A 94,148-nucleotide genomic window follows, 5' to 3' on the forward strand; every position below is an offset into this window, starting at 1 on the left:
CGCGGACCGCTCGGTCGGGGCCGAGGTGGACCAGGTCAGCGTGGCCACCGGACAGCTCATCCTGGACGCGATCGGCCAGTCCGGACCGCCCACCGGGAGCCAGCGCGCGGCGGTGCGGGTGATCGAGCACACCTGGCACTCGGCGCTGGTCGCCTGGCTCTCCGGCCGCGCCTCGATCGCCGAGGTACGGGCCGACCTGCACACCGCGGCCCGGCTGCTCACCCTGCCGTGAACCGTCCTCCTCCCGCCGCCGACTGGAACCTGTTCCTGCCCGCCCCGGGCAGCTCGTCGTGCTCCGGCGGCTAGAGTCGACAGTCGGCACAACTCCATCCCGCTCCTCCCCCGGGGAAAGCCGGTGCGAATCCGGCGCTGACCCCGCAGCCGTGAGACCGGCGCCGCCCTCGGCCGCCCGGACGAGTCGGAGCACCCGGGGAGGGGCGAGCGGCCCGTCCGGACGCCCGCGCCCGGCACCGTCGAGGACTACGGAACGGCCCCGCCCGGGCCACCACCGCTCACCGAAAGGCACACCCGCACCATGCTGACCGCCGCCCGCCTGGGCGCCGCCGCCCTGTCCGCCGCGCTGCTCACCGGCATCGCCGCAGGACCGGCCCTCGCCGACAGCCCCGCGCCGACCCCCGCCGCCCTCCCCGACGGGCTGTACGGCAAGGGCGACCCGACGTACGACGGCGTCTGGCGACAGTCGCTGGCGCTCACCGCGCTGACGGCGGCCAAGGTCACCCCGGCCGACTCGGCCGTCGGCTGGCTCACCGGCCAGCAGTGCGAGGACGGCGGCTGGCCGTCGTACCGGGCCGCCGGCGCGGCCTGCGACCCCAAGACCGAGGACAGCAACGCCACCGCCGTCGCCGTCCAGGCCCTGGTCGCCCTCGGCGGGCACCAGGAGGCCGTCGACAAGGGCGTCGGCTGGCTCAAGGCCAACCAGAACGCCGACGGCAGCTGGGCCTACAACCCGGGCAGCCCCGGCGACGCCGACTCCACCGGCCTCGCCGTCAACGCGCTGTTCGCCGCCAAGACCGACCCGGCCGGCGTCGCCAAGGCCGGCCGGTCCGCCTTCGACGGGCTCGCCCTCTTCCAGCTCGGCTGCGCCGCCCCCGCCGACCAGCGCGGCGCCTTCGCCTACCAGTTCGACACGGCCGTCGGCGCCCTCACCCCGAACACCCTGGCCAGCGCCCAGGCCGCGCTCGCCGCGAGCGGCGGCCACCTGCCGGTCGCCGGCTCGGTGCACGCCGACGCCGCGCCCAAGGCCCTGGCGTGCGCCTCCGACGCCCCGGCCGCCCAGGGCTCCTCGGCCTCCTCGGCCCCGGTTGCGCACGCGGAGTCCGGCGAGGCCGTCGGCGCCTACCTGACCGCCCAGCTCGCGGCCGGCGGCGACCACCTCACCCTCACCACCCCCGGCGCCGCCCCCACTCCGGACTACACCGCCACCGCCTGGGCCGCCCTCGCCCTCACCCAGAGCGGCCACCCCCAGCAGGCCGCCGGCGCCGTCGACTGGCTCACCAAGGAGGGCGCCACCTGGACCAAGGGCGGCACCGACGCCGGCGCCACCGCCACCCTCCTGCTGGTCTCCCAGGCCGCCCACCGCGACACCGCCGCCCTGACCGGCCAGCTCACCGCCCTCGGCCCGGCGCCCAAGGCCGCCGAAGCCGCCGCCTCGGCGACGGAGGCCCCGAAGGAGAAGAAGGACGGCGGCATCGGCCAGTACTGGCTCATCGGCGTCGGCCTCCTCGTCGGCATCGGCGGCGGCCTCGTGCTCAGCCTCCAGCGCAAGCGCAACCCCCACCTCTGATGCGCCCCGCACCCCGCCCCGCCCCGGCGGGCGCCGGCGTCCGCAGCCGCCGGGCCGTCGCCGTGCTGCTCCTGCCCCTCCTCGGGGCGGTCCTGGTGCTCGCCTCCGCCGCCCCCGCGCAGGCCGCCGGCTACCGCTACTGGTCGTTCTGGCGCGGCGCCGAGGGCGGAGCCTGGACGTACCAGCAGCAGGGGCCCGCCATCGCGGTGCCGCCGGACGGCGCGGTGGACGGGTGGCGGTTCGCGCTGAGCCCGGACGGCGGGCAGGACGCCGCGAAGCCCCGGACCGCCGGGGGCTTCACCGAGATCTGCGCGGACACGCCCGCCCAGGAGGGCCGCAAGCGGGTGGCCGTCGTGCTGGACTTCGGGACCGCCGAGGACGCCGGTTCGTCCGCCGCCCCGGCGCCCGGGCAGCGGACCGCCTGCGCCGCCGTCGCGCCCCGCGCCACCTCGGCCGAGGTGCTGGCCACCGTCGCCCCGCCGCTGCGCTACGACACCAACGGGCTGCTGTGCGCCATCGCCGGGTACCCGCAAGCGGGTTGCGGCGACCCGATCGGCGCGGCGGGCGCGGCCCGGCCCGCCGACCAGGGCGGCGGCAGCAGCGGCAGCGGCCCCGACATCGGCCTGATCGCCGGTGGCGCGCTGGTCGCCGTCCTCGCCGGCGGTGCCGTCCGGCAGGCGCGCCGCCGCCGTCACCCCTAACGTCCCCCACCCAGGAATCACCGTGAGCAGCACCGCCCGTAGCACCCGGCCGCCCACCGGCCCCCGTCAACTGCACCCCGGGGCCTGGTGGTTGTGGGCGCTCGGGCTGGGCGCGGCGGCCACCCGCACCACCAACCCGGCGATCCTGCTACTGCTCGCCGCCGTCGCCGGGTACGTGGTCGCGGCCCGGCGCGGCGATGCGCCCTGGTCGCGCTCGTACGGGGCGTTCCTGCGGCTGGGCCTGCTGGTGCTCGGCATCCGGCTGGTGTTCGCCGTGTTCCTCGGCTCGCCGGTCGCCGGCACCCACGTGCTGTTCACCCTGCCCGAACTCCCGCTGCCCGTCTGGGCGCAGGGCGTGCGGATCGGCGGCCGGGTCACCGCCGAGGGGCTGCTCGCCGCACTGTACGACGGGCTGCGGCTGGCCACCCTGCTGATCTGCGTCGGCGCCGCCAACTCCCTCGCCAGCCCCGCCCGCCTGCTGCGCACCCTGCCCGGCGCGCTCTACGAGGCGGGCGTCGCCGTCGTCGTGGCGATGACCTTCGCGCCCAACCTGGTCGCGGACGTCCGCCGACTGCGTGCCGCACGGCGCCTGCGCGGCCGCACCGACAAGGGCGTCGCCGCCGTGCTGAGCGTCGGAATCCCGGTACTGGAGGGCGCGTTGGAGCGGTCCATCGCGCTGGCCGCCGCGATGGACACCCGGGGCTTCGGCCGCACCGCCGACGTCCCGCGACGGCTCGCCCGGGCGACGGCCGCGCTCACCCTGGCCGGGCTGCTCGGGGTCTGCCTGGCCGCGTACGGGCTGCTGACGGCCGGCGGCGCGGGCTGGGCGCTGCCCGTCCTGCTGCTCGGCCTGGCCGCCGCCTTCGCCGGACTGCTGCTCGGTGGCCGACGCTCCGTCAGGAGCCGCTACCGGCCGGACCCGTGGGCCCTCCCGGAGTGGCTGACCGCCGGTTCCGGCGTGGCCGTGGCGGCCCTCACCGTCTACCTGGCCGCGCGGGACCCGGCCGCCTTCGCCCCCACCGTCGTCCCACCGACCGTCCCCGCGCTGCCCCTGACCGCCGTGCTGACCGTCCTGCTCGGCCTGGTGCCGGCGTTCGCCGCCCCGACCCCGCCCCGGAGGGCATCGTGATCACCTTCGAGCAGGTCTCCGTCCGGTACGCGGACGCCGCCGCGCCCGCGCTCGGCGGCGTCGACCTCACCGTCCCCGAGGGCGAACTCTGCCTGCTGGTGGGCCCGTCCGGCTCCGGCAAGTCCACCCTGCTGGGGACGGTCAGCGGCCTGGTGCCGCACTTCACCGGCGGGGTGCTGCACGGCCGGGTCACCGTCGGCGGCCGGGACACCCGCGAGCACCGGCCGCGCGAACTCGCCGACCTGGTCGGCACCGTGGGGCAGGACCCACTTGCGCACTTCGTCACCGACACGGTGGAGGACGAACTCGCCTACGGCATGGAGTCCCTGGGCCTGCCGGGCGACGTGATGCGCCGCCGGGTCGAGGAGACCCTCGACCTGCTCGGCCTCGCCGACCTGCGCGACCGCTCGCTGACCACCCTCTCCGGCGGCCAGCAGCAGCGCGTCGCGATCGGCTCGGTGCTCACCGTGCACCCCCGCGTACTGATCCTGGACGAACCCACCTCGGCACTCGACCCGGGCGCGGCCGAGGAGGTGCTGTCCGTCCTCCAGCGGCTGGTGCACGACCTCGGCACCACCGTGCTGATGGCCGAGCACCGGCTGGAACGCGTCGTCCAGTACGCCGACCAGGTGCTGCTGCTCACCCCCGGCGCCCCGCCCGTCCTCGGCGAGCCCGCCGAGGTGATGGCGCACTCCCCGGTGCACCCGCCGGTGGTCGGCCTCGGCCGGCTCGCGGGCTGGCGGCCGCTGCCGCTCTCGGTCCGCGACGCGCGCCGCAAGGCCGCCCCGCTGCGCGCCGAACTGGACGGCCGGACGCCCGCCGCTGTCGGCTCCTCGTCCGGCACCCCCATCGCCGTTGCCGACCGCCTCGCCGTCCGGCGCGGGCCGGTCCCCGCCCTGCGCGGCGTGGACCTCGCGCTTCGCCCCGGCGAGATCACCGCCCTGATGGGCCGCAACGGCGCCGGCAAGTCCACCCTGCTCGGCAGCCTGGTCGGCCTGCACGCCCCGGCCTCCGGCAGCGTCAGGGTCGGCGGCCGCACCCCGCACCGCACCCGCCCCGCCGAACTGATCCGCGAGGTCGGCCTCGTCCCGCAGGAACCGCGCGACCTGCTCTACGGCGAATCGGTCGCCGCCGAATGCGCCGCGGCCGACACCGACGCGGGCGCCGCCGCCGGCACCTGCCGCGCCCTGGTGGAACGCCTGCTGCCCGGCATCGCCGACGACGCCCACCCGCGCGACCTCTCCGAGGGCCAGCGGCTCACCCTCGCCCTCGCCGTCGTGCTCACCGCCCGGCCCCCGCTGCTGCTCCTCGACGAGCCGACCCGCGGCCTCGACTACGCCGCCAAGGCCCGGCTGGTGGAGATCCTGCGGGCCCTCGCCGCCGAGGACCACGCCGTGCTCCTCGCCACCCACGACGTCGAACTGGCCGCCGAACTCGCCCACCGCACCGTGATCCTGGCCGAGGGCGAGATCGTCGCGGACGGGCCGACCGCGGAGGTGGTGGTCTCCTCGCCGGCCTTCGCCCCGCAGGTCGCCAAGGTGCTGGCGCCCGGGCCGTGGCTCACCGTCGGGCAGGTCGCGGAGGCGCTGGGCGCATGAGCACTCGTCCCGTCCCCCTGGGGCGCCGGTCCGTCACGGCGCTGCTCCTCGTCACCGCCGTCGGCGTGACGGCCTTCGGCTGGCCGCTGCTCGCCTCCACCGGGTCGGCGCTGGTCGGCCACTCCGCGGACGCGCCGTGGCTGTTCGCCCTGCTGCTGCCGCTGCTGCTCGCCGTCGTCATCGCCCAGATCTCCGAAGGCCGCTCGGCGGGCGGCGGGGCGCCCGGGCTGGACGCCAAGTCCGTCGCCCTGCTGGGCGTCCTGGCCGCGGCGGGCGCGGCGCTGCGGCCGCTCGGCGCGGGCACGGCGGGGCTGGAGCCGATGTTCTTCCTGATGGTGCTCTCCGGGCGGGTGCTCGGACCGGGCTTCGGGTTCGTGCTCGGCTCGCTGTCGATGTTCGCCTCCGCGCTGCTGACGGGCGGAGTGGGGCCGTGGCTGCCGTTCCAGATGCTGGCGATGGGGTGGGTGTGCCTGGGCGCGGGGCTGCTGCCGGGCCCCGCTTCCCTGCGCGGCCGCCGCGAACTCTGGCTGCTCGCGGCCTACGGCGCCGTCGCGTCCCTCCTCTACGGCACGATCATGAACCTCCAGGGCTGGCCGTACATCGGCGGCCTGGCCGGCTCCATCTCCTTCCACCCCGGCGACCCACTGCCGGCCAACCTGGTCCGCTTCGCCGCCTACTGCCTGACCACGTCGCTCGGCTGGGACCTGCCGCGAGCCGCCCTGACCGTCGTTCTCTGCCTCACCCTCGGCACCCCCGTCCTGCGCGCCCTGCGCCGCACCACCCGCCGCGCCGCCTTCGACGCCCCGGTCACCTTCCGGCCGCCGGAGCGCTAACGGCACGCCCCGCACACCTGCCCGGCCCCGGCCACGGGCCGCCCGCACATCCCGCCCCGCCCGGGGCACTCGTGCCGGCGCGGCCCGTCTGTCGCACCTCGTGCCGCCGGAACGGCCGGCAGCTTGGTGATCCGCCCCGCCAGGACCGCCCCCACGCTGTGCGTGACCCTCCCCGGCAGCGGCGCCGACAGGATCCCGGTCAGTGCCTCCCGCGTCCACCCGCCCGCCAACAGCCCCTCCACCCGGGCGGCCTGGTCGCACAACGGCTTCCCCGCCAGGGCCAGCCGGGGCTCCCTGTGCCCGAGTTCGAGCAGCAGTGCCATCCCGGCCGTCAACTTCTCGGAGGGACGGACGGAAGGTTGTTCCGCTTCCTTTGATTTCAGTTCCTTGGAAGGGCTTCCCGCCTTCCCGGCGACTGGATCGCCTGGACCTGGAACACCGGCGGCCGGGGACGCGGGAAGCGGCGGCACCGTGTGCACCGCCTTGCCCGTCACCGGCGCCTCGTGCACCGAAACGACCGTCCGCACCTGCCCGGTCAGCGGATCGCGCTGGGTCCGCCGCACGTAGTGCCCGGCCGCCTCCAGCTCCCTGAGCGCCCGCGCGACGGTCGTCCGCCCCTCCACGCTCTTGGCGGCGAGCGTCCGCACGTCCTCGCGTGCGCCGTCCGGCAGGCTGAGCAGGTAGCTCAGCAGCCCGCGCGCGGCCCAACTCAGCGAGTGCTTACGGACGACGTGGCCGTTGTCGAGGATCGTGTACCCGGGGGCATGCATGGGGATACGATGAATCTGCATTCGGGAGCCTTTACTCCTGGTGCCGAACCCCGGGGTGTTGGCGCACCGCCGGGGTAACTTCTGCTCACGCACCGAGCGCCCCTTCCGAGAGCGCCCGGCACCGCAATCTTCACCGTAATTCCGTAACGTCCCGTCACACTTCTTTCCTGATCACCCATTCGGGCGGCGCGAGCGCGCACAAGCCAGCGCGCCCCAGGCTCGTAAGCCCAGGACGCGCTTCGCACCACCCCACATCAACCGACCACGTGGTCCGGCTCGTCCAGCCACACCCGGTGCTCGCCCGCGACAGTGACGGTCAGGCCGAACCGGTCGAGACCCGGCTCACCCTGGCGCCGCCACCAGGCGTGGGCGGCGGTCAGCTCGTCCCACAGGCTGCGGGGGCCGGACTGCGCGACGGCGTGCCTGCCCTCCCAGTCGGCCAGGCGGCAGTGGGCGTACGAGACCCCGTCCCACACCTCCAACCGGCCGGTACCGAGCCGGTCGTAGCCCGCCGACACCTCCTGCCGGAACAGCCCCGGCAACCGCAGCCCGATCGCGAAGGCCGCGTCGGTGCCCTCCGCCACCACAGCGGGGTCGAGTTCGGACGGGCCGTGCCGGACGTCCTCGATCTCGAACTCGCCGCTCCCGGGGCGCTGGCCCCGCACCCACATGAAGGCGACGTCCTCGACGAACGGCCCGCTCGCGGAACGGCCGTCGTCGGCGACGGTGAGCTTCAGCAGCCCGCCGTTGCAGAACGCCGTGCCGTACGGGACGACAATCACACCCCCGGGCAGCGTCTGCTCGATCAACGCGCCGGGGACACGCTGCACGGCGGCGGTGACGTGAACCCGGTCGTACGGCGCGGCCGCCGGATGGCCGAGCATGCCATCGCCGACAACCGTCCTTGCCAGCAGGCGATTTACCTCCAAACGGCACCGCGCAGCAGCGGCGAGTTCAGGATCCAGCTCGACGGTGGTGACGTGCTCCGCCCCGAGCCGACGGGCCAGCAGCCCGGCCGTCCAGCCCGTACCGGTGCCGACGTCCAGCACCCGCATGCCGTCGGAGACTTGCAGGTGCCGGAGCATCTGGGCCACGACGGTGGGCATCGAGCTGGACGAGGACGGCGTGCGCCCGTCCTCGTCCAGCCGGGTCACCAGCGGGATGTCGGATTCGACCAACTCGCCCCACTCGACCGGGCATTCCGACCGGTCGATCCACCCACCCCCGTGGCGGATCCGGTCCGGAACGAACAGTCGGCGGGGCACGCCCCGGAACGCCGGCTCCCAGTCGGCCGACAACGCCCCGGACTCCCGGAGGTCGTCAGTCAGCGCGTCCCATTTCACGCGACAGTCCCCCCTCAAGGCTTCGACGGCTTGGGCAGGTTGGTGGGCGACGCGTCCCGCTTGCCGTCCTGCGACGCCGTGTCCGGCTTCCCGGAGTGGCTGCCGCCCTTGCCTCCGCCCGCCGTACCGGGCCCGTCGCCGCCGGGCCCTCCACCGTGCTTGCCCATGTTCTGCTCCTCTCGACGTGCTGGAAATCGTGATCGCCGGCCTACCGGTCCGGCGGGCGGGGGGTGCGCGGGCCCACCGGCCTCGGCGGCGGCGGTTTCGGCTCCTGACAAGGCATCGCAGTACTCCTTTCGGGGCGAGAGGCGGACGAGTTGGGCCGCCGGCCCGGCAGCGCCGCCGGGCAGGCGGCCGGAAGGACCTGGTGGCCGAAGCCCGATGACCGCAGCGCGACGTTTCACGGACAGACGCTTCCGCTTGTGCCGGAACTCTGTCGGCGTGAGTCGAGTACAGCCCAAGTCGCGGTCGCCGAACAGGCATTGTCCGTAGTCCCGGGGTTGTCCCGCCCTCGCCGACAGTAAGCTCTCGGTCACTGTCGATGATGGGATTGGCCCCGTGGACGACCCGATCCGGCACCCCCTCGCCTACGCACGTGAGCTGCGCGGCTGGTCGCAGGGCGACCTCGTCGCGGAGCTGAACAAGGCCGCCCGCCGTCACGGACTCCTCTCCGGTGCCGACAAGACGGCCATCAGCCGGTGGGAGCACTGGCGCAAGACGCCGAACACCGACTCCCAACTCCTCATCGCCGAGGCCTTCGACGTCCCGCTTTCGGACCTGGAGGCGTACGGCTGGCCCTACTGGCTGCCCGGACGCGACGAACCGCTGCCGCTGGGGGCCGCTCACACCGTTCACGCACTCCACGACGCACAGAGGGCCGCCATGGACCGCCGCACCTTCATGACCTTCAGCGCGATCTCACTGGGCGGCCTGGCCGCCCAGTGGGCCGCCGCCGAGCCCGCCGAGCCCGAACGCCTCGCCTCGGCCCTGAGCGGCAAGCGAGTGGACGGCGCACTCGTGGACTGGCTGGAGGGCACCGGCAGGACGCTGACGGCCATGCCCACCGAACAGCGTCAGCACACCGCCCGGCTGGTGGACGCCCACCTGACCACCGTCACGGACCTGATCGAGGAGGGCCATTACGACGAGGGGACGGGCCGCCGCCTCCACCGCCTGGCCGCCTCACTCGCCACCACCAGCGGCTGGCACCGCTTCGACCGAGGCCGGCACTGGGCGGCCGGGAAGCTCTGGGAAGCCGCTCTCCAATCCGCGAACGCCGCCGGCGACCGTGACCACGGCGCCGGAGTGCTGTCCGACTTCGCCTACCAGGCCAACTGGCTCGGCGAATCGAAGGTCTCCGTCGACCAGCTCGGACACGCCCTGTCCGGCGTCTCGCACCCCACCGCCCGCTCCCTGCTCCTCCTCCGCCGCGCCAGGGCCCATGCGGCACTCGGCGACCGCTCCGCCTGCTACCGGGACCTCTCCGACGCCGAATCCGCCCTCGCCGTCGACGTCACCGACCCCGCTCCCGGGTGGTGCGCCTGGATGAGCCCCGCCGACCTGGCCGTGGACTCCGGCCAGTGCCTCCTCGACCTGGACCGGTCGAGCGAGGCCCATGCCCTCATCGCAGAGGGGATGGCACTGCTGCCCCGCGCCAGGGACAAGACACGCGGCATCTTCCTGACATACCAGGCCCGGAGCCACCTGAAGGCCAAGGACATCGAGCAGGCGCTGTCCGTCACCACCGAGTCCCTCGACCTGGCCACCCGCATCGGCGCGCCCCGCTGCGTCGCCCTGGTCCGCGAACTCGCGCCTGCCTTCAAGCCCTACCGCCGGGTCGACGGCGTCCCGGAGTTCCTGGACCGCCTGCGGGCCACATGAACCGATCCGCCGGCACGGCTCCCGATGCCAGACTGGCGGGGCTTGATCGTCCTGATCGGCCGCACAGCCCCGACTTCCTTCACCAGGAGACGTGTTGAACGAGATCATCCTCATGTCCGACCCGAAGGTCGCCGCGATACCCGTCGCGCCCCGCGACGAGCAGCTGCTGGACGTACGGAGCGGCAGCGGGCTCCTGGTCGACGAGCGCAAGCAGGACGGGACCGGCGCCTTCGCGCGCCTGCGGGCCGGGGTGCTCGACCGCCTGCTCGACGCGCAGGCCGCGCTGCCCGACGGCCTGCGGCTGCTGTTCGTCGAGGGATACCGGCCACCGGCTCTCCAGAGCCGCTACTTCGACGAGTACGCCGCCGAGTTGCAAGCCGCGAACCCGGGTTGGCCCGCCGACCGGATCAGGTCGGCGACGAGCCGCTACGTCTCGCCGCCGGAGATCGCGCCGCACAGTGCCGGGGCCGCCGTCGACCTCACCCTCGTCGACGCCGACGGCCGTGAGCTCGACCTCGGCACCAGGGTCAACGCCGGCCCGGAGGAGAGCGCCGGGGCCTGCTACACCGACGCGGACGGCATCGGCGCCGAGGCCCGCGCCAACCGGCGGCTCCTCTGCGACGTCCTGACCGGCGCCGGGCTCGTCAACTACCCCACCGAGTGGTGGCACTGGTCGTACGGGGACCGCTACTGGGCGCTGGCCACCGGCGCACCGGCCGCGCTCTACGGGCCGGCGCACGGGTAGCCGACACGACACGCGGCCCGTGGAGCCTGCCGAGCGGGCCTGCGGTCCCGGGCCAGGATGGCGTCGACACCGTTGCCCGCCCGAGGAGCAGAGCGATGACCGAGCAGACCCCCGAGCGACTCCCCGCCGTCGCCGTCGCGATCGTCGTCAAGGACAGCCGGGTGCTGATGGTGCGGCGGCGGGTCGCCGAGGGCGAGCTGTCCTGGCAGTTCCCGGCCGGGGAGGTCGAGCCGAACGAGTCCCCCGAGGCGGCGGCGGTCCGCGAGACCGCCGAGGAGACCGGCCTCCACGTCGCCGCCGCCCGGCTGCTCGGCGAGCGGGTGCACCCGCAGAACGGGCGGCGGATGGTGTACACGGCCTGCGAGGTGGTCGGCGGCACCGCCACCGTGGTGGACTCCGACGAGCTGGACCGGGTGGTCTGGGCGTCCCGCGCCGAGCTGGACCGCTACGTGCCGTTCCCGCTGTTCCCGCCGGTGCGGGAGTACCTGGACGGCACGCTCGCCGGGTAGGGCGTGGGCGGCGGCGGACGAGCCCGCGCGAGAAGTCGGCCTGTCCGACTTCCCGCTCAGCAGCGCCCCGGTGTCCGGAACTCATCCTCGGTGTACGGACGTTCGGACGGGAGACCGCTCGTCCCCGCGCTGGAAGGAATCGCGTGACAACCGCGCACGGAGCCCCGTCCGACCACGACCACGCCGTACCGCGAGCCCGCCGCCCGGGGCGGGAGCCGGTCACCGACGAGACTGTCGCCCGGCTCCGGGCCCAGGCCCGCACCGACCCCGCCTCGGGCCTGCCCGCGCTGGCCGAGGCGCTGCGGGGCCGGGCCTACGGCCGGCCCAGGCCCCGGCCCGAGGACGCCGTCCCGTTCCTGGAGGAGTCCGCCGGCATCTACCGCGCCCTGGTCGCCGACGGCGGCACCGAACACCTGGCCGCTGCCGCCCGCGCGCTGTCCTCCCTCGCCCAGCACCACTCCCTGGCGCACGCCGACGGCCCCGCCCTCGCCGCCCGGCAGGAGGCGGCCGATCTGGCCCGGCGCGCCGAAGCGGACCAGCCGGTGGAGGGCCTCGGCCAGGCCGCCGTCCTGTACGCCGACCTCGCCCACGGCCTCGCCGAGGCGGGACGGTTCGACGAGGCCGTGGACGCCGCCCGCGCGGTGGCCGACCGCTCCCGGGCGGTGACCGAGGCCGGCGGGAGCGACCTGACGTGGCGACTGCTCGACCTCACCGTGCTGCTCCGCCTCGCGGACCGCACCGAGGAGGCCGTGGCCGTCGAACACGAGGCCCTCGCCTGGCTGCGCGAGGGCCGCACGGAACCGGCCCGCAGTCCCGTCCCGGCCCTACGGGAGGCCGGCGCCGCCCTGTGGTTCGCCGATCTGGGCCGCACCGAACAGTCGCACCGGCTGCTCGCGGACGCCGCCCGCTCCTGCGAGCGCCTGCCCGCCCGCGGCGACACCGGCAACTTCGGCTTCAACGACGGCCTGCGGAGCGCCTTGTTCGCCCGCTCCGGCGTGCGGGACGAACAGGCCGCGGCCGACGCCCCGGACCCGCTCGCGCTCGGCGTCGACCCGGGACGGCGCCTCCAGCCGGTGCTGGGCCTGGACCTCCACCACTGGTCCTTCAGCCTGCGCGCGTCCTTCGAGGACGGACTGGTCACCCTCGCGCGGGCCGTCGAGGCCATCACGGGCGAGCCCGAGCCCACCGACTGCCTGCCCGACGAGGAGGACCCGTCCGAGCACGCCGACGGCCCACTGCCCCTGCCGGAGGACCGCGACCTGCTCGCCGCCCTCGGCACCCTCACCCGGCGGCTCGACCTGCGCCGGGCGGTCCGTGGCGACCATCCCAGCTACTACGCCCACCTCACGCTCCCCCGGCTGCGGCGGAGCGTCCGGATCGAACGCCGCCTCCACGCGACCGGCCCCGCCCACGACACCCGGCGCCTGGTCAGGGCGCTCACCGACCTGGCGATGGCCCAACTCGTCCACGGCGACCACACCGAGGCGACCGGCACCCTGCACGAGGCCCACGCCCTCGCCGTACGGACGGAGAACCCGGCCGGGTGACCACCGCCCTCGGTGCCCCGCCCGGCACCCACCGGCCGGGCGGGGCACCGAGGAGGAGTCCCCTGCTCGCTGCAGGAGCCCGAAGCCCGGCCTGCGGGCCGCGGCCGGGCAGCACGCGGTCCGCCGAAGCCACCGAACCGACCGGAATCCCCATCCACCCCCCGGTACACCCCCGTACCCTGTCCCGCAGCACTCGCACGGGCACGGTACGGACCTTCGGGGGAACCGGGGAAACCAGTGGAACTACGTCAGTTGCGCGTCTTCGACGCCGTCGTCACCCACCGCACCGTCACCGGCGCGGCCGTGGCACTCGGACTCGCCCCGGCCTCCGTCTCCGAACAGGTCCGCACCCTCGAACACAGCCTCGGCACCGACCTGTTCGACCGGGCCAGGCGCGACCTGACCCTCACCTCGGCCGGGGAACGGCTGCTGCCCTGGTCCCGACGGCTCCTCGACCAGGCCGAACAGGCCCGCCGCGAGGTCGCCGTCACCCGGACCCGCCTGCGCCTCGGCGTCCTGAGAGCCGTCGCCACCGCCCACCTCCCGGCCGTCCTGGCCCGCCTCACCGACCGCCGCCCCGGCCTGGACATCTCCCTCCACACCGACGCCACCCGGGACGTCCTGCTCGACGGCGTCGCCGCCGGAGCCCTGGAAGCGGCCCTCGTCCTCGACGCCCCCGGCCCGCTCGGCGCACTCGGCTTCCCCCTGCCGCCCGCCCCGCTCGACCACCTCGACCTCCAGGCCGTCCCCCTCGCCCTGGTCGCCGCCCCCACCCACCCGCTCGCCCGCACCACCACCCTCACCCCCGAGAACCTCCGCGGCCACCGCCTCCTCGTCGACACCCCCGCCTGCTCCTACCACCTCGCCGGCGAACGCCTCCTCGGCCACCACGTCCAACGCCTCCGCACCGGCGCCGTCCCCACCACCCGCGCCTGCGCCGCACAGGGCCTCGGCATCGCCCTCCTCCCCACCCACGCCGTCCACGACCACCTCACCACCGGCACCCTCACCCGCCTCCCCCTCGACCCCCCACCCCTCCACCTCCGCCTCCTCTGGCGCGCCGACCACGCCCCCTTCGCCGCCTGACCGCCCGCCCCCGCACACAGCAGCGCGCCCCGGGGTTCCGTGAACCCCGGGGCGCGCAACTACCGTACGGACGTCAGGCCTTGGGGCCCGCCGACTGGACGACCTCGAAGGACCAGAGGGTGGAGCCGGAGGCGGCGGGGCGCTTGGGGGCCTCGCCGGAGGGGCCGTTCTGGTGGGCCGCCTTCATGGGGCCCTCCATCCAGGCCTTGAAGTCCTCCTCGCTGCGCCAGCGGGTGTAGACGAGGTACTGGTCGGTACCCTCGACCGGGCGGAGGAGCTCGAACCACTCGAAGCCGTCCGAGTTCTCCACCGCGCCGGCGCGGGAGGCGAAGCGCTGCTCCAGCACCTCGCGCTGCTCGGCCGGTACCGTCAGCACGTTGATCTTGACGACGGACATTGGGCGCACACTCCTTCTGCTCCGGTGACTGCTTACGGGGAGCAGTCTGCTACACCTCACAGGCTGCGGCTCAGGCGATCCACGGCGGCAGGACGCGCTGGTCGTCGCGCGGGGCGAGGCCGCAGGCGCCCTCGGGGGTGCGGGCGTCGGGGTTGTAGGCGTGGGCGGGGGACGGGGAGGCGACGACGGCGGTGAAGCCGTCGGTGGTGGCGACCTGGCGGGCGGTGTCGGCGGGGAGGACGGCGGTGTCGCCGGCGGCGAGGGTGAGGGCCTCCCCGGCCAGGTCGACCCGGGCGGTGCCGGTGAGCAGGGTCCAGACCTGCTCGGTGTCCATGGCGTGCAGCGGGCCCTTGGTGCCGGCGGCCATGTCGACGTGCCAGACGGCGAGGGCGGCGGAGCCCTGGGTGGGCGAGGCACAGGTGGTCATGACGGCGTTCGGGGTCGCGGTGCGGCGGGCGTCGGTCCGGCGGATCACGGGCATGGTGAAGGAACCCCCTAAGATGGTCAATGAAGTTGTCTATATGGTCAATGAGGTTGTCTATCGTGTCAAGTGAAGCGCCCCCGCCGGGCTTCGAGCTGCCGCTGCGCCTGCTGCTCGCCTTCCGGACGATCATCGACGAGCTGCACGAACGCATCGCCCGCGAGGGCCATCCCGACCTGCGCCCGATGCACGGCTTCGTCTTCCAGGCGATCGGCCCGCACGGCACCACCGCCTCCGAACTCGGCCGCCGCCTCGGCGTCACCAAGCAGGCGGCGGGCAAGACCGTCGACACCCTGGAGCAGCTCGGCTACGTCGAGCGCGCCGCGGACCCCTCCGACACCCGGCGCAAGCTGGTCCGGCTCACCGGGCGCGGGGTGGACTGCCTGGTCCGCTCCGCCCGGATCTTCGACGAGCTGCGCGAGGAGTGGGCCGCGACCCTGGGCGAGGAGCAGCTGCGGCAACTGGAGGACGGCCTGCGCCGGCTCGCCCCCGGCGACCCGTTCCGCCTCGACACCCCGCGCTGGTTCGGGGCACCGTAACCCCGGCACCGAGGTCAGGACCCGGGGAGTCCGAGGGTCGCGAGGGTCTGGTTCTTGTACGCCTTCACGCCGGTGATCTCGGCGCCGAACCACTCCGGCGCCGAGAACGCCTCCGCCTCGGCCTCCGAACCGAACTCGACCTCGACGGTGCGCAGCCCGGCCAACTCCCCCTGGTAGACGTCCGCGTAGACGGTGACGCCGGACGCCTCGAAGGTGTAGCGGTCCTTGACCAGGCGGGCGCCCTCGGTGGCCGGCCAGAGCTCGGTGAACTCCCGCTCCCCGAGCTCGCGTTCCACCTCGATCCGGACCGGCGCGCCGGCCGAGGAGTCCTTGCGCTTGACACCGAGGACGCAGCTGCCGGCGATCCGCCGCAGCCGCACCTCCGTCCCGTCGTCCTTGATCGCGATGTACCCCTGCTCGATGTGCTGCCGCACCGCCGTGTCCGGCGGCTCGAAGTCACCCAGCAGGAACTTGCGCTCGATTTCGAGCGGCATTCCGCACCACCCTTCCGGCAGGCCGTCAGAACGACCGGCCCTCCCCACGGTACGGCGGCTCCGGCCCCGAGGAGTCCGGCCGGTCCCGCAGGTCCGCGCAGAGCGAGGAGCTGAGCCGGTTGAGCACCCCGGCGAGCTCGGCGTACCGCTCCTCGTCCCAGTCCCCCAGCAGTTCGGCGAGCTGGGCGCGCCGGGCGGCGACCAGCCGCAGCGCCACCTCCTCCCCCGGTTCGGTGAGCCGCAGCGGCAGCCCGCCGGACCGCGCCGCCAGCCCCCGGCCCTCCACCTCCCGGGCGGCCTCCTCGACGACGGCCACCGGGACGATCCGCCGCTCGGCCAGTTCGGCCGGCTCGACCGAGCCGTGCTGGTGCATCTGGAGGAGCAGCCAGCTGGAGGCGGGCCGCAGGTCCAGTCCGGCGGTCTCGGTGATCCGCCGGAAGAGGTCGCGCCGGGCCTCGCGGCTGTTCAGCACCGAGAGCGCGCGGGCGATCTCGTCCAGCGAACTGCGCTCGACCGGATTGACGCCGATGGACTCGCTGAGGTCCGGCGCGGTGACGGTGGAGCGCAGCTTCTGTTCGCGCAGGAACAGCGACAGCACGAAGGCGACCACCGCGACCGGCACCGCGTACAGGAACACCCGGGTGATCGACTCGGCGTACGCGTGGTAGACCGCCGGCTGGACGGCGGCCGGCAGTTGGGGGATGACCCGCGGGTCGGCCGTGATGGTCTCCGGCTGGAAGCCGGGTGGCAGCGGCACCCCCGCCAGCGCGTCGGCGAGCCGGCTGCGCAGGCCGCTGGCGAAGACCGTCCCGAAGATGGAGACGCCGAAGGAGGCCCCGATGGAGCGGAAGAAGGTGGCGCCCGCGGTGGCCACGCCGAGGTCCTCGTAGCCGACCGAGTTCTGCACGATCAGCACCAGCACCTGCATCACCAGGCCCAGCCCGAGGCCGAAGACCAGGAAGTAGAAGCTCATCTCGGCGGTGCTGCTGTGCTCGTCCAGCCGGGAGAGCAGCAGCAGCCCGACGGTGGTCACGGCCGTCCCGGCGATCGGGAAGATCCGGTAGTGGCCGGTGCGGGCGACGATCTGGCCGGAGCCGATCGAGGTGAGCAGCATGCCGAGCACCATCGGCAGCATGTGGATGCCGGACATGGTCGGCGAGACCTGCTGGACCACCTGGAGGAAGGTCGGCAGGTAGGTCAGCGCGCCGAACATCGCGAAGCCGATGACGAAGGAGATCACCGCGACCAGGCTGAACGTCCGCGAGCGGAACAGCCGCAGCGGCAGCACCGGCTCCACCGCGGTCCGCTCGACCAGGACGAAGGCGAGCAGCAGCACCAGGCCGAGCACGCCGAGGCCGACGGTCTGCCAGGAGGTCCAGGCCCAGGTGGTCCCGCCGAGCGAGGTCATCAGCACCAGGCAGGTGGCGACGGCGGCGATCAGGACGGTGCCGAGGTAGTCGATCCGGTGCTCGCGCCGGACCTCCCGCCCGTGCAGCACCGTCGCGATCACCACCAGGGCGACGATGCCGATCGGCAGGTTGATGTAGAAGACCCAGCGCCAGCTGAGGTGGTCGACGAACACTCCGCCGAGCAGCGGCCCGAGCACGCTGGTGACGCCGAACACGGCACCGAAGAGGCCCTGGTAGCGGCCGCGGTCCCGGGGGGCGACGAGGTCGCCGACGATCGCCTGGGAGAGCACCATCAACCCGCCGCCGCCCAGGCCCTGGAGCGCGCGGAAGGCGATCAGCTCGCCCATGTTCTGGGCAATCCCGCACAGCACCGAACCGAGCAGGAAGATCACGATGGAGGCCTGGAAGAAGCGCTTCCGGCCGTACATGTCGCCGAGCTTGCCCCACAGCGGGGTCGCGGCGGTGGAGGCCAGCAGGTAGGCGGTGACCACCCAGGAGAGGTGGTCGAGGCCGCCGAGGTCGCTGACGATGGTCGGCAGCGCGGTGGAGACGATGGTCTGGTCGAGGGCGGCCAGCAGCATCGCCAGCAGCAGGGCGCCGATCGGCACCCAGAGGTTGGGGACGGTGACCGCCGGCGGGCCGGTCCCGGCCGCGGTGCTCCGGTCGGACGCGGCGTGCGGCTCCGTCATGACGTCTCCGTCATGGCTTCTCCCTCATGGCTTCTCCGTCGGCCATGGCTTCTCCGTCGACATCACGACGTCTCCGTGGGCATGGCGTCTCCGTACGGGGTCGCGGGCCCGTCGGCCGGGCCGGGCAGATGATCACTCCCAGCTCACAACGCTCGCTGGTTCGTCCCGATTTGTTCCACCGGGTTGAGCCGAGCGTAAGCGCCGGGGACAACCGCCGCGCCCCGGGCGTTCTCCGGAGAGCCAACCGGCACCAATCGGCACAACCTCCCCGCGGGGGGACGGACGCCCCTGTCCACCCTTCGGGCGGTCCTGCATAATCAGGCGCGATCGTGCGCCCGGTTCCGCCCGGACGGCGCACCGAACGACCGAACAGCCGAACAGCCCGACGACCGAACAGCCGCCCGCGAAGTCGACGCGAAACCGAGGAGGACCGGCCGATGCCGGACCAGCACTGCCCGACGTGCGGCACCGCACGCTCCACCGGGTGCGGCTGCGTCCCGGACCCGAGCCTCACCGAGACCGCCGTCCTGCCCCACATCGAGGGCCCGCCGCTGGTCCGCCCGTACGTCCCGCAGACCGCCGACCAGCTGGCCGACGAGACCCACCCGAACGCACCGGTGGTGGACCCGTTCGCGACCACGGTGCTGCCGCCCGTACCCCCGGGGCGGCCCGGGCCGCCGGCCGCTCCGCCGCTCGGACCGGACGCGGACGCGTACGCCACCACCGTGCTGCCGCCCGTCGCCCCGGGGCAGGCCCCGTTCGGGCCGGGCGTCGGTGCCCACCCGGACGCCGACGGCTACCCGGACGCCGACGGCTACCCGGACGCCGACGGCTACCCGGACGCACCTGCCTACCCGGACCCGCATGCCTACCCGGGTGCCGACGGCTACCCGGCAGGCGACGGTTACCCGGCAACCGACGGCTACCCGGACCTCGGCGCCCACCCGGAGGCGTACGCCACCACCGTGCTGCCGCCGGTACCGCCCTCGGGGCCGGCCGGGAACGAGATCGGCCTCTTCTCCTTCGGGCAGGCGCCGGACCTCGGGCCGGCCTCGAACGCCGGTCGGGCCCCGAACGCCGGTCAGGCCGTGCCCGGGCCGGAGGCCGGTGGCGGCCGGGCCGCCAGGAGGGCGGCCGAACAGGCCGACCGGAACCCGCTCGCCCAGCGCAAGGGGCTGCTCGCCGGGGCCGGCGCCGCCCTGGTGGCGCTCACCATCGGTGTCGCGTACGCGGTGACGCCCTCCAACGAGCCGCCGGCCAAGCAGGCGCAGCCGCTGCCGACGAGCACCCTGGCGCCCGCGCCGGTGGACCCGCCCACTCTGGCGGTGCCCGCTCCGAGCGCCGCGGCGCCGACCAGCGAGGCACCGAGCCCGACGGCCGCCCCCACCCGCAGGCCGAGCCCGACGAAGACGACCACCCCGCCCCCGGCCGCCACGCCGACGCCTCCGCCGCCGCCTCCGGTCCAGGCGCCCGTTCCGGTCCCCACCCCGACGCCCACACCCACGCCCACGCCGACCCAGGCGCCGAGCCCGCGGCAGCTCCAGCTCGGGATGAGCGGGGCCGACGTCAAGGACATGCAGCAGCGTCTGTACGCCGCCGAATGCGGATTCATCGACAAGTCGATCGTCACCGGCACCTTCGACTACTGGACCCAGTCGGTGCTCACCAGCTACCAGCGCGACAACCGGATCAAGGGCGAGAACGGCGTCTACGGCCCCAAGACCCAGGCCTCCCTCACCGCCGACCCCGGCTGCTGACTCCGAAAGCTGACCCCGGCTGCTGAGCCGGGCTGCCGCCCCCGTCCGAGCGCAGGGCACAGGAAAGGGGCGGCGGCCGCCCGTCGGCAGCCGCCGCCCCGCCCGTGACCCCGCCGGCCGGTCAGCCGGTGATCGCCCCGAAGATGCTGATGCCCGCCAGCACGACCATGATCGTCGCCGCCACCCGGATGATCAGCTTCATCGGCACGTACTTGAGCAGCTTCTGCCCACCCACGATGGCGACCCCGCCGACCGCGCACAGCGCCAGCCAGGAGCCGAGGCCGACGGCCAGCGGGTCGGCGTACTTGGCGGCCAGGTTGGCGGTCATGATCTGGGTCAGGTCACCGAACTCGGCGATCGCGACGACCACGAAGCTGGCCCCGGCCACCTTCCAGAAGCTGTTCGAGGACGGCTCCTTGGCCGCGTGCTCGTCCTCGTCCTCGCCGCCGTGGAACAGCAGCATCGCCGCGCCGACCAGGAACAGCAGGCCGGTGACGCCCTCCACCCAGCGGTGCGGCAGCAGCGTGAGCAGGTGCCCGGCGACGAGCGCGAGGCCCACTTGGAGGGCGAAGGCCGCGGCGATGCCCGCGAAGACGTAGCTCGCACGGTACTTGGTGCCGAGCACCAGGCTGGCCAGCGCGGTCTTGTCCGGCAGTTCGGCCAGGAAGATGATGCCGAAGGTCAACGCGGCAACGGTGATACTCATAGGAGTCCTCGGTCGGGCTGCCCGGCCTCCGCAGGTCCGTCAGGGGACGCTTCGGCCCGACAGCACTGGTCATGGTCACAGCACTGCGGCCGAAGGTCTCGCCGGCACCGCTCATCGAGCGGTACCCCGGGCGCCGGGCCCCTGGGGGCCAGTATGTCGACGGTCCGGTGGAGGGCTACTCCCCTTCAACGGCCCCAAGCGTACCCGACGGCGTCGACCGACCCGCCCCGAGAGATCCACGGCGGCCGACGGGGATCGACGGAGTCCGACAGCGGTCGACGGCGGCCGGCGGCGCTCGACGGCTGTCGACCCGCCTACCGGGCGCCCCCGTCCGGCTCGGCCGCGATCAGCCCGCGCCCGACCAGTTCCAGTACCACCACGATCGCCACCGACTCCACCGCCAGCAACCCGATCAGCACGAACAGCTGCACCGCCCCCGCCTGGACCGGCGAGGCCCCGCCCAGCAGCATCCCGACGAAGGCCCCGGGCAGGGTGACCAGGCCGACCGTCCGGGTCTGGTCCAGCGCCGGGACGAGCGAGGTCGCCGCCGCCGTCCGGCAGATCTCCAGCCGGGCGTCGCGCTCCTCGAAGCCGAGCGCCAGCGCGGCCTCCACCTCGCCGCGCCGCAGCCGCAGCTCGTCCAGGGCCCGCCGCCCGGCCAGCGAGGTCGCGCTGAGCGCCCCGCCGATCAGGATGCCCGCGACCGGGATGACGGACAGGCCCTCGGGCGGCAGCAGCCCGACGCCCAGCAGCAGGGCGAGCACCGGCAGCACCCCGGCGCCGATCGGGGCGGCCGCCCAGACCCAGGCCGGGCCCCGGGTCATCCGCCGTCCGGCGGTGCGCACCGCGACCGAGAACATCAGCACCACGAACAGCGCCGACCACCAGAGCGAAGCGACCACCCAGGTGATCACCGCGGCGACGGCGGCCAGCTGCACCACGGCCCGCAGCCCGGCCCGCAGCACCGCGTGCCCGTGGCCGAGCAGTCCCCGCCCGGCCACCGCGACGGCGGCCAGCAGCAGCACGGCGGTGACCACCCCGAGCACCGGGGTGACCGGCAGCAGCTGGCCGCCGGAGGCCGCCAGGTCCGCCGGGGCCATCAGATCCGGCCCTTTCGGATCCGACCCGCGAAGATCCCACCCGCGCAGATCCGACCCGCACAGATCCGACTCGCGCAGATCCAATCCGTCCAGATCCGGCCCATCGGGCGCGGGCCCTCAGATCCAGCTGGTGAACCACATCCGGTCCTGCCAGGACGACATCGGGATCACCTCCGCCGTGTACAGCGGGTAGAAGAAGGCGAAGCAGCCGACGATCGCGAGCACGACCGCCCCGGCCCCGATCGCCCCGATCCGGCGTCGCTCGGGGGTGCACCCGGGCGGACCGAGCATCGCGCCGAGCATCTGGGCGACGGCCAGGCACAGGAACGGCACCAGCACGACCATGTAGAAGGAGAAGATCGTCCGCTCCTGGTACCGGAACCAGGGCAGGTAGATCCCGGCCACCGCGCACAGCACCGCGCCCGAACGCCAGTCCCGCCGGAAGAACCAGCGCCACAGCAGGTAGACCAGCGCGAAGCAGGCCGTCCACCACAGGAAGGGCGTACCGAGGCCGAGGATCTGCGAGGCGCAGCCGCCCGAGGAGGTGCAACCGCGCTGCCCGTACGGGATCTGCTCCCAGTACATCGAGACGGGGCGGCCGTCGACCAGCCAGGCGAAGGGGTTGGACTGGTAGGTGTGCGGGGTGCTCAGACCGGTATTGAAGTCGTACATCTGCGAGTGGTAATGCCACAGGCTGCGCAGCGACGCGGGCACCCAGCTCATCGGGACCTGCGGCAGCGGGATGCCGAGGACGCTGTCCGGGGAGAGCCCGGCGCGCCCGTCGGCCCAGTGCCGGTCGTAGCCGCCCCCGCCGGTCGGGCCGGAGCCGCCGGTGGCGAGCCAGCCGCTCCAGGCGCCGACGTACACCACCACGGCGGAGCCGACCATGGCGAGGAAGGCGGGGACGGCGTCCCGGCGCAGCATGGAACGCCAGGGACGGCGGGCGCCGGCGGCGCGGCGGCCGGACTGGTCCCACAGGACGGTCAGGACGCCGAAGGCGGCGAGGATCGGGGCGCCGTTCCACTTGACCGCGCAGGCGGCACCGAGGAGCACCCCGGCGGCGATCCGCCAGGGGCGCCACCCGAGCCGGACGGCGTCGCCGCCGACGCTCTCGCCGCCGACGGTCTCGGCGGCGACGGCGAGCCGGGCGCGGACGTGGTCGCGGTCGATCAGCAGGCTGCCGAAGGCGGCGAGCACGAAGAACATCTGGATGCCGTCGAGCAGGCCGACCCGGCTCATCACCAGTTGGAGGCCGTCCACCGACATCAGCAGCGCGGCGGTGCAGCCGATCAGGGTGGAGCCGAAGAGGCGGCGGCCGATCCGGGCCAGCATCAGCACGGTGACGGTGCCGAGCAGGGCGGTCATGAACCGCCAGCCGAAGGGGTTCAGTCCGAACAGCTGCTCGCCGACCGCCATCACCCATTTGCCGAGCGGCGGGTGGGCGATGAACTCGGGCGCGGAGGTCAGCGGGATCGACTGCGGAGCGGACAGGATGTCGGCGTTGGCGTGGTCGGGCCAGGTGCCCTCGTAGCCCTGCCGGAGCAGGGACCAGGCGTCCTTGGGGTAGTACGTCTCGTCGAAGACGAAGGAGCCGGGGTGGCCGAGGTTCCAGAACCGCAGCAGGCCGGCGAAGAGCGCCACGGCGATCGGTCCGAGCCAGCCGGAGCGGTCGGCCGCCCAGCGGACCAGGCCCCCGCGCGGGGCCGGGGCCGGGGCGGCGGTGGCCGGGGCCGCCGGTGGGTGCGTGAGCGCCGCTTGCGTCATAGCCTCGCCGATTCGCCTGTCTGCTCTGTCCGGGTCCTGGCTCCGCCCGGGTCGTGCCGCTCCGGCCGGGGCAGGGCGGTCAACAGCCACTGACACTATGTGGCGGTGCGCGCGAAGCCAAGCGCGACGGGCGCCGACCAGGTGACCTGGTCGGCGCCCGTTTCGAACCCCCTTGCCGCCCGTTCCGCTAGGCGGCGGTCTGCAGCTCCCGGACCGGGACGGCGTGGACGACGGCCGGGGCCGCGTTGTCCTGCTCCGGCGTGAGGTACGGGCGCAGCCGCAGCGCCATGGCGACGATCAGCAGCGTGGAGCCCGCCATGGCCGCCAGGTAGAGCGGCCAGGTGCCGGAGCCGACCAGCAGCACGCCGACGGCCGGGCCGACCGCGATGGCGATCTGCTTCACCAGGGCGTACCCGGCGTTGTAGGTGCCGAGCAGCCGGGCCGGGGCGAGGTCCGCGACGATCGGGCCCATGGTGGGCGCGAGCAGCGACTCGCCGACGCCGAAGAGGGCGTAGATCGAGACGATGGCGACCGTGGCGGCCATGGTCTCGGTCCGTATCAGGCCGGCCACCAGGGCCATCGCCCAGGCGCCGAGCCAGACCACGCCGGCCGCGGCCATCGCGGTGGTGCGCCGGCGCTTGGCGGTGATCCGCACCATGAACATCTGCAGCACCACGATGGTCAGCGCGTTGGCGCCGATCGCGAAGCCCAGGGTGGAGGGCGCGGTGCCGACGGTGTCGGTGGCGAAGGCCGCGACGCCGGACTCGAACTGGCCGTAGCAGGTGAAGAAGATCAGCCCGGCGAGGATGCTGAGCCGCACCATCGCCTTGTCGGCGAGCAGGGCGCGCAGACCGGTCGGGCCGTCGGCCTTTCCGTGGACGGCGGTCAGCTGGGTCCTGGGCATCCGGGCGGTGCCGGTGACCAGGGCGAGGCCGAGGAACGTCACCGCCTCGATGGTGAACAGCCGGGTCAGGCTGGCCGGGTCCGACACGTTCACGATCTGCCCGCCGACCAGCGCACCGATGCCCATGCCCAGGTTGACCAGGGTGAACTGGAGCGCGAAGGCGTGCGAGCGGGTGGCCGCCGTGGAGCAGCGGACGATCATCGTGGCGAGCGCCGGCTGGCAGGTGGTGACACCGGCGCCGAACAGGAAGGAGGAGACCAGCAGGGCCGGGGTGCCGGTGGCGTGGCCGAAGGCGAACGCACCGGTGGCGGCGAGCGCCGTACCGGCCAGCAGGACCGGGCGGGGACCGTACCTGTCGATGCCGCGGCCGGTGAACGGCAGGACGGCGAGGGCCGCCAGCGCGAAGACGGTGAACACCATCCCGGCCGCCAGCGAGCCCAGCCCGCGCACCTGGTCCACGTACACGAACATGTACGGCATCGTGAACCCGCTGCCGAACGCGCTGAGCGCGTTGCCGATCTGGACGCGGCGCAGCGGGCCGCCCGCTCCCCGCCGCTGCTGCCTCTGCTGCTTCACCGTGCCGGTCACCGTGCACATCCCTTCCTGGTTTCAACTGGATACTCTTAAGTCCAGAAGATTTCAGAGCTAAAGTTTGACGAGATAAAGTCTTAGCACCCGAAGACTGCGGAGTCAAAGGCTTAAGGAGTGCACCCTCGTGCGACACTGGTCCGCATGACTACGGACAAGCCGCCGCCGGCTGCCGGCAAGCCCGCCCCGGCCACCCCCCTGGAGTTCGGCATCGCCGAGCAGGTGGCCCTCTACCAGCGGGAATTCCCCACCGTCGACCCCCAGGTGGAGACGATCGTGCAGACCCTCAACCGGGTCTCCCGGCGGATGGGCGTGGCGTACGACCGGCAGCTGACTGTGCTCGGAATCACCTCCGCCGAGTGGGAGGTGCTCAAGGCGCTGGTGGTGTCCGGCAGCCCGTACCGGCTGGGCCCGGGCGAGCTGGCCAAGCGCCTCGGGCTCACCCCGGCGGCGATGACGCACCGGATCGACCGGATGGTGGCGGACGGACTGGTCACCCGGGAGCGGGACGAGACCAACCGGGTGCGGGTGATCATCGAGCTCACCGAGACCGGCCGCGACAAGTGGCTGGAGTCGATGCGGATGGCCGCGGTCTTCGAGGAGGAGCTGCTCCAGGACGTCGTGGGCGAGGAGCGGACCGCGCTCTCCGCGATGCTGGGCCGGATGCTGCGGCGGATCGAGGAGAGCCGGCCGGACGCGCTCGGGCGCACCGCCGGCCTGGACTGACCCCCGGGAGGCCGGGGAACGCGAAACGGGTCCGGCCCGCCGGGAGGATGCTCCTCCCGGCGGGCCGGACCCGTCGCTTCAGGTGCTGCGGGGGTCCGTCGGGCCCTCGGCGGTCCGGTGGACCGTCAGCAGGGGCCGTTGTCGGTCCAGACGCCCCACTGGCCGCTCAGGCTCGGGTCGTCGCCCTTGGTCCACCACTTGTTGGTGTAGTAGTGGCCCTTCCACGAGACCTTGGTGCCGCCGGCCGCGTAGGTGGTGTCGGTGTCCCAGCTCGGGGCGGCCGGGCAGGAGGCCGGCGTGGTCGGGGTGCCGGTCGGGGTGCCCGTGGGGGTACCGGTCGGCGTACCCGTGGGGGTGCCGGTCGGCGTGCCGGTGGGGGTGCCGGTGGAGGTCGGGGTCGGCGTGCCGGTCGGCGGGGCCGGGCAGGCGGACGCGGAGCCGTTGGTGGCGCTCACCATCTTGTCGAACAGGGCGGTCTTGGTGCCCAGGTCGTACAGCGAGAAGGCGAAGGAGCCGCCGAGGCCGTTGCAGTGCGCGTAGTCGAGCTTGGCCTGGATGGACTTGGCGTCCTCACCGCTCCAGAAGGTGTTGCCGTCGTAGAAGTACGTGGCCTGGGCGCCGTCGTCCCAGAAGGTCTTGGACGGGTTGTCGACGAAGCCCGCGAGCTCCTTGTACATCTGGATGCCGGGCTGGTTGCCGGACATCGCCGCGCCGGCCGCCGGCTGGGTGGCGGGCTGGAACAGGCCGTGCTTGCCGTTGTCCTTCACGCCGGTCCAGCCGCGGTAGTAGAACGGCACACCCATGTTGATCTTGTTGGCGGGGAAGCCGCCGGGGATGCCGTACTCCTTGTCACCGGCCGTCCAGGCCTTGATCGCGTTGTCGATCGAGTACTTCCCGTTGCCCGGCTTGGCCGGGGTCGACGGGTCGTCCGGGGTCGAGTAGAGCGCGGCCTGGTGGTTGGTCGGGCCCTGGGCGTCCCAGCCGCCGTGCATGTCGTAGGTCATGACGTCGAGGAAGGTCAGGTACTGACCGATCTTGTCGGTCTCGACGTTCATGATCTTGTCCTGGCCGGCGCCGACCGCCGCCGACAGGGCGTAGGTCTTCTTGTCGGCCGTGCCCTGCGCGTCCAGCTGGGTGCGGAACTCCTTCAGCAGCGCGGTGAAGTTCTGCTTGTCCGCCGGGCTGGAGAGGTTGCCGGTGTGGCCGCCACCGCCCGGGTACTCCCAGTCGATGTCGATGCCGTCGAAGACGCCGGCCGCCGAGCCCGGGCCGCCGAAGCCGGCGTCCTTGGGCAGGTTGCCCTTGATGAACATGTCGATGCAGGACGACACCAGGTGCTTGCGCGAGGCGTCCGTGGCGGAGGCCGGCGAGAAGTACTTGGAGTAGGTCCAACCGCCCAGCGAGAGCAGGACCTTGAGGTTCGGGTTCTTCGCCTTCAGCTTCTTCAGCTGGTTGAGGTTGCCCGCGATCGGCTGGTTCCAGACGTCGCCGACGCCGTCGACCGAGATGTCCGGGCCGAAGCTCTTCTGGTAGTCGGCGAACGCATCGCCCGCGCCGTCACCCGCGTTGGGGTTGTTGTCGTTCGTGTCGGCGGCCTTGGTGGCCTCGAAACACCCCAGGTCGGTCGGGTGGATGTTGGCGAAGGAGTAGATCAGGTAGTCCAGGTTCTTGGCGACGCCGGTGTCCTGGATCGTCTTGGGGTAGTACGCGTTCGCGTAGATCGACCACTGGTCGAAGTAGGCGACCTTGATGCCGCCGCTGGTGGCGGGCGCGCCGGTGGAGTTGGTGGTCGCGGCGTTGGCCGCGCCACCGCCGGACAGCGCGAGGCCTGCGCCGAGCAGCAGGGAGGCGGTGGTGCCGGCCGCGATGGCGGCCATGCTCTTCGGGCGGCGTCGGCGGCCGCCCTGCGGCGCCGGGGTCCCGGCCCTTTCAATGCGTGAGCGCAGCATGGGTGCGTGACTCCTGGTTGTGGGGGTTCCCGTCGGCCCGGGGGCGCGCGTCCGGGGTGGGGCCGGACGACCGGGACATGACAGGTGTGGGTGGGGAATCGAGCGGGATCAGACCATGACGGACTACCGGGATGTGCCGAACCGGCGCCCGCGGCACGAGGCCGCTGACGCCGGTTCAGGGGCTCCCTGCACCTGGGCAATAAAAATGGACTAGACCAACTCCCCCGTCAAGGGGTGCCGTTGGGCCTTGAGACCCGCTTAAGGTTCCACCCCCGCGCTGAGCTGGGCGGCCGCGCCCCGAGCCGGCCCCGGAGTCAGTAGCGGACGGCGTTGGCCACCTCGGCCTTGACCGTGCCGGAGAGGTCCCGGTGGGCGTGCGCGGTGGCCTGGGAGCTCTGCCCGACCGCCACGTCCTGGATGGTCACCGCGGCCGCGTCCAGCACCTTGCCCGACCCGTCGGTGAAGTTCACCTGGATCACGTACCGGTACGACTGCTGCCCGTGGTTGGTGACGGTCAGCGGCACCTGCGGCTTGCCGTCCGAACCGGTGGTCACCGCCCCGGCGGTGACGTCCCCCTTGGCGTCCAGCCCGCCCTTGATCCCGGAGACGGCCGAGGAGGCCGCCGACACCGCCGCCGAGGCCCGCGCCTCGGCCGAGGCGATCGCGGACCCCGCCCCGCCGGCCGCCGAGCCCAGCGCCGAGGCGGCGGAGGCGACGGCGCTCGCGCCCTTCTCCACCGCGGACGCCGCGGCGGAGGCCACGCCGCTCACGCTCTTCGAGGAGGAGGAACAGCCCGCGAGCGCCGTCGCGCCGACCACCGCCGCGACCAACACCCCCGCCAACGCCCGGCGTTGGTGACGCACCGGTGGTGCGTCCAGGTCCTGCGCGGTGACCCTCGGCGGGGTCGGGGAGCTGGCTCGGGTGAGCGGCTGGCGGTCCATGCGGTCCCTCGTTTCCGGTCGGCGCCGGGCTGCCCGGCACACCTCCACGCCCACCCTCCGAGGGCCGCGGGGCCGCCGCCAGCAGGGCTGCTGCCTCCGGGTGAGCCGGGCCGGGAGCGCGCGTCAGGACAGCCCCGAGCCCTCCTGGGAGTCCGACTCCACCGCGGCCCGCTCCTCGCGCAGCCGCACCACGTGGCGGCGCCGCGCGACGACGCCGTACGCCCCGGCGGCGCTCGCCACGAAGGACGCCAGGCCGAGCCACGGCCGGTCGAAGACGTGGCCGGTCAGGTGGTCCAGCGAGTACCGGCCGGCGCCCGCCAGGCCGAGCGCCAGGCCGGTCGCACCGAGGAAGGCCGGGTACTCGTAGCCGCCGGACATCGCGAAGAAGCCGGCCGGGGCGTGCACCGACACCGCGCCCGCCATCGTCCCCGCCACCACCGCGCCGGCCGCCGGGGTCGCCAGCCCGGCCACCAGCAGCGCACCGCCGCCCGCCTCGCCGAGGCCGGCCGCCAGCGCGCTCTGCCGGGCCGGGTGGAAACCCATCTGCTCCATGGCGTGGGTGGCGCCCTCCAGGCCGCCGCCCCCGAACCAGCCGAACAGCTTCTGGGTGCCGTGCGCGATCAGCACGCCGCCGACCGCGCCGCGCAGGGCCAGCAGGCCCAGGTCCTTACGGTTCAGGCACATGTCGCATCCTCGCTTCCGCGGCGGAGTGACCCCGCTCGGTGACAGTGGTGACGGTCCTGCCTCCATAGCAACCGAGGGCGCCCGTCCCTTCGAGCCGGGGCCGCCATCCGGGCGAATTCGGCCCCGACCGGGAATGAACCGCCGGCGGGGTGATCCACGCCGCGCCCGGCCGCGGGGCGTGGCGGACCGGCTGCCCGGGGCCCCGAGGTCATGCTTGGCCCATGTTCGTCTTCAACCTGGGCAGCGCCTTCATCACCTTCTTCGCCGTGGTCGGCCCGCCGAAGACCCTGCTGGCCTTCGCCCGGCTGGCCGGGACCCGCAGCAACCGGGAGCTGCGCCGGCTCGCCGCGCTGAGCACGGCCATCGCGGCGGTGATCGGCCTGGTGCTCGGCTTCGGGGCCGACGAGCTGACCACCCTCTTCCACATCAGCGACCAGTCGCTCCAGCTCGCGGGCGGGGCGATCTTCTTCGTCTACGCCGTCGCCCTGGTCTTCGGCGTCCACCTCGGCTCGGACGCCGACGACGACGAACACCTGTCGAACCCGCTGGTGGACGGCATCCGCGAACTGCTGCTGCCGTACATCGCCAGCCCGCTCGCCATCACGGCCGTCCTGGTCGCCTCGCTCAACCAGGACAACCTGGGCTGGAAGGCCGCCGTCTCCGGGGCGTACGTGGCCGTCGCGGTGATCAACTACCTCTGTGTGGCGGTGCTCGCGCCGCTGATGCGACGCACCCACCGCACCTCGCTGGAGGTGCTGTCCCGGCTGCTCGGGCTGCTGCTGGCGGCGGTCGGCGTCGAACTGTTCCTGGAGGGCCTGGCCGGGCTGGGAGTGCACCTGCCGGAGGGGCACTGAGCCCGCACCGTACCCGCACCAGGCCCCGACGGGTGCCGAACGGCGCTCACGGGCCCTGAACGGAGCCGGGCCCGGCGCCCGCCCGGGTCAGCCGGCCGCGAGGCGTGCCAGCACCTCGCCGATCCGCTCGCGGACCAGTGGATCGGCGACCAGCCCGTCCGGGCCGACCGCGCCGCGCTCCAGCGGAAGCCGGACGCAGGCCTCGTCCAGCACGGCCGCGCCGGTGTAGCCGAGGACGGTGCGCAGGGTGGCCTCGGCCCCCTGGCCGCGGCCCGGACCGGCGGCGTTGATCCAGCCGGTGGGCTTGTCCGAGATCTCGATCCCGCCGACCGTCCAGTCCAGCAGGTTCTTGAACGCGCCCGGCAGCGTCCCGGCGTACTCGGGGGTGCAGACCAGCAGCGCGTCGGCCGCCTCGATCGCGGCCCGCAGCTCGGCCACCGGCTCCGGCAGCGGGTCGGTGTCGTGGTCCGGGTTGAAGTGCGGCAGCCCGGCCAGCCCGGCGTAGTACGTGGTCCGCAGGCCCGGGGCGGCCGCGGCCACGGCGGCCGCGGTGCGCAGCACGGTCTCGTTGGTGGAACCGGCTCGCAGGCTCCCGGGCAGCAGCAGGATGTGGCGCTCGTTCGGCATGCCGGGCAACCTACTCCTTGACGTCCGCGTCAAGGACAGCCGCCCGCCGCCCGCCATCGGCACCGGCCGTGGACCAGTGGCAGTGGCAGCGGTCAGCGCGGCACCACCGGCCGCCAGGGCACCGGGCTGGAGAGGATCATCGAGCTGGACGGCTGGCCGTAGCCGCCGAGCCGGTCGCACACCGCCTCGAACTCGGCCATCGTCGACACCGCGACCAGCAGCACGCAGCACGCCCCGCCGGTGACCCGGTGCAGCTGGACCACCTCCGGCCAGGTCGGCACCTCCGGATCGCGCAGCACGCAGCGCGGGCCGTAGCACTGGATCTGGACCAGCGCGGTGATCGGCAGCCCGGCCCGGGTGAGGTCCACGTGGGCGTGGTAGCCGCTGATCACCCCCTCGGATTCCAGCCGGCGGACCCGTTCGGCCACCGCGGGTGCGGACAGGCTCACCCGGCGGGAGAGTTCGTTGTACGAGAGCCGGGCGTCGGCCTGGAGCTCGGCGAGCAGGCGGCGGTCAACGGCGTCCAAGGCGACCTCCCGGGTGGTCGGGATCAAGAGATTTCCATTCGTAAAGCGAATCGGCGGAACGCATCGCGAACAACAGCTCCGAAGGCGGTTGCGATGCCCGTCGACCATTCAAACGGGGGGCACCGCCACCGCACAATGGGCACCCGGTGGAACCCGGCAGTCCGGCTGGTTCACCGGACCGGGCGATGCGGCCCGGAGGATCAGGAGGATCGGGATGGGGCACGACACGGTGGAGACACCCAACCTGTCGTTCGGTCGGGGCGGAGCACCGGGCCGGGGCACCCCGTACGCCCAGTACGTGCGCCTGGAGGAGCTGCACGGCCTGCAGCACCCGCGCAGCAAGGAGCCGGCCGAGCTGTCGTTCATCGTCACCACCCAGGTGATGGAGCTGCTGTTCGACCTGCTGCGGCACGAGTGGACGCTCGCCCGGCAGGCACTGCGCGAGGACGACCTGCCCGCCGCGCTGGCCGCGCTGCGCCGGGGCACCCACGTGCAGGACGTACTGGTGGAGTCCTGGGACCTGCTGGCCACCATGACCCCGCACGAGTTCAACTCCTTCCGCTCGCTGTTCGGCGAGGCCTCCGGCTTCCAGTCCGCCGCCTTCCTGCGGCTGGAGTTCCTGCTCGGCAACAAGAACGCCGCGCTGCTGAAGATGTACGACGGGATGCCCGACACCCAGGCCGAGCTGACCGAGGCCCTGCGCTCCCCCGGCCTGTACGACGAGGCACTGGCGCTGCTGGCGCGCCGCGGCCTGGCCCCGCACCGGGCGCCCTCCGAGGAGCGCCACCAGCCGTCCGCGGAGGTCGAGGCGGCCTGGCGGCGGGTGTACACCGAGCCGGAGTCCGCCGCGCTCCAGCCGCTCGGCGAGGCCCTGCTGGACGTGGCCGAGCGGGTCACCCGCTGGCGCCAGCGCCACCTCTCGGCGGTCAAGCGGACCATGGGCGGCAAGCCCGGCTCGGGCGGCTCCAGCGGACTGACCTGGCTGCGCAAGTCGGCCGAGCAGGACGTGTTCCCGGAGCTGTGGACGATCCGGGACGGGCTGTGACGGAGCGGGCCGTGACGGAGCGGGCCGTGACGGAGCGGGCCGTGACGGAGCGGGCCGTGAGCGAGGGTAACCAGGGGAACGAGAGGACGGGCATGATCACGCGCGAGGACTGCGCGGCGCTGGACGCCGTCGACCCGCTGGCGGCGTTCCGCAAGGAGTTCGCCCTGCCGGACGGGGTGATCTACCTGGACGGCAACTCGCTGGGCGTGCTGCCGGTGCGCACGCCCGAGCGGGTGCGCCGGGTGGTCGAGGAGGAGTGGGGCCGGGAGCTGATCCGCAGCTGGAACGACGCCGGCTGGTTCGAGCAGCCGTACCGGCTGGGACGGCGGATCGCGCCGCTGATCGGCGCCGGTCCGGCGGAGGTGGTCGTCTGCGACACCACCTCGGTCAATCTCTTCAAGGTGCTGTCGGCCGCGCTGCGGCTGCGTCCGGGCCGGCGCACCGTGCTCGGTGACGCCGAGGCCTTCCCCACCGACCTGTACATCGCCGAGGGCGTGACCGGTCTGGTCGAGGGCGCGCGCAGCGCGCTGATCCGCCCCGAGGAGCTGGACCGCCACCTGGACGGGGACGTCGCCGCGGTCGTCCTCTCGCACGTGGACTACCGCACCGGCGAGCTGCTGGACATGCCCGGCATCACCGCCCGGGTGCAGGCCGCGGGCGCCCTGATGATCTGGGACGTGTGCCACTCGGTGGGCGCGCTGCCGGTCGAACTCGGCGCCGCCGGCGCGGATTTCGCGGTCGGCTGCACCTACAAGTACCTGAACGGCGGCCCCGGTTCGCCGGCCTTCCTGTACGTCGCCGAGCGGCACCTGGCGGCCGGCCCGCTCCAGCCGCTGAGCGGCTGGTTCGGCCACGCCCGGCCGTTCGCCTTCGAGCCCGGGTACGACCCGAAGCCGGGCATCGGCCGGTTCCTCACCAGCTCGCCCTCGCTGCTCGGGCAGGCCGCCCTCGACGCCTCGCTGGACGTCTGGGAGCGGGTCGACCAGGCGGCGGTGCGGGCGAAGAGCCTGGCGCTGACCGATCTGTTCGTCTCGCTGACCGAGGGGCTGGACGGCGTCGAGGTGGCGACCCCGCGCGAGCACGCCCGGCGGGGCAGTCAGGTCGCGCTGCGGCACGCCGACGGCTACCCGGTGGTGCAGGCCCTGATCGAGCGCGGGGTGATCGGCGACTTCCGCGCACCGGACCTGATGCGTTTCGGCTTCACGCCGCTCTACGTGTCGTACACCGAGGTCTGGGACGCGGCCCGGCAGCTGGCCGAGGTGCTGGAGAGCGGTGAGTGGCGGGCGGAGCGCTTCTCCCGCCGGGGCGAGGTGACGTAGGCCGGGGACCGGGACTGGGCCCACCTCCTTTGCCATTAATAATGCGCAGCATTAATCTTGCGCGCATGGCAAGGACATCGGCGGGCCACGAGACCCGCGAGAGGCTGCTGCGCGCGGCGGAGGAACTCTTCGCCACCCGCGGCGTGGAAGCCGCCCTGACCAGGGACATCACCCGACTGGCCGGACAGAGCAACCCGTCCGCCGTGCAGTACCACTTCGGCTCCCGCGAGGGCCTGCTCGACGCGATCATGGCCGGCCGCCAGGAACGCGCCGAGCAGGCCCTCGCGCCGCGTCTGCCCGCCCTCGCGGACGCGGACCTGCCCGGACTGCTCGGCGCGCTGGTCGCGGCCGAGGCCACCGAACTGCGCACCGAACAGGGCCGGCACTGCCTGCGGATCTCCGCGCAGGTCAGCCACAACAGCGGCGTCCGCACCCGGACCCCGCACCCGACGCTGGCCGGCGGCGGCTACTGGCGCCTGATCGAGCTGGTCGAGGACCGGATCTCCGCCCTGCCGGAGCCGATCCGGCTGGAACGGATCGACCTGGTCCTCACCCTGATCGGCGCGGCCCTCGCCGACCGGGCGCAGCAGTACCTCGCCGGCTCCACCCCCCTGACGGACGAGGAGACCTTCCTCGCCGACCTGGTGACGATGTCCGCCGCCATGCTCTCCTCCCCCACCCCCCGAAGGAGCAGGTCATGAACGACCTCACCGGCAAGACCGTCATCGTCACCGGCGGCGCCCGCGGCCTGGGCGCCGAGGCCGCCCGGCTCGCCGTGGCGTCCGGTGCCAACGTGGTGATCACCGACGTCCTGGAGGAGGACGGCAGGACCACCGCCGCCGAACTCGGCGAGCGGGCGCGGTTCGTGCGCCACGACGTGACCTCCGAGGAGGACTGGCAGCGCGTGGTGGACTTCGCGGTGGCGGAGTTCGGCGCCCTGCACGGTCTGGTCAACAACGCGGGGATCTCCACCGGCACGCTGCTCGCGGACGAGAGCGTCGAGCACTTCCGCAAGGTCCTGGACATCAACCTGACCGGCGTGTTCATCGGGATGAAGACCGCCGTCCCGGCGATGCGCGCGGCCGGCGGCGGCTCGATCGTCAACATCTCCTCGGCGGCCGGCCTGATGGGCCTGGCGCTGACCGCCGGCTACGGCGCCTCCAAGTGGGGCGTGCGCGGCCTCAGCAAGATCGGCGCGGTCGAGCTGGGCACCGAGCGGATCCGGGTCAACTCGGTGCACCCGGGCATGACCTACACCCCGATGACCGCCTCGGTCGGCATCCGGCGCGGCGAGGGCAACTACCCCAACACCCCGATGGGCCGGGTCGGCGAGGCGCCCGAGATCGCCGGCGCCGTGGTCTACCTGCTCTCCGACGACTCCTCCTACGTCACCGGCGCCGAGCTGGCGGTGGACGGCGGCTGGACCACCGGCCCGACCGTCAAGTACGTCATGGGGCAGTGAGCCCCGCGGCCGCCCGGGCCGCCGTGACGCAGCTCATGTCCGGGCCGAGTTCGACCGGCATCGCCCCTGGGGAAGCTTCCGACCGACGGAACGTCATACCCTGGGGAGGTAGCGCGTGACCCTCGCACTCGGCCCGCTCAAGCCCGAACCTGCCCCGCTGATCCTCGGCCTGGCACTGTTCTTCCTGCTGCTGTGGCTGCTCGGCCGCCACCTGCTCCCCCGGATCGAACGGGTGCAGTCCGAACGCTGGGAGGCCACCGAGGGCCGCACCGAACGCGCCGAGGCCCTGCTCGCCGAGGCCGAGGCCACCCGGGAGGCCCGCCTGCGGGAGCTGGCCGAGGCCCGCCACGAGGCGGCCCGGATCCGGGAGGAGTACGCCGAGCGCGGCGCGGCGGCGATGGTCGCGGCCCGCGCGGAGGGCATCCGCGACCGGGACGAACTGCTCACCACCGGCCGCGCCCGGATCGCCGCCGACCGGGCCGAGGCGGCCCGCCTGCTGCGGCAGGACGTCGGCGAGCTGGCCGTCGCCCTGGCCGGCCGGGTGATCGGCGAGCCGGTGGACGCCGTCGCCGCACAGCGCCGCACGGTGGAGCGCTTCTTCGAGGCGAACTAGCGGAGCCGGCCGGCTCTCGTCGGCCCGCCGCCAGCCCCTCGTCAGCCCATCGTCAGCTCCTCGACCAGCGCGCGGTACACCGCGAAGGCCGGCTTGGGCGTGTAGTCGTCGCGCACCAGGCCGAAGTGCGGGAACAGCCCGGCGGCCGCGCTGTCCGCGTCCCTCAGGGCGAAGAACGCGTAACCGGTGACATTGAGTTCGGTGGCGAGCCCGGCGACCGTCCGGACCACCTCCGCCACCACCTCGGCCTGCCGCGCCTCGCTCCGCCCGGGGCCGGTGGGCCAGCCGTTCTCGCAGATCCGCAGCGGAACACCGGGCCCGATCCCGGCTCCGGGCAGCGTGTCCCGGCGGAAGCCGGTGAGCACCGCCCGTACCGCGTCGGCGAGTCGACCGGGCGGGACGGGACGGAAGACGTCCGGGAAGAAGTCCAGGCCGACGTAGTCCAGAGCACGGTGGAAGCGCTCGTCGGCGAGCCGGCCGAGCTCGGGCCAGAAGGTGTCCGCGGGGTCGAAGGAGGGCACCGCGTTGAAGCCGACGGCCAGCCGGTCGAATCCCCGGGCCAGCGCCTCCTCCTTCGCCGCGATCACGCCCTCGACCAGCGCCCGGCGGACGTTGGGGATGCTGCCGTCCACGGGCGGGAGGTCCAGGTTGGGCTCCTCGCAGATCTGGAGCAGCCCGAGACGGTGCCCCTCGGCGCGGACCGTCCGCCGGACGAAGTCCAGCCAGCCCGCCAACTCCCCGCCGCCGTCCCGGTACTGGACCACCAGGTCGAGCCGGCGTCCCTCGGCGGCGTACTGCTCGGGCCGCGCGGGGGTGTGCTCGCCGCCCGGGTACGAGCGGTAGGCGCGGACCAGGAACTCCGCCGCACCGCCCTGGAGTTCGCGCAGGGCCGCGGTGATCCGGGCCGGGTCGTCGGGGCGGACGGGCGCGATCACGCCGGTGTCGCCACCGGTCAGTCCGCCGGGGTAGATGCCGAAGGTGAAGGTCATGCCGTCACCGTAGCCGATATTTTTGGTGTCACTGCAACTTTGGAGTGACCGCATGAACTGCGGATAGGATCCGGCCATGGGACTTCGCGAACTCAAGAAGCAGCAGACCCGGGAGCTGCTCTCCGACACCGCCATGGGCCTGTTCGCCGAACGCGGCTTCGACCGGGTCACGGTGGTCGAGGTGGCCCGGGCCGCCGGGGTCTCGCCGAACACGGTCTTCAACTACTTCCCCACCAAGGAGGACCTGTTCTTCGACCGGCAGGAGGAGGTCGTCGCCCACCTGGCCGAGGTGGTCCGGCGCCGCCCCGCGGGCAGCCCGGCCGTGGACGCCGTCCGGGCCGACCTGCTGGCGGCCTTCGCGAGCGGGGAGCCGACAGTCGGACTGCACCCGGGGATGGCGGCGTTCTGGCGGATCGTCGAGGACAGCGCCGCACTCCGGGCCCGGCTGCTGGAGCTCGGCGAACGGGCCGAAGCGGCACTCGCGGCCGCCCTGGCCGAGGAATCGGGAGCCGCACCGGAGGACCCGCTCCCCCGGATCGTGGCCGGAGCCGTCACGGGGGCCCACCGGGCGGTGCTCGGCGAGATCCGGCGGGCCATGGTGGCCGGGGAGCCGGCCGAAGCCGTGCGGGCCCGGGTCGAGGCGGCGGTCGACCGGGCCTTCGGCCTGCTCGCCTCGGGCCTCGCCCACTACCCGGCCGAGCGGTAGGCGGCCGGGGCCGGGACGGCGCAGGCCGCCCGGTCGAGTCGACCCGGGCGGCCTGCGCCGCTGTTCAGCTGTTCGGCTGTTCGGCTCCTCAGCGGTACGGACGGTCAGCCGTGGCGGCCGCGACGACGGCGGGCGGCCAGCACGGCCAGGCCACCGAGGCCGAGCAGGCCGACGCCCGCCACGCCGAAGACCACCGGGGCGTTGCCCGCGCCGGTGGACGGCAACTCACCGCCGCCACCGGGGTGGTGGCTGGTCGGCTGCCCGGTCGGACGGTGGCTGGTCGGGGCCGGACCGGCACTCGACGTCGTCGCACTGGCCGACGGCGAGGTGGGCGCGGGCGAGGTGGGCGAGGTCGGCGACGGGGACGTCGGGCTCGGAGACGTCGGCGACGGTGACGTGGGGGACGGCGAGGTCGGCGACGGCGAGGTCGGGCTCGGAGACGTCGGGGACGGCGAGGTCGGCGAGGGCGAAGGCGTCGGTGAGGTCGGCGACGGGCTGGGCGTCACGACGCAGTCCGGCAGGTCGCCGTCGAACGGGTAGCTGTGGATCTCGTAGCCGCCGGTGCCGGTGTGGATCAGATTGCCCGCGAGGTACACCCGGCCGTTCATGCCCGGCTGGGCGATGGTCGTGGTGCCGCCGGGATTGCCGGCCATGACCGAGCCCTGGAACTGGGCGCTGCCGAGGATCTGTGCCGAGGTGGCGGTCGGGAAGTTGTACATGAGCTTCGAGCGCATGTCGGTGGTCTGGTCGCCGGCCAGCCCGGTGCCGGTGTAGGTGTTGATGATCGGGCTGTCCCCGAGCATGTTCACCACGACGGTGGCGCCGGCCGGGATGTTGTTGAAGACCAGGCCGATCTGCCCGCCGGACGGCGAGGCGAGGTTCTGGGTGACGTTGAAGACCTGCTTCATGCTGGTCCCGTCGCCGGTGAAGGTCGCCTGGCTGGACGAGATGTCGACGGTGCCGGTCGCGGTGGCCCGGCCGACGCAGTCGGAGACCTCCTCGATCTGGGTCAGCACCGCCTGGTACGGCGCGGCGGCGTTCGGGTCCTGGATCGACTCGCCGGTGGGGTCGATGTTCACGGTGCCGGTGACGGAGCCCGCGTGCCGCAGGTTGCCGAAGGCCGGCCCGTGCGAGTCGCTGCCGCCGATCAGGATCGCGTTGCCGGTCACCACGTCGACGTTGCCGCCGGTGGTCACGAAGTCGCTGCCGTTCGGCGGCACCACGCGCGAACCGACACCGACGACGCCCATGTTGTAGATGCCGCCGCCGTTCTTGTCGACGGTCAGGTTCCCCAGTGCGACGATCTTGCCCTCGGCCTCCGCGGCCCGGCCGTTCACGGTGTAGTTGCCACCGGTGAAGACGTTGATGGTGGAGTCGCGGCCGGTGAAGTCGCCGTTGTTGGGCGGCGGCCAGGTGGCGGGGCAGTCGGGTCCCGTGCAGGCGCCCAGCGGCGGGGCCAGCGGAGCGGCCGAACCGACCGTCAGCACCGCGGCCAGCGGCAGCGCGGTGACGGCGGTCGCCACCGCGATCCTGATGGCCCGGCGCCCGCGCGTCGCCGGAGTTCTCACGGCGGTCGTTCTGTGATCCGGCGAACCGGTGGCCTGATCCATCGACAATTCCTCCGTGCACGAGAAAGGGCGAGACCGGATGACCCGCCATGTTCCATACGATCTGCTGGCGATCCCATAGATCCGGGATATCCAATACCAAAACGGACTTATCGCAGCCTACAGACCCTCAGATCGGATCCGAAACTCATACGTACGGAGCAGGGATCCCCAGGGCGGGCGCCGACCGGCGGCAAGGGCCTAGGTTGGGAGGCATGACCACCGAGGCCCAGGAACAGAGCGCGCCGCTCGTCTCCGTCGCGTCCGCCGACGCCGTACTGCGGCACCCCGAGGCGGGCGAGCACCTGCTGACCGCCATGGAGCGGGAACGCGCCGCGCGCTTCCGGCACGAGTCCGGTCGGATCGACTTCACCGCCGGGCACCTGCTGGTCCGGCTCTGCGCCGCCCGGCTTCTCGACGTACCGGTGGCCGGCCTCGTCCTCGCCCAGCAGTGCCCGGACTGCGGGCTCGCCGACCACGGCAAGCCCTACCTGCCGGACCACCCCGGGGTGCACGTCAGCCTGTCGCACACCCGGGGCGTGGTCGCCGCCGGCGCCGGGTTCCAGCCGGTCGGGGTCGACGTCGAGCTGTCCGCCCGGAGCGGCTCGCTGCGTTCGGTCGCCCGCCGGGTGCTGGCCCCGGCCGAGCTCGCCCTGGTCGAGGCCGACCCGGAGCCGGAGCAGGCCTTCCTGCGGCTCTGGGTGCGCAAGGAATCGCTGATCAAGATCGGACGGGCCACCCTGGACACCCTCGGCCGGGTCGACCTCTCCGCCCTGCCGCTCTCCGTCCCGCCGGGCCCGCCGCTGCGCAGCCGGTGGGAGGACCTGCACCTGCTCGACTGGACCGACCCGGAGCACGCCGCCGCCGTGGGCGCCGTCAGCACCGCCCCGCCCCGGATCGTGGAGCTCACGGCGGCGGGCTGAGCGGCCGGGCCGGAGGGGGCTCGGCGCCGGGCCGGAGCCGGCTCAATGCCGGGACGGGCCGAGTACCGGGCCGGGTACCGGGCTGGGCGCTGGGCCGGGTACCGGGCCGGAGCGGGCTTCCCGGCGCCCACCCGCGCGGTGGGCCGGGAAATAAGCGGTGTTAGCGTGCCTGGTCGTGGGCACGCCGAACGCGGGTGCCCGCCCACCAGCTGCCCACCGGATCCAAAGGGTGCCCCGCCATGGCCAAGTTCCTGCTGAGCCTGCACGTCCTCGTGTCGGTCCTGTTCATAGGCCCGGTCGCGGTGGCCGTCAGCATGTTCCCGCGCCGGGCGAAGGCCGCGCTGGCCGGCGGCCCGGACCGGGCCTCCGACGCCGGCGTGCTGCGCGTGCTGCACCGGATCACCCAGGTCTACGCGCTGCTCGGGGTCGCGGTGCCGGTGCTGGGCATCGGCCTGGCCCAGGTGATGGACGTGCTCGGGCAGTCCTGGGTGATCGTCTCGATGGTGCTGACCGCGATCGCCGCGCTCTCTCTGCTGCTCTTCGTGCTGCCCGGTCAGCAGGCCGCGGTGGACGCGCTCGAACTCGACCCGTCGGACGAGCAGCACACCAAGGCCGTCGGCGGCCTGAAGATGCTGCCGATGACCGCCGGGGTGTTCAACCTGCTGTGGGCCGTGGTCGTGGTGCTCATGGTCATCCGCCCGGGGTCGAGCACCGGCGTCTGAGGCCCTGCTCTCCCGGCCCCTCCCGCTCTCCCGGTTCCCCCCCGGTTCCTCCCCACTTCTCCTGAGCTCTCCGGTCCGCTGCTCCCGCCGTTCCCTCCCGACCCCCGCGCCCCCTCCCGCCGACCGGGCCCGTTCGAGTACCGTCCTGGGCCATGACGATCATGGCGGGCATGAGCAGCCCGACGGGAACCGGCGTCGGCCCGCTGCTGCGCGGCTGGCGGGAACGACGGCAGCTCAGCCAGCTGCAACTGGCACTGCGGGCGGACTCCTCGGCCCGCCACCTCAGCTTCGTCGAGAACGGCCGCTCCCGGCCGAGCCGGGAGCTGGTGCTGCGACTGGCCGAGCAGCTGGACGTCCCGGTGCGCGAACGCAACACCCTGCTGCTCGCGGCCGGCTACGCCCCGCACTACCGCGAGACACCGCTGGACGACCCGTCGATGGCCGCGCTGCGCGGCGGACTGGAACGGCTGCTGGCCGCCCACGACCCGTACCCGGCGGTCGTGGTCGACGGGTCCTTCCGGGTGCTGGCGGCCAACCGCTCGCTCGGGCTGCTCATCGACGGCGTCGCCCCTCACCTGCTGGAACCGCCGTTCAACGCGATCCGCGTCACCCTGCACCCCGACGGGCTGGCTCCGCGCATCGTCAACCTGCGGCAGTGGCGGCAGCACCTGCTGGAGCGGATGGAACGGCAGCTGGAGCTGGTCCGCGCCGAGCCGCTGCGGCGCCTGTACGAAGAGGTCCGCGGCTACCCCGAACCGCCCGCCGAGGACCCGGCGGGCGGACCGGACGGGAACGGGTCGGCCGCGGGCGGACCGGTCACGGGCGGACCGGTCGTCGACGGATTCCCGTTCGCGCTGCCGATGCGGATCCGGTACGAGGGACGGGTGCTCTCCTTCCTCTCCACCATCGCGACCTTCAACACGCCGGTGGACGTCACCGTCTCCGAGCTGGCCATGGAGACCTTCCTCCCGGCCGACACGGAGACGGCACGGTTCCTGCAGGCCGTCGTCGGGCCCGAACGCTAGGCCCGAACGCTAGGCCCGAACGCCAGGCCCGAACGCCAGGCCCGAACGCCAGAGCCGAACGCTAGGGCCGCTCCCGGGTTTCTCGCCGCAGGGCGGTGAACTGGAGAACGGCGAACAGCGCCACCGCCGCGGCCTGCACCGGGATCCAGACGGACCCGGCGGTGGTCGGCTCCAGCCACACCTCCATCGCGACCAGGCTGAGCACCACCCAGGCGAGGTTGACGTCGATCACGGCCCGCACCCCGAGCACCGGCGGCCGTCGGCGGGCGGCCAGCGCGCCGACCGCGAGCGCGTAGCCGAGGAGCAGCAGCCCGACATCGACCAGGGTGGTACGGCCGGCGCCGAGCAGTTCGCCGAGCGGGCCGGAGAGGACCAGGTAGGCGAGGCCGTTGCCGCCGGTGACCAGGGCGTCCAGGGCGAGGGCGCCGCGCACCGTCCGAAGCGAGAAGACGGAACCGGGCCTGGCGGGGGTGAGGGTGTTCACGTGGGCGGACACGGCGGATCGCCTCCTGTCGGGGGTGGGAGCCCGGGACCGTGGCGGCCGCACCGGGTGCCACCACCCTGCCCGGTGCGGCGGCGGGCGTCGATTACCCCGCGGGTAACGGCCGTCGGATGCCCGGCGGACGCCTCCGCGCCGCACTCCCCCACGGGCGCCGGCCCGCGGGCCAGACACGCCCTACGGCCTCCGGGGCGGCTGCCGGAGCAGCACGCCCGCCCGCTTCACCGCGCGGGCGGTGATGGTGGTCTCGGCACGGGCGACGCCGAGCGGGCCGAGGGCGTCGGTGAGGAACCGGTACAGCTCGCCGTGGTCCGGGCAGAACACCGTGGCCAGCAGGTTGGCCGGACCGCTGGTGGCGAACACCCCGTGCACCTGCGGGTGGCGGGCCAGCGCCGCCCCGACCTCGGCGATCCGGCCGGGCGGCACGTCCAGCCAGAGGTTGGCGTCCACGGCCATGCCGAGCAGCCGCGGGTCCACGGTGGCGTGGGTGCGCAGCAGCCCCGCCCCGTCGAGCCGGTGCAGCCGGCGGCGCACCGTGGACTCGGGCGCGCCGACGGCCGCGGCCAGCACGGCGTGGGACTGCCGGGCGTCCTCGCCCAGCCGCTCCAGCAGCGCGCGGTCGAGGCCGTCCAGCGGCGGGGGTGCGGCGGGGCGCGGGACGGCGGGCCGGGCGAGCGCCGCGGCCTCCTCCTCGGTCAGGTGCCCGGCCCGCCACTGCCCGGCGTCGGCGAAGGCGTGCAGCACCGCGTGGGTGGTGGTCTCGGTGACGGCGCCGGTCGCGGGCAGCTGCCCGTACAGCAGCCGGTCGCGGGAACCGGCGTCGGTGAGCATCACGGCGCCGACCTCGTGGCCGCCGAGCATCACGTCGACGAACGGGACGTCGGGGCGGTCGGCGAGGGCCCGCGCGATGGCGTCCACCCGGCCGCTCAGCACCCGGACCCGCAGCAGCAGCGCGCCCACGGCCGCGTCCTCGACGTCCGGCAGCCGGACCACCCGCAGCACCCCGGCCTGCCGCAGCCGGCCCAGCCGGCGGGTGACCGTCCGCGCGGACACGCCCAGGACCTCGGCGATCCGGCCAGGCTCGGCCCGTCCGTCCACCTGGAGGGCGCACACCAGGCGGCGGTCGAGGACGTCCAGCACGCTGTCCGGATCGGCGGTGGAGAGGTCCATGGTGTCCGATCTCCGTCACTCTCGGCGGCTTCTGCGTCCTGTTCGGCAGTCCTGACGGTACTCCTTGTCCCGGGCGGCCGGAGCACACCGGCCCCGAGCCCCGGCCGGAAGCCCCGGTGCGGGAGCTCCGGTGGGGCGCGTCGGTCCGGGAGCTCCGGTCGGGCGCTTCGGCCCGGGGGCGCCGGTGGGGCGCGTCGGCCCCGGATGAGCAATCGAGGAGGAGGGAGTCACCGTGACGAACGAGCTGTGGACGCTGGCGGAGGGTGTGGAGGCCGCGGTGCGGGAGGTCGGTGCGGGGCTGGCGGCACGCCGGTCCGCCGACCCGGTCACCGCCCGGACCGCCGAGGAGGCGGCGGCCCGCTTCGCCGAACTGGACGGCCCGGCCGCCGCCGTACTGCGGGAGCGGCTGACGGCCCTGCACCCGCAGGCCGGCTGGGTGCCCGAGGAGCTGGACGGGTCGGTGCCCCCCGAGGGCGAGTGGTGGCTGTGCGACGCGACCGACGGCGCGGTGCAGTACCTGCTCGGGCAGCCGCACTGGGCGGTGACCGCCACGCTGGTGCGGGACGGCGCGGCGGTGCTGGCCGTGGTGCACGCCCCGGAACAGGACGGCCGCACCTACCGGGCGGTGCTCGGCGGCGGCGCCGAGCTGGACGGGCGGCCGATCGCGCCCCTGGAACGGGAGTTGGCCGTCACCGTCGCCGCCACCAGCCAGCCGCCCCGGGTGGCCGCCGACCCGGTGGCGCTGCGCCGGGCGGGCGAGTCGCTGTCCGCGATGGCGGGTGCCGTCCTGGCGGTGCGCAACCTCGGCCCCACCGCGCTCCAGGTGGCCCAGGTCGGCTCCGGCCACCTGGCACTGTTCTGGGAGTACGGCCTCGACGCGGGCAACCTGCTGCCCGGCGCGCTGATCGCGCGCGAGGCGGGCGCCGCGGTGACGGACGCCGCCGGGTCGGCCTGGACGACCGGCTCCGACGGCTTCCTCGCCGCCGCGCCCGGGCTGCACGCCCGGGCGCTGGAACTGCTGCGGACGGTGCGGTGATCAGTCCCCGGACTTGATGCCGAAGAGGACGGCCGCGTTGTCGTGGCAGACCGCCCGCAGCCACTCCTCCCCCAGCCCCAGCCCGGCCAGTGCCTCCAGCTGGTGCACGTACCGGTAGGGGATGTTGGGGAAGTCGCTGCCGAGCAGGACGCGCTCCCGGAGCCCGCGCAGGCGCGGCAGCTCCCCGCGCGGGAACGGGACGTCGGCCTCGGCGAAGTCGGTGAACGCGATGGTGGTGTCCAGCCGGACGGCCGGGTGGCGCTCGGCCAGGTCGAGGAAGCCGCGATACTCGGGCATCCCGAGGTGGGCGACCACCAGGACCAGAGCCGGGTGCCGCTCCAGCACCGCACCGATCGGACCGGGGCCGGTGAACCTGCCCGGCACCGGCCCGGACCCGCAGTGGGTGACCACGGGGGTTCCGGTCTCGGCGAGCAACCCCCAGACCTCGTCCAGCAGCGGATCCGCCGGATCGTAGCCGCCGACCTGGAGGTGCGCCTTGAACACCCGGGCACCGTCCTCGATCGCCCGGGCCACGTAGCCGGGCGCCCCGGGCTCGGGGAAGAAGGTCGCGGTGTGCAGGCACTCCGGGGTGCGGGCGGCGAATTCGGCGGCCCAGGCGTTCAGCCAGCCGGCCATGCCGGGCTTGTGCGGGTAGAGCATGGACGTGAACGCCCGGACGCCGAAGTCCCGCAGCCGGCGGACCCGTTCTTCCTCAGCCTCGCGGTAGGTGATCGGCCAGGGCCGGTTCACCAGCGGGCCGGCCGCGTCGAAGTACGCCCACACCTTGTCGAGGACGTTCTTCGGCATGAAGTGGGTGTGCACGTCGATCAGCCCGGGCAGGCCGAGCTCCTGCCAGAACCGCCGTACGCCGTCCGCTTCCTGGCCGCCCGTCCGGTCCTGGTCGTTCTCCTGACCCTGGTCGCTCGCCCGGTCCCGGTCGCTTGCCCGGTCCCGGTCGCTCGCCCGCTCCTGACCGCTCACACGATCACCGGGCGGGCGCGGTCGATGATCGCCGCGGTGTCGACCCCGGCCGGCAGGGTGCCGAAGGCCGCGCCGTGGTCGCCGCCCAGCCGGCTCGCGCAGAACGCGTCGGCCACCGCCGGGCTGCCGAACCGGACCAGCAGCGAGCCCTGGAAGGCCAGCGCCATCGACTCGACCAGCCGGCGGGTGCGGTACTCCAGGTCGCCCAGGTCGGTCAGCTCCTTGCGCAGCGCGGCGACGGCCGCGTCCAGCCGGCGGTCCGCGCCCGCGGCGGCGTCGAGTTCGCCCAGGAACGCCTCGACGCTCTCCGGACTCCTGGCCATGGCACGCAGCGCGTCCAGGGCGGCGACGTTGCCGGAGCCCTCCCAGATCGACACCAGCGGCGCCTCCCGGTAGAGCCGGGGCATCCCGGACTCCTCGACGTAGCCGTTGCCGCCCAGGCACTCCAGCGCCTCGGCGGAGTGCGCCGGACCGCGCTTGCACACCCAGTACTTGGCCACCGCCAGGCCCAGCCGCCGGACCAGCGCCTCGTTCCCGTCCCCGGCGAGGGTCAGGTCGGTGGCCCGGGCGAGCCGCATGGCCGTGATCGTGGCCGCCTCGGACTCCACCACCAGGTCGGCGAGCACGTTGCGCATCAGCGGCTGGTCGACCAGCGCCTTACCGAACGCCCGCCGGTGCAGGGCGTGGTGGACCGCCCGGGTGGCGCCGTAGCGCATGCCGGAGGCGGCACCGATGGTGCAGTCCAGCCGGGTCATGTTGACCATCTCGATGATGGTCGGAACGCCCCGGCCCTCCTCGCCGACCAGCAGGCCGACCGCGCCGTCGTACTCCAGTTCGGCCGAGGCGTTGGACTTGTTGCCGAGCTTGTCCTTGAGCCGCATCAGCTGGAGGCGGTTGCGGCTGCCGTCCGGCAGGACGCGCGGCAGCACGAAGCAGCTGAGGCCGCCCGGAGCCTGGGCGAGGGTCAGGAAGAGGTCGGACATCGGCGCCGAGGTGAACCACTTGTGGCCGGTGAGCCGGTAGGTGCCGTCGGCGTGCGGGACGGCGGTGGTGGTGTTGGTGCGGACGTCCGAGCCGCCCTGCTTCTCCGTCATCGACATGCCGGCGATCAGCCCGCGCTTGGTGCGCGGCTCGCGCAGCCCGAAGTCGTACTCCCGCGCGGCCAGCAGCGGCTCCAGCTCGGCGGCCAGCGCCGGGTTGGCGCGCAGCGCCGGGACGGCGGCGTAGGTCATCGAGACCGGGCAGGTGTGGCCGGCCTCGACCTGGCCCCAGACGAAGAACCTGGCGGCACGGGCGGAGTGGGCACCGGGGCGATCGTCGCGCCAGGGCGCGGCGTGCAGGCCGTACGAGACGGCGGTGCGCATCAGCTCGTGCCAGGACGGGTGGAACTCGACCTCGTCGATGCGGTGGCCGAAGCGGTCGTGGGTGCGCAGCACCGGCGGGTTCTCGTTGGCCAGCCGGCCCCACTCGGCGGCCTGCTCGGAACCGGCCAGCCGGCCCAGCTCGCGCAGCTCGGGCTCGGCCCAGCCGGCGTCGGCCCGCCGGAGGGCGTCGAGCAGGGTGGGGTCGGCGGCGGTGTCGTGGCCGTACGGCAGGGGCACCTGGTTGGTGACCTCATGCGTCGCTGTCATCGCGTCCTCCCAGGGCACGCAGGGTGAAGGAGACCAGGGCGGGGACCACCGCGGTGCTGTCGCTCCTGGTGGCGCCGCTGGTGGTGCTGCTGCTTGTGGTGGTGCTGGTGCTGCTGCTGGTGGTGCTGGTGGCGCTGCTGCTGGTGGTGCCGTCGCCGCACTCGGGCCCGGCGGCGGCGACCGGTGCAACCGGTGCGGCCGCGAGGGGGCCGGCCAGAGCCTCGCCGACCGCGCCGACCAGGGCGGCGGCGGTGAGCACCGGATCCTGCTCGGGCAGTTCGCCGCTCGCCACGGCGGCGGCGATCTCGGTGGCGATCACGTCCCGGAACGCCCGCCGGAAGACCAGGCGCTCCTCGTCCACGACCGCGTCGGCCGGCTCGACCAGCAGCGCGTACGCCAGCCGGGGCGCGCGCAGGGCACGGGCTGCGAAGGTCTCGACCACGGCGGCGATCCGCTGCCGCGGGGTGTCCCGGAGGGCGACGGCGGCGTTGACCGCGTCGATCTCGTGCGTGACCACCCGGCGGAAGAGCTGCACCGACAGCTCGGCCTTGCCGGAGAAGTGCTGGTAGAGGCTGCCGGTGGCGATCCCGGCGCGGTCCGCCACGGCGGCCATCGTGCAGCCGCCGTAGCCGCGCTCGGCGAGCAGGCCGACCGCCGACTGGAGCACCGCTTCCCGCTGGGCGTCCAGGCGGGCTTGTACGGCGGGGGTGCGTCGGTAGGCCATGGAAGCATTGAAGCACTGATTCACTGCTTCGGGGAGGGGGTCGGCCAGGCCGTTCCCGGCCCTGTGTCCCGGCCCTGCGTCCCGGCTCCGCGACCCGGCGCTTTCCGGGACGACGCGAGGAGGCCGCCCCCCTGGTACGCGGGGGGCGGCCTCCTCCTCGTGCTTCGTGGCGCGGCCTACTGCGCGCGAACGCTACAGCGGGCGGCGCTCCTGCTCCAGCCGCTGGCCCTCGACGTCGAGCGGGCCGAACTCCGCGCCCGCCTGCGGCGACTTGGCGAGCGAACGGGCGGCGTTGGGGTCACCCAGGCCCGCCCACTCCAGCACCTTGGCGGTGGCCTCCGCCGACTGCGCGGCCGGCAGCTGCTCGATCTTCGAACCGTGGTTGCCACCGGGGACGGTGTAGACGTAGCTGTCCTCGCTGCCCCGGCCGAGACGGAACGGCTTGGCACCCCACGGGTCGTTGCCGCCGTAGACGTACATGATCCGCTCGCCCTCGCGCTTCACCCAGCGGTCGATGTCGGGCATCGCGTTCGGGTTGAAGACGGTCGGGATCTCCTTCGGCACGTAGCTGCGGACCGAGTAGAGCTCCTTGTAGTCGTAGTGCAGCACGCCCTTGAGGTGCGAGACGTCGAAGAACGGCGCACCCAGCTCGGTCGCGGCCTGGTAGTAGTACGCGGTGTACTTCGCCAGCGACTGGTCGCTGTTGCCGGTGATGCCGGACTGCGAGTCGAACCAGGCGTACAGCTCGTCGTCGGTCGCGGTGGCGGCCACCGGGACCTTGACGCAGTCGGCCTCCAGGCTGTACTGCCAGAACGCCCAGACCACGTCCAGCACGCCGGCCTCGTACGCACGGTCCGGGGTGCCGAGGGTGTTGAAGGTGGACCCGGCCGCCGTGTTGTCGGCGACGAAGCGGGCCTCCAGACGGTCGCGGCGCACCAGCAGCTCACGCTGGGCAGCGTTCAGCCTGGCCCGGCACTCGGGGGTGCCGACGGTCCGGAAGAACTCGCTGTACGCCGCGTAGTCGTTGACGTTCGTGTTGTTCGGCGCGACGTAGGCGATCGTGCCGGCCACGTCGTCCGGGTAGAAGCGGCGGTAGAAGGTGGAGGACATGCCGCCCTTGCTGGCGCCGGTGGACAGCCACTCCTCCTGGTAGATCCGCTTGAGCGCGGTCACCAGCCGGTGCGAGTCCGCGGCGCCCTGGCGGATGCCGGCCTTGGACCAGTCCGCCGGGTTCGGGCGGGAGGGGGTGAAGAACCGGTACTCGATGGACACCTGGTTGCCGTCCACCAGCCGGGTCGGCTCGGTGCGGGACGGGTTGGTGCCCAGGGTGTAGCCGTTGGTGTAGAAGACGGTCGGGCGGTCGTAGCCGCGGTGCAGCAGGCTGAAGCGCTGCTGGAAGGTGCCCAGCCAGGGGCGGTTGTGGTCGATCGGCTGGGTGTACGTGGCGATGAAGTAGCGGTGACCGGTGGTGGTCGGCTTCTCCTCGGTGATGGTCACCCCGGGGATCGCCGCCAGACGGTCCTTGATGTCGGCGGTCGGGTCGTCGGCGGGGCTCCGGCCGTGGCGGGACCCGTTGCCCTGGCCGTCCTGCGCCCCCTGGGCACCCTGCGCGCCCTGGCCGTCGGCGGCGGACGCCGGGCTCGCCAGGGCGCCGAACGCGAGCAGCGGTATCAGCAGGGCCGACACCAGCAGCCTTCTCACGGTGGTGGTCATCAACTCTCCATCTGTTCAACTGACATGAATGCCGCCTGCCGGTGCGGCCGTGCGGCGCGGGTCGTGCGGGTCGTGCAGGTTGTGCTGGTTGTGCGGATAGTGCAGGTGGTGCGGTGGCCGACCGATGGACGGCCGAATGGGCCACCCGCCGTTCGCGGATGGCCCATCGGGGGAAACGTGCTGGTCAGCGGGGTTGTCCTGGCTGCCTACGGGCGGGGCAGGGTGCAGCCGGGGAGGGTGAGGTCGAAGCGGTTGCCGGCGGCGAAACAGGCCGGGATCCCGTAGGTCTCCTGGGCGTAGCCGATGCCAGGACGGACCGTCACGGCACCGTTCTGGTCGACCTCACAGGGGTTGTCCAGGGTGCAGGTCTCGCCGCTCTCGTTGATCGTGTTGTTGACGGCGACCACCTGGCCGGTCGAGGCGTCGACCACCGGCGAGCCGGAGGTGCCGCCGATCACGTTGCAGGTGGAGGTGTAGCGGACCGAGTCCTTGAAGGTCCAGTCGGCTTCCTTCAGTCGGTAGGCGAAGCCGTCGACCGAGCAGGAGTAGATCTTCTTCCAGTAGCCGGAGACGACCCGGATCGAGGTGCCCTGGACCGGGTGGGTGGCGGCGAGGGTCAACGGGGCTATCCCGTACCGGGACTGGATCGACGCGTAGGTGGTGTTCAGCTGGTAGATCGAGACGTCGGTGTCGGTCATCGCGCCGTAGACGATCTTGGTGGCACGCAGTGTGGCCGCGCTGCCGCCGCTCGCGTTGAGCAGGGTGAAGCTCCGGCTGGAGGACCGGTTGAGGACGACCTGGCCCGGACCGGGCATACCGGTCTCCAGGCAGTGGCCGTTGGAGAGCACAAGGGCCGGGTCGCTCGCGGCCGAGCCGGGCATCCGCACCAGCGAGCCGGAGCAGTTGCTGAGCGCGACCGTCCCGGCGAAGGTGACGGCGGCGACAGGCTTCGCGGCGGGCTTGGCGGCCGCGGCTGCGGCCTGAGCCGGAACGGCTCCGACGAAGGCGGTGGCCCCGGCGACCAGGAGTGTGGCAACCGTGCCTATGAGCGGCTTCTTCATGAGAGACCTCTCGGTGTGGGGGGTCCACGGGTGGGGGTCCACCAAAGCTGGCGCGGACATGACCCACTGTCAAGAGTCAAAGCAACACCAAGAACCTCCCAAGACGCATTGGCCGGTTACCGCCGCCGCTCGGCACGCGACTCGGGGTGGGTGCGGCACGCGGACCGGGGTGCGGTCCGGGGTGCGGTCCGGGGTGCGGTCCGGGGTGCGGACCGGGGGTGCGGACCGGAGTACGAACCGGCAAGCAATCCGGGACACAGGCCGGCCGGACCGGAACGCCGCCGGATTCACAACCCCACCGCGGGCCGGCCACACGCCGGCCACGCATCCCCGCCGGCCGGTCAACTGCCGCGCCCGTACGGTCAACCCGCCCGCCAGTGCTCCCGGCCGAAGCTGATCAGGCGCAGCTGGAAGCGCGCGGTGGCGGCGATCCGCCGCTCCCGCGCCGGGTCCGTCTCCAGCGCCTCCAGGAAGGCGGCGGCCGTGGAGACCATGTGGTCGACGTACAGCTCGGCGAGCATCCGCAGGTCCCGCTCGCTCCACCCCCGTGACTCCGGCTGCAGCGCCAGGGCGGCTCCCACCTCGGCGGCGAAGCGGCCGAGTTCGGCATCGATCGCCTCCCGCACCTGCCGGACCCCGCCGTGCCGCTCACGCGCCAGGAAGCGGACGTGCCCCCGGTGCTCGCGGACGTGTCGTTCGATCACGTCCACCGCACGGTCGATCAGCTCCTCGGCGCCACCGGCCTCGGCGAGCACCGCACGGATCATGATGTGCAGGCTGGCCAACGACTCCTCCACCAGCGCCACCCCGAGGGCCGCGAGGTCCGGGAAGTGCCGGTAGAAGGCGGCCGGGGAGAGCCCCGCCTCACGGGTGACCTCGCGAACGCCCAGGCTCGCCAGGTTCTGATCGGCCAACAGGTGCAGTCCGGCGTCCAGCAAGGCCCGCCGACTCTGCTGCTTCTGGGCCTGCCTGGCCCCAACGGTGTGACTCACGCCATTCAGTAAACAATCGTTTGCTGAACTTGGCCAGCCGAGCGTACAGTGGGGCCGAAGTCAGTGAACACTTGTCAACCGAAATCGGCGCAGTCCCAGCCGCAGCCGAAGGAGCCAGCCGTGATCCTGCTCTCCGCCCTGGTCGCCATGGGTGTCCTGATCGGCACCGCCGCCCACACCTCGCTCCCGGTCTTCCTCGCCGCCTCCGCCGGCATCACCGCCTGGCTGCTCGCCTTCGGCGCCCGCGAGGGCATCGCCCGCCTCCGGCACCGCTGACCCGGCCGCTCCGCGGACCGCACCCGCGGCCACTCCACAGAGAGGACCCGCACCACCATGAGCACCGTCACCGACCACCCGGCCGCCTCGCTTCCGGCCACCGTCCGGCGGATCGTCAGCCGCCCGGCGAGCCTCGGCCGGGCGACCGACCGTCAGGCGGACATCCGCCGGACGACCGACCGTCAGGGACCCGGCCGCCAGGGAGCCGACCGTCAGGGAACCGCCGAGGCAGACGGCCTCGCCATCGCCTCCTTCCTCCTCGGCCTGCCTGGCCTGCTGCTGTTCAACATCGTCCTCGGACCGATCGCCATCACCCTGGCCACCCTGGCGTTGGTCCGCGGCACCAGCCGGCGCGGCCGCGCCCTCCTGGGTCTGGCCCTCGGCATCGCCTCACTGGCGATCCTCGCCGTCACCCTCGTCACCTCCCACGGGGTGCTCATCGACATCGGCTCCTGAATCCGGCCCAACTCCCCTTCCGTTCTTGGCTCCTGCACTCGCCCCTCGCTGCTCTCCGTTCCCGATCCACCCTTCGCCCTTGATGCGCCCGGCAATTCACCTAGCGATTCACCCGGCGATGCGCCCGGCGATGCGCCGGCGGTTCTCCGTGGCGGCTCACTCGGCGGATCCCGACTGCCGGAGCGACTGTTCGAACGACTGATCCCGTCAACCCGCCCCGTTCCTCCGGCCCGCCCCGTAGGGTGGGCCCCATCGGCCGGACGACCTCAGGGGGCAGGAGTGACTACCGAGAACCGCAGCGACACGCAGCCGGAACGACCCACCCCAACGGGTGGACGGCTGCTCGCCGTAAGCGATCTGCACATCTCCTACCAGGAGAACCGCGACCTGGTGGAGAAGCTCCAGCCCTCCCACCCCGGCGACTGGCTGCTCGTCGCCGGTGACGTCGCCGAGCTCACCACCAGCATCGAGTGGGCCCTCGGCCTGCTCGCCGAGCGCTTCGCCCGCGTGGTGTGGGTGCCCGGCAATCACGAGCTGTGGACCCACCCCGAGGACCCGGTCCAGCTGCGCGGGGTGGCCCGCTACGAGCACCTGGTGGAACGCTGCCGCCGGCTCGGTGTGGTGACCCCCGAGGACCCGTACCCGGTCTGGGAGGGCCCCGGCGGTCCGGTCCGCATCGTCCCGCTCTTCCTCCTCTACGACTACACCTTCCGTGCGCCGGGCACGACCACCAAGGAGGCCTCCCTGGCGGCCGCCTACGAGACCGGCGTCGTCTGCGCGGACGAGCGGATGCTCTACCCGGACCCGTTCCCGGACCGCGACTCCTGGTGCCGCGAGCGCGTCCGGCTGACCGAGAAGCGGCTGGCGGCCTGCGACCCGGACGTCCCGCTGGTCTTCGTCAACCACTACCCGCTGGTCCGCCAGCCCACCGATGTCCTCTGGTACCCCGAGTTCGCCCAGTGGTGCGGGACCGAGCTGACCGCCGACTGGCACACCCGGTTCAACACCGCGGCGATGATCTACGGCCACCTCCACATCCCGCGCCGGACCACCTACGACGGCGTCCCGTTCACGGAGGTCTCGCTCGGCTACCCGCGCGAGTGGCGCAAGCGCGGACTGCCGAACCCCCTGCTGCGGGAGGTTTTCCCGCAGACGGCGGACTGAGCATCCGGCTCAGCCGCTCCCACCTCCTTCTCCACCGCCTCCACCGCCCCTGCTCTGCCGTCTCCCGTTCCAGCGCCTCTCCTACTCCGTCGCGATCGCCCGCAGGATGTCCAGCCGCGCCGCCCGGCCCGCCGGGCGGAGTCCGGCGACCGCGCCCGCCAGCAGCCCGGCCACCAGGACCACGGCCAGCTGGAGGGGCGGTATCGCGAACGATCCCGTCCCGGCGCTGTCCGAGGCCCGCACCAGGGCCCAGCCGAGGAAAGCTCCGAGTCCCAGACCGCCGACCGTCCCGAAGGCCGCCACCAGCACCGACTCCCAGCGCACCATGCCGCGCAGCTGGGCGCTGCTCTGACCGACCGCCCGCAGCAGCCCCAGCTCCCTGGTCCGCTCGTGCACCGCCAGCGTCAGGGTGTTGGTGATGCCCAGCAGCGCGATCAGCACTGCCAGCGCCAGCAGCGCGTAGACCACCGAGAGCATCGTGTCGACGCCGGAGGCCGCGCTCTTGGCGTACTCGGCGCGGTCCTGCACCTGCGGGCTGCCGTACGGGACCAGCGCCCGTTCCACCGCCGCCTTGCCCGCGGCGGCCGGCACGCCGTCGCGCAGCCCGACCGCGACCATGGTGTCCGCGTCCTGCCCCCGGTGCGGAGCCCAGGCCTGCCGGGTCATCAGGTAGTCCCCGGCCAGGCTGCCGCCCTCGTACAGAGCACGGATCGTGAACGGACCGCTCGCACCGTCGGTGAAGCCCACGGTGACGGACTGTCCGAGCCGCCAGCCGCGCTGCTGCGCCTCGCTGCGGGAGACCGCCAGCCCGTCCGTGCCGAGCGCGGCCAGCGAGCCGTCGACCCGGCCGAGGTCCACGATCCCGGACAGCCGGGCCGGGTCGGTCACGTCCAGCGTCCGGCCGTGCCCGTCGATCCGGGCCACGCCCCGGCCGAGCCCGACCGTCTGCCGCACCTCGGGCAGGTCGGCCAGGGCGTCCGCCACCTTGGGGCTGATCCCGCTGCCGCCGGCCCCGAACGAGGCGGTGGTGACGGCGAGATCGCCCGCGAAGGACCTGCTCACCGTGGAGTCCAGGGTCGCCTTGATCGAGGCGCCGAAGACGGTGAACAGCGTGACCACCGCGACCCCGATCATCAGGGCGCTCGCGGTGGCCGCCGTCCGGCGCGGGTTGCGGGCCGCGTTGCGCCGGGCGAGCACCCCGGAGACCCCGCGCAGCCTGGGCAGCGGCGCGCCCAGCGTCCGCACCGCGAGGGCCGCGGCGACCGGGCCGAGCACCACCGTGCCGGCCAGTACCGCCAGGGCCCCGACGGCCGTCAGCACCACGGACGGGCCGTCCGTCGCTCCGAGGACGGCCACCGGCACTCCCCCGGTCAGCAACAGGCCGCCGAGCACCACCCGGACGGCGCCCGAGCGCCCCTGCGCCGCCCGGTCGACGCCGGTCTCCCGCAGGGCCGCGAGCGGAGCCGTCCGCCCGGCCCGGACGGCCGGCAGCAGCGCGGAGCCCACCGCGACCAGCGTGCCGACCAGCAGCGGCAGCAGGACGGCCGCCGTGCCGATCACCATGCCGCCGGTCGGCAGGGCGAAGCCGAGTGCGGAGAAGAGCGCCTTGAGCCCGGCGGCCACCCCGATCCCGCCCAGCAGCCCGCCGAGCGAGGCCAGCAGGCCGACCGCCAGCGCCTCCGCCAGGGTCGCCCCGAGCACCTGGCCGCGCACCGCCCCGAGTGCCCGCAGCAGCGCGTTCTCCCTGGTCCGCTGGGCGACCACGATGGCGAAGGTGTTGTGGATGGTGAACGTCGCCACCAGCAGTGCGATCCCGGCGAAGACCAGCAGCAGCGTGGTGAACATGGTCAGGAACCGCCCGGACACCAGTTGGGTGGACTCCTGGGTGGCCGCCGCGCCGGTGATCGCCTGGACGCCCGCGGGCAGGTGCGGGGTGATCCGGTCGACCAGCTCCCGCTGGGAGATCCCGCCCGCGGCGCGGACCTGGATCGAGCCGGCCTGGCCCTCGCCCTTGGGCGTGAGGTACCGCTCGGCGTCCGCGAAGGTCATCGCGGTGAAGGTGCTCGGCCCCATGCCGTCCGCGTCCGCCCCGAAGGTGGCGATGCCGACGACGGTGACCGGCACCGGATCGGGGGTGCGCAGCACGGTGGTCGAGCCGACGCGCAGCCCGCCCGACTTCGCCGCGCCCCGGTTCACCACCACCTCGCCCGGGGCGGCCGGCGCCCGGCCCTCGGCCAGCCGGTACGGATTGAGCCGGCCGTCGACCAGCCAGTTGCCCGCCAGGGTGGGCGGGCCCTGACCGCCGATCGGCTTGCCGTTGCTCCCGATGAGCTGGCCCGCGCCCTGGACGGACGGCTCCGCGGCCGCCACCCCCGGCACGGTGCGCAGCCGGTCGGCGAGCGTCACCGCCACCGGCGCCCGCACCCCGCCGACCGTGCCCGCCGAGTCCAGCACGTCGGCGCTGCGGACCACGACGTCGGTGCCGGCGTTGGCGTCGGCGAAGAGGGTGTCGAAGTTGGCCCGCAGGGTGTCGCCGAGCACCATCGTGCCGGTCAGGAAGCTCACCCCGAGCACGATGGACAGGAGGGTGCCGGCCAGCCGCCGTTTGTGGGCGCGCAGCGAGCGCAGGCTGAGCCGGAGGGGAACGGCGTTCACGACCGCCCCCGTTCGAAGGCCTTCATCCGGTCCAGCACCAGGGCGGAGGTGGGCTGCCGCATCCGGTCCACCAGCCGTCCGTCGGCGAGGAAGAGCGCCTCGTCGGCCCAGCCGGCGGCCGTCGGGTCGTGGGTGACCATGACCACGGCCCGGCCCATCTCGTCCACCGCCCGGCGCAGCAGGCCGAGCACCTCGCCGCCGCTGCGGGAGTCGAGGTTGCCCGTCGGCTCGTCGGCGAAGACCACCCGGGGCCGCCCGGCCAGCGCCCGGGCCACCGCGACCCGCTGCTGCTGGCCGCCGGAGAGCTCGCTCGGACGGTGCCGCAGCCGGTCGCCGAGTCCGACCACGTCGACCAGCGTCTCCAGCCAGGCCTGGTCGGGGGCGGCCCCGGCCAGGTCGAGCGGGAGGGTGATGTTCTCCAGGACGGTGAGCGTGGGCACCAGGTTGAAGGCCTGGAACACGAAGCCGATCCGCTCCCGGCGCAGCAGCGTGAGCCGCCGGTCGTTGAGCGGGCCGAGTTCGGTGTCGCCGATCCAGGCGCTGCCGGCGGTGAGTCTGTCCAGCCCGGCCGCGCAGTGCATCAGGGTGGACTTGCCCGAGCCGGACGGGCCCATGATCGCGGTGAACCGCCCGGCCGGGAACTCCACCGTCACGTGGTCCAGCGCGCGGACCTCGGTGCCGCCGACTCCGTAGACCTTCACGGCGTCGGCGACCCGGGCGGCGGTGCCCCGTACGACGTCCAGGGTGGTCACCTGGCGCCACCTCCCTTGGCGTCGTCCCGCGGCGACTCGCTGAGCACGGCCCGCTTGGCGCGGTACTCCTCGGCGTCGATGTCCCCCTCCGCGTAGCGCCGGCCCAGGACGGCCAGCGGATGCTCCGCCGCGACTCCGGCTCCGGCTCCGGCTCCGGCTCCAACCCCGTAGCCGTACCCGAATCCGCAGCCGTGCCGCCGCCAGACCGTGCGGCGCAGCACCGCGATCACCAGGACCACCACGGCGATCCAGATCAATGGGATCAGCAGGATCCATGGGCCGGGGCCGTGCCAGTCGGCCAGCTGGGTGTACATGGTGGTTCAACTCCTCGGTGGTGGGCCTCCAGGACCTCGGACGGTTCCCGAGGTGACTGGAGCGTCCCGCACCGAGGTCTCATCACGCGTCCTACCAGCAGCGGCCGTTGGGATACTCCCGGGAGAGTAGGAACCGCCCACGACACGCGGGGCCGGAAGCAGCCGCGCGACGGCGACGCCTCCGGCGCACCCGCCCCGTCGACCACAACCGCCCACGGACAAACCACCCGTGGACCGAAGCCGCCCACGGACCAACCACCCGCGGACCGCAACCGCCAGGAGCCGCTCAGCCCAGCCAGCCCGGCCGCACCAGCCCCGACTCGTAGGCCAGCACCACCAGTTGCGCCCGGTCCCGCACGCCGAGCTTCACCATCGCCCGGCTGACGTGCGTCTTCGCCGTCAGCGGGCTGACCACCAGCCGCCGGGCGATCTCCTCGTTGGAGAGCCCCATCCCGACCAGGGCCAGCACCTCGCGCTCCCGCTCGGTCAGCATCGAGATGTCCGAGAGCCCCTCCGGCACGGCCTCGGGCGCCTTCGAGCGGGCGGCGAACTCGCCGATCAGCCGCCTTGTGACGCCCGGCGAGAGCAGCGCGTCCCCCGCGACGGCGACCCGGATCGCCCGCAGCAGTTCGGCCGGCTCGGTGTCCTTGACCAGGAAGCCCGCGGCCCCCGAGCGCAGCGCCTCGAACACGTACTCGTCCAGCTCGAAGGTGGTCAGCACGACCACCCGCACGGGGGACAGCGCCGGGTCCTCGGCGATCCTCCTGGTCGCCTCCAGCCCGTCCATCCGCGGCATCCGGATGTCCATCAGCACGACGTCCGGCACGAGTTCACGGGCGAGCCGCAGCGCGGCCTCGCCGTCGTCCGCCTCGCCGACCACCGTCAGGTCGTCCTGGAGGTCCAGCAGGGCCCGGAAGCCCGCCCTGACCAGCAGCTGGTCATCCGCCAGCAGTACCCGAATCAATCGCTCTCCGCCTTCGGTGTCGGCAGCTCCGCCCGGACCCGGAAGCCGCCGTCGGGCAGCGGCCCCGCGGCGATGGTGCCACCGAACGCCGCCGCGCGTTCCCGCATCCCGACCAGCCCGCTGCCCGACCCGCCCGCGTCCGCGAGCACCGCGGGCCCCGGGTCCTCCACCCGGACCACCAGCACGGCCGGGTCCGTCCAGTCCAGCACCACGACCGCCTGGCGGGCCGCCGAGTGCCGGACCACGTTGGTGAGCGCCTCCTGGACGATCCGGAAGGCGGTGAGGTCGACGGCGGCGGACAGCGCGCGCCGCTCGCCGCGCTCCTGCACCTCCGCCGCCAGGCCCACCCGGTCCGCCTGCTCGGTGAGTTCGTCCAGCCGGTCCAGCCCCGGGGCCGGCCCGCGCGGCGCCGCCCCGGGCCCGCGCAGCGTCGCGAGCACCTGGCGGACCTCGCCGAGCGCCTCCTTGCTGGTCGACTTGATGGTGACCAGCGCGCCGCGGGCCTCCTCCGGCCGACGGTCGAGCAGCGCCAGCGCGACCCCGGCCTGGATGCTGATCAGCGACAGGCTGTGCGCCAGGATGTCGTGCAGCTCCCGGGCCATCCTGAGCCGCTCCTCGTTGGCCCGGCGCTCCTCCAGCTGCTGCCGGTAGGCCCGGTGGGCGGCGATCCGCTCACGCCGGAACCGGACCAGCTCGCCCCCCGCCATCACCAGCAGCAGCCAGGCCAGCAGCCCCAGCTCCTGCAGCCAGACGCTGCCGGACGGCGGGGCCGCGCGCTGCCAGCTCTGCGGCAGGACGAAGGTGCCGAGCAGGTGCACCAGGTAGACGCCCCCCGCGCCGGCCCAGGCCGCCCGGCGGTGGCCGGAGCCGATCGCCACGCAGCAGGCGATCAGCCAGCTCACGAAGGCCGGCCCGTACGGGTATCCGGCGGCCAGGTACCCGGCGGTGACCACCGAGGTGCCGGCGACCACCGCGACCGGCCGGCGTTCGCGCAGCACCAGCAGCGCCGGCCCGAGCAGCAGCAGGAGGTAGCCGAAGGCGTCCAGCGGGGCCCGCCCGTGCTGGTTGTGCCCGGCGAAGGTCGAGCCGACCACCTGGAGCACCGCGACCGCCGCCGCCGTCCCGAGCGGGTAGCCCGCCTTGGCCGCGCGCACCCACGGCGGGCGCCACGGCTCGGGCGGCTCCTCCGGCGGCTGCGCCGGTGGCCGTTCCGCCGAAGGCGGCTCGGTCGGCGGGGACATGGGCGGCATCATGCCCACAAGCTAGACCCGCGACGCGTCCCCGCGCGTCCTCCACCAGTGGCGTTCGGGCGTACTCCCGCTGGAGTACGCCCGCCCCCGGTCGTCCTCAGTCCCCCGCAGCGGCCGAGCCGGCCCGGGCCTTCGCCTCCGCCTCCTCGAAGGTCGCCGACGCCTCCGGCCGCGCCAGCGTCACCACCAGCTCCCCGTCGCTCACGTCCGCGATCAGCGTGTCCCCCTCCCGCACCGAACCGTCCAGCAGCAGGTTGGAGATCCGGTTGTCCAGCTCCGACTGGATCGTCCGGCGCAGCGGCCGGGCCCCGAACTCCGGCTGGTAGCCCCGGTTGACCAGGTACTCCTTGGCCGTCCCGGTGACGTCCAGCTCGACGTCCTGGGCCCGCAGCCGGCGCCGGCTGCGGTCCAGCAGCAGGTCCACCACCGAGAGCAGGTCCTTCCGGGTGAGCGCGTGGAAGACGATCACCTCGTCGATCCGGTTGAGGAACTCCGGCCGGAACTGCTGCCTCAGGTCGCGCATCAGGTCGTCACGGATCTCGTCCACGTTGCCCGCGTGGTCGAGGATCCGCTGGGAGCCGATGTTGCTGGTCATGATCACCACGGTGTTGCGGAAGTCGACCGTACGCCCCTGGGAGTCGGTCAGCCGCCCGTCGTCCAACACCTGGAGCAGCAGGTTGAAGACGTCCGGGTGCGCCTTCTCCACCTCGTCGAAGAGCAGCACGCTGTACGGCTTGCGGCGCACCGCCTCGGTCAGCTGCCCGGCCTCCTCGTAACCGACGTACCCGGGCGGGGAGCCGACCAGCCGGGAGACGGTGTGCTTCTCCTGGAACTCGCTCATGTCGAAGCGGATCATCCGGTCCGGGTCGCCGAACAGCAGCGCCGCCAGCGCCTTCGCCAGCTCGGTCTTGCCGACGCCGGTCGGCCCGAGGAAGAGGAAGGAACCGGTAGGACGGTCCGGGTCGCCCATCCCGGCCCGGCCGCGGCGCACCGCCTGGGCGACCGCCGTGACCGCCTCGTCCTGGCCGATCACCTTCTCGTGCAGGTGCTCCTCCAGCTTGAGCAGCCGCTCCTTCTCGGTCGCGTTCAACTCCGCGACGGGGATGCCGGTCCGGGAGGAGAGCACCTGCGCGATGTCGTCGGCCGTCACGTCGACGACCTCCTCGCGGGACTCGGCCATCGCCGCCAGCTCGTCCTCGGTCTGCCGCAGCTCGGTCTTCAGGTTGGCGGCCCGGACGAACTCCTCGTCCACGACGGCCTCGTCCAGCTCCCGCTTCAGCTTGGTGATCCGGTCCTGCACCCCGGTCGCCTCGGTCGACCCGCTCAGGCTGCGCAGCCGGACCCGCGCGCCGGCCTGGTCCAACAGGTCGATCGCCTTGTCGGGCAGGAAACGGTCGCTGACGTACCGGTCGGAGAGCGTCGCCGCCGCGTCCAGCGCCTCGTCGGTGAACCGCACCTGGTGGTGCGCCTCGTACGCGTCGCGCAGCCCGTGGAGGATCTCGACGGTCTCCTCGACGCTCGGCTCGGGCACCAGCACCGGCTGGAAGCGGCGCTCCAGCGCGGCGTCCTTCTCCACGTGCTTGCGGTACTCGTCCAGCGTGGTCGCGCCGACCACGCTCAACTCACCGCGCGCGAGCGCCGGTTTGAGGATGTTGCCGGCGTCCATCGAACCCTCGCCACCGCCGCCGGCGCCGACCACGGTGTGCAGCTCGTCCAGGAACAGGATCACGCTCTTCTCGGCCGCGGTGACCTCGTCGATCACGTTCTTCAGCCGCTCCTCGAACTCGCCCCGGTACTTGGAACCGGCCACCAGCGCGGTCAGGTCGAGGGTGACCACCCGCTTCTCCCTGAGGCTCTGCGGCACGTCCCCGGAGACGATCCGCTGGGCCAGTCCCTCGACGATCGCCGTCTTGCCGACGCCCGGCTCACCGATCAGCACCGGATTGTTCTTGGTCCGCCGGGAGAGGATCTCGACGGTCTGCTCGATCTCCTCGGCCCGCCCCACCACCGGGTCCAACCGGCCCGAACGCGCCTCCTCGGTGAGGTCGCGCCCGTACTCGTCCAGCGTCGGCGTCTCGCTCGGGCGGGCACCCGTACTGCTGCGCTCGCCGCCGGTGCCGCGCCCCTCCAGCACCGACTTCAGCGCCTCCTGCGAGGGCGCCGCGTTGCGCAGCGCCACCCCGGCCCCCGAGCGCTCCTGGTCGAGCAGCGCGCCGAGGATGTGCTCCGGGCCGATGTACGAGGCGCCCACCGCCTGCGACTGGGCGTGCGCGGCGAGCAGCGCGCGCTTGGCCGAGGGGGTGAGCGCCGGCCGGCCGTCCACCGCCTCGGGATCGCCCGCGGGCAGGGCGTGCTCCAGGTCCCCGGAGAGCCGGTCCGGATCGATACCGGCCCGTTCCAGCATCCGGCGCGAGGGTTCCACCCGGGTGGCCGCCCAGGCCAGGTGCGCGGTGTCGAGGTCACTGGAGCCGTCCTCGGCCGCCCGCCGCGCGGCCAGCGCGAGCAGCTCCTGCGAGGACTCGCTGAGCAACCGTCCGATCGGCACCCGCTGCACGGCGGGCGGGGAAGCCAGCGGGCTCATCCCGAAGAACCGGCTGAGCAGATCGGAGAACGGATCGTTCGATCCGAACGGGGGCACGGTCACGGCGTTTCACCTCTCCCAAGCGGTTTGCAGCCACACAAACACAGGCCGCGACACCTCGCCTGTCGAGCCGGACGGCGCCGTCACCCGGCGTGCCCGGGCCTCGCCGCCGGCGGGACGGGCGGGCAGACATGCGGGCGGACGTGCGGGCGGACGTGCGGGCGGACGTGCGGGCCCGCCGTAGAACCGTTCACGGGGCCGGGAACTCGCGTTCACCCGGTGACCCGATCCAGCAGCACACCGCCGCTGTACGTCACCCCCATCGCCAGCAGCCCGCCCACGACGTTGCGCATGATCGCCCGCCCCGGGCCGGCCCCGCCCAACCGGGCACTCGTCCAGCCCGACACGGTCAGCGCGACCGCCACCGCCACCACCGTCACCAGCAGCCGCCACGACTCCGGCGGCAGCAGCACCGCCAGCAGCGGCACCAGCGCGCCCAGCGTGAACGCCGCCGCGCTCGCCAGCGCCGCCTCCCAGGGGTTGGTCAACACGTCCGGGTCGATGCCCAGTTCGGTCTGCGCGTGGGCCGCCAGCGCGTCCCGCTCGGTCAGCGCCGTCGCCACCTCCCGGGCCAGTCCGTCCTCCAGCCCGCTGCCCCGGTAGTAGTCGGTCAGCTCGTCGAGCTCCCCCTCCGGATCCTCCGCGAGCTCCCGCCGCTCCTGCGCCAACGCGGCCCGCTCGGTGTCCCGCTGGGTACTGACCGAGACGTACTCGCCCGCCGCCATCGACATCGCCCCCGCCAGCAGCCCGGCCACCCCGGCCGCGAGCAGCGCCGTCCGGGAACCCTCCGCGCCCGCCACACCGGTCACGAGGCCGGCCGTCGACACCACGCCGTCATTGGCCCCCAGCACGGCCGCGCGCAGCCAGTTCAGGCGCGAGGAAAGCTCCGCCCGCGACTCCCCGACCTGCTCAGCCATCCGCCACCGCTCTCAGGGGTCCGCCCGGTCCCCCCGATCCTCGCCCGCCACCCCCACCCCCGCCACCCGCGGCCGCACCACCCGCTGGCCCAGCACCGGCGCCAGCGCCCGCCGCAGGTCCTCAGGTCCCCGGTAGCGCACCCCGGTCATGCCCAGCGCCACCGCCGCATCCACGTTCTCCTGCCGGTCGTCCACGAACAGGCACCGCTCCGGCACCACCCCGGCCCGCCCGGCGGCGATCTCGTAGATCCGCCGGTCCGGCTTGGCGCTGCCCACCCGGGAGCTGTTCACCACGGCGTCCGCCAGATCCGTCAGGCCCAGCAGCGCCAGATCCTCGTCCAGCCACGCCGTCGCATTGGTCACCAGCACCACCCGGCAGTGCTCCCGCACCCGCCGCAACAACCCCACCACCACCTCGTCCGCCCGGAACGGCGAGTTCGCGAACGCCTCCGCCAGCCCACGCGCCTGCGCCCCCGTCACCCGCCCGGCCAGCCCCCGCGCGATCGACTCCACCCACTCCGCCTTCCCGATCCGCCCGAGCAACAACGGCAGGTCGTTCTCCGGCGCGAACCCGACCTCCGCCGTACTCCCCTCACCCACCCCGGCCGCCCGCTCCAACGCCGCCACCTCGGCCCCGTCGAAGAACCGGATCACCCCGTCCACATCGCACAACACCGCATCGAACGCCCTGGTCAACATCCCCCCTCCCTACCACCCCGGCCCTCGTGGTGGTGGGCCCGGACGGTTTCGAACCTCCGACGTCTGCTCTCGGCCGTCGCACCGCCGGCACCCGCAACCGACCGCCGCGCAGCACCCGGTCTGGCGAGCCGGTCGCAGGCGGCCGCTCAGTCGAGAAGGATCTCCTCGGGCCTGCGGTTGACCACTTCGAGTGAGCGACTGTGCAACAGGGCATCAACGCATGTCATGAGGTCGCCGCCGTGATCCTTGCCTGCTATTTCGTACAGCTCCTTGATCAGGTCCTGCCCGTTGATCAGCACCACTGGATACTGGTCCTCGACCATCTCCAACTGCGCCGGCTCCGAGTAGGAGCCGGTGGTGACGTACACGCCGATCCATCCACGCCTGAGCCTGGCCACTACTCTGGCGATCTGCTCGGCAGATACCAGGCTGTCCGGCCTGATGCACTTCGCCTGCCCCAGAACGACCAGTTTGGTACCGGCCAGACCGCTGCCGATATCCAACCGACCGACGAAGTCCGCCCCGCCGTCCCCCGACCGACGGGTCAGCCAACCTTCGTTGTACTTGTGACCGGACGCCCGCATCACCTTCGCAGCAACGACCGCGGCCAAGACCTCGAACGCGTGCTTGTCGTTGTCGAACCGCTTGTAGACCGCCTGGAGGTCCGCCTCGACCGAGCTGCCCGGAGTCGGCCGTTGGTCACGAACCTTGACGACCTGCGACCGTGCCACTCGCCGGCGCACCTTCGGCAGCACCGAGTGGCCGTGCTTCACCCACTCCCGCCATGCTGCGGGCGCCAGTTTCAGGACTTCGGCATCGGTCCGATCGGGGTCACGCCGCGCGGTGATCCAGTCCCAATCCAGTTTGTCGTCCTCCGCGGTGAGGTCGATCACCACAAGATCGAAGGCGTAGTTGGTGAACGTCGTCCGCGCCGGCCCACCCCACTGGACCACGCGCTCCGTCCGCTCGAGCAGAGCGACACCACAGAACTGGACATGCCCCTTGACCTTGCCGTTCTTCGGCACCGACCGGAACAGCAGCAGCGGCGCTGCACCGGCCCTCTCCTCAGCTGTAGGCGCTTGGTGGCAGCCGAACGCCTCCAGCAATGCCGCGTTGCCCGTGGTGGTACCGACCGGCTTCGCCATCTCCGGCTTGTGGTCACCGAAGTAACGAACATGTCCGTTGTCGATGTCGAACACGTCGTGCCACGGTGTCTGTTCCGATCCTGCCTTCCACGGACTCGACCGGATCATCACCGCCGGCCGCCGCATCCCCTGGTCCGCCTTGACCTTGGCCATCGCATTGATCCCCGCTTCGAGCAGGGCCCGCTTCTGACCGGGACTGTCCGTGACGAAGTAGAAGTTGTCGAACCCGTCGACTGTCGCCGGCACCGTGTCCTTCGAAGCCGTGTACCGAAGCACGTCACCCACACGCAACGAACGTCCCACAGTGCCCCCTCGACGAACAGACCGAACTGCCCGCGATCTTGGCACGCTAGTACGACAATAGATCCGCCTGCTCCCTCGATGGGCGGCGGGACAGGGACGCGGAAACGATCAAGGGCCAGTTCGGGAGGATGTTGCCTCCGAACTGGCCCTTCTCTTCTGTGGGCGCGGACGGTTTCGAACCGCCGACATCTGCTTTGTAAGAGCAGCGCTCTACCACTGAGCTACGCGCCCCCTGCCGTATGCCCGGTGGGCGTACGACGAGTGCCTAGGGTACCTGGTCCCGGGAGGTGGTGTGGGCCGGGTGTGCGGTGGGGTGGCGGGCGGGTGGGGGTGCGGCGGGGTGCGGGGCCGTGAGGTGGATGGGGTGGGAGGGGGTGCCGGGCCGGTGGGGGGATCGGGGAGAATGGAGGCCGGATCAGCGGGTCGGAGCAGGGAGCGCGCAGTGACGGTGGCCGGCGGGAGCGGGCGGGGGCGGCGTCGGGCGGGGAGTGCGCTGGCCGACGCGTTGATGTTGCCGGTGGTGCTGGCGGGTGCGCTGGGGGCGGTCGGGCTGGCCTCGGCCGGGACCGGCGGCTGGTGGGGCCGGCGCGGCGGAGGTGAGGGCGGACGAGCGCAGGCCCGGGAGGCCCGGGCGGCGGCCCAGGAGGCGTTCTACGAGCTGGAGGAGACCCAGCGCGAGGTGCAGCTCGCGGTGGAGACGGTCCGCGCGGCGGAGGAGGGCCAGGCGGCGCAGCGCGCGCTGGCCGACCTGGCGGCGATCTCCGGCCGGGTCGACCAGGTCACCGTGAACTACCTCGCCGCGCTCGACGCCCACAACCTGGACAGCGAGACCCTGGACGCGGGCACGGCCGCGCAGGCCAAGCGCCAGTTGGAGGACGTGAAGGGCCAGCTGGGCTCGGCCCGGGCGGAGCTGAACGACTTCCTGCGCCGCCTGCAGCCGACCGTCCAGCACGCCGAGCAGCAGCTGATGCGGGTCACCCCGGCGGTCGAGCAGGCCAAGCGCGCGCTGCTCGCGGCCACCACCGCGCTGGACGAGGCGCGCGGCGCCGGCCTGCGGGCGGACGACCTGGCGGCCCGGCTGGCCGAGCTGGCGCCCGAGCTCGGCCGGCTGAACGAGGGCCCGGCCCGGCACGGGGTCGCGGACACCCTGCGGCGCGCGGACGACGTGAAGCACCGCGCCGAGGCGATCGCCGCCGACGCCGGGCAGTTGCCGGAGCGGGCGCGGGAGATCGACCGGCGGGTGGCGAGCCTGCGGACCCGCATCCAGGCGCTGGAGACCAAGGCCACGACGGTCGAGCCCGCTCTGAGCGAGCTGCGCCGCCGGTTCAGCACCGCCTGCTGGCAGGACCTCCAGCGGGTGTCGGACCAGGTCGCGGAGACCGGCCGCGCCGCCGAGCGCAAGCTCGCCGAGGCCGCCCGGGCGCGGGACGAGCAGCGCTGGGCGGACGCCACCGCCGCGATCGGGACGGTCCGCGCGCTGCTGGAGACCGCCGACGGCTCGGTGTCCGCGGTGAACGACCGGCTGCGGCAGCTGAACGAGGTGCAGCACGACCCCAACCGGGAGATCGAGCGTGCCCGCTTCGCGATCCGGGACGCGCAGCGGCTGGCGATGGCCGGGCGCAGCGCGCCGGACCCGCGGCACGCCGCCCCGCTGGACGAGGCGGTGGCCCGGCTGGACCGCGCGGTGGCCGCGCTGGAGGCGGCGGGCCGGCACCCCGACTACTGGCACTTCCTGACCGAGCTCGCGGGCGTGCGGGACACGGCGGCGCGGGTGATCGAGCTGATCCGCGGGGACCTCGGCGGTCACCGGTAGGACGACCGGCAACGCCGGTAGGACCAGTAGGACCGGTGGCGCCGATAGCACCGACGGCTCCGGCGGCGCCGGAACAGGGCTCCCGGCAGCCACCCCCGCTGGGTACGCTGCCGGTATGCCACGCTACGACTTCCGCTGCCGCTCCTGCGGCGCCACCTTCGAGCTCCGCCGCCCGATGGCCCAGGCCAACGACCCCGCCGTCTGCCCGCAGGGCCACGAGGACACCGTGAAGCTGCTGTCCACCGTCGCCGTCACGGGTGGTGCGGCCGCCGCCCAGCAGGCCCCCGCCGCCGGGGGCGGGGGCGGGGGCGGTTGCTGCGGGGGCGGTTGCTGCGGCTGACAGGGGCCGGTCCCGGTCCCGGTCAGGCCCCGACCGGCAGGACGGACGCTCCGGCGAGGAACCGCCGGACGATCTCCTCCCCCGCCGTCACCCCCACCTCCGTCAGGGCGGTGACGCCGGGGGCCGTCCAGCCGCTATCGGCGAGTTCGCCGTGTCCCGGGCGCCAGCCCGCGTCCGCCGCGAGCAGCAGGTCCGCGTCGAGCAGTGAGTCCCCGGCCGCCAGCACCGTGTCGGCGCCGGCGCGCCGGACGACCTCGGCCAGTGCGGCGCTCTTGGTGAGCGGCGCGGGCACGGCGTACACCTTGCGGCCCTGCAGGGAGACCGTCCAGCCGCGTTCGGCGCACCAGCCGGTCAACTCGTCGAGCCAGCCCTCCGGCAGTGCGGCGCGCTCGACCACCAGGTAGGCGAACAGCTCGTCGGCGACCCGCCGCTTGTGCGTCCACTCCGGGTCGGCGCAGAGGGCGAGCCGCCGGGTCACCTCGTCCAGCGGGGCCGAGCCGGCCGCGATCCGCGTGGTGATCTCGGCCCGCCAGTCGCGGTCCGGCACGCCGTCCACCAGCAGTTGCCCGCCGTTGGCGCAGATCGCGTACGCGGGAACCCAGTCCGGCGTCGGGCCGGGCAGGTTGACCCGCCCGTACTGCTCCGGTGTCCGGGTGGTGGCCGGGACGAAGCAGACCTCCCGGGCGAGGTCGGCGAGCAGCCCGGCGGCCCGCTCGGTCATGAAGGACAGCGGCCTCCCCTTGTACACCTCGACGCAGAGCAGCCGCGGCGCGAGCCGGTCGGGCTCGGCCAGGGCCATGGCCCGTTCGGAGTAGATCAGCGTCCGGTCGAGGTCGCTGGCCACCAGAACACCCATCAGGATTCCCTCCCCGTAGTCTCGGTCGCGACGCGCCCATCGGTGAAGGCACGCCGGTCGGTCACGGCACTCCCGTCGGTGCCGGGGCGCACGTCGGTGCCGGGGTGACGGTCGGTCACGGCACGCCCGTCGCCCCCGGTCGCCCCGCGGCTGTAGCGGGGGTGGATCAGGCCGACGCAGGTGTACGGCAGGCCGTCCACCTCCTCGACCTCGACTCCGCGCTGGGCGGCGAGCAGCCGGACGTGGTCGAGGTCCGCGCCGGCGCCGCGCCGGGCGAGGATCCGCCAGGGGACGCGCCGCAGCAGCACCCGCGTCGTCTCGCCGACGCCGGGCTTGACCAGGTTGACGTTGTCGATGCCGTACTCGGCGCTGATCCGCTCGACCGCGGCCCAGCCGGCCCAGTCGGGCTCCCGCTGCGGGTCGTCGGCGAGCCGGCCGGCGCCCTCGGCCACCGCGGCACGGACCTCGCCGAAGCGGGCGGCCACCGCGTCCAGGAAAGCCGCCGAGACGTCGCTCCCGGCCAGTTCGGCGTAGTGCTTGGCGCCGTGGAAGTCGTCCGGCCCGATCAGCCCGGCCCGCAGCACGGTGCGCGAAACCAGCCCGGAGACGGTGGAGTTGAGGCAGGCGGACGGGATCAGGAAGTCGTCCCGGGTTCCGTACGTCCGAACGCAGCGGCCCGGGTCGGCCAGCACCGCGAGGTCCGGGTCGAAGTCGGTGCCGGCCAGCGCGCCGGCCAGTTCGCGGGTGATCGCGCCCTTGCCGGTCCAGCCGTCGACGAACACCACGTCCTGCGCGCGGTGGTGGGCCGCCAGGTACCGCAGCGCGACCGGGTCGATGCCGCGGCCGCGCACGATCGAGACCGCGTAGTGCGGGACGGACAGGCCGTGCGCGAAGGCCAGCCAGCGCCGGACCAGGATGCCGACGGGCGTGCCGGCGCGGGCCAGCGAGGCGAGCACCAGCCCGGGGCCACGCTCGCGCAGCAGCGTCTCGGCGACGGTGCCGACGGCGAGCGCGATCCGGCCGGCGGAGCCGCGCAGTGCCTGCTGGAACAGCTCCTGGTACTCGGGGCTGGGCTGGTACTCGACCGGCAGCGACTCGGCGTAGTGCGCGCCGCCGTTCTGGACGGCCTCCTCGCGCTCCTCGGTGGGGGCTTCGAGCTCGACCCCGGAAAGGTCCTTGAGCAGCCAGGCCACCTCCTCGGCCGGGTACGAGGAGAACGCCGGCCCGTACAGCGGCACGGGCAGCGACGGCGACAGCGGCGAGGGCGACGGCGACGGCGACACGGACGGCGCAGCAGGTCCGGCCGGCGAAGCGGCACCCCCGGCCACCGGCCGGTGCGAGGGCAGCACGGCGAGCACCACCCGGTCGGTCACCTGCCGCAGCTGGCCGAGCAGCGCCCGCTCGCCCTCGTGCAGCGCCGGGGTGTCGGCCATGTCGTCCACCACCAGCACCACCGCGTCGAAGCGCCGCGCCGGGTCGCTGCCGGGGGCGACGTTGTACGCGTACCGCTCGGGCGAGCCGCCGTCCTGCGGGTCGTCGTGGGCGGGGAAGGCGAGCCGGGTGCGGATGGCGTAGCCGGGGTCGTCCACCGCCAGGACGGGCGAGCGGGTGGTGGTGGAGAACCGGACGCGGTTGCCGCCGAGCCGTTCGTCGAGGGCGTCGGCCAGGCGCAGCGGCGCGTACATCAGCTCCTCGAAGCCGAGCACCAGCACCCGCCGTGCCCCTGCGGGCAGGGCCTCGGCCAGCTGTCCGGCGAGTCGGGGCAGTGCGGTGTCCAGCCGGGCGCGGTCGCGGGCGGTGAAGCCGTGCCGGCCGCCGTCCGGGAGTCCGGCGGGCCAGTCCAGCGCGATCCGGGCGAGCGGCGCCGCGGGGGCCGCCGGGGGCGCCTCCTCCGGTGCCGCCCCGGCGATCAGCCGCTCGGCCCGGACCACGACGTCCTCGGGCAGCTCGACGGTCCCGCTCGCGGTGGCCACCAGGTCCAGCCGGACGCCGAGTTCGGCGGCGGCCTCGTCGAGCCGGCGCCGGTCGGCCGCGGAGCGCAGGTCCACCAGGGCGACCACCACGTAGTGGCCGCGGGGGTGGCGGGCGTGCAGGTCGCGGATGGTGTTGAGGACCGTGCGGCCGGTGGAGAACTCGTCGTCCACCAGCACCAGCGGCCCGTCCCCGGCGAGGAGTGCGGGGTCGGCGGGGAGCAGCAGATGCGAGGTGGCGTGCGAGTGCTCCTCCTCGAAGCCGCCGACCGGGGCCAGGCCGGGCACCGGTCGGCGGGTGGAGTGCAGGTAGGGGGCATCCAGGCCGTCGGCGACGCTGTGGCCGAGGCCGGTGGCCGTCTCCGCGTAGCCGAGCACGACGGCGCGCGCGGTGGCCGCGGCGCCGAGCAGTTCGCGGACCCGGCGGCCGAGTTCGAGCCCGGTGCCGTGGACCACCGAGGGCCGCTGCGGTACGTGCTTGCCGAGCACGTTGGAGACCAGCAGGTGGGCGCGCTTGGGGTTCCCCGAGCGCAGCGCCAGGCCGACGAGTTCGGGGAGGCGCTCGGATCCGGTCAGCGCGATCCCGGCCCGGTCGGCGACCCAACGGCCGGTCCACGTCTGCGGTGTTGCTGTCACTGCTGGTCCTGCCTTCGATGGTGCGCTGGTGCGTTCGTGCGCTGGTGCGTCGGTGCGTTGCTTCGTCGGTAAGTCGGTGCGTCGGTGCCCCGCCACTCACGGATCCGTCATATCCCCGCCGGGGGAACCGGAGGGAACGGCTCGGGTTCGGTCGCGGAAACAGTCAGCCGCACAGGCAGGCCGACAGCAGTTCCGCGAAGCTCACGTCCTCCCGGGCCACCCCGAACACCTCCGCCCGCAGCAGCACCCGCTCCGCCCAGGCCCGGTGCGGCCGGGCCTCGTTCATCTTGTTGGTGTACGCCGAGCGCAGTACCCCGCCGCCGTCCTGCTCCTGCCGGAGGATGTCCCGGGCGTCGCAGTACTCCTCGTGCGTGACCACGGAGAGGGCGTGCACGGCCGGCACATGGCTGGGGTGGATGCAGGTCTTGCCGAGCAGGCCGTTGGCCCGGTCGAGTTCGACCTCCCGGATCAGCCCGTCCAGGTCGTGTTCGATGATCCGTCGGCGGACCTCCTCCCCGGAGGCCCGCAGTGTCCCGGCAACCCCGGCAACCCCCGCAGCCCCTGCCGCAGCCCCGGCCGCAGCCCCGGCCGCGGCGGAGACGGACGCCCCGGCGAACGGGGTCCGGCGCAGCTGCGGCTTGAACATCCGCTCCTGCACCGGGAAGTACTCCCAGACCGGTCCGGTGACGGTGTACCCGGTGCCGTCCGCCCGGCCGAGCACGTTGACCACGTCCCCGATCACCGACGCGACCAGCGCCACGTCGTACGCGGTGAGGTCGGGCGAGCGCCGCAGGCCGTACGCGGAGCAGAGGTCGGTGACGCCGAGCCGGACGGCGAGCACCCGCTCGCGGTGGCCGGCGAGCAGCTCGGCGATGCCGAAGAGCTGGTCCCGCCTGGTCTCCAGGTGGGCGAGTTCGGGCGACTCCAGGACGGGCATGGCGAACAGCCGCCGCCCGGTCGCGGCCTCGGCGGCGGCCAGCGCGGCCAGGTACTCGCCACCGTTCTCGGGGGTGAACTTCGGCAGCACGAAGCCGCTCAGCAGTTCGACGGCCGGTCCGAGGCGCCGGGCCAGGTCGAGGATCTGGGTGGCGGTGCGGACCCTGATGAAGAGCAGGGGATGGCTCTGTGCACAGGAGGTGAAATCCTTGACCAGGTCATTCAGTTGCTCGACCAGATTCCGCTCGCCCGCGTCCACCTCGTGGTCGGCGATCGCGTCCTCCAGGCAGAGCACCATCGACACCACGCCCCGACCAGCGAGTTTGCGGATGTCGGCGGCCAGGGCGGGCCGGGTGGCCGGGCTGTAGAGGGTACCGCCGAGGGCGGTGGCGAGCACCGTCGGCTCGCTCCGCACGTCGAACGGGCGCGGCTGTTCCAGGAAGAGCCGGCCGCGTACGTCCTCGGCGAGGTGGCCGAAATGCCGCAAGGTGCTCTCCTCCAGGAAGTGGACCGGCCCCCGGCCGGTTGCCGACGACACCCTGGTCAACCGGCCGACCGGGCGCCTTGGTTCCCGGGGCGCCTCCGCCGGGCGCCCCTGCGTCGAAACCCCGGGGACCTTTCGACCGCCCATCGTACGGACGGGATCCGGCCGGTCCCGGTTCCCCGGCACTGAACTCCCGGAACATCCCGGTCCACTTGGACGATCATGGGCGGAACGGCGGCGAACCCCGGAAACGACGGCGGCAAACCTCGGAAAGCGCAAGTCTTGGCAAAGTCCGACCCGGCACGGACCGGTCCGGTCACGTTGTCCGAAGGGGTGGCGAACAGGCAGGATGGTCGGCTATGACGCACGTGATGGCCAAGGGCGCCAACATCGCACTGCCGGCGGCGGCGGTCCGCGCCGTGCTGCGCTGGAGCGCCACGCCCGGTGCGCCGGACGTGGACGCGTCGGCGCTGCTGCTCGGCGCCTCCGGCAAGGTCCGCTCGGACGCCGACTTCGTCTTCTACAACCAGCCCCGCCACCCCTCCGGCCTGGTCCGCCACCTGCCCAAGCAGCAGACCTCCGGCGGTGCCGAGATCATCGACACGGTCGAGGTCGAGCTGGGCAAGCTGCCCGCCGAGGTGGACCGGGTGGTGCTGGCCGGCTCCTCCGAGGGCGGACCGTTCCGCGCGGTGCCGGGGCTGCGCCTGCTGCTCTTCGACGCCACGGCCGGCGAGGGCGTGCCCGCGCTCGCCGAGTTCGGGATCGACGACGCCGAGAACGTCACCGCCCTGGTCGCCGGCGAGCTGTACCGCCGGTCCGGGTCCTGGAAGTTCCGGGCGATCGGCCAGGGCTACACCTCCGGGCTGATCGGTCTCGCCACCGACTTCGGCATCATGGTGGACGACGAGGCGGAGGCCGGCCAGGTGCCCGCCCAGGTGCCTGTGTCCACCACCCCGTCCGGCACTCTCGACCCGCGCAGCACCGCGATGCCGGACCCGCGCTCGACCACCCCCGAGCCGGGCACCTTCACGCTGGCCCCGGCCGTCCCGCAGTCGCCGCCGGCCCAGCCGCCCGTCCAGCCACCGGCCACCGCCCCGGCCCCGGCCACCGCCGCCGCGAGCGCCTCGCCCGCACCGGCGACCCCGCCGCCGCCCGCGGCCCCGCCGACCATGCCCCCGCCGCCCACCGCACCCCCGGGCCACCAGCCCGGCACCGGCTACGGCTACCCCCAGCAGACCGGCCCGGCGTACGGCCACCCCCAGCAGCAGCCCGCCGGCGGCTACGGCTACCCGCAGCCGGGCACCGGCCAGCAGCCCTACCAGCAGCAGCCGGGCGGTTACGGCTATCCCCAGCCGAACCAGCCCGTCCCGCCGCAGCAGCAGCGCCCCGCCGGCTACGGCTACCCGCAGCCCGGCACCGGCCAGCAGCCGCCCGTCCCGCCGCAGCCGCCGACGGCCCAGCCCCCGGCCGCCACCGGCGAGGAGTTCGCGCTGCCCCCGCAGGGCCCGCAGTTCCAGCCCCGCTGACGCCCCCGGCGGGGCCGCCCGACAGCCCCGGCCCCGCCGATACCCGGCCCCGGCCCCGCACGACCCCGGCCCCGCCGTGAAACCGCCGTGGAACCGCCGACCGCCGTCAGTCGCTCTTGTACCCGCGCTGCCACTGCAGCCCGAAGCCGTACAGCCGATCGATGTCCGCCTGGAACCCGTTGACGTACCGCACCTCACGCCGCACCGTCAGCTGGTTGTCCCCCGAGTTCTCGATCAGCACCACCGCGCAGGAGCGCGCCGCCCGGGCCCGCTCCTCCAGCTTGATCTCGATCCGCGGCCCGGTCTGCGGCACGATCGTGACCACCGCGTGCGACTGCTCAAAGGCCGGCGTGCCGTCGTAGATGTAGACGAAGATCAGCAGCCGCTTGAACTTGTCCTTCTTCTCCAGGTTGACGTACATCGTCTCGCCGGACGGCGCCCCGTACTGGTCGTCGCCGCTGAGTTTGATGTACGGCGCGTTCTGGAGGTCTCCGAAGAGCCCGCCGAGCGGCTGCACCACGCCGGTGCTCCCGTCGGAGAGCTCGTACATGCAGGCCAGGTCGAGGTCGACGTTCGTCGGCTCGGTGCCCTGCGGCGAGTCCGGGTCCTGCGGCCGCAGGATCCGCGGGCTGAAGAACCGCTTCACGGACTCCCGGGTGCTCGGCCGCGCGGCGCCTCCGGCGCTCATCGTCCAGTGCAGGTTGACGTAGAGGTAGCCGGTGGTGGCGGCCGACCCGGTGATCGCGTGCTGCGGGGCCGACTTGGTGAGTATGACCTTGTGCTGACCGCCGGGGTTGTCGAAGGTGTAGCTCTTGTCCCCGCGCAGGTACTCCCAGATCGAGACCATGCAGTCCTCTCCCCCTGCTCCCGCCAGGCGTTCTGACGGTCCGCCGACCAATGATCGGGCATCGGCCCGGCCGTCGGATACCCAGTCCGCGCCCTCCTCTACCCAACTGGGCGCGACCGGCGGGTCGATTGGCGGGAGGAAGCCGCCCTCCCGTAACATGCCGCCCCTTCGGACGCGATATCGTCTAGCCGCACAGGTGTCCCGTCCGCCCCTGCGCGGGCGCGGCGGGCCCGTCGTGCGGCGACGAACGAATCGTCAGGCAGCTCCCGCTCGGCGGGCCCTGACCGCCTGTGTCGCGCTGTGATCCTGTCCCCTGCGGAAACCCGAGGCCCGACCCGCAATGAACCTGACCTCCATACAGCTGGTCTGGACCGTCGTCGGCGGCGCAGCCCTGCTGTTCGTCGCCGTCCTGATGGCGACGCTGCGATTCAAGAGCTCGAAGAAGGACGAGTCCGGCGACTCCTGGGAGCGCAGCGAGGAGCGCCGTCGGCGCAAGGAGATGATCTACGGCATCTCCTCGTACACGCTGCTGTTCTGCTGCGCCGGTGTCGCGGCCGCGCTCTCCTTCCACGGCCTGGTCGGCTTCGGCAAGGAGAACCTGGGTCTGTCCGGCGGCTGGGAGTACCTCGTCCCGTTCGGTCTGGACGGTGCCGCGATGTTCTGCTCGGTGCTCGCCGTCCGCGAGGCCAGCCACGGTGACGCCGCGCTCGGTTCGCGCCTGCTGGTCTGGGTGTTCGCGATCGCCTCGGCCTGGTTCAACTGGGTGCACGCCCCGCGCGGCGTGTCGCACGACGGCGCCCCGCAGTTCTTCTCCGGCATGTCGATCTCGGCGGCGATCCTGTTCGACCGGGCGCTGAAGCAGACCCGCAAGGCCGCGCTGCGCGAGCAGGGCCTGGTGCCGCGCCCGCTGCCGCAGATCCGCATCGTCCGCTGGCTGCGCGCCCCGCGCGAGACCTACGCGGCCTGGTCGCTGATGCTGCTGGAGAACGTCCGCAGCCTGGACGAGGCGGTCGACGAGGTGCGCGAGGAGCGCCAGGCGAAGCTGGACGCCAAGGCCCGCGCCCGTACGGCCGACCGCCGCGAGCGGGCCGAGCTGAAGGCCATCTCCCGGCAGGGCGGCATGCTCGCCCGGACCCGCGGCGGCCGCCAGGTTCCCGCCCTCACGGCTGCCGGAGACGGCCCGAGCGCTACGGAGCCTGCCCTAGCCGCGGGATCCGACGCCACCACCTCGACCTCGGCCTCGCTCCTGTCCGGCGACTCGCCGGAGCCGGCCGCCCTGGACGCCGGCCGCCGCCCCCGCGCCGCCGTCGGCTCCTCGTACTCGTCCTCCTCCTACTCGTCCTCCTCCTACTCCTCGTCCTCGTACTCGTCGTCCTCCTCCGGCACCGGGTCGTCCCGCAGCGGCTCGGCCATCGACCTGACGGCCGACGACGACACCCTGTCGATGCCGAAGCTAGACTCGCTGGAGCGCAAGCTGCGCGCGATCGAGCAGCAGCTCGGCTGACCCCGGCACCCCGCGGGTACGACCGCGGAGCACGAGGAACGGCCGCCCCCGGGAGATCCCGGAGGCGGCCGTTTCGCTTGCCCTGCGGACTACTTTCCGGTGCCGACCAGCTCCGGTTCCTCGTCCGCGCCCTCGCGCCGGTTGCGCAGGATCGACGAGCCGAGCGCCAGCCCGATGAAGGCGACGCCGATCAGCCCGGTGACGATCTCCGGGATGTGGTACTTGATCCCGATCAGCAGGATCGCCGCCAGCGCGCCGATGGCGTAGTGCGCGCCGTGCTCGAGGTAGACGTAGTCGTCCAGGGTGCCCTTGCGGACCAGGAAGACGGTCAGCGAGCGGATGTACATCGCGCCGATGCCGAGGCCCAGGGTGATCTGGAAGATGTCGCTGGAGATGGCGAACGCGCCGACCACGCCGTCGAAGGAGAACGAGGCGTCCAGGACCTCCAGGTAGAGGAAGAGGAAGAACGCGGCCTTGCCGCCGACCTGGATGATCGACTTGCCGGCCTTCTCCGCCTCCTCCTCGCGCTCCTCCTCGGCCTCCAGCCCCGACTCGAAGATCGAGGAGAGGCCGTTGACGGCGAGGTAGGTGACCAGGCCGAGGACACCGGCGAGCAGAACGGTTTCCGCGTGCTCCCCGGCGAAGAAGTTGGAGGCGAGCAGCAGGGCGACCAGGGCGACGACGGTGGAGAAGGCCTCCAGCTTGCCGACCTTCTCCAGCGGGCGCTCGATCCAGGCCAGCCAGTTGTAGTCCTTCTCCTCGAAGATGAAGTCGAGGAAGATCATCAGCAGGAAGACGCCGCCGAAGGCCGCGATGGCCGGGTTGGCCGCTTCCAGGTACTGGCCGTAGGTGAGGCCTTCGTAGGTCTTCTCGGAGTGCAGCGCGAGGTCGATGACCGTCGTGGGGTTGAGCTTCGCGGTGAGGCCGACGACCAGCAGCGGGAAGACCAGGCGCATGCCGAAGACCGCGATGAGGACACCGACGGTCAGGAAGATCTTCTGCCAGTACGGGTTCATCCGCTTCAACACCGTGGCGTTGACCACCGCGTTGTCGAACGACAGGGAGATCTCCAGGATGGAGAGCATCAGCACGATGCCGAAGCCTTGGGCTCCCCAGAGCAGTCCGGCCGCGATCAGGCCGATGACGGTGATCGCGAACGACCAGCCGAATGTGCGGAGGAACACGGGAGTTGGCTACCTTTCGGGTTCTGGCCGTGCCGGGGGCGGCCTCGTCCCCGAGACGTCCTGACCGGGCCCGGCCCGGTCAGGTCACCCCCGCACTGCCCTCTGTTCTCATGATCGGGTCGGGTACGACAAGTCCGATTTCCGCCTTTACTGTACGTTCACGCCGAAGTCGAGCGCGATGCCACGCAGGCCGGAGGCGTACCCCTGGCCCACTGCGCGGAACTTCCACTCGCCCGCGTAGCGGTACAGCTCACCGAAGATCATCGCGGTCTCGCTGGACGCGTCCTCGGACAGGTCGTAGCGGGCGATCTCCTGGCCGTCGACCGAGTTGACGACCCGGATGTAGGCGTTGCGGACCTGACCGAAGTTCTGGAGCCGCGCCTCGGCCTCGTAGATCGAGACCGCGAAGATCACCTTGTCGGCCTGTGCCGGGACGAGGTCCAGGCTGACCAGGACCACCTCGTCGTCACCCGTTTCGTCGCCGCCGGTGAGGTTGTCGCCCTGGTGCTCCACCGAGCCCTCGGGGCTCTTGAGGTTGTTGTAGAAGACGAAGTACTCGTCACCGAGCACTCGCCCGCCACCGCAGATCAGGGCGCTCGCATCGAGGTCGAACGGGGCGCCCGTGGTCGAACGGGCGGACCAGCCGAGGCCGATCTGGACCTGCGTCAGGTTCGGCGCGGCCTTGGTGAGCGAGACGTTGCCACCCTTGGCGAGCGTGACCACCATGACGTTCTTCCTCCCTTGCTTCTCCCGGGGCGCCATCCAGGTGTATCCCCCGCGGCCCCGGCCGACCGGTTCTGGTCGGCTGAACTTCCTGAACTCACATCCTCGCAGTGCGAGGAACCGCCGCGGCACCGGGCCGGACGAAGCCGGGGCGGCCCCGGACCTCGGAGGTCCGGGGCCGCCCCGGGAGAACGGCGCGCAGCCCGCGCCGCAGGGCGCCGGCGCGGGCTCAGACGTTGACGCCGAAGTCCTGCGCGATGCCGCGCAGGCCGGAGGCGTAGCCCTGGCCGATGGCGCGGAACTTCCACTCCGCGCCGTTGCGGTACAGCTCGCCGAAGACCATCGCGGTCTCGGTGGAGGCGTCCTCGGAGAGGTCGTAGCGGGCCAGCTCCGTGTTGTCGGCCTGGTTCACCACGCGGATGAACGCGTTGCGCACCTGGCCGAAGTTCTGGCCGCGGGTCTCGGCGTCGTAGATCGACACCGGGAAGACGATCTTCTCGACGTCCACCGGCACGCCGGCCAGGTTGACCTTGATCGCCTCGTCGTCGCCCTCGCCCTCGCCGGTCAGGTTGTCACCGGTGTGCTCGACCGAGCCGTCCGGGCTCTTCAGGTTGTTGAAGAACACGAAGTTGCCGTCCGAGGTGACCTTGCCCTGGGCGTTGCACAGCAGGGCGCTGGCGTCCAGGTCGAAGTCCGCGCCGGTGGTGGTCCGGACGTCCCAGCCCAGGCCGACGACCACGGCGGTGAGGCCGGGTGCCTCCTTGGTGAGCGAGACGTTGCCGCCCTTGCTGAGGCTGACTCCCACTAGTCCTCCAAGAATCGGGAGGCACGTCCAGTGGTGCCCCCGGTGGTGCGGTCCGGGGCGGCGGGAGGCCCATCGGCTCCCGCATCCCACCCCGCCAACGGCCCGAGCGTAGTACGGGGTTCCCGTCCGCACCCCTGATCAGGCCGGACACGGCCCCGGGGCACTCGGCCGGCGGGTGCCGCGGGGCGCCCGCGACCCGGCCGAGGCGCGTACGGGGCCCGGGCGGGGGTCTCAGAGCGCCGCGAGGACCTTCAGGTACTCCTGCTCGTCCCGGGCGTCCGGGAGGCCGTTGACGACGCTCCAGCGCACCGTGCCCGTGGTGTCGATCACGAAGGTGCCGCGCAGCGGGCAGCCCCGCTCCTCGTCGAGGACGCCGTAGGCCCGGGTGACCTCGCCGTGCGGCCAGAAGTCGGCCAGCAGCGGGAACTCCAGGCCCTCCCGGTCGGCGAAGACCCGCTGGGAGAACTGCGAGTCGCAGGAGAGGCCGAGCACCTGCACGGTGTCGTTCTGCAGGCCCGCCAGCTCCCGCTGGATCGCGCCCAGCTCGCCCGTGCACACGCCGGTGAAGGCGAACGGGTAGAAGACCAGGACGACGTTCCGCCGGCCGCGGAAGTCGGAGAGCCGGACGGCCTCGCCGTGCTGGTTGTTGAGCTCGAAGTCCGGAGCCGGGGTGCCGACCTCGATGGCCATGAGCGGGACCTTTCTGACGCGACCGCGCCGCGCGGCGGGCGCGGCGGGCCACATCCTCGCATTCGTTTACGGCCGTTGCGCCGAACGGATGAGGCGGGCGGCCGCGGCCCGCCGCGTTCGCCGTCCGCGAACGCCCCGGCGGGCGGGCCCGCCGCATGTGCTTCAGAGCCCGCTCAGCGCTTGGCGCCCTTCGCCGTGGACTTGGTCGCGAGCCTGGTGGCCGCCCAGTCCTTGACGATGTTGATCGAGCTGGTCTGGGAGAGGCCCGCGGTCTTGGCCGCGTCGCTGATGTCGGAGGCCTCGATGTGGCCGTCCCGCCCGGTCTTGGGCGTCATCAGCCAGATCAGGCCGCCTTCAGCGAGGTACTCCAGCGCGTCGACGAGGGCGTCGGTGAGGTCCCCGTCGTCGTCGCGGTGCCACAGCAGAACGGCGTCGGCGACGTCGTCGTAGTCCTCGTCGACGAGATCCGTCCCGATGAGCTCCTCGATTCCCTCGCGGAGTTCCTGGTCAGTGTCGTCGTCGTACCCCAGCTCCTGGATGATCTGGCCCTCTTCGAAGCCGAGACGGGTCGCCGGGTTGGACTTGTCCGCGGGGTCCGCGGTCGCGCTCACGGGAATAACCTCCAGTATTCGGCCCGGCATCCATGCCGAGGCTGTGGCCGTAGTCCACACGGGCGCGGCGGTTCGCGCAAGTACCCGACCCCCGATCCCCTCCAAAGGTTGACGTGTCGCAGGGGGACACGCCGCTCGACGTGGCGGGAATCACACCGATTTGCCCTTTTCTGCATGGTCCAAGGATGCTTCGGGTGGTCCCGGCCCACAGGCCGTACGCACGCCCGAGATGCGAACGGCATTCGGGTCCGCGCGTGCGCGGGCGTAGAGTCTCCTGTTGGCCCTCACCCCGGCCGCCCGCCATCGGGCGGACGGGACACCAGGTCGGACCACCTCTTTTCGTAACACCCGGGGGTGTGCGGAGCGGACGAAGACGCCCGCACCGCACGCCGCCAGACCGGGCCGCCCGCCGGGCGGACCGGTTACCGATCGGTAGAGATGACGGATCTCCGAGCGCGGTAGCACGATGGAGGCGGCGCGACACACCTCAGTTTCGACCGACAGTGAAGGAACAGCGTGGCTTCCGGATCCGATCGCAACCCGATCATCATTGGCGGCCTTCCGAGTCAGGTCCCGGACTTCGATCCCGAGGAGACCGCGGAATGGCTGGAGTCGCTCGATGCGGCCATCGACGAGCGGGGGCGTGAGCGTGCCCGTTACCTGATGCTGCGGCTGATCGAGCGCGCCCGCGAGAAGCGTGTCGCCGTGCCCGAGATGCGCAGCACGGACTACGTCAACACCATCGCGACCAAGGACGAACCGTTCTTCCCCGGCAACGAGGAGATCGAGCGGAAGATCCTCAACGCGACCCGGTGGAACGCGGCCGTCATGGTCTCCCGGGCGCAGCGCCCGGGCATCGGCGTCGGTGGCCACATCGCCACCTTCGCCTCCTCCGCGTCTCTGTACGACGTCGGCTTCAACTACTTCTTCCGCGGCAAGGACGGCGAGGGCGAGTCCGGCGACCAGGTCTTCTTCCAGGGCCACGCCTCCCCCGGCATCTACGCCCGCGCCTTCCTGCTGGACCGGCTCACCGAGCAGCAGCTCGACGCGTTCCGCCAGGAGAAGTCGAAGGCCCCGTACGGCCTCTCCAGCTACCCGCACCCGCGGCTGATGCCGGACTTCTGGGAGTTCCCGACCGTCTCGATGGGCCTCGGCCCGCTCGGCGCGATCTACCAGGCCCGGATGAACCGCTACCTGGAGCACCGCGGGATCAAGGACACCTCCGACTCGCAGGTCTACGCCTTCCTCGGCGACGGCGAGATGGACGAGCCCGAGTCGCTCGGCCAGCTGTCGCTGGCCGCCCGCGAGGGCCTGGACAACCTGACCTTCGTGGTCAACTGCAACCTGCAGCGCCTGGACGGCCCGGTCCGCGGCAACGGCAAGATCATCCAGGAGCTGGAGTCCCAGTTCCGGGGCGCCGGCTGGAACGTGATCAAGCTGGTCTGGGACCGCAGCTGGGACCCGCTGCTCGCGCAGGACCGCGACGGCGTCCTGGTCAACAAGCTGAACACCACGGTGGACGGCCAGTTCCAGACCTACGCCACCGAGACCGGCCAGTACATCCGCGAGCACTTCTTCGGCGGCGACCTGCGCCTGCGCGCCATGGTCGAGAACATGACCGACCAGCAGATCCAGCACCTGGGTCGCGGCGGCCACGACCACAAGAAGATCTACGCGGCGTTCAAGGCTGCCCGCGAGCACAAGGGCCAGCCGACGGTCATCCTCGCCCAGACGGTCAAGGGCTGGACGCTGGGCCCCAACTTCGAGGGCCGCAACGCCACCCACCAGATGAAGAAGCTGACGGTCGAGGACCTGAAGCGCTTCCGCGACCGGCTGCACCTGCCGATCACCGACAAGCAGCTCGAGGAGGGCTACCCGCCCTACTACCACCCGGGCCGCGACTCGGAGGAGATCCAGTACATGCACGACCGCCGGGAGGAGCTGGGCGGCTACGTGCCGACCCGCAAGGTCCGCCCGCGGAAGCTGGAGCTGCCCGGCGACGACGCGTACAAGGCGGTCAAGAAGGGTTCCGGCAACCAGACCATCGCCACCACCATGGCGTTCGTCCGGGTGCTCAAGGACCTCATGCGGGACAAGGGCATCGGCAACCGCTTCGTGCCGATCGCGCCGGACGAGTACCGCACCTTCGGCATGGACTCGCTCTTCCCGTCGGCGAAGATCTACAACCCGCTCGGCCAGACCTACGAGTCGGTCGACCGGGACCTCCTCCTCGCCTACAAGGAGTCGCCGACCGGCCAGATGCTGCACGACGGCATCTCCGAGGCGGGCTGCACCGCCTCGCTGATCGCCGCCGGCTCCTCCTACGCCACCCACGGCGAGCCGCTGATCCCGGTGTACGTCTTCTACTCGATGTTCGGGTTCCAGCGCACCGGCGACCAGTTCTGGCAGATGGCCGACCAGCTGGCCCGCGGCTTCGTGATCGGCGCCACCGCCGGCCGCACCACGCTGACCGGTGAGGGCCTGCAGCACGCCGACGGCCACTCGCACCTGCTGGCCTCGACCAACCCGGGTGTCGTCGCGTACGACCCGGCGTACGGCTTCGAGATCGCGCACATCGTCCAGGACGGTCTGCGGCGGATGTACGGCTCCAGCGCCGAGCACCCGCACGGCGAGGACGTGTTCTACTACATGACCGTCTACAACGAGCCGATCAAGATGCCGGCCGAGCCCGAGAACGTGGACGTCGAGGGCATCCTCAAGGGTCTGCACAAGTACGCGCCGGGCACCGCCGGCCAGATCCCGGCCCAGATCCTCGCCTCCGGCGTGGCCGTGCCGTGGGCCCTGGAGGCCCAGCGCATCCTCGCCGAGGAGTGGAACGTCAAGGCCGACGTCTGGTCCGCGACCTCCTGGAACGAGCTGCGCCGCGACGCGGTGGAGGCCGAGGAGTTCAACCTGCTGCACCCCGAGGAGCAGCAGCGCGTGCCGTACGTCACCCAGAAGCTCCAGGGCGCCGAGGGCCCGGTCGTCGCGGTGTCCGACTGGATGCGCGCGGTGCCGGACCAGATCGCCCGCTGGGTGCCGGGTCAGTACCAGTCGCTGGGCGCCGACGGCTTCGGCTTCGCCGACACCCGTGGCGCGGCCCGTCGCTTCTTCCACATCGACGCGCAGTCGGTCGTCCTGGGGGTGCTCACCGAGCTCGCCAAGCAGGGCAAGATCGACCGCTCGGCGCTGAAGGACGCGATCGACCGCTACCAGCTGCTGGACGTGGCCGCGGCCGACCCGGGTGCCGCCGGCGGCGAGGCCTGATCAGCCCGTAGGCACTGAGGGGCCGGACTCCCGTCGGGGGTCCGGCCCTTCGGCGTTCGCCGTGGCGCGGCCCTTGGTTCGGTCCCCGGCCCGGCCCTCGGCCCGTCGCCCGGACCGGCCCGCTGGTGGCCCTCGGGGAACGCCGCGGCCCACGGGAACAGCAGGACGGCCCCGGACTCCGAGGAGTCCGGGGCCGTCCTGCTGCGGGGCCGGTCAGATGTGCACGGCCGGGCCCGCGTCGGTGGCGCCGCGGCGGGTGAGCAGGCCGAGCACGGCGGCGCCGAAGGCCACCACGGCGGCCACCGCGAAGGCCAGCGACATGCCGCTCACGAAGGACTCGTGGACGGCGCCGGCCATCGCGTCCACCGCCTGCTGCGGGGTGCCGGCCGGGGCCGGCGGGGCGATGCCCAGCTGGGCGGCCTGCTTGAGGCCCTCGCCCGCCGCGCCCTCCACCGGCGGCAGACCGGCCTTGGCCCAGTTGCCCGGCAGGACGTCGCCGACCTTGGCGGCCATCAGCGCGCCCAGCACGGCGGTGCCGAGGCTGCCGCCGACCTGCATCGCGGCCTGCTGGAGGCCGCCGGCCACGCCGGACAGCTCCAGCGGGGCGTTGCCGACGATCACCTCGGTGGCGCCGACCATGACCGGGCTGATGCCCAGGCCCATCAGGACGAACCAGAGCGACATCACGCCGTTGCCGGAGCCGGTGTCCAGGGTGGACATGCCGAACATCGCGGTGGTGGTGATCAGCATGCCGGCCACGATCGGGATACGCGGGCCCAGCTTGCCGATCGCCAGGCCGGCCAGCGGCGAGCCGATGATCATCATGCCGGTCATCGGCAGCAGGTGGACGCCGGCCTCGACCGGCTTCATCCCGTGCACGTTCTGGAGGTAGAAGGTCACGAAGAAGATCGCGCCGAAGAACGCGAAGGCCATCAGCACCATCAGCAGGACGCCCGCCGACAGCGGCACCGAGCGGAACAGGCCGAGCGGGATCAGCGGCTCGCGGGCCTTGCCCTGCCAGAGCGCGAACAGCACCATCAGGACCACCGCGCCGATCAGGAACAGCAGCGTCCGCCCGTCGCCCCAGCCCCACTCGGGGGCCTTGATGATGCCGAAGACCAGCGCGAACATCCCCACCGAGAGCAGCGCGATGCCGGGCAGGTCGAAGGACTTGGCGGCGTTCTCGGCCCGGACGTCCTTGAGGATCCACACGCCCAGCGCCAGCGCGACCAGGCCGACCGGGATGTTGATGAAGAACACCGACTCCCAGTTGACGTGCTCGACCAGCAGGCCGCCGACGATCGGGCCGGCCGCGGTGGAGGCGCCGATCACACCGCCCCAGATGCCGATCGCCATGTTGAGCTTCTCGGCCGGGAAGGCCCCGCGCAGCAGGCCCAGCGCGGCCGGCTGGAGCAGCGCGCCGAACAGGCCCTGGAGCACCCGGAAGGCGATCACGGTCTGGATGTTGCCGGCGAAGCCGATCGCGGCCGAGGTGACGGCGAAGCCCGCCGCGCCGACCAGGAAGGTGGTCTTGTGGCCGAAGCGGTCACCGATCTTGCCGGCGGTGATCAGGAAGACCGCCAGGGCCAGCAGGTAGCCGCTGGTGACCCACTGGATCTCGGAGGGCGCCGCGTGCAGCTTCTCCTGGATCACCGGGTTGGCGATGGCGACGATCGTGCCGTCCAGCGCGACCATCATGACGCCGACCGCGACGGTCAGCAGGGTCAGCCAGGGGTGTCCCTTGAGACCGCCCCCCGACGGTGGGTTCGGCGGTGCGTCCGCCTCGGAGTTCTTCACGACGGACTGACTCATCTGGGCCCTCCGGGGGCGTGGCTCGGTGCGGTACATGGTCGTGGCGCCCCGGCCCACCCGTCCCCACAGGTGCCCCGGCCCGACGGGCGCCACCCCGGCAGATTATGTCAGCCTCTGACATTCGGCAAACAGTGACTTCTGACCATCACTGCCATTTGTCAGAGCGGTAAAGTTGTGGTCCCACCAGCCACACCCAGCGCTCCGGAAGGCCCCCGCCATGGCCGCTCACACCCCCCGCACCACCGGCACCCCGGCGGGCCCCGAACGCGCGCCGGGCCTGCGCGAGCGCAAGAAGCAGCAGACCCGCTACGCCCTGATCCAGGCCGCCCACCTGCTCTTCCTCCGGCAGGGCTTCGCCCGCACGACCGTCGACGAGATCGCCTCCGCCGTCGACGTCTCCCAGCGCACCTTCTTCCGCTACTTCGCCAACAAGGACGAGGTCGCGCTCGCCGTGATGGCCGTGGCCGAGGACTACTTCATCGAGTGCCTGCGCCACCGCCCGGCCGAGGAGGCCCCGCTCCAGGCCCTGCGCGCCTCGATCGTCAAGGCCTGGCGCGACCTCGGCAACGAGGAGTCCGCCGGCCCCGGTTCGATCCACAGCGCCCTGGAGCTCATGCGGATGATCGAGGAGACGCCCCCGCTGCTCGCCGCCCAACTGCGCCGGGTCACCGAGCAGGAGCGCCTGGTGGTCCAGGTGCTCGCCCAACGCGAGGGCCTGGACCCGGCCGAGGACCTGCGCCCGGCCGTACTCGCCGCCGTCTTCGGCAGCCTGCTGCGCTCGGCCCACCTGTCCTGGAGCGCCGAGCACGCACCGGCCGGCCCCGAGGGCATGGTCGCGGTGATCGAGCGCTACTTCGACCAGCTCGGCCCGGCCCTGGCCGGCCACTGGCGCAGCCCCGCGTAGCACCCGGCGCCGCACCCGCGTCATACCGGGGTATCACCCGGTACCCCGGTAGCCCCGCGGAAGTTCGCGCCCCAGTGCGACGACCCGCACGGCCCGCCCTCCTAGGCTGGCCCACGATGAAGACGCCCACCAAAGCCGACACCCGCACGTTCGCACTGCGCCAACTGCGCGCCCTGCGGCACCACCTGACCACCCCGAGCCAGGACGAGACCCCACTGCTCGGCGACTCCCGGCGGCGCTGGGTGCGCCGACTGCCGTACATCGTCGTGATCGCCCTGCAGGGCTCGCTGATACCCACCGGGATCGCCAACCTGGTCAGCTTCTACGACCTGGTGCTGCCGGTGGCCGCCGCGCTCACCATCGCCCAGACCACACCGCTGTTCCTCGCCGTCACCCGGCCGCTGACCGCCTGGTGGATCAGCGCCGCCGCCATGGTCACCACCGCCGCCATCACCGCCCGCCACCACCAGCTGATGGGCAGTTGGCCGTGGACGGCCCCGATGATCATCGCCTACGTCTTCCTGCTGCTCGCCCTCGCACTGCGGGAGAGCCGGGCCACCGTGGTCTCGGTCTGGGTGGCCACCGTCCTGCTCACCGCGCTCACCACCACCCTCGGCCTGCCCCGCTCCGGCGACGGCACCACCGTGCTGCTGATCGCACTCAGCGGCGCCGCGCTGCTGCTCGGCTGGGCCGTCCGGGACCGCGCCGTGGCCCGCCGACTGCTCACCGAGCAGGAGCACATCAGCGAGGCCGAACGCGAACGCCGCACCCTGCTGGAGGAACGCACCCGGATCGCACGGGAGTTGCACGACGTGGTGGCGCACCACATGTCGGTCATCGCGGTGCAGGCGGCCAGCGCGCCGTACCGGATCACCGGCGTGCCGGACGCGGCCGCCGAGGAGTTCACCGCGATAGCCGGCACCGCCCGCGAGTCGCTGGCCGAGATGCGCCGGCTGCTCGGCGTACTGCGCAGCGAGGAGTCCGGCGGGGAGAAGGCACCGCAGCCCGGGGTCGGCCAACTCGCCCAGCTGGTCGAGACGGTGGGCCGGGCCGGGGTGCCGGCCGAGCTGACGGTGGAGCCGGACCTGGTGGACCTGGTGCCGCAGGCCGTCGGCCTGTCCACGTACCGGATCGTGCAGGAGGCGCTGGCCAACGTGGTGCGGCACGCCCCCGGCGCGCGGACCTGGGTGTCGCTGACCGCGGACGGCCCGGCGCTGCTGGTGACGGTGGTCAACGCGCCCCCGCCGGAGCACACCGAGTCGCTGGAGGCCTCGGTCGAGGGCACCGGGCAGGGGCTGGTCGGAATGCGTGAACGCGTCCGGCTGGTCGATGGCAGGCTGGACACCGGCCCGCTGCCGGACGGCGGCTTCAAGGTGGCCGCCGTCCTGCCCCTCGACCTTCCAGACACCCCCCGGGAGACCACCGCATGACCATCCGCGTGATCATCGTCGACGACCAGGCCATGGTGCGCGCGGGCTTCGCGGCCCTGCTCAACGCCCAGAGCGACATCGACGTGGTGGGGGACGCGGCGGACGGCGCCCAGGCCCTGGAGGTCAACGGCCGCACCCACCCGGACCTGGTGCTGATGGACGTCCGGATGCCCGTCATGGACGGCCTGGAGGCGGCCCGGCGGCTGCTCGACCCGGCCGTGCCTGGCGCCCACCGGCCCAAGGTACTGATGCTGACCACCTTCGACGTGGACGACTACGTGTACGAGGCGCTGCGCGCCGGGGCCAGCGGCTTCCTGCTCAAGGACGCCCCGCCGGCCGACCTGATCGCCGCGGTCCGGGTGGTCGCGGCCGGCGAGGCGCTCCTCGCCCCCTCGGTGACCCGCCGGCTGATCGAGGACTTCGCCCGCACCCGCCCGGCCAAGCGCCACGACCCCAAGGTGCGGCTCAACGGCCTGACCCCGCGCGAGACCGAAGTGCTGGAGCTGATCGCCCGCGGCCTGTCCAACCAGGAGATAGCCGCCAAGCTGGTGCTCGCCGAGCAGACCGTCAAGACGCACATCGGGCGCATCCTCGCCAAGCTCGGCCTGCGCGACCGCGCCCAGGCGGTCGTCCTGGCCTACGAGTCCGGCCTGGTGACCCCCGGTCAGTAGGAGCAGCCGTTCGCCCCCTTCTGATACCCGGGTAGCACCCGGGAGTTGGCCCCGCGGTGTGACGTCCGCGGGGCCGTCGCATTCCTACCTTCCTCCCCATCGGACGCCGAACGGATACGGCGGCCGAACGGACGAGGGAGGGCAAGGACATGCGCAGGTTTCGGGCCGGACGGGCGATCGCCGCCGCCGCGGTGGCGCTGGCGGTCGTACTCGGCGCGGGCGGCTGGGCCGCCGACACCCAGACCCCGGTCACCGGCCCGCCGCCCGGCAGCGCCGCCTGGACGGCCGACTCCTCGCTCGGCCGGCGGCTGCCCGACCCGGCCACCACCACCCCGGCCGGCGTCGCCGCGTTCTTCGCCGAGCTCACCCCGGCCGCGCAGGACGCCCTGGCCGTCCGGCACCCGCTGGTGGTCGGCAACCTGGACGGCGCCCCGGTCGCCCTCCGCTACCGGGCCAACGCCCTGGCCCTGACCGCCGAACGCACCCGCGAACTCGCCCGGGCCACCGACCCCGCCCTCACCCCGCAGGACCACGAGGCCGCCCGCACCCGCGCCGAGCGCTACCGCGCCCTGCTGGACGGCGGCCGGCGGATCCTCGCCTTCGACCCGCGCGGCCGCGGCCAGGTCGCCGAGGTGTACGGCGACCTCGCCACCGCCCTCCGCACCGCCGTGATCGTCCCCGGCTCCGACATCGACCTGCTCCGCTTCGACCGCACGTCCGGCCCGTACGGCACCCCCGCCGGCATGGCCCGCGCGCTCCTGGACGCCACCGACGGGCGGACCGCCGTGATCGCCTGGGCCGGCTACACCACCCCGCTCGGCCTCGGCCCGGACGCCGCCACCGAGGACCTGGCCCGGGCCGGCGCCCCCCGCCTCACCCGGCTGCTCGACGGACTCGCCGTCACCACCCGCCCGCAGGCCCCGCCCACCGTGTTCTGCCACAGCTACGGCTCGGTCGTCTGCGGCCTGGCCCGCCCCACCCCCGCGCAGGCCTCCGGCGTGGTGGTGCTCGGCTCGCCCGGCATGGGCATCGGCTCGGCCGCCGACCTCGACCCGGGCGTCCCGCTCTGGGCCACCGCCCGCAACGACTCCGACTGGATCGGCGACGTGCCCAACGTCCGGCTGTTCGGCCTCGGCCACGGCGCCGACCCGACCGCCCCCGGCTTCGGCGCCCGCCCGCTGCCCGCCACCGGATCCCACGGCCACGACGGCTACTTCGCCCCCGGCACCGCCTCCCTCGCCGCCTACGCCGCCGTCGCGCTCGGCCGCGCCTGACCGCCCGCACCGGAAGGAGCACCACCATGGCCAGCACCCTCGCCCCCCGGCCCCGCACCGCGGAGCCCCGCACCCCCCGGCCCCGCACCCCCCGGCCGCTCACCGCGCTGCGCCGCGCCGCCGCGCGGGTCGACGCGAAGACCCCGGCCCACCGCGACCGCGCCCTGGACGGGCTGCGCGCCCTCGCCCTGCTCGCCGTACCGGTCGGCCACTGGATGCTCGGCGGCCTCACCCGCTCCCCCGACGGCGCCCTGCACAACACCAGCCCGCTCTCCACCCTCGGCTTCTTCGCCCCACTCAGCTGGGTGCTCCAGATGCTCGGGGTGTTCTTCCTGGTCGGCGGCCACTCCTCGGTCCGCTCGCTGGAGCGGGCCCGGGCCAGGGGCGTGACGTACGGCGGCTGGCTGCGGGCCCGTACCGTCCGGCTGCTGCGCCCGGTGCTCGGGGTGACGGCCGTCTGGGCGGCGCTGATCCCGCTGCTGCCCGCGCTCGGCGTCCCCGCGGACACCGTGCGCACCGGCGCCACCCTGGTGGTGCAGCCGCTCTGGTACATCGGGGTCTACCTGGGGCTGACCGCGCTCACCCCGCTCTGCGTGGCCGCCGGGCGCCGGCTGGGCGGCTGGTCCGCGGGCCTGCTGGTGGCCTCGGTCGCCGCCGTCGACCTGCTGCGCTACGGGCCGTGGGCCGGGGCGGTGCCGTCCTGGGTCGCGCTGCTGAACATCCTGCCGGGCTGGCTGTTCGGCTACCAGCTGGGCGTGCTCTGGGCGCAGGGCCGGCTCGGCCGCCCGGCGGCCCGGGTGCTGCTGCTCGGCGGCGGCGCGCTGTTCGCCGCGCTGCTGCTGGTCTTCCACTACCCGGCCAGCATGGTCGGCGTGCCCGGGGCCGCGCGCACCAACTCGCACCCGCCGTCCCTGCTGGTGCTCGCCCTGGCGGCGTTCCAGTGCGGCGCCGCGGTGCTGCTGCGGGAGCGGCTGGGCCGGCTGCTGACCCGTCGTCCGCTGCTCTGGCTGCCGGTCGTGGTGGTCAACCTGTCGGCGATGACGATCTTCTGCTGGCACCAGAGCGCGATGCTCGCGGTCGCCGTGCCGGGCGCGGCCGGGCTGGGCGCCGTCCCGGGGCTGACCACCGCGCCGGACTCGCTCGGCTGGGTGGCCGCCAGGCTGGCGCTGCTGCCGCTGTTCGCCGCCGTGCTGGTGGCGCTCGGCTGGTTCACCCGCCGGTTCGACGGCCCGTGGACGGCCTTCTCGCGGGGCGGCAAGGCGGTGGCCGGCGCCGCGGCGGCGCTCTTCGCGGCGTACGCGCTGGGCGTGGTGTGACGGCCCACCGGGTGCGGGCCGCTCCGGGCGGCGGAGCACGGCGTGCAGGAGGGGCGCGGGCCGATCGGTCCGCGCCCCTGCGGCGCGCTGTCGGTGTCCTGCCCTACCCTGCCGCCATGGTGACGTTCGACGAGTTCCGCACGATGGCGCTGGCCCTGCCGGAAGCCGCCCAGGAGCCGACCTGGGACATCGAGACGCTGCGGGTCCGCGGCCGGATCTTCGCGATGGGCGCGCCCGACGGGGACCGGGTCACCGTCAAAGCCTCCCCCGAGGACCAGGCCGAACTGCTCGCCGCCGAACCCGAGGTGTTCTCCTCCGCCCCGTACGTCGGACGGCACGGCTGGGTGAGCGTCCGGCTGGACCTGGTGGACCGGGACGAGCTGCACGACCTCGTCACCGAGGCCTGGCGGCGGACGGCACCGAAGCGCCTGGTACGCGAGTTCGACGCCTGATCGCGGCCCTGTCGAACGGCCGCGCGGGCCACCGTCCGAACCACTGGGAGACGTCGCGCGGACACCCCGGGTTCATGTGATCCATCCCACAGTTTAGGCGTTCCCGTCCTCCCTCCGGGCCCCCTAGGCTTGCGCAGGGAAGTCAGCAGAGCTATCGCACCCTCCGGGCACCGCCCGCGAAACGGTGACGGGCCCCAAGGGAGTTGGTGCGGTGCGCAACCGTCGGCGCTGGAAGCGGGTACTGATCGGGGCGTTCGCCGGTTGCGCGGTGCTCGCCGACGCCGGAGGCGCCGCCGCCGCGGCCGCGGTCTCCTCCGAACAGCTGGCGATCTCCACGCCTCCGGCCGGCAGCGCCGCCTGGGTCCAGGACCACTCCTTCGGCCACTCCCTGCCCGACCCGGCCACCACCACCCCGGCCGCCGCCGCGGCGTTCTTCGCCTCGCTCGCGCCCACCGAACTGGACCGGCTGATCCAGCAGTACCCGCTGGTCGTCGGCAACTACGACGGCGCCCCGCTGGACTTGCGCTACCGCGCCAACAGGATCGCCCTGGCCGCCGAGCGCGACCGGGCCCTGGCCCGCGCCGCCGACCGCGAACTGGACTCCGACACCCGCGCGCTGGCCGTCTCCCGCGCCAACGACGTCGAGCACCTGCTCGCCCCCGGCCGGCAGGTCCTGGCCTTCGACCCGCGCGGCCGCGGCCTGGTCAGCGAGGTGTGGGGCGACCTCGCCGACGCCGAGCGGATCTCCGTGCTCGTCCCCGGCTCGGACGCCGACCTCGGCCACCACGACCAGGCCGCCGAGCCGCTGCGCTCCCCGGCCGGCATGGCCCGCGCCCTCTACACCGAGGAGCGGCGCCAGGCGCCGAACACCCGGACCGCCGTGATCTCCTGGACCGGCTACGTCACCCCCTCCGGCCTCGGCCCGGACGCCGCCACCTCCCGGCTCGCCGACGTCGCCGCCCCCCGGCTGGAGCGGCTGCTCTCGGGTCTGAAGGAGACCACCCGGCCGGACGCGCCGCCGTCGCTGCTCTGCCACTCGTACGGCTCGGTGGTCTGCGGCACCGCCGCCCCGGAGATCCCGCGCGCGGCGGCCTCGCCCTCCGACACCTCCGGCATCACCGACCTGGTGGTCTTCGGCAGCCCCGGCATGGGCGTGCAGAGCACCACCGAACTGGGCGCCGGCGTGCACGTCTGGGCCACCCGCAACCCCAGCGACTGGATCGGCAACGTGCCGTTCCTGGAGGTCGGCGGACTCGGCCACGGCGCCGACCCGACGGCGAGCGGCTTCGGCTCCGAGCAGATCTCCTCGGCCCGCGCGGCCGGCCACAACGGCTACTTCACCGAGGGCACCGACAGCCTGCGCAACTTCGCGGCGATCTCGCTCGGCCGCTACCAGGACGTGGTCCGGGCCAACCCCGGCTCCTGAGGCCCGCCCCCCGGGGGCTCAGGACGGCTGGTCCTGGTACAGCCGCAGGGCCTCCGCCGCCGCCCTGGCCAGCTCGCGCCGGGCGGCCGGCGGGACCAGCACCTCGACGTCCGCGCCGAAGGCCAGCAGCGACCGGACGGCCGCCGGGGCCGGGAAGGCCATCGCCACCTCGGCCCACTCCTCGGGCGGCCCGGCGCCCGCCTCCGGCGGCGGCGCGGTGACCCGGCCGCCGTGGATGCGCAGGAACATGTCCAGCCGTCCGCGCCGGACCCGCACCCGCACCGGCAGGTCCTTCGGCAGCCGCTCAACCTGCTCGCGCAGCACCGCCCAGACGTCGCCGAGCCCGACCCCGGCCCGGCGCCGCACCGTCTCCTCGGTGGTGTCGGCGGTCAGCACCCGGTCGGCCCGGAACAGCCGGGGTTCGCCGTGCAGATCGGCCACCAGGTACCAGACCGCCGCCTTGCTCACCAGCCCGTACGGGTCGACGGTGTACTCCACCGGCGCGGGCGTGCCGCCGTGCCGGTAGCGCAGCCGCAGCCGCCGGTCGGCGAAGACGGCGTACTGCAGCTCGCCCAGGTCCGGCCCGGCGGCGGGGCCGACCGCGCCGGGGGTCTGCATCCAGCGGGCCGGGTCGACCAGGATCCGCTCACTGATCCGCTCGGCGGCCGGCCGGTGCGGGGCCGGCAGCGCCGCCATCACCTTGCGCAGCGCCGAACCGAGCGCCCCGTCCAGCCCGAGGTCGCTGTGTGCGCCCTGGGCGGAGAGCACGAACAGCGCCCTGGCCTCGTCCGCGGTCAGGCCCGTGACGTCGGTGCGGTAGCCGGGCAGCAGGCCGATGCCGCCGTGCCGCCCGCGCTCGGTGAACACCGGCACCCCGGCGGCGGAGAGCGACTCGACGTCGCGGTAGATGGTGCGGACGGACACCTCCAGCCGCTCGGCGAGTTCGGTGGCGGACACCCGGCCGCGGGTCTGGAGCAGCAGCAGGATCGAGAGCAGGCGGTCGGCCTTCATGCCCCAAGAATTCCAGTAATCCTGACGGCAGTTGTCAGGTTTTACTGGGAAATTGCGTTCCGAGCCCGAAAGACCACCCGACACCAGGGAGTTGAGCGCCGATGACCGCCGTCCAGGATGCCCGCCCGCAGTACCTGACCGCCCTCGACCAGCTGGAGAAGCTGTTCGCCACGATCACCCCCGCCGACCTCGACCGGGCCACCCCCTGTACCGAGTTCACCCTGCGTCAGCTGCTGAACCACGTGGTCGGCGGCATCCACCGGTTCGCGTACATGGGCGAGGGCGGCCGCGCCGAGGACGTCGTGGCCGCCGTCGAGGACCCCTCGGACGAGGGCTGGCCGGCCGCGCTGGGCCGGGCCCGCGCCCGGGTCACCGCCGCCTGGGCGGACGACGCCAAGCTCGGCCGCCCGACCGTCGCCCCCTGGGGCGAGGTGCCCGGCGCGGCGGCGGTGGGCGGCTACCTGATGGAGCTGGTGACCCACTCCGGGGACATCGCCAGGAGCCTCGGCAACGGCTTCGCCCTGGACGACGACCTGGCGCGGACCGCGCTGGCCGTCGCCGAGTTCGTACTGCCGGCCGAACAGCGGGTGCCGGGTGTCCCGTTCGCCGCCGTCCGGCCGGTCGCCGAGGACGCCGACGTGCACACCCGGCTGGCCGCCTGGATGGGCCGGACGGTCTGAACCCGGCACCGGCCCGGCGGCCCGGGGGGGTTCCAGCCGCCGGCCGCGGGGGTGGGGCGGGGCCCCCGTCCGGGTGGCAGCATCGAAAGCGACGGCGAACGGAGGAGCAAGCGATGTCGAGCTCGGGCCAGCACACCCGTTTCG

87 protein-coding genes, 1 tRNA gene and 1 riboswitch (1 of these 89 cut by a window edge) are annotated in these 94,148 nt (G+C 73.5%); of the genes, 41 read left to right on the top strand and 47 right to left on the bottom strand.

The features are described from left to right. From ACFVUY_RS12580 to ACFVUY_RS12605, 6 genes are all read left to right on the top strand, one after another. Positions 1 to 232 carry the final stretch of a TetR family transcriptional regulator gene (locus ACFVUY_RS12580; RefSeq protein WP_359896874.1) on the top strand. It extends 365 nt beyond the left edge of the window, so only the last 232 of its 597 coding nucleotides appear in the window; the start codon falls outside the window, past its left edge; its stop codon occupies positions 230 to 232. A 113-nt stretch (positions 233 to 345) separates the two neighbouring features. After that, positions 346 to 429, top strand: a riboswitch (cobalamin riboswitch). A 106-nt stretch (positions 430 to 535) separates the two neighbouring features. Beyond that, on the top strand, positions 536 to 1,804 hold the full coding sequence (locus ACFVUY_RS12585; RefSeq protein ID WP_387729556.1) for a prenyltransferase/squalene oxidase repeat-containing protein: 1,269 nt from the start codon (positions 536 to 538) through the stop codon (positions 1,802 to 1,804). After that, positions 1,804 to 2,505, top strand: coding sequence for an SCO2322 family protein (locus ACFVUY_RS12590; protein ID WP_387729558.1), 702 nt, complete (start codon positions 1,804 to 1,806; stop codon positions 2,503 to 2,505). The genes ACFVUY_RS12585 and ACFVUY_RS12590 overlap by 1 nt, the downstream gene beginning before the upstream one ends. A gap of 16 nt (positions 2,506 to 2,521) precedes the next feature. Next, positions 2,522 to 3,634: a CbiQ family ECF transporter T component gene (locus ACFVUY_RS12595; protein ID WP_387729758.1), complete on the top strand. Its 1,113-nt coding sequence runs from the start codon at positions 2,522 to 2,524 to the stop codon at positions 3,632 to 3,634. Beyond that, positions 3,631 to 5,232: an ABC transporter ATP-binding protein gene (locus tag ACFVUY_RS12600; RefSeq protein ID WP_387729561.1), complete on the top strand. Its 1,602-nt coding sequence runs from the start codon at positions 3,631 to 3,633 to the stop codon at positions 5,230 to 5,232. Before ACFVUY_RS12595 ends, ACFVUY_RS12600 begins: the two co-directional genes overlap by 4 nt. Beyond that, complete coding sequence (locus ACFVUY_RS12605; RefSeq protein WP_387729564.1) at positions 5,229 to 6,065, top strand: ECF transporter S component; 837 nt, start codon at positions 5,229 to 5,231, stop codon at positions 6,063 to 6,065. Before ACFVUY_RS12600 ends, ACFVUY_RS12605 begins: the two co-directional genes overlap by 4 nt. Here the strand turns inward: ACFVUY_RS12605 and ACFVUY_RS12610 are convergent. From ACFVUY_RS12610 to ACFVUY_RS12620, 3 genes are all read right to left on the bottom strand, one after another. Continuing rightward, positions 6,062 to 6,835, bottom strand: coding sequence for a helix-turn-helix domain-containing protein (locus ACFVUY_RS12610; protein WP_387729567.1), 774 nt, complete (start codon positions 6,833 to 6,835; stop codon positions 6,062 to 6,064). The genes ACFVUY_RS12605 and ACFVUY_RS12610 overlap by 4 nt on opposite strands. A 254-nt stretch (positions 6,836 to 7,089) precedes the next feature. Beyond that, the gene (locus ACFVUY_RS12615) at positions 7,090 to 8,178 is read right to left on the bottom strand and encodes a methyltransferase domain-containing protein (protein ID WP_387729569.1); all 1,089 of its coding nucleotides are present in this window, start codon (positions 8,176 to 8,178) and stop codon (positions 7,090 to 7,092) included. Positions 8,179 to 8,192: 14 nt separating this feature from the next. Then, positions 8,193 to 8,345 (bottom strand): hypothetical protein, encoded by a 153-nt coding sequence (locus tag ACFVUY_RS12620; RefSeq protein ID WP_387729571.1) that lies wholly within the window; start codon positions 8,343 to 8,345, stop codon positions 8,193 to 8,195. Positions 8,346 to 8,736: 391 nt separating this feature from the next. On the opposite strand from ACFVUY_RS12620, the gene ACFVUY_RS12625 reads away from it, so the two are divergent. The 5 genes from ACFVUY_RS12625 to ACFVUY_RS12645 all read left to right on the top strand — a co-directional run bounded on the left by ACFVUY_RS12625 (position 8,737) and on the right by ACFVUY_RS12645 (position 13,946). Beyond that, on the top strand, positions 8,737 to 10,059 hold the full coding sequence (locus tag ACFVUY_RS12625) for an XRE family transcriptional regulator (RefSeq protein WP_387729572.1): 1,323 nt from the start codon (positions 8,737 to 8,739) through the stop codon (positions 10,057 to 10,059). Positions 10,060 to 10,153: 94 nt separating this feature from the next. Further along, complete coding sequence (locus tag ACFVUY_RS12630) at positions 10,154 to 10,804, top strand: M15 family metallopeptidase (protein ID WP_387729575.1); 651 nt, start codon at positions 10,154 to 10,156, stop codon at positions 10,802 to 10,804. A gap of 95 nt (positions 10,805 to 10,899) precedes the next feature. Then, complete coding sequence (locus ACFVUY_RS12635) at positions 10,900 to 11,313, top strand: NUDIX hydrolase (protein WP_387729577.1); 414 nt, start codon at positions 10,900 to 10,902, stop codon at positions 11,311 to 11,313. A gap of 143 nt (positions 11,314 to 11,456) precedes the next feature. Beyond that, on the top strand, positions 11,457 to 12,860 hold the full coding sequence (locus ACFVUY_RS12640) for a hypothetical protein (protein WP_387729578.1): 1,404 nt from the start codon (positions 11,457 to 11,459) through the stop codon (positions 12,858 to 12,860). 237 nt (positions 12,861 to 13,097) lie between these two features. Further along, the gene (locus tag ACFVUY_RS12645) at positions 13,098 to 13,946 is read left to right on the top strand and encodes a LysR family transcriptional regulator (protein ID WP_387729580.1); all 849 of its coding nucleotides are present in this window, start codon (positions 13,098 to 13,100) and stop codon (positions 13,944 to 13,946) included. Positions 13,947 to 14,019: 73 nt separating this feature from the next. Here the strand turns inward: ACFVUY_RS12645 and ACFVUY_RS12650 are convergent, their stop codons facing one another. Together ACFVUY_RS12650 and ACFVUY_RS12655 are read right to left on the bottom strand one after the other, a co-directional pair. Beyond that, on the bottom strand, positions 14,020 to 14,343 hold the full coding sequence (locus ACFVUY_RS12650; protein WP_117487522.1) for an antibiotic biosynthesis monooxygenase: 324 nt from the start codon (positions 14,341 to 14,343) through the stop codon (positions 14,020 to 14,022). A gap of 70 nt (positions 14,344 to 14,413) precedes the next feature. Next, positions 14,414 to 14,851 carry a cupin domain-containing protein gene (locus tag ACFVUY_RS12655; protein ID WP_387729581.1) on the bottom strand — a complete coding sequence of 146 codons (438 nt, stop codon included), beginning with the start codon at positions 14,849 to 14,851 and terminating at the stop codon, positions 14,414 to 14,416. A gap of 20 nt (positions 14,852 to 14,871) precedes the next feature. Here ACFVUY_RS12655 and ACFVUY_RS12660 point away from each other — a divergent pair, with 20 nt between their 5' ends. Beyond that, complete coding sequence (locus ACFVUY_RS12660) at positions 14,872 to 15,363, top strand: MarR family winged helix-turn-helix transcriptional regulator (protein WP_387689515.1); 492 nt, start codon at positions 14,872 to 14,874, stop codon at positions 15,361 to 15,363. 14 nt (positions 15,364 to 15,377) lie between these two features. Here the strand turns inward: ACFVUY_RS12660 and ACFVUY_RS12665 are convergent, their stop codons facing one another. Then, positions 15,378 to 15,857: an adenylate cyclase gene (locus tag ACFVUY_RS12665; RefSeq protein ID WP_387729582.1), complete on the bottom strand. Its 480-nt coding sequence runs from the start codon at positions 15,855 to 15,857 to the stop codon at positions 15,378 to 15,380. 25 nt (positions 15,858 to 15,882) lie between these two features. Further along, positions 15,883 to 17,955, bottom strand: a complete 2,073-nt coding sequence (locus tag ACFVUY_RS12670; RefSeq protein ID WP_387729583.1) for an MFS transporter — start codon at positions 17,953 to 17,955, stop codon at positions 15,883 to 15,885. A 437-nt stretch (positions 17,956 to 18,392) separates the two neighbouring features. Between ACFVUY_RS12670 and ACFVUY_RS12675 the strand changes: the two genes are divergently transcribed. Further along, positions 18,393 to 19,712, top strand: a complete 1,320-nt coding sequence (locus tag ACFVUY_RS12675) for a peptidoglycan-binding protein (RefSeq protein WP_387729585.1) — start codon at positions 18,393 to 18,395, stop codon at positions 19,710 to 19,712. Positions 19,713 to 19,833: 121 nt separating this feature from the next. Here the strand turns inward: ACFVUY_RS12675 and ACFVUY_RS12680 are convergent, their stop codons facing one another. The 4 genes from ACFVUY_RS12680 to ACFVUY_RS12695 all read right to left on the bottom strand — a co-directional run bounded on the left by ACFVUY_RS12680 (position 19,834) and on the right by ACFVUY_RS12695 (position 24,774). Beyond that, positions 19,834 to 20,418, bottom strand: a complete 585-nt coding sequence (locus tag ACFVUY_RS12680) for a TMEM165/GDT1 family protein (RefSeq protein WP_387729587.1) — start codon at positions 20,416 to 20,418, stop codon at positions 19,834 to 19,836. Between the two features lie 314 nt (positions 20,419 to 20,732). Next, positions 20,733 to 21,518 (bottom strand): ABC transporter permease, encoded by a 786-nt coding sequence (locus tag ACFVUY_RS12685; protein ID WP_387689530.1) that lies wholly within the window; start codon positions 21,516 to 21,518, stop codon positions 20,733 to 20,735. A gap of 117 nt (positions 21,519 to 21,635) precedes the next feature. Beyond that, complete coding sequence (locus ACFVUY_RS12690; protein ID WP_387729588.1) at positions 21,636 to 23,282, bottom strand: dolichyl-phosphate-mannose--protein mannosyltransferase; 1,647 nt, start codon at positions 23,280 to 23,282, stop codon at positions 21,636 to 21,638. Between the two features lie 187 nt (positions 23,283 to 23,469). Further along, positions 23,470 to 24,774: an MFS transporter gene (locus ACFVUY_RS12695; RefSeq protein ID WP_387689536.1), complete on the bottom strand. Its 1,305-nt coding sequence runs from the start codon at positions 24,772 to 24,774 to the stop codon at positions 23,470 to 23,472. A gap of 144 nt (positions 24,775 to 24,918) precedes the next feature. Between ACFVUY_RS12695 and ACFVUY_RS12700 the strand changes: the two genes are divergently transcribed. Next, on the top strand, positions 24,919 to 25,500 hold the full coding sequence (locus ACFVUY_RS12700) for a MarR family transcriptional regulator (RefSeq protein ID WP_359907163.1): 582 nt from the start codon (positions 24,919 to 24,921) through the stop codon (positions 25,498 to 25,500). A gap of 125 nt (positions 25,501 to 25,625) precedes the next feature. On the opposite strand, the gene ACFVUY_RS12705 is transcribed toward ACFVUY_RS12700, so the two are convergent. The 3 genes from ACFVUY_RS12705 to ACFVUY_RS12715 all read right to left on the bottom strand — a co-directional run bounded on the left by ACFVUY_RS12705 (position 25,626) and on the right by ACFVUY_RS12715 (position 29,074). Then, positions 25,626 to 27,449, bottom strand: a complete 1,824-nt coding sequence (locus tag ACFVUY_RS12705) for a glycosyl hydrolase family 18 protein (RefSeq protein WP_387689539.1) — start codon at positions 27,447 to 27,449, stop codon at positions 25,626 to 25,628. Positions 27,450 to 27,763: 314 nt separating this feature from the next. Continuing rightward, a complete protein-coding gene (locus ACFVUY_RS12710) occupies positions 27,764 to 28,390 on the bottom strand; it encodes a hypothetical protein (protein ID WP_387729590.1) in 627 nt (208 codons plus the stop codon). A 123-nt stretch (positions 28,391 to 28,513) separates the two neighbouring features. After that, positions 28,514 to 29,074: a DoxX family protein gene (locus ACFVUY_RS12715; protein WP_387689545.1), complete on the bottom strand. Its 561-nt coding sequence runs from the start codon at positions 29,072 to 29,074 to the stop codon at positions 28,514 to 28,516. Positions 29,075 to 29,295: 221 nt separating this feature from the next. On the opposite strand from ACFVUY_RS12715, the gene ACFVUY_RS12720 reads away from it, so the two are divergent. Next, positions 29,296 to 29,928: a MarC family protein gene (locus ACFVUY_RS12720; RefSeq protein WP_387689547.1), complete on the top strand. Its 633-nt coding sequence runs from the start codon at positions 29,296 to 29,298 to the stop codon at positions 29,926 to 29,928. A gap of 87 nt (positions 29,929 to 30,015) precedes the next feature. Here the strand turns inward: ACFVUY_RS12720 and ACFVUY_RS12725 are convergent, their stop codons facing one another. Both ACFVUY_RS12725 and ACFVUY_RS12730 read right to left on the bottom strand, forming a co-directional pair. Next, positions 30,016 to 30,555: an NADPH-dependent FMN reductase gene (locus ACFVUY_RS12725; protein ID WP_380553437.1), complete on the bottom strand. Its 540-nt coding sequence runs from the start codon at positions 30,553 to 30,555 to the stop codon at positions 30,016 to 30,018. 92 nt (positions 30,556 to 30,647) lie between these two features. After that, entirely contained in the window at positions 30,648 to 31,109 is a 462-nt protein-coding gene (locus tag ACFVUY_RS12730; protein ID WP_387689553.1) for an Lrp/AsnC family transcriptional regulator, read from the bottom strand. 187 nt (positions 31,110 to 31,296) lie between these two features. On the opposite strand from ACFVUY_RS12730, the gene ACFVUY_RS12735 reads away from it, so the two are divergent. The 5 genes from ACFVUY_RS12735 (at position 31,297) to ACFVUY_RS12755 (ending at position 35,521) form a co-directional block, all read left to right on the top strand. Then, positions 31,297 to 32,127, top strand: a complete 831-nt coding sequence (locus ACFVUY_RS12735; protein WP_387689556.1) for a tryptophan 2,3-dioxygenase — start codon at positions 31,297 to 31,299, stop codon at positions 32,125 to 32,127. A gap of 92 nt (positions 32,128 to 32,219) precedes the next feature. After that, positions 32,220 to 33,446, top strand: coding sequence for a kynureninase (kynU, locus tag ACFVUY_RS12740; protein WP_387689558.1), 1,227 nt, complete (start codon positions 32,220 to 32,222; stop codon positions 33,444 to 33,446). A gap of 65 nt (positions 33,447 to 33,511) precedes the next feature. Next, positions 33,512 to 34,147: a TetR family transcriptional regulator gene (locus ACFVUY_RS12745; RefSeq protein ID WP_387729593.1), complete on the top strand. Its 636-nt coding sequence runs from the start codon at positions 33,512 to 33,514 to the stop codon at positions 34,145 to 34,147. Beyond that, positions 34,144 to 34,908 (top strand): SDR family oxidoreductase, encoded by a 765-nt coding sequence (locus ACFVUY_RS12750; protein ID WP_387729594.1) that lies wholly within the window; start codon positions 34,144 to 34,146, stop codon positions 34,906 to 34,908. Before ACFVUY_RS12745 ends, ACFVUY_RS12750 begins: the two co-directional genes overlap by 4 nt. Positions 34,909 to 35,023: 115 nt before the next feature. Beyond that, a complete protein-coding gene (locus tag ACFVUY_RS12755; RefSeq protein WP_387689567.1) occupies positions 35,024 to 35,521 on the top strand; it encodes a F0F1 ATP synthase subunit B in 498 nt (165 codons plus the stop codon). A 41-nt stretch (positions 35,522 to 35,562) separates the two neighbouring features. Here the strand turns inward: ACFVUY_RS12755 and ACFVUY_RS12760 are convergent, their stop codons facing one another. After that, positions 35,563 to 36,510: a hypothetical protein gene (locus tag ACFVUY_RS12760; RefSeq protein ID WP_387729595.1), complete on the bottom strand. Its 948-nt coding sequence runs from the start codon at positions 36,508 to 36,510 to the stop codon at positions 35,563 to 35,565. A gap of 76 nt (positions 36,511 to 36,586) precedes the next feature. Here ACFVUY_RS12760 and ACFVUY_RS12765 point away from each other — a divergent pair, with 76 nt between their 5' ends. Next, a complete protein-coding gene (locus ACFVUY_RS12765) occupies positions 36,587 to 37,216 on the top strand; it encodes a TetR/AcrR family transcriptional regulator (protein ID WP_380553460.1) in 630 nt (209 codons plus the stop codon). Positions 37,217 to 37,320: 104 nt separating this feature from the next. Here ACFVUY_RS12765 and ACFVUY_RS12770 read toward each other — a convergent pair whose 3' ends face one another. After that, positions 37,321 to 38,739: a choice-of-anchor A family protein gene (locus ACFVUY_RS12770; protein WP_387689574.1), complete on the bottom strand. Its 1,419-nt coding sequence runs from the start codon at positions 38,737 to 38,739 to the stop codon at positions 37,321 to 37,323. A gap of 299 nt (positions 38,740 to 39,038) precedes the next feature. On the opposite strand from ACFVUY_RS12770, the gene ACFVUY_RS12775 reads away from it, so the two are divergent. The 3 genes from ACFVUY_RS12775 to ACFVUY_RS12785 all read left to right on the top strand — a co-directional run bounded on the left by ACFVUY_RS12775 (position 39,039) and on the right by ACFVUY_RS12785 (position 41,493). Continuing rightward, positions 39,039 to 39,746 (top strand): 4'-phosphopantetheinyl transferase family protein, encoded by a 708-nt coding sequence (locus ACFVUY_RS12775; protein WP_387689576.1) that lies wholly within the window; start codon positions 39,039 to 39,041, stop codon positions 39,744 to 39,746. 239 nt (positions 39,747 to 39,985) lie between these two features. Further along, entirely contained in the window at positions 39,986 to 40,468 is a 483-nt protein-coding gene (locus ACFVUY_RS12780) for a hypothetical protein (protein WP_387689579.1), read from the top strand. Positions 40,469 to 40,629: 161 nt separating this feature from the next. Further along, positions 40,630 to 41,493 (top strand): helix-turn-helix domain-containing protein, encoded by an 864-nt coding sequence (locus ACFVUY_RS12785; RefSeq protein WP_387729761.1) that lies wholly within the window; start codon positions 40,630 to 40,632, stop codon positions 41,491 to 41,493. A 61-nt stretch (positions 41,494 to 41,554) separates the two neighbouring features. Here ACFVUY_RS12785 and ACFVUY_RS12790 read toward each other — a convergent pair whose 3' ends face one another. Then, the gene (locus ACFVUY_RS12790) at positions 41,555 to 41,989 is read right to left on the bottom strand and encodes a hypothetical protein (protein ID WP_387729597.1); all 435 of its coding nucleotides are present in this window, start codon (positions 41,987 to 41,989) and stop codon (positions 41,555 to 41,557) included. 180 nt (positions 41,990 to 42,169) lie between these two features. Then, the gene (locus tag ACFVUY_RS12795; protein ID WP_387729599.1) at positions 42,170 to 43,162 is read right to left on the bottom strand and encodes an Lrp/AsnC family transcriptional regulator; all 993 of its coding nucleotides are present in this window, start codon (positions 43,160 to 43,162) and stop codon (positions 42,170 to 42,172) included. Positions 43,163 to 43,394: 232 nt separating this feature from the next. Between ACFVUY_RS12795 and ACFVUY_RS12800 the strand changes: the two genes are divergently transcribed. Beyond that, positions 43,395 to 44,198 (top strand): inositol monophosphatase family protein, encoded by an 804-nt coding sequence (locus tag ACFVUY_RS12800; protein ID WP_387729602.1) that lies wholly within the window; start codon positions 43,395 to 43,397, stop codon positions 44,196 to 44,198. Here ACFVUY_RS12800 and ACFVUY_RS12805 read toward each other — a convergent pair whose 3' ends face one another. The 6 genes from ACFVUY_RS12805 to ACFVUY_RS12830 form a co-directional block, all read right to left on the bottom strand. Next, a complete protein-coding gene (locus tag ACFVUY_RS12805; protein ID WP_387729763.1) occupies positions 44,199 to 45,038 on the bottom strand; it encodes an amidohydrolase family protein in 840 nt (279 codons plus the stop codon). Between the two features lie 137 nt (positions 45,039 to 45,175). Then, positions 45,176 to 46,810, bottom strand: a complete 1,635-nt coding sequence (locus tag ACFVUY_RS12810) for an acyl-CoA dehydrogenase family protein (protein WP_387689588.1) — start codon at positions 46,808 to 46,810, stop codon at positions 45,176 to 45,178. Further along, positions 46,794 to 47,534, bottom strand: coding sequence for a TetR/AcrR family transcriptional regulator (locus tag ACFVUY_RS12815; RefSeq protein WP_387689591.1), 741 nt, complete (start codon positions 47,532 to 47,534; stop codon positions 46,794 to 46,796). The genes ACFVUY_RS12810 and ACFVUY_RS12815 overlap by 17 nt, the downstream gene beginning before the upstream one ends. 192 nt (positions 47,535 to 47,726) lie before the next feature. Beyond that, complete coding sequence (locus ACFVUY_RS12820; protein ID WP_387729605.1) at positions 47,727 to 49,247, bottom strand: S28 family serine protease; 1,521 nt, start codon at positions 49,245 to 49,247, stop codon at positions 47,727 to 47,729. A 206-nt stretch (positions 49,248 to 49,453) separates the two neighbouring features. Next, complete coding sequence (locus ACFVUY_RS12825; protein WP_387729607.1) at positions 49,454 to 50,308, bottom strand: serine protease; 855 nt, start codon at positions 50,306 to 50,308, stop codon at positions 49,454 to 49,456. Between the two features lie 362 nt (positions 50,309 to 50,670). Beyond that, positions 50,671 to 51,300 (bottom strand): TetR family transcriptional regulator, encoded by a 630-nt coding sequence (locus ACFVUY_RS12830; RefSeq protein ID WP_387729608.1) that lies wholly within the window; start codon positions 51,298 to 51,300, stop codon positions 50,671 to 50,673. Positions 51,301 to 51,420: 120 nt separating this feature from the next. On the opposite strand from ACFVUY_RS12830, the gene ACFVUY_RS12835 reads away from it, so the two are divergent. The 3 genes from ACFVUY_RS12835 to ACFVUY_RS12845 all read left to right on the top strand — a co-directional run bounded on the left by ACFVUY_RS12835 (position 51,421) and on the right by ACFVUY_RS12845 (position 53,196). Beyond that, complete coding sequence (locus ACFVUY_RS12835) at positions 51,421 to 51,576, top strand: hypothetical protein (RefSeq protein WP_387689600.1); 156 nt, start codon at positions 51,421 to 51,423, stop codon at positions 51,574 to 51,576. A 57-nt stretch (positions 51,577 to 51,633) separates the two neighbouring features. Further along, positions 51,634 to 52,032: a DUF4190 domain-containing protein gene (locus tag ACFVUY_RS12840; protein WP_387729610.1), complete on the top strand. Its 399-nt coding sequence runs from the start codon at positions 51,634 to 51,636 to the stop codon at positions 52,030 to 52,032. A 279-nt stretch (positions 52,033 to 52,311) separates the two neighbouring features. Continuing rightward, positions 52,312 to 53,196, top strand: coding sequence for a metallophosphoesterase (locus tag ACFVUY_RS12845; RefSeq protein WP_359907239.1), 885 nt, complete (start codon positions 52,312 to 52,314; stop codon positions 53,194 to 53,196). A gap of 81 nt (positions 53,197 to 53,277) precedes the next feature. Here ACFVUY_RS12845 and ACFVUY_RS12850 read toward each other — a convergent pair whose 3' ends face one another. The 10 genes from ACFVUY_RS12850 to ACFVUY_RS12895 all read right to left on the bottom strand — a co-directional run bounded on the left by ACFVUY_RS12850 (position 53,278) and on the right by ACFVUY_RS12895 (position 65,067). Further along, positions 53,278 to 55,851 carry an ABC transporter permease gene (locus tag ACFVUY_RS12850; protein WP_387729612.1) on the bottom strand — a complete coding sequence of 858 codons (2,574 nt, stop codon included), beginning with the start codon at positions 55,849 to 55,851 and terminating at the stop codon, positions 53,278 to 53,280. Beyond that, positions 55,848 to 56,603, bottom strand: a complete 756-nt coding sequence (locus ACFVUY_RS12855; RefSeq protein ID WP_380550445.1) for an ABC transporter ATP-binding protein — start codon at positions 56,601 to 56,603, stop codon at positions 55,848 to 55,850. Before ACFVUY_RS12855 ends, ACFVUY_RS12850 begins: the two co-directional genes overlap by 4 nt. Further along, complete coding sequence (locus ACFVUY_RS12860) at positions 56,600 to 56,917, bottom strand: SHOCT domain-containing protein (RefSeq protein ID WP_387729614.1); 318 nt, start codon at positions 56,915 to 56,917, stop codon at positions 56,600 to 56,602. The genes ACFVUY_RS12855 and ACFVUY_RS12860 overlap by 4 nt, the downstream gene beginning before the upstream one ends. A 286-nt stretch (positions 56,918 to 57,203) precedes the next feature. Then, a complete protein-coding gene (locus tag ACFVUY_RS12865) occupies positions 57,204 to 57,881 on the bottom strand; it encodes a response regulator transcription factor (protein WP_359907250.1) in 678 nt (225 codons plus the stop codon). Continuing rightward, entirely contained in the window at positions 57,878 to 59,122 is a 1,245-nt protein-coding gene (locus ACFVUY_RS12870; protein ID WP_387729615.1) for a sensor histidine kinase, read from the bottom strand. Before ACFVUY_RS12870 ends, ACFVUY_RS12865 begins: the two co-directional genes overlap by 4 nt. Before the next feature lie 106 nt (positions 59,123 to 59,228). Beyond that, complete coding sequence (locus ACFVUY_RS12875; protein ID WP_387729617.1) at positions 59,229 to 61,775, bottom strand: ATP-dependent Clp protease ATP-binding subunit; 2,547 nt, start codon at positions 61,773 to 61,775, stop codon at positions 59,229 to 59,231. A 209-nt stretch (positions 61,776 to 61,984) separates the two neighbouring features. Further along, a complete protein-coding gene (locus ACFVUY_RS12880) occupies positions 61,985 to 62,689 on the bottom strand; it encodes a VIT family protein (RefSeq protein WP_387689615.1) in 705 nt (234 codons plus the stop codon). Between the two features lie 12 nt (positions 62,690 to 62,701). Further along, positions 62,702 to 63,388, bottom strand: a complete 687-nt coding sequence (locus tag ACFVUY_RS12885; protein WP_387729619.1) for an HAD family hydrolase — start codon at positions 63,386 to 63,388, stop codon at positions 62,702 to 62,704. 146 nt (positions 63,389 to 63,534) lie between these two features. After that, a complete protein-coding gene (locus ACFVUY_RS12890; RefSeq protein WP_387729621.1) occupies positions 63,535 to 64,818 on the bottom strand; it encodes a restriction endonuclease in 1,284 nt (427 codons plus the stop codon). Positions 64,819 to 64,995: 177 nt separating this feature from the next. Further along, positions 64,996 to 65,067: transfer RNA gene (locus ACFVUY_RS12895), tRNA-Val, on the bottom strand. A 172-nt stretch (positions 65,068 to 65,239) separates the two neighbouring features. Between ACFVUY_RS12895 and ACFVUY_RS12900 the strand changes: the two genes are divergently transcribed. Both ACFVUY_RS12900 and ACFVUY_RS12905 read left to right on the top strand, forming a co-directional pair. Then, positions 65,240 to 66,649 carry a hypothetical protein gene (locus ACFVUY_RS12900; RefSeq protein WP_387729623.1) on the top strand — a complete coding sequence of 470 codons (1,410 nt, stop codon included), beginning with the start codon at positions 65,240 to 65,242 and terminating at the stop codon, positions 66,647 to 66,649. A 115-nt stretch (positions 66,650 to 66,764) separates the two neighbouring features. Next, positions 66,765 to 66,989, top strand: coding sequence for a zinc ribbon domain-containing protein (locus tag ACFVUY_RS12905; RefSeq protein ID WP_380353459.1), 225 nt, complete (start codon positions 66,765 to 66,767; stop codon positions 66,987 to 66,989). A gap of 22 nt (positions 66,990 to 67,011) precedes the next feature. Here the strand turns inward: ACFVUY_RS12905 and ACFVUY_RS12910 are convergent, their stop codons facing one another. The 3 genes from ACFVUY_RS12910 to ACFVUY_RS12920 all read right to left on the bottom strand — a co-directional run bounded on the left by ACFVUY_RS12910 (position 67,012) and on the right by ACFVUY_RS12920 (position 71,874). Beyond that, on the bottom strand, positions 67,012 to 67,845 hold the full coding sequence (locus tag ACFVUY_RS12910) for an HAD family hydrolase (RefSeq protein WP_387729625.1): 834 nt from the start codon (positions 67,843 to 67,845) through the stop codon (positions 67,012 to 67,014). After that, positions 67,845 to 70,451 (bottom strand): phosphoribosyltransferase, encoded by a 2,607-nt coding sequence (locus ACFVUY_RS12915; RefSeq protein ID WP_387729628.1) that lies wholly within the window; start codon positions 70,449 to 70,451, stop codon positions 67,845 to 67,847. Before ACFVUY_RS12915 ends, ACFVUY_RS12910 begins: the two co-directional genes overlap by 1 nt. A 163-nt stretch (positions 70,452 to 70,614) precedes the next feature. Continuing rightward, the gene (locus ACFVUY_RS12920) at positions 70,615 to 71,874 is read right to left on the bottom strand and encodes an HpcH/HpaI aldolase/citrate lyase family protein (protein ID WP_387729630.1); all 1,260 of its coding nucleotides are present in this window, start codon (positions 71,872 to 71,874) and stop codon (positions 70,615 to 70,617) included. A 356-nt stretch (positions 71,875 to 72,230) separates the two neighbouring features. Between ACFVUY_RS12920 and ACFVUY_RS12925 the strand changes: the two genes are divergently transcribed. Next, a complete protein-coding gene (locus ACFVUY_RS12925) occupies positions 72,231 to 73,397 on the top strand; it encodes a TerD family protein (RefSeq protein ID WP_387729633.1) in 1,167 nt (388 codons plus the stop codon). A 106-nt stretch (positions 73,398 to 73,503) separates the two neighbouring features. Here ACFVUY_RS12925 and ACFVUY_RS12930 read toward each other — a convergent pair whose 3' ends face one another. Beyond that, a complete protein-coding gene (locus ACFVUY_RS12930; RefSeq protein ID WP_387689633.1) occupies positions 73,504 to 74,244 on the bottom strand; it encodes a Tellurium resistance in 741 nt (246 codons plus the stop codon). 340 nt (positions 74,245 to 74,584) lie between these two features. On the opposite strand from ACFVUY_RS12930, the gene ACFVUY_RS12935 reads away from it, so the two are divergent. Further along, a complete protein-coding gene (locus ACFVUY_RS12935; RefSeq protein WP_387689635.1) occupies positions 74,585 to 75,748 on the top strand; it encodes a DUF2637 domain-containing protein in 1,164 nt (387 codons plus the stop codon). An 89-nt stretch (positions 75,749 to 75,837) separates the two neighbouring features. On the opposite strand, the gene ACFVUY_RS12940 is transcribed toward ACFVUY_RS12935, so the two are convergent. The 5 genes from ACFVUY_RS12940 to ACFVUY_RS12960 all read right to left on the bottom strand — a co-directional run bounded on the left by ACFVUY_RS12940 (position 75,838) and on the right by ACFVUY_RS12960 (position 79,761). Continuing rightward, a complete protein-coding gene (locus ACFVUY_RS12940; RefSeq protein WP_387689636.1) occupies positions 75,838 to 76,932 on the bottom strand; it encodes a DUF475 domain-containing protein in 1,095 nt (364 codons plus the stop codon). 147 nt (positions 76,933 to 77,079) lie between these two features. Next, complete coding sequence (locus ACFVUY_RS12945; protein ID WP_359914478.1) at positions 77,080 to 77,658, bottom strand: TerD family protein; 579 nt, start codon at positions 77,656 to 77,658, stop codon at positions 77,080 to 77,082. A gap of 226 nt (positions 77,659 to 77,884) precedes the next feature. Beyond that, entirely contained in the window at positions 77,885 to 78,460 is a 576-nt protein-coding gene (locus ACFVUY_RS12950; protein WP_387689638.1) for a TerD family protein, read from the bottom strand. Between the two features lie 231 nt (positions 78,461 to 78,691). Then, positions 78,692 to 79,150, bottom strand: a complete 459-nt coding sequence (locus ACFVUY_RS12955; RefSeq protein ID WP_359915651.1) for a peroxiredoxin — start codon at positions 79,148 to 79,150, stop codon at positions 78,692 to 78,694. 173 nt (positions 79,151 to 79,323) lie between these two features. Then, a complete protein-coding gene (locus ACFVUY_RS12960; protein WP_359913037.1) occupies positions 79,324 to 79,761 on the bottom strand; it encodes a DUF3052 domain-containing protein in 438 nt (145 codons plus the stop codon). A gap of 516 nt (positions 79,762 to 80,277) precedes the next feature. On the opposite strand from ACFVUY_RS12960, the gene aceE reads away from it, so the two are divergent. Further along, positions 80,278 to 83,028, top strand: coding sequence for a pyruvate dehydrogenase (acetyl-transferring), homodimeric type (gene aceE / locus ACFVUY_RS12965; RefSeq protein ID WP_359913040.1), 2,751 nt, complete (start codon positions 80,278 to 80,280; stop codon positions 83,026 to 83,028). A gap of 213 nt (positions 83,029 to 83,241) precedes the next feature. Here the strand turns inward: aceE and ACFVUY_RS12970 are convergent, their stop codons facing one another. Further along, positions 83,242 to 84,840 carry an MFS transporter gene (locus tag ACFVUY_RS12970; protein ID WP_387689641.1) on the bottom strand — a complete coding sequence of 533 codons (1,599 nt, stop codon included), beginning with the start codon at positions 84,838 to 84,840 and terminating at the stop codon, positions 83,242 to 83,244. A 217-nt stretch (positions 84,841 to 85,057) separates the two neighbouring features. On the opposite strand from ACFVUY_RS12970, the gene ACFVUY_RS12975 reads away from it, so the two are divergent. From ACFVUY_RS12975 to ACFVUY_RS13005, 7 genes are all read left to right on the top strand, one after another. Continuing rightward, positions 85,058 to 85,744 (top strand): TetR/AcrR family transcriptional regulator, encoded by a 687-nt coding sequence (locus tag ACFVUY_RS12975; protein WP_387729636.1) that lies wholly within the window; start codon positions 85,058 to 85,060, stop codon positions 85,742 to 85,744. A gap of 116 nt (positions 85,745 to 85,860) precedes the next feature. Beyond that, positions 85,861 to 87,174, top strand: a complete 1,314-nt coding sequence (locus tag ACFVUY_RS12980) for a sensor histidine kinase (RefSeq protein WP_387689644.1) — start codon at positions 85,861 to 85,863, stop codon at positions 87,172 to 87,174. Then, positions 87,171 to 87,845, top strand: a complete 675-nt coding sequence (locus ACFVUY_RS12985; protein WP_359913052.1) for a response regulator transcription factor — start codon at positions 87,171 to 87,173, stop codon at positions 87,843 to 87,845. The genes ACFVUY_RS12980 and ACFVUY_RS12985 overlap by 4 nt, the downstream gene beginning before the upstream one ends. Before the next feature lie 149 nt (positions 87,846 to 87,994). Then, a complete protein-coding gene (locus tag ACFVUY_RS12990; RefSeq protein ID WP_387729639.1) occupies positions 87,995 to 89,119 on the top strand; it encodes an alpha/beta hydrolase in 1,125 nt (374 codons plus the stop codon). 26 nt (positions 89,120 to 89,145) lie between these two features. Beyond that, positions 89,146 to 90,435 (top strand): acyltransferase, encoded by a 1,290-nt coding sequence (locus ACFVUY_RS12995; protein ID WP_387729641.1) that lies wholly within the window; start codon positions 89,146 to 89,148, stop codon positions 90,433 to 90,435. A 116-nt stretch (positions 90,436 to 90,551) separates the two neighbouring features. Continuing rightward, a complete protein-coding gene (locus ACFVUY_RS13000; RefSeq protein WP_380358825.1) occupies positions 90,552 to 90,887 on the top strand; it encodes an MmcQ/YjbR family DNA-binding protein in 336 nt (111 codons plus the stop codon). 211 nt (positions 90,888 to 91,098) lie between these two features. Next, positions 91,099 to 92,313 (top strand): alpha/beta hydrolase, encoded by a 1,215-nt coding sequence (locus ACFVUY_RS13005; RefSeq protein ID WP_387689649.1) that lies wholly within the window; start codon positions 91,099 to 91,101, stop codon positions 92,311 to 92,313. 18 nt (positions 92,314 to 92,331) lie between these two features. On the opposite strand, the gene ACFVUY_RS13010 is transcribed toward ACFVUY_RS13005, so the two are convergent. After that, entirely contained in the window at positions 92,332 to 93,324 is a 993-nt protein-coding gene (locus ACFVUY_RS13010; RefSeq protein ID WP_387729643.1) for a helix-turn-helix transcriptional regulator, read from the bottom strand. A gap of 101 nt (positions 93,325 to 93,425) precedes the next feature. Between ACFVUY_RS13010 and ACFVUY_RS13015 the strand changes: the two genes are divergently transcribed. Beyond that, positions 93,426 to 94,004, top strand: a complete 579-nt coding sequence (locus ACFVUY_RS13015; RefSeq protein ID WP_387729646.1) for a TIGR03086 family metal-binding protein — start codon at positions 93,426 to 93,428, stop codon at positions 94,002 to 94,004. Positions 94,005 to 94,148: the final 144 nt, after the last annotated feature.

Origin of the sequence: Kitasatospora sp. NPDC058063 (genome assembly GCF_042885395.1) — a bacterium.
Lineage (GTDB): Bacteria > Actinomycetota > Actinomycetes > Streptomycetales > Streptomycetaceae > Kitasatospora > Kitasatospora lactacystinica.

Excerpts from the sequence above, each read along its gene's own strand:
- ACFVUY_RS12820 (WP_387729605.1), bottom strand. The coding sequence starts at position 49,247 with ATGACCACCACCGTGAGAAGGCTGCTGGTGTCGGCCCTGCTGATACCG.
- ACFVUY_RS12710 (WP_387729590.1), bottom strand. The coding sequence starts at position 28,390 with ATGGACCGCCAGCCGCTCACCCGAGCCAGCTCCCCGACCCCGCCGAGG.
- ACFVUY_RS12885 (WP_387729619.1), bottom strand. The coding sequence starts at position 63,388 with ATGTTGACCAGGGCGTTCGATGCGGTGTTGTGCGATGTGGACGGGGTG.
- ACFVUY_RS12795 (WP_387729599.1), bottom strand. The coding sequence starts at position 43,162 with ATGGACCTCTCCACCGCCGATCCGGACAGCGTGCTGGACGTCCTCGAC.
- ACFVUY_RS12860 (WP_387729614.1), bottom strand. The coding sequence starts at position 56,917 with ATGTACACCCAGCTGGCCGACTGGCACGGCCCCGGCCCATGGATCCTG.
- ACFVUY_RS12945 (WP_359914478.1), bottom strand. The coding sequence starts at position 77,658 with ATGGTGGTCACGCTCGCCAAGGGTGGCAACGTCTCGCTCACCAAGGCC.
- ACFVUY_RS12725 (WP_380553437.1), bottom strand. The coding sequence starts at position 30,555 with ATGCCGAACGAGCGCCACATCCTGCTGCTGCCCGGGAGCCTGCGAGCC.
- ACFVUY_RS12735 (WP_387689556.1), top strand. The coding sequence starts at position 31,297 with ATGGGGCACGACACGGTGGAGACACCCAACCTGTCGTTCGGTCGGGGC.
- ACFVUY_RS12675 (WP_387729585.1), top strand. The coding sequence starts at position 18,393 with ATGCCGGACCAGCACTGCCCGACGTGCGGCACCGCACGCTCCACCGGG.
- ACFVUY_RS12670 (WP_387729583.1), bottom strand. The coding sequence starts at position 17,955 with ATGACGGAGCCGCACGCCGCGTCCGACCGGAGCACCGCGGCCGGGACC.
- ACFVUY_RS12690 (WP_387729588.1), bottom strand. The coding sequence starts at position 23,282 with ATGACGCAAGCGGCGCTCACGCACCCACCGGCGGCCCCGGCCACCGCC.
- ACFVUY_RS12720 (WP_387689547.1), top strand. The coding sequence starts at position 29,296 with ATGTTCGTCTTCAACCTGGGCAGCGCCTTCATCACCTTCTTCGCCGTG.
- kynU (WP_387689558.1), top strand. The coding sequence starts at position 32,220 with ATGATCACGCGCGAGGACTGCGCGGCGCTGGACGCCGTCGACCCGCTG.
- ACFVUY_RS12825 (WP_387729607.1), bottom strand. The coding sequence starts at position 50,308 with ATGAAGAAGCCGCTCATAGGCACGGTTGCCACACTCCTGGTCGCCGGG.
- ACFVUY_RS12975 (WP_387729636.1), top strand. The coding sequence starts at position 85,058 with ATGGCCGCTCACACCCCCCGCACCACCGGCACCCCGGCGGGCCCCGAA.
- ACFVUY_RS12935 (WP_387689635.1), top strand. The coding sequence starts at position 74,585 with ATGAACCTGACCTCCATACAGCTGGTCTGGACCGTCGTCGGCGGCGCA.
- ACFVUY_RS12910 (WP_387729625.1), bottom strand. The coding sequence starts at position 67,845 with ATGGGTGTTCTGGTGGCCAGCGACCTCGACCGGACGCTGATCTACTCC.
- ACFVUY_RS12990 (WP_387729639.1), top strand. The coding sequence starts at position 87,995 with ATGCGCAGGTTTCGGGCCGGACGGGCGATCGCCGCCGCCGCGGTGGCG.
- ACFVUY_RS12610 (WP_387729567.1), bottom strand. The coding sequence starts at position 6,835 with ATGCATGCCCCCGGGTACACGATCCTCGACAACGGCCACGTCGTCCGT.
- ACFVUY_RS12840 (WP_387729610.1), top strand. The coding sequence starts at position 51,634 with ATGAGCACCGTCACCGACCACCCGGCCGCCTCGCTTCCGGCCACCGTC.
- ACFVUY_RS12930 (WP_387689633.1), bottom strand. The coding sequence starts at position 74,244 with ATGGTCTCGATCTGGGAGTACCTGCGCGGGGACAAGAGCTACACCTTC.
- ACFVUY_RS13015 (WP_387729646.1), top strand. The coding sequence starts at position 93,426 with ATGACCGCCGTCCAGGATGCCCGCCCGCAGTACCTGACCGCCCTCGAC.
- ACFVUY_RS12705 (WP_387689539.1), bottom strand. The coding sequence starts at position 27,449 with ATGCTGCGCTCACGCATTGAAAGGGCCGGGACCCCGGCGCCGCAGGGC.
- ACFVUY_RS12785 (WP_387729761.1), top strand. The coding sequence starts at position 40,630 with ATGGCGGGCATGAGCAGCCCGACGGGAACCGGCGTCGGCCCGCTGCTG.
- ACFVUY_RS12815 (WP_387689591.1), bottom strand. The coding sequence starts at position 47,534 with ATGGCCTACCGACGCACCCCCGCCGTACAAGCCCGCCTGGACGCCCAG.
- ACFVUY_RS12635 (WP_387729577.1), top strand. The coding sequence starts at position 10,900 with ATGACCGAGCAGACCCCCGAGCGACTCCCCGCCGTCGCCGTCGCGATC.
- ACFVUY_RS12715 (WP_387689545.1), bottom strand. The coding sequence starts at position 29,074 with ATGTGCCTGAACCGTAAGGACCTGGGCCTGCTGGCCCTGCGCGGCGCG.
- ACFVUY_RS12985 (WP_359913052.1), top strand. The coding sequence starts at position 87,171 with ATGACCATCCGCGTGATCATCGTCGACGACCAGGCCATGGTGCGCGCG.
- ACFVUY_RS12650 (WP_117487522.1), bottom strand. The coding sequence starts at position 14,343 with ATGTCCGTCGTCAAGATCAACGTGCTGACGGTACCGGCCGAGCAGCGC.
- ACFVUY_RS12620 (WP_387729571.1), bottom strand. The coding sequence starts at position 8,345 with ATGGGCAAGCACGGTGGAGGGCCCGGCGGCGACGGGCCCGGTACGGCG.
- ACFVUY_RS12750 (WP_387729594.1), top strand. The coding sequence starts at position 34,144 with ATGAACGACCTCACCGGCAAGACCGTCATCGTCACCGGCGGCGCCCGC.
- ACFVUY_RS12585 (WP_387729556.1), top strand. The coding sequence starts at position 536 with ATGCTGACCGCCGCCCGCCTGGGCGCCGCCGCCCTGTCCGCCGCGCTG.
- ACFVUY_RS12780 (WP_387689579.1), top strand. The coding sequence starts at position 39,986 with ATGGCCAAGTTCCTGCTGAGCCTGCACGTCCTCGTGTCGGTCCTGTTC.
- ACFVUY_RS12880 (WP_387689615.1), bottom strand. The coding sequence starts at position 62,689 with ATGGCTGAGCAGGTCGGGGAGTCGCGGGCGGAGCTTTCCTCGCGCCTG.
- ACFVUY_RS13010 (WP_387729643.1), bottom strand. The coding sequence starts at position 93,324 with ATGAAGGCCGACCGCCTGCTCTCGATCCTGCTGCTGCTCCAGACCCGC.
- ACFVUY_RS12605 (WP_387729564.1), top strand. The coding sequence starts at position 5,229 with ATGAGCACTCGTCCCGTCCCCCTGGGGCGCCGGTCCGTCACGGCGCTG.
- ACFVUY_RS12660 (WP_387689515.1), top strand. The coding sequence starts at position 14,872 with ATGAGGTTGTCTATCGTGTCAAGTGAAGCGCCCCCGCCGGGCTTCGAG.
- ACFVUY_RS13000 (WP_380358825.1), top strand. The coding sequence starts at position 90,552 with ATGGTGACGTTCGACGAGTTCCGCACGATGGCGCTGGCCCTGCCGGAA.
- ACFVUY_RS12995 (WP_387729641.1), top strand. The coding sequence starts at position 89,146 with ATGGCCAGCACCCTCGCCCCCCGGCCCCGCACCGCGGAGCCCCGCACC.
- ACFVUY_RS12700 (WP_359907163.1), top strand. The coding sequence starts at position 24,919 with ATGACTACGGACAAGCCGCCGCCGGCTGCCGGCAAGCCCGCCCCGGCC.
- ACFVUY_RS12905 (WP_380353459.1), top strand. The coding sequence starts at position 66,765 with ATGCCACGCTACGACTTCCGCTGCCGCTCCTGCGGCGCCACCTTCGAG.
- ACFVUY_RS12665 (WP_387729582.1), bottom strand. The coding sequence starts at position 15,857 with ATGCCGCTCGAAATCGAGCGCAAGTTCCTGCTGGGTGACTTCGAGCCG.
- ACFVUY_RS12590 (WP_387729558.1), top strand. The coding sequence starts at position 1,804 with ATGCGCCCCGCACCCCGCCCCGCCCCGGCGGGCGCCGGCGTCCGCAGC.
- ACFVUY_RS12900 (WP_387729623.1), top strand. The coding sequence starts at position 65,240 with ATGGAGGCCGGATCAGCGGGTCGGAGCAGGGAGCGCGCAGTGACGGTG.
- ACFVUY_RS12810 (WP_387689588.1), bottom strand. The coding sequence starts at position 46,810 with ATGACAGCGACGCATGAGGTCACCAACCAGGTGCCCCTGCCGTACGGC.
- ACFVUY_RS12765 (WP_380553460.1), top strand. The coding sequence starts at position 36,587 with ATGGGACTTCGCGAACTCAAGAAGCAGCAGACCCGGGAGCTGCTCTCC.
- ACFVUY_RS12745 (WP_387729593.1), top strand. The coding sequence starts at position 33,512 with ATGGCAAGGACATCGGCGGGCCACGAGACCCGCGAGAGGCTGCTGCGC.
- ACFVUY_RS12685 (WP_387689530.1), bottom strand. The coding sequence starts at position 21,518 with ATGGCCCCGGCGGACCTGGCGGCCTCCGGCGGCCAGCTGCTGCCGGTC.
- ACFVUY_RS12980 (WP_387689644.1), top strand. The coding sequence starts at position 85,861 with ATGAAGACGCCCACCAAAGCCGACACCCGCACGTTCGCACTGCGCCAA.
- ACFVUY_RS12970 (WP_387689641.1), bottom strand. The coding sequence starts at position 84,840 with ATGAGTCAGTCCGTCGTGAAGAACTCCGAGGCGGACGCACCGCCGAAC.
- ACFVUY_RS12760 (WP_387729595.1), bottom strand. The coding sequence starts at position 36,510 with ATGACCTTCACCTTCGGCATCTACCCCGGCGGACTGACCGGTGGCGAC.
- ACFVUY_RS12955 (WP_359915651.1), bottom strand. The coding sequence starts at position 79,150 with ATGGCCATCGAGGTCGGCACCCCGGCTCCGGACTTCGAGCTCAACAAC.
- ACFVUY_RS12680 (WP_387729587.1), bottom strand. The coding sequence starts at position 20,418 with ATGAGTATCACCGTTGCCGCGTTGACCTTCGGCATCATCTTCCTGGCC.
- ACFVUY_RS12775 (WP_387689576.1), top strand. The coding sequence starts at position 39,039 with ATGACCACCGAGGCCCAGGAACAGAGCGCGCCGCTCGTCTCCGTCGCG.
- ACFVUY_RS12870 (WP_387729615.1), bottom strand. The coding sequence starts at position 59,122 with ATGTCCCCGCCGACCGAGCCGCCTTCGGCGGAACGGCCACCGGCGCAG.
- ACFVUY_RS12925 (WP_387729633.1), top strand. The coding sequence starts at position 72,231 with ATGACGCACGTGATGGCCAAGGGCGCCAACATCGCACTGCCGGCGGCG.